At 72.7% G+C, this 112,558-nt stretch carries 101 protein-coding genes and 2 riboswitches; of the genes, 44 read left to right on the forward strand and 57 right to left on the reverse strand.

All coding sequences use genetic code 11. The features are described 5' to 3' along the window. Nucleotides 1-354: 354 nt before the first annotated feature. Genes ACZ4VL_RS13905 through ACZ4VL_RS13915 form a run of 3 tightly spaced genes read right to left on the reverse strand, consistent with a single transcriptional unit; the run spans nucleotide 355 to nucleotide 4,008 of the window. Nucleotides 355-981 (reverse strand): TetR/AcrR family transcriptional regulator, encoded by a 627-nt coding sequence (locus ACZ4VL_RS13905; RefSeq protein WP_361088259.1) that lies wholly within the window; start codon nucleotides 979-981, stop codon nucleotides 355-357. A 29-nt stretch (nucleotides 982-1,010) separates the two neighbouring features. Next, a complete protein-coding gene (locus ACZ4VL_RS13910; protein WP_468199472.1) occupies nucleotides 1,011-3,098 on the reverse strand; it encodes a YhgE/Pip family protein in 2,088 nt (695 codons plus the stop codon). Next, nucleotides 3,070-4,008 carry an ATP-binding cassette domain-containing protein gene (locus ACZ4VL_RS13915; protein WP_468199474.1) on the reverse strand — a complete coding sequence of 313 codons (939 nt, stop codon included), beginning with the start codon at nucleotides 4,006-4,008 and terminating at the stop codon, nucleotides 3,070-3,072. The genes ACZ4VL_RS13910 and ACZ4VL_RS13915 overlap by 29 nt, the downstream gene beginning before the upstream one ends. 209 nt (nucleotides 4,009-4,217) lie before the next feature. Between ACZ4VL_RS13915 and ACZ4VL_RS13920 the strand changes: the two genes are divergently transcribed. The 5 genes from ACZ4VL_RS13920 (at nucleotide 4,218) to ACZ4VL_RS13940 (ending at nucleotide 8,481) form a co-directional block, all read left to right on the forward strand. Continuing rightward, the gene (locus tag ACZ4VL_RS13920; RefSeq protein ID WP_468199476.1) at nucleotides 4,218-4,700 is read left to right on the forward strand and encodes an SAV_6107 family HEPN domain-containing protein; all 483 of its coding nucleotides are present in this window, start codon (nucleotides 4,218-4,220) and stop codon (nucleotides 4,698-4,700) included. 73 nt (nucleotides 4,701-4,773) lie between these two features. Continuing rightward, nucleotides 4,774-5,532: a methyltransferase gene (locus ACZ4VL_RS13925; protein ID WP_468199479.1), complete on the forward strand. Its 759-nt coding sequence runs from the start codon at nucleotides 4,774-4,776 to the stop codon at nucleotides 5,530-5,532. Between the two features lie 310 nt (nucleotides 5,533-5,842). Then, nucleotides 5,843-6,244, forward strand: a complete 402-nt coding sequence (locus ACZ4VL_RS13930; RefSeq protein WP_360632702.1) for a DUF3040 domain-containing protein — start codon at nucleotides 5,843-5,845, stop codon at nucleotides 6,242-6,244. 126 nt (nucleotides 6,245-6,370) lie between these two features. Then, on the forward strand, nucleotides 6,371-7,030 hold the full coding sequence (locus ACZ4VL_RS13935) for a DUF4126 domain-containing protein (protein WP_468199481.1): 660 nt from the start codon (nucleotides 6,371-6,373) through the stop codon (nucleotides 7,028-7,030). Nucleotides 7,031-7,062: 32 nt separating this feature from the next. Then, nucleotides 7,063-8,481, forward strand: coding sequence for a phytoene desaturase family protein (locus tag ACZ4VL_RS13940; protein ID WP_468199483.1), 1,419 nt, complete (start codon nucleotides 7,063-7,065; stop codon nucleotides 8,479-8,481). Nucleotides 8,482-8,545: 64 nt separating this feature from the next. On the opposite strand, the gene ACZ4VL_RS13945 is transcribed toward ACZ4VL_RS13940, so the two are convergent. The 5 genes from ACZ4VL_RS13945 to ACZ4VL_RS13965 form a co-directional block, all read right to left on the reverse strand. Next, nucleotides 8,546-9,553 carry a hypothetical protein gene (locus ACZ4VL_RS13945; RefSeq protein ID WP_468199485.1) on the reverse strand — a complete coding sequence of 336 codons (1,008 nt, stop codon included), beginning with the start codon at nucleotides 9,551-9,553 and terminating at the stop codon, nucleotides 8,546-8,548. A gap of 41 nt (nucleotides 9,554-9,594) precedes the next feature. Then, nucleotides 9,595-10,512 (reverse strand): methylenetetrahydrofolate reductase [NAD(P)H], encoded by a 918-nt coding sequence (gene metF / locus ACZ4VL_RS13950; RefSeq protein WP_468199488.1) that lies wholly within the window; start codon nucleotides 10,510-10,512, stop codon nucleotides 9,595-9,597. A 69-nt stretch (nucleotides 10,513-10,581) separates the two neighbouring features. Continuing rightward, nucleotides 10,582-11,232, reverse strand: a complete 651-nt coding sequence (gene thiE, locus ACZ4VL_RS13955; protein WP_468199489.1) for a thiamine phosphate synthase — start codon at nucleotides 11,230-11,232, stop codon at nucleotides 10,582-10,584. A gap of 89 nt (nucleotides 11,233-11,321) precedes the next feature. After that, nucleotides 11,322-11,687: an Rv2175c family DNA-binding protein gene (locus ACZ4VL_RS13960; protein WP_360632684.1), complete on the reverse strand. Its 366-nt coding sequence runs from the start codon at nucleotides 11,685-11,687 to the stop codon at nucleotides 11,322-11,324. 107 nt (nucleotides 11,688-11,794) lie between these two features. Further along, the gene (locus tag ACZ4VL_RS13965) at nucleotides 11,795-13,060 is read right to left on the reverse strand and encodes an NAD(P)/FAD-dependent oxidoreductase (protein ID WP_468199493.1); all 1,266 of its coding nucleotides are present in this window, start codon (nucleotides 13,058-13,060) and stop codon (nucleotides 11,795-11,797) included. Between the two features lie 101 nt (nucleotides 13,061-13,161). Then, nucleotides 13,162-13,274: riboswitch (TPP riboswitch) on the forward strand. On the opposite strand from ACZ4VL_RS13965, the gene thiO reads away from it, so the two are divergent. The 5 genes from thiO to ACZ4VL_RS13990 all read left to right on the forward strand — a co-directional run bounded on the left by thiO (nucleotide 13,272) and on the right by ACZ4VL_RS13990 (nucleotide 18,555). Then, nucleotides 13,272-14,456, forward strand: a complete 1,185-nt coding sequence (gene thiO, locus ACZ4VL_RS13970; protein WP_468199495.1) for a glycine oxidase ThiO — start codon at nucleotides 13,272-13,274, stop codon at nucleotides 14,454-14,456. It overlaps the preceding riboswitch by 3 nt. Beyond that, nucleotides 14,453-14,653, forward strand: coding sequence for a sulfur carrier protein ThiS (thiS, locus tag ACZ4VL_RS13975; RefSeq protein WP_468199497.1), 201 nt, complete (start codon nucleotides 14,453-14,455; stop codon nucleotides 14,651-14,653). Before thiO ends, thiS begins: the two co-directional genes overlap by 4 nt. A 5-nt stretch (nucleotides 14,654-14,658) precedes the next feature. Further along, on the forward strand, nucleotides 14,659-15,453 hold the full coding sequence (locus ACZ4VL_RS13980; RefSeq protein ID WP_468199499.1) for a thiazole synthase: 795 nt from the start codon (nucleotides 14,659-14,661) through the stop codon (nucleotides 15,451-15,453). 292 nt (nucleotides 15,454-15,745) lie between these two features. Continuing rightward, complete coding sequence (pknB, locus tag ACZ4VL_RS13985) at nucleotides 15,746-17,677, forward strand: Stk1 family PASTA domain-containing Ser/Thr kinase (RefSeq protein ID WP_468199500.1); 1,932 nt, start codon at nucleotides 15,746-15,748, stop codon at nucleotides 17,675-17,677. A 20-nt stretch (nucleotides 17,678-17,697) separates the two neighbouring features. After that, a complete protein-coding gene (locus tag ACZ4VL_RS13990; protein ID WP_468199503.1) occupies nucleotides 17,698-18,555 on the forward strand; it encodes a deoxyribonuclease IV in 858 nt (285 codons plus the stop codon). A 49-nt stretch (nucleotides 18,556-18,604) separates the two neighbouring features. Here the strand turns inward: ACZ4VL_RS13990 and ACZ4VL_RS13995 are convergent, their stop codons facing one another. Continuing rightward, complete coding sequence (locus ACZ4VL_RS13995; protein ID WP_468199504.1) at nucleotides 18,605-19,237, reverse strand: sulfite oxidase-like oxidoreductase; 633 nt, start codon at nucleotides 19,235-19,237, stop codon at nucleotides 18,605-18,607. Between the two features lie 173 nt (nucleotides 19,238-19,410). Here ACZ4VL_RS13995 and bfr point away from each other — a divergent pair, with 173 nt between their 5' ends. Then, nucleotides 19,411-19,890 carry a bacterioferritin gene (bfr, locus tag ACZ4VL_RS14000; protein ID WP_468199506.1) on the forward strand — a complete coding sequence of 160 codons (480 nt, stop codon included), beginning with the start codon at nucleotides 19,411-19,413 and terminating at the stop codon, nucleotides 19,888-19,890. Between the two features lie 40 nt (nucleotides 19,891-19,930). Here the strand turns inward: bfr and ACZ4VL_RS14005 are convergent, their stop codons facing one another. After that, nucleotides 19,931-20,179, reverse strand: a complete 249-nt coding sequence (locus ACZ4VL_RS14005) for a (2Fe-2S)-binding protein (RefSeq protein WP_404241664.1) — start codon at nucleotides 20,177-20,179, stop codon at nucleotides 19,931-19,933. 194 nt (nucleotides 20,180-20,373) lie between these two features. Further along, complete coding sequence (locus ACZ4VL_RS14010) at nucleotides 20,374-21,729, reverse strand: class II 3-deoxy-7-phosphoheptulonate synthase (protein ID WP_468199508.1); 1,356 nt, start codon at nucleotides 21,727-21,729, stop codon at nucleotides 20,374-20,376. Between the two features lie 117 nt (nucleotides 21,730-21,846). Between ACZ4VL_RS14010 and ACZ4VL_RS14015 the strand changes: the two genes are divergently transcribed. Continuing rightward, complete coding sequence (locus tag ACZ4VL_RS14015; RefSeq protein WP_361088582.1) at nucleotides 21,847-21,918, forward strand: trp operon leader peptide; 72 nt, start codon at nucleotides 21,847-21,849, stop codon at nucleotides 21,916-21,918. Nucleotides 21,919-22,011: 93 nt separating this feature from the next. Next, a complete protein-coding gene (locus tag ACZ4VL_RS14020) occupies nucleotides 22,012-23,943 on the forward strand; it encodes an anthranilate synthase family protein (protein ID WP_468199510.1) in 1,932 nt (643 codons plus the stop codon). A gap of 153 nt (nucleotides 23,944-24,096) precedes the next feature. Here the strand turns inward: ACZ4VL_RS14020 and ACZ4VL_RS14025 are convergent, their stop codons facing one another. From ACZ4VL_RS14025 to ACZ4VL_RS14045, 5 genes are all read right to left on the reverse strand, one after another. After that, nucleotides 24,097-24,384: a hypothetical protein gene (locus ACZ4VL_RS14025; RefSeq protein WP_468199512.1), complete on the reverse strand. Its 288-nt coding sequence runs from the start codon at nucleotides 24,382-24,384 to the stop codon at nucleotides 24,097-24,099. A 78-nt stretch (nucleotides 24,385-24,462) separates the two neighbouring features. Continuing rightward, a complete protein-coding gene (locus tag ACZ4VL_RS14030) occupies nucleotides 24,463-25,491 on the reverse strand; it encodes a 6-phosphofructokinase (protein WP_468199514.1) in 1,029 nt (342 codons plus the stop codon). Between the two features lie 165 nt (nucleotides 25,492-25,656). Continuing rightward, nucleotides 25,657-26,301: a response regulator transcription factor gene (locus tag ACZ4VL_RS14035; RefSeq protein ID WP_361088584.1), complete on the reverse strand. Its 645-nt coding sequence runs from the start codon at nucleotides 26,299-26,301 to the stop codon at nucleotides 25,657-25,659. Nucleotides 26,302-26,378: 77 nt separating this feature from the next. Continuing rightward, nucleotides 26,379-27,584, reverse strand: a complete 1,206-nt coding sequence (gene macS / locus ACZ4VL_RS14040) for a MacS family sensor histidine kinase (RefSeq protein WP_468199516.1) — start codon at nucleotides 27,582-27,584, stop codon at nucleotides 26,379-26,381. A gap of 85 nt (nucleotides 27,585-27,669) precedes the next feature. Continuing rightward, nucleotides 27,670-28,401 carry a lysophospholipid acyltransferase family protein gene (locus tag ACZ4VL_RS14045; protein ID WP_404241741.1) on the reverse strand — a complete coding sequence of 244 codons (732 nt, stop codon included), beginning with the start codon at nucleotides 28,399-28,401 and terminating at the stop codon, nucleotides 27,670-27,672. Nucleotides 28,402-28,569: 168 nt separating this feature from the next. Here ACZ4VL_RS14045 and ACZ4VL_RS14050 point away from each other — a divergent pair, with 168 nt between their 5' ends. After that, on the forward strand, nucleotides 28,570-29,352 hold the full coding sequence (locus ACZ4VL_RS14050; protein WP_468199517.1) for an alpha/beta hydrolase: 783 nt from the start codon (nucleotides 28,570-28,572) through the stop codon (nucleotides 29,350-29,352). Beyond that, entirely contained in the window at nucleotides 29,345-29,923 is a 579-nt protein-coding gene (locus ACZ4VL_RS14055; RefSeq protein ID WP_468199519.1) for a hypothetical protein, read from the forward strand. The genes ACZ4VL_RS14050 and ACZ4VL_RS14055 overlap by 8 nt, the downstream gene beginning before the upstream one ends. Nucleotides 29,924-30,004: 81 nt before the next feature. Here ACZ4VL_RS14055 and ACZ4VL_RS14060 read toward each other — a convergent pair whose 3' ends face one another. The 6 genes from ACZ4VL_RS14060 to ACZ4VL_RS14085 all read right to left on the reverse strand — a co-directional run bounded on the left by ACZ4VL_RS14060 (nucleotide 30,005) and on the right by ACZ4VL_RS14085 (nucleotide 35,217). Further along, nucleotides 30,005-30,886, reverse strand: a complete 882-nt coding sequence (locus ACZ4VL_RS14060; RefSeq protein WP_468199521.1) for an endonuclease/exonuclease/phosphatase family protein — start codon at nucleotides 30,884-30,886, stop codon at nucleotides 30,005-30,007. A 106-nt stretch (nucleotides 30,887-30,992) separates the two neighbouring features. After that, nucleotides 30,993-31,934, reverse strand: coding sequence for an ROK family glucokinase (locus ACZ4VL_RS14065; RefSeq protein WP_468199522.1), 942 nt, complete (start codon nucleotides 31,932-31,934; stop codon nucleotides 30,993-30,995). A gap of 61 nt (nucleotides 31,935-31,995) precedes the next feature. Next, nucleotides 31,996-32,481 carry a DUF5304 domain-containing protein gene (locus tag ACZ4VL_RS14070; protein WP_468199524.1) on the reverse strand — a complete coding sequence of 162 codons (486 nt, stop codon included), beginning with the start codon at nucleotides 32,479-32,481 and terminating at the stop codon, nucleotides 31,996-31,998. Nucleotides 32,482-32,637: 156 nt separating this feature from the next. After that, the gene (locus ACZ4VL_RS14075) at nucleotides 32,638-33,861 is read right to left on the reverse strand and encodes an ArsA family ATPase (protein WP_468199526.1); all 1,224 of its coding nucleotides are present in this window, start codon (nucleotides 33,859-33,861) and stop codon (nucleotides 32,638-32,640) included. Nucleotides 33,862-33,866: 5 nt separating this feature from the next. Further along, entirely contained in the window at nucleotides 33,867-34,316 is a 450-nt protein-coding gene (locus tag ACZ4VL_RS14080) for an SRPBCC family protein (protein ID WP_361088349.1), read from the reverse strand. A 106-nt stretch (nucleotides 34,317-34,422) separates the two neighbouring features. Further along, on the reverse strand, nucleotides 34,423-35,217 hold the full coding sequence (locus ACZ4VL_RS14085; protein WP_468199528.1) for a metallophosphoesterase family protein: 795 nt from the start codon (nucleotides 35,215-35,217) through the stop codon (nucleotides 34,423-34,425). A gap of 229 nt (nucleotides 35,218-35,446) precedes the next feature. On the opposite strand from ACZ4VL_RS14085, the gene ACZ4VL_RS14090 reads away from it, so the two are divergent. Beyond that, nucleotides 35,447-37,243, forward strand: coding sequence for an AMP-dependent synthetase/ligase (locus tag ACZ4VL_RS14090; protein ID WP_468199530.1), 1,797 nt, complete (start codon nucleotides 35,447-35,449; stop codon nucleotides 37,241-37,243). A gap of 52 nt (nucleotides 37,244-37,295) precedes the next feature. Here the strand turns inward: ACZ4VL_RS14090 and ACZ4VL_RS14095 are convergent, their stop codons facing one another. The 7 genes from ACZ4VL_RS14095 to ACZ4VL_RS14125 form a co-directional block, all read right to left on the reverse strand. After that, complete coding sequence (locus tag ACZ4VL_RS14095; protein ID WP_468199532.1) at nucleotides 37,296-38,912, reverse strand: GMC oxidoreductase; 1,617 nt, start codon at nucleotides 38,910-38,912, stop codon at nucleotides 37,296-37,298. Between the two features lie 402 nt (nucleotides 38,913-39,314). Beyond that, nucleotides 39,315-40,457 carry a glycosyltransferase family 4 protein gene (locus ACZ4VL_RS14100; RefSeq protein ID WP_468199534.1) on the reverse strand — a complete coding sequence of 381 codons (1,143 nt, stop codon included), beginning with the start codon at nucleotides 40,455-40,457 and terminating at the stop codon, nucleotides 39,315-39,317. A gap of 66 nt (nucleotides 40,458-40,523) precedes the next feature. Continuing rightward, complete coding sequence (locus ACZ4VL_RS14105; RefSeq protein WP_468199536.1) at nucleotides 40,524-41,741, reverse strand: hypothetical protein; 1,218 nt, start codon at nucleotides 41,739-41,741, stop codon at nucleotides 40,524-40,526. Between the two features lie 33 nt (nucleotides 41,742-41,774). Continuing rightward, entirely contained in the window at nucleotides 41,775-42,830 is a 1,056-nt protein-coding gene (locus ACZ4VL_RS14110) for a C40 family peptidase (protein WP_468199538.1), read from the reverse strand. 242 nt (nucleotides 42,831-43,072) lie between these two features. Continuing rightward, a complete protein-coding gene (locus ACZ4VL_RS14115; RefSeq protein ID WP_468199540.1) occupies nucleotides 43,073-44,098 on the reverse strand; it encodes a C40 family peptidase in 1,026 nt (341 codons plus the stop codon). A 271-nt stretch (nucleotides 44,099-44,369) separates the two neighbouring features. Further along, nucleotides 44,370-45,734, reverse strand: a complete 1,365-nt coding sequence (locus ACZ4VL_RS14120; protein ID WP_468199634.1) for an NYN domain-containing protein — start codon at nucleotides 45,732-45,734, stop codon at nucleotides 44,370-44,372. A 41-nt stretch (nucleotides 45,735-45,775) separates the two neighbouring features. Beyond that, on the reverse strand, nucleotides 45,776-46,015 hold the full coding sequence (locus ACZ4VL_RS14125) for a hypothetical protein (RefSeq protein ID WP_385823629.1): 240 nt from the start codon (nucleotides 46,013-46,015) through the stop codon (nucleotides 45,776-45,778). 127 nt (nucleotides 46,016-46,142) lie between these two features. Here ACZ4VL_RS14125 and ACZ4VL_RS14130 point away from each other — a divergent pair, with 127 nt between their 5' ends. Continuing rightward, nucleotides 46,143-46,865 carry a rhomboid family intramembrane serine protease gene (locus ACZ4VL_RS14130; RefSeq protein ID WP_468199542.1) on the forward strand — a complete coding sequence of 241 codons (723 nt, stop codon included), beginning with the start codon at nucleotides 46,143-46,145 and terminating at the stop codon, nucleotides 46,863-46,865. Then, on the forward strand, nucleotides 46,862-47,143 hold the full coding sequence (locus ACZ4VL_RS14135) for an Lrp/AsnC family transcriptional regulator (RefSeq protein ID WP_468199545.1): 282 nt from the start codon (nucleotides 46,862-46,864) through the stop codon (nucleotides 47,141-47,143). The genes ACZ4VL_RS14130 and ACZ4VL_RS14135 overlap by 4 nt, the downstream gene beginning before the upstream one ends. Before the next feature lie 51 nt (nucleotides 47,144-47,194). On the opposite strand, the gene ACZ4VL_RS14140 is transcribed toward ACZ4VL_RS14135, so the two are convergent. From ACZ4VL_RS14140 to ctaE, 7 genes are all read right to left on the reverse strand, one after another. Then, on the reverse strand, nucleotides 47,195-47,785 hold the full coding sequence (locus ACZ4VL_RS14140) for a ferredoxin family protein (protein WP_468199547.1): 591 nt from the start codon (nucleotides 47,783-47,785) through the stop codon (nucleotides 47,195-47,197). 13 nt (nucleotides 47,786-47,798) lie between these two features. Continuing rightward, nucleotides 47,799-49,220 carry an aminotransferase class V-fold PLP-dependent enzyme gene (locus ACZ4VL_RS14145; protein ID WP_468199549.1) on the reverse strand — a complete coding sequence of 474 codons (1,422 nt, stop codon included), beginning with the start codon at nucleotides 49,218-49,220 and terminating at the stop codon, nucleotides 47,799-47,801. Between the two features lie 247 nt (nucleotides 49,221-49,467). Then, nucleotides 49,468-49,584, reverse strand: a riboswitch (SAM riboswitch). A gap of 90 nt (nucleotides 49,585-49,674) precedes the next feature. Then, nucleotides 49,675-50,739: an anthranilate phosphoribosyltransferase gene (gene trpD, locus ACZ4VL_RS14150; RefSeq protein ID WP_468199552.1), complete on the reverse strand. Its 1,065-nt coding sequence runs from the start codon at nucleotides 50,737-50,739 to the stop codon at nucleotides 49,675-49,677. Nucleotides 50,740-50,888: 149 nt separating this feature from the next. Further along, on the reverse strand, nucleotides 50,889-52,514 hold the full coding sequence (qcrB, locus tag ACZ4VL_RS14155) for a cytochrome bc1 complex cytochrome b subunit (RefSeq protein ID WP_468199554.1): 1,626 nt from the start codon (nucleotides 52,512-52,514) through the stop codon (nucleotides 50,889-50,891). Next, complete coding sequence (qcrA, locus tag ACZ4VL_RS14160; RefSeq protein WP_468199556.1) at nucleotides 52,511-53,569, reverse strand: cytochrome bc1 complex Rieske iron-sulfur subunit; 1,059 nt, start codon at nucleotides 53,567-53,569, stop codon at nucleotides 52,511-52,513. The genes qcrB and qcrA overlap by 4 nt, the downstream gene beginning before the upstream one ends. Continuing rightward, nucleotides 53,566-54,375 (reverse strand): cytochrome bc1 complex diheme cytochrome c subunit, encoded by an 810-nt coding sequence (gene qcrC / locus ACZ4VL_RS14165; protein ID WP_468199558.1) that lies wholly within the window; start codon nucleotides 54,373-54,375, stop codon nucleotides 53,566-53,568. The genes qcrA and qcrC overlap by 4 nt, the downstream gene beginning before the upstream one ends. A 77-nt stretch (nucleotides 54,376-54,452) precedes the next feature. Then, nucleotides 54,453-55,073 carry an aa3-type cytochrome oxidase subunit III gene (ctaE, locus tag ACZ4VL_RS14170; protein WP_468199561.1) on the reverse strand — a complete coding sequence of 207 codons (621 nt, stop codon included), beginning with the start codon at nucleotides 55,071-55,073 and terminating at the stop codon, nucleotides 54,453-54,455. 187 nt (nucleotides 55,074-55,260) lie between these two features. On the opposite strand from ctaE, the gene ACZ4VL_RS14175 reads away from it, so the two are divergent. Beyond that, nucleotides 55,261-55,662 (forward strand): hypothetical protein, encoded by a 402-nt coding sequence (locus ACZ4VL_RS14175; RefSeq protein WP_361088393.1) that lies wholly within the window; start codon nucleotides 55,261-55,263, stop codon nucleotides 55,660-55,662. 93 nt (nucleotides 55,663-55,755) lie between these two features. Here ACZ4VL_RS14175 and ACZ4VL_RS14180 read toward each other — a convergent pair whose 3' ends face one another. The 4 genes from ACZ4VL_RS14180 to ctaC all read right to left on the reverse strand — a co-directional run bounded on the left by ACZ4VL_RS14180 (nucleotide 55,756) and on the right by ctaC (nucleotide 60,215). Beyond that, nucleotides 55,756-57,000, reverse strand: a complete 1,245-nt coding sequence (locus ACZ4VL_RS14180; protein WP_468199564.1) for a L,D-transpeptidase — start codon at nucleotides 56,998-57,000, stop codon at nucleotides 55,756-55,758. Between the two features lie 127 nt (nucleotides 57,001-57,127). Further along, nucleotides 57,128-57,526, reverse strand: coding sequence for a cytochrome c oxidase subunit 4 (locus tag ACZ4VL_RS14185; RefSeq protein WP_468199566.1), 399 nt, complete (start codon nucleotides 57,524-57,526; stop codon nucleotides 57,128-57,130). Continuing rightward, a complete protein-coding gene (gene ctaD / locus ACZ4VL_RS14190; RefSeq protein ID WP_468199568.1) occupies nucleotides 57,523-59,247 on the reverse strand; it encodes an aa3-type cytochrome oxidase subunit I in 1,725 nt (574 codons plus the stop codon). Before ctaD ends, ACZ4VL_RS14185 begins: the two co-directional genes overlap by 4 nt. After that, nucleotides 59,244-60,215 (reverse strand): aa3-type cytochrome oxidase subunit II, encoded by a 972-nt coding sequence (ctaC, locus tag ACZ4VL_RS14195; protein WP_468199570.1) that lies wholly within the window; start codon nucleotides 60,213-60,215, stop codon nucleotides 59,244-59,246. Before ctaC ends, ctaD begins: the two co-directional genes overlap by 4 nt. Nucleotides 60,216-60,498: 283 nt before the next feature. Here ctaC and ACZ4VL_RS14200 point away from each other — a divergent pair, with 283 nt between their 5' ends. Next, complete coding sequence (locus tag ACZ4VL_RS14200) at nucleotides 60,499-61,878, forward strand: aminotransferase class V-fold PLP-dependent enzyme (RefSeq protein ID WP_468199572.1); 1,380 nt, start codon at nucleotides 60,499-60,501, stop codon at nucleotides 61,876-61,878. Between the two features lie 57 nt (nucleotides 61,879-61,935). Here ACZ4VL_RS14200 and ACZ4VL_RS14205 read toward each other — a convergent pair whose 3' ends face one another. Beyond that, nucleotides 61,936-62,913 (reverse strand): carbohydrate kinase family protein, encoded by a 978-nt coding sequence (locus ACZ4VL_RS14205; RefSeq protein ID WP_468199574.1) that lies wholly within the window; start codon nucleotides 62,911-62,913, stop codon nucleotides 61,936-61,938. 132 nt (nucleotides 62,914-63,045) lie between these two features. Here ACZ4VL_RS14205 and ACZ4VL_RS14210 point away from each other — a divergent pair, with 132 nt between their 5' ends. Beyond that, nucleotides 63,046-63,261, forward strand: coding sequence for a hypothetical protein (locus ACZ4VL_RS14210; RefSeq protein WP_468199577.1), 216 nt, complete (start codon nucleotides 63,046-63,048; stop codon nucleotides 63,259-63,261). Nucleotides 63,262-63,340: 79 nt separating this feature from the next. Then, the gene (locus ACZ4VL_RS14215; protein WP_468199579.1) at nucleotides 63,341-64,813 is read left to right on the forward strand and encodes a hypothetical protein; all 1,473 of its coding nucleotides are present in this window, start codon (nucleotides 63,341-63,343) and stop codon (nucleotides 64,811-64,813) included. 91 nt (nucleotides 64,814-64,904) lie between these two features. Here the strand turns inward: ACZ4VL_RS14215 and ACZ4VL_RS14220 are convergent, their stop codons facing one another. Then, a complete protein-coding gene (locus ACZ4VL_RS14220; protein ID WP_468199581.1) occupies nucleotides 64,905-65,486 on the reverse strand; it encodes an HD domain-containing protein in 582 nt (193 codons plus the stop codon). Nucleotides 65,487-65,665: 179 nt separating this feature from the next. Between ACZ4VL_RS14220 and ACZ4VL_RS14225 the strand changes: the two genes are divergently transcribed. Continuing rightward, nucleotides 65,666-66,910 carry a helix-turn-helix domain-containing protein gene (locus tag ACZ4VL_RS14225; protein ID WP_468199583.1) on the forward strand — a complete coding sequence of 415 codons (1,245 nt, stop codon included), beginning with the start codon at nucleotides 65,666-65,668 and terminating at the stop codon, nucleotides 66,908-66,910. A gap of 89 nt (nucleotides 66,911-66,999) precedes the next feature. Next, nucleotides 67,000-67,230 (forward strand): hypothetical protein, encoded by a 231-nt coding sequence (locus ACZ4VL_RS14230; protein WP_468199585.1) that lies wholly within the window; start codon nucleotides 67,000-67,002, stop codon nucleotides 67,228-67,230. A gap of 861 nt (nucleotides 67,231-68,091) precedes the next feature. On the opposite strand, the gene ACZ4VL_RS14235 is transcribed toward ACZ4VL_RS14230, so the two are convergent. Then, complete coding sequence (locus ACZ4VL_RS14235; RefSeq protein ID WP_114058871.1) at nucleotides 68,092-68,448, reverse strand: HesB/IscA family protein; 357 nt, start codon at nucleotides 68,446-68,448, stop codon at nucleotides 68,092-68,094. 298 nt (nucleotides 68,449-68,746) lie between these two features. On the opposite strand from ACZ4VL_RS14235, the gene nadA reads away from it, so the two are divergent. After that, on the forward strand, nucleotides 68,747-69,946 hold the full coding sequence (nadA, locus tag ACZ4VL_RS14240; protein ID WP_468199587.1) for a quinolinate synthase NadA: 1,200 nt from the start codon (nucleotides 68,747-68,749) through the stop codon (nucleotides 69,944-69,946). 164 nt (nucleotides 69,947-70,110) lie between these two features. On the opposite strand, the gene ACZ4VL_RS14245 is transcribed toward nadA, so the two are convergent. From ACZ4VL_RS14245 to ACZ4VL_RS14255, 3 genes are all read right to left on the reverse strand, one after another. Beyond that, complete coding sequence (locus ACZ4VL_RS14245) at nucleotides 70,111-73,257, reverse strand: efflux RND transporter permease subunit (RefSeq protein ID WP_468199589.1); 3,147 nt, start codon at nucleotides 73,255-73,257, stop codon at nucleotides 70,111-70,113. 182 nt (nucleotides 73,258-73,439) lie between these two features. Then, nucleotides 73,440-74,141: a response regulator gene (locus ACZ4VL_RS14250; RefSeq protein WP_468199592.1), complete on the reverse strand. Its 702-nt coding sequence runs from the start codon at nucleotides 74,139-74,141 to the stop codon at nucleotides 73,440-73,442. A 48-nt stretch (nucleotides 74,142-74,189) separates the two neighbouring features. Beyond that, nucleotides 74,190-75,023 carry an adenosylcobinamide-GDP ribazoletransferase gene (locus ACZ4VL_RS14255; RefSeq protein ID WP_468199594.1) on the reverse strand — a complete coding sequence of 278 codons (834 nt, stop codon included), beginning with the start codon at nucleotides 75,021-75,023 and terminating at the stop codon, nucleotides 74,190-74,192. A gap of 88 nt (nucleotides 75,024-75,111) precedes the next feature. Between ACZ4VL_RS14255 and ACZ4VL_RS14260 the strand changes: the two genes are divergently transcribed. Then, nucleotides 75,112-75,885: a hypothetical protein gene (locus ACZ4VL_RS14260; RefSeq protein WP_468199597.1), complete on the forward strand. Its 774-nt coding sequence runs from the start codon at nucleotides 75,112-75,114 to the stop codon at nucleotides 75,883-75,885. Nucleotides 75,886-75,927: 42 nt separating this feature from the next. Here ACZ4VL_RS14260 and pspAA read toward each other — a convergent pair whose 3' ends face one another. Together pspAA and ACZ4VL_RS14270 are read right to left on the reverse strand one after the other, a co-directional pair. After that, nucleotides 75,928-76,206, reverse strand: coding sequence for a PspA-associated protein PspAA (gene pspAA, locus ACZ4VL_RS14265; protein WP_468199599.1), 279 nt, complete (start codon nucleotides 76,204-76,206; stop codon nucleotides 75,928-75,930). A 13-nt stretch (nucleotides 76,207-76,219) separates the two neighbouring features. Next, complete coding sequence (locus ACZ4VL_RS14270; protein ID WP_468199602.1) at nucleotides 76,220-77,017, reverse strand: PspA/IM30 family protein; 798 nt, start codon at nucleotides 77,015-77,017, stop codon at nucleotides 76,220-76,222. Between the two features lie 258 nt (nucleotides 77,018-77,275). On the opposite strand from ACZ4VL_RS14270, the gene ACZ4VL_RS14275 reads away from it, so the two are divergent. Continuing rightward, nucleotides 77,276-77,884: a DUF3043 domain-containing protein gene (locus ACZ4VL_RS14275; RefSeq protein ID WP_468199604.1), complete on the forward strand. Its 609-nt coding sequence runs from the start codon at nucleotides 77,276-77,278 to the stop codon at nucleotides 77,882-77,884. A gap of 50 nt (nucleotides 77,885-77,934) precedes the next feature. Continuing rightward, on the forward strand, nucleotides 77,935-78,693 hold the full coding sequence (locus ACZ4VL_RS14280) for a class I SAM-dependent methyltransferase (protein ID WP_468199635.1): 759 nt from the start codon (nucleotides 77,935-77,937) through the stop codon (nucleotides 78,691-78,693). Between the two features lie 91 nt (nucleotides 78,694-78,784). Here the strand turns inward: ACZ4VL_RS14280 and ACZ4VL_RS14285 are convergent, their stop codons facing one another. Beyond that, nucleotides 78,785-78,997, reverse strand: coding sequence for a hypothetical protein (locus ACZ4VL_RS14285; protein WP_179172899.1), 213 nt, complete (start codon nucleotides 78,995-78,997; stop codon nucleotides 78,785-78,787). A 93-nt stretch (nucleotides 78,998-79,090) separates the two neighbouring features. Between ACZ4VL_RS14285 and ACZ4VL_RS14290 the strand changes: the two genes are divergently transcribed. The 5 genes from ACZ4VL_RS14290 (at nucleotide 79,091) to ACZ4VL_RS14310 (ending at nucleotide 85,604) form a co-directional block, all read left to right on the forward strand. Continuing rightward, entirely contained in the window at nucleotides 79,091-80,305 is a 1,215-nt protein-coding gene (locus ACZ4VL_RS14290; RefSeq protein WP_468199608.1) for a bifunctional adenosylcobinamide kinase/adenosylcobinamide-phosphate guanylyltransferase, read from the forward strand. A gap of 153 nt (nucleotides 80,306-80,458) precedes the next feature. Further along, entirely contained in the window at nucleotides 80,459-81,529 is a 1,071-nt protein-coding gene (gene cobT, locus ACZ4VL_RS14295; RefSeq protein ID WP_468199610.1) for a nicotinate-nucleotide--dimethylbenzimidazole phosphoribosyltransferase, read from the forward strand. 316 nt (nucleotides 81,530-81,845) lie between these two features. Then, nucleotides 81,846-83,570, forward strand: coding sequence for a phosphatidylglycerol lysyltransferase domain-containing protein (locus ACZ4VL_RS14300; protein ID WP_468199636.1), 1,725 nt, complete (start codon nucleotides 81,846-81,848; stop codon nucleotides 83,568-83,570). Continuing rightward, complete coding sequence (locus ACZ4VL_RS14305; protein WP_468199613.1) at nucleotides 83,567-84,304, forward strand: hypothetical protein; 738 nt, start codon at nucleotides 83,567-83,569, stop codon at nucleotides 84,302-84,304. Before ACZ4VL_RS14300 ends, ACZ4VL_RS14305 begins: the two co-directional genes overlap by 4 nt. Nucleotides 84,305-84,359: 55 nt before the next feature. Further along, on the forward strand, nucleotides 84,360-85,604 hold the full coding sequence (locus ACZ4VL_RS14310; protein ID WP_468199615.1) for a sensor histidine kinase: 1,245 nt from the start codon (nucleotides 84,360-84,362) through the stop codon (nucleotides 85,602-85,604). 39 nt (nucleotides 85,605-85,643) lie between these two features. Here ACZ4VL_RS14310 and ACZ4VL_RS14315 read toward each other — a convergent pair whose 3' ends face one another. The 5 genes from ACZ4VL_RS14315 to ACZ4VL_RS14335 all read right to left on the reverse strand — a co-directional run bounded on the left by ACZ4VL_RS14315 (nucleotide 85,644) and on the right by ACZ4VL_RS14335 (nucleotide 92,489). Further along, nucleotides 85,644-86,453 (reverse strand): endo alpha-1,4 polygalactosaminidase, encoded by an 810-nt coding sequence (locus ACZ4VL_RS14315; RefSeq protein ID WP_468199637.1) that lies wholly within the window; start codon nucleotides 86,451-86,453, stop codon nucleotides 85,644-85,646. 53 nt (nucleotides 86,454-86,506) lie between these two features. Continuing rightward, nucleotides 86,507-87,154, reverse strand: a complete 648-nt coding sequence (locus ACZ4VL_RS14320) for a spherulation-specific family 4 protein (RefSeq protein WP_468199617.1) — start codon at nucleotides 87,152-87,154, stop codon at nucleotides 86,507-86,509. A gap of 88 nt (nucleotides 87,155-87,242) precedes the next feature. Further along, the gene (locus ACZ4VL_RS14325; protein WP_468199618.1) at nucleotides 87,243-88,832 is read right to left on the reverse strand and encodes a hypothetical protein; all 1,590 of its coding nucleotides are present in this window, start codon (nucleotides 88,830-88,832) and stop codon (nucleotides 87,243-87,245) included. After that, entirely contained in the window at nucleotides 88,829-90,376 is a 1,548-nt protein-coding gene (gene pelF, locus ACZ4VL_RS14330) for a GT4 family glycosyltransferase PelF (protein WP_468199619.1), read from the reverse strand. The genes ACZ4VL_RS14325 and pelF overlap by 4 nt, the downstream gene beginning before the upstream one ends. Nucleotides 90,377-90,476: 100 nt before the next feature. After that, a complete protein-coding gene (locus ACZ4VL_RS14335) occupies nucleotides 90,477-92,489 on the reverse strand; it encodes a hypothetical protein (RefSeq protein WP_468199620.1) in 2,013 nt (670 codons plus the stop codon). Between the two features lie 364 nt (nucleotides 92,490-92,853). On the opposite strand from ACZ4VL_RS14335, the gene ACZ4VL_RS14340 reads away from it, so the two are divergent. The 9 genes from ACZ4VL_RS14340 (at nucleotide 92,854) to ACZ4VL_RS14380 (ending at nucleotide 108,336) form a co-directional block, all read left to right on the forward strand. Then, nucleotides 92,854-94,383, forward strand: coding sequence for a leucyl aminopeptidase (locus tag ACZ4VL_RS14340; RefSeq protein WP_468199621.1), 1,530 nt, complete (start codon nucleotides 92,854-92,856; stop codon nucleotides 94,381-94,383). Between the two features lie 321 nt (nucleotides 94,384-94,704). After that, entirely contained in the window at nucleotides 94,705-96,093 is a 1,389-nt protein-coding gene (gene lpdA, locus ACZ4VL_RS14345) for a dihydrolipoyl dehydrogenase (protein WP_361088487.1), read from the forward strand. A 55-nt stretch (nucleotides 96,094-96,148) separates the two neighbouring features. Beyond that, nucleotides 96,149-97,945 carry a 2-oxoglutarate dehydrogenase, E2 component, dihydrolipoamide succinyltransferase gene (sucB, locus tag ACZ4VL_RS14350; protein WP_468199623.1) on the forward strand — a complete coding sequence of 599 codons (1,797 nt, stop codon included), beginning with the start codon at nucleotides 96,149-96,151 and terminating at the stop codon, nucleotides 97,943-97,945. A gap of 115 nt (nucleotides 97,946-98,060) precedes the next feature. Then, entirely contained in the window at nucleotides 98,061-99,464 is a 1,404-nt protein-coding gene (locus ACZ4VL_RS14355) for a lipase/acyltransferase domain-containing protein (RefSeq protein WP_468199624.1), read from the forward strand. Next, a complete protein-coding gene (locus tag ACZ4VL_RS14360) occupies nucleotides 99,457-103,329 on the forward strand; it encodes an AAA family ATPase (RefSeq protein WP_468199626.1) in 3,873 nt (1,290 codons plus the stop codon). The genes ACZ4VL_RS14355 and ACZ4VL_RS14360 overlap by 8 nt, the downstream gene beginning before the upstream one ends. After that, nucleotides 103,326-103,991 carry a CHAT domain-containing protein gene (locus ACZ4VL_RS14365; protein WP_468199627.1) on the forward strand — a complete coding sequence of 222 codons (666 nt, stop codon included), beginning with the start codon at nucleotides 103,326-103,328 and terminating at the stop codon, nucleotides 103,989-103,991. The genes ACZ4VL_RS14360 and ACZ4VL_RS14365 overlap by 4 nt, the downstream gene beginning before the upstream one ends. 108 nt (nucleotides 103,992-104,099) lie before the next feature. Then, nucleotides 104,100-104,723, forward strand: a complete 624-nt coding sequence (locus ACZ4VL_RS14370; protein ID WP_468199638.1) for a GntR family transcriptional regulator — start codon at nucleotides 104,100-104,102, stop codon at nucleotides 104,721-104,723. Nucleotides 104,724-104,956: 233 nt separating this feature from the next. Beyond that, on the forward strand, nucleotides 104,957-107,641 hold the full coding sequence (gene aceE, locus ACZ4VL_RS14375) for a pyruvate dehydrogenase (acetyl-transferring), homodimeric type (RefSeq protein WP_468199628.1): 2,685 nt from the start codon (nucleotides 104,957-104,959) through the stop codon (nucleotides 107,639-107,641). 176 nt (nucleotides 107,642-107,817) lie between these two features. Beyond that, nucleotides 107,818-108,336, forward strand: a complete 519-nt coding sequence (locus ACZ4VL_RS14380) for a DUF4240 domain-containing protein (RefSeq protein WP_468199640.1) — start codon at nucleotides 107,818-107,820, stop codon at nucleotides 108,334-108,336. A gap of 57 nt (nucleotides 108,337-108,393) precedes the next feature. On the opposite strand, the gene ACZ4VL_RS14385 is transcribed toward ACZ4VL_RS14380, so the two are convergent. Next, complete coding sequence (locus ACZ4VL_RS14385) at nucleotides 108,394-109,164, reverse strand: SDR family NAD(P)-dependent oxidoreductase (protein ID WP_468199629.1); 771 nt, start codon at nucleotides 109,162-109,164, stop codon at nucleotides 108,394-108,396. Nucleotides 109,165-109,249: 85 nt separating this feature from the next. Here ACZ4VL_RS14385 and ACZ4VL_RS14390 point away from each other — a divergent pair, with 85 nt between their 5' ends. Continuing rightward, complete coding sequence (locus ACZ4VL_RS14390; RefSeq protein WP_468199631.1) at nucleotides 109,250-109,951, forward strand: TetR/AcrR family transcriptional regulator; 702 nt, start codon at nucleotides 109,250-109,252, stop codon at nucleotides 109,949-109,951. On the opposite strand, the gene ACZ4VL_RS14395 is transcribed toward ACZ4VL_RS14390, so the two are convergent. Continuing rightward, nucleotides 109,923-110,240, reverse strand: coding sequence for a MazG-like family protein (locus ACZ4VL_RS14395; protein WP_361088502.1), 318 nt, complete (start codon nucleotides 110,238-110,240; stop codon nucleotides 109,923-109,925). The two genes, ACZ4VL_RS14390 and ACZ4VL_RS14395, sit on opposite strands and share 29 nt — an antisense overlap. A gap of 106 nt (nucleotides 110,241-110,346) precedes the next feature. Next, complete coding sequence (gene glnA / locus ACZ4VL_RS14400; RefSeq protein ID WP_361088505.1) at nucleotides 110,347-111,756, reverse strand: type I glutamate--ammonia ligase; 1,410 nt, start codon at nucleotides 111,754-111,756, stop codon at nucleotides 110,347-110,349. Between the two features lie 184 nt (nucleotides 111,757-111,940). On the opposite strand from glnA, the gene ACZ4VL_RS14405 reads away from it, so the two are divergent. Beyond that, entirely contained in the window at nucleotides 111,941-112,408 is a 468-nt protein-coding gene (locus ACZ4VL_RS14405) for an RDD family protein (RefSeq protein WP_468199632.1), read from the forward strand. Nucleotides 112,409-112,558: the final 150 nt, after the last annotated feature.

Here is a 112,558-nt window from a genome sequence, read left to right on the forward strand (position 1 = left end):
CGAGGCGTACCCGGTGAGCACCCCCCCCCCCCCACACACCCCCCCCCCCCCCCCCCCCCCCCCCCCCCCCCCCCCCCCCCCCCCCCGTTACTGCACCACCGGGATCCCACTCCCCCTGTTTCCCGGTGACGGCGGAAGACCCGGTCCGCACCGGCCGCCCCGTGTCGGCGGTCCGGACCGGGCCCCCGTCCGTTGCCCCCAGTCTGTCGTCCGCGCAGGTGGGGGCCCATCCGCGCAGGTACTCATTTCCTCGCGTGAGTACGGGTACTCAGGCTCCGCGGCGGACCGGCGGCAGGCCCCACCAGTTGTACGCGGCCGGGCCCGCCGGCAGAACCGCCGATCGGGGGGCGGCCCTCAGCGGTTGCCGCTGACCCGTCCGCGCAGCAGCAGCGACAGCGCCGAGTGGACGTCGTCCAGCGACCGCTCGCGCTGGAAGGACTGCCAGTCCAGTGCGGCCACCAGCACCATCCCGACCAGCGCGGCCGCGGTCAGCGGCACGTCGATCTCCGCGCTGAGCTCGCCGCGCTCCACGCCCTCGCGCAGCACGGTCTCCACGACGGCCACCGCCTCCCGGCGGACCACCATGAGGGTGCCCTGCCACGTGCGGTTGGTGCGCCACAGTTCGGCCACGTACAGCTGGGTGAAGGCGGGGTAGCGGTCGATGAAGACCAGGCCGGCCCGGATCATCGCGTCGAGCGCCTCGACCCGGTTGCCGCCGTTCGCCTCGGTCTCCTCGGCCGCCGCCCGCAGGGAGGCGGTGAGCAGTCCGACGCCGTGCCGCAGGAGCTCCTCGAAGAGCTCGTTCTTGCTGGCGAAGTTGTAGTAGACGGTGCCCTTCGCGACGCCCGCCCGCTCGGCGATCTCGTCGACCGTGGTCGCGGAGAAGCCCTGTTCGGCGATGAGGGTGACGGCCGCTTCGTAGAGCTTCTGGCGCGTCGCCTGGCGGCGGCCGCCGCCGGCGGTGGTGCTACTGCTGTCCATGTGGCTGATTCTCACAGGTCACCCGGTCCCTAAAGACTCAGTTCGGGGTGGAGCCGGTCCATCGTCCAGACCTGCTTGCCGCGGGCGGCGAGCGAGGTGAGGGCGAGGGCGCCCGCGGTGAAGGCGAGCAGGACCGCGCCGCCCTGCCAGACGGGGGCCAGGTCGCCGCCGGTGATCAGGCGGCGCAGACCCTCGACGATGTACGACATCGGCAGGTACGGGTGGATGGCGTTGAAGAAGCCCGGGCTGGTCTGGACGGGGTAGGTACCACCGGCCGAGGTCAGCTGGAGCATCAGCACGGCCAGCACCAGGATCCGGCCCGCGGCGCCGAACTTGGCGTTCAGCCACTGCACGATCGCCGCGAAGCAGCCGGTGACCAGGACCAGGAAGCCGATGGTCAGGGCCGGGCGCTCCATCTCCAGGCCGAGGCCCCAGTGCAGGACGGACATCAGCATGCCGACCTGGAGGGCGCCGAGACCGGCCACGGGGAGCCAGCCGGCGAGCGCGATCCGCCAGGGCGAGGCGCCGGCGGCCAGGGCGCGCCGGTTCATCGGCGCGATCAGCATGTACGCGACCATCGCGCCGACCCAGAGGGAGAGCGGGATGAAGTACGGGGCGAAGCCGGTGCCGTAGTTGGGCGCCTTGTGCAGGGACTGGTTGGCGAGCTTGATGGGGTCGGCCATGACCTCGGTGCGGGCGTCCCGCTGCTGCTGGTCGTAGTCCGGGATCTTGCCGACGCCCTCGTGCAGGCCGTCGGCCAGGCTGCCGTTGCCGTCGGCCAGCTTGTACAGGCCGCCGTCGAGGCTGTGCGCACCGTCGCCGATCTTGCCGACGCCGTCACCGATGGCAGCGGAGCCGCTGGTGGCCTTGCCGAGGCCGGCGTGCAGCTGGGACATGCCGTCGGCGACCTTGTGGGCGCCGTCGTTGAGGGCGTTGATGGCGGCGGCCTTCGCGTCGAGCTTGGCGGACAGCTCGGGAGCGCCCGTGGCGAGCTTGCGGGCCTTCTGCTCCAGGTCGCCGAGCTGCTTGCGGAGCGTGGCGATGTCGCCGTTCGAGTCCTTGGCCAGGGTGTCGACGTCGCCGGTGAGCCGGGCGGCCTCGGCGGTGGTGTCCTTCAGCTTCTTGAGGTTGTCGCAGGTGGCCGGGAGCGGCTTGGCGGCGGCCCCCGTGCAGGTGCGGGTGTAGGTGTCGGCGGCCAGGTCCGCGGCCTGCTTGCTGACCCTGGCGGCAGCGGGAGCCTTCTTGGTGAAGGCGTCGAGGTGGTTGCTGACGACCTTGGCGGTGTCGGCCACGAGCAGGGCCGCGTCGGCGACCTGCTTGGGGTTCTGCAGGTAGGGGCGGGTCTGGGAGGCGATGCCGTTGAACTGGTCGGCGAGCTGCTGGGTGCCGTCGGCGATGCCCTTCGAGCCGGTCTTGAGCTTGGCGGCGGCCGAGCCCAGCTTCTCCAGTCCGCCGGTGAGCTCGCCGTTCTTCTGCTCGACCTTGTCGAGGTTGTCGGCGATCTCCTTCGCGCCCTCCTGGGCCTTGGTCGCGCCGTCCTTGAGCTTGGAGGCGCCGTCGGCGGCCTCGGCGGTCTTGTCGTGCAGGTCGGAGAAGGAGACGAAGATCTTGTCGAGGAACTTCCGGGAGGCGTTCGTGGAGGCCGCGGTGCGGACCTCGGCGAACACCGTGCGGGAGATCGAGCCGACGATGTAGTTGTTCGCGTCGTTGGTGCGGACCTGGAGGGCCCCGGTGGTCGGGTCGTCACCGGAGCTGGAGGCGATCTTCTCGCTGAAGTCGGCCGGCATCGTCAGGGACAGGTAGTACTTCCCGTCCTCCATGCCCTGGGCCGCCTCCTTCGCGCTCACCTCGTGCCACTCGAAGGTCTTGCTGTCGTGCAGCTTCCTCGTGATGTCCGCGCCGGCCTCCAGGCGGTTGCCGTCGACGGTGGCGCCCTTGTCGGCGTTGACCAGGGCGACGGGCACCCGGTCGAGGCGGCTGTACGGGTCCCAGAAGGACCACAGGTACAGGGCTCCGTAGAGCAGCGGCAGCAGGAGCAGCGCGACGAGGGCGGCCCGGGGCAACTTCCCCCGCCCGAACCGCTTCAGCTCAAGCGCGGCCAGTTTCGGCGAGCGCATCGTCCGTCCCCTTCGTGTCGTCCGTCTCGTCTTCGGGCCGGTCGTCGGCGCCGGAACCGCCCGTGCCGGCCTCGGCCCCGCCCTTCGTCACGGGCTTCGTCGCGGGCTTCGTCTCGGCCGTGCCGGTGTCCATCGCCGCGGGCTTCGCGGTGTCCTTCCGGGCGGGCTTCGAAGCGGGCTTCGCGGCGGGCTCCGTCCCGGGCTTCGCCTCGGGCTCGGCGCCCGTGCGCAGGACCCGTACGTCCTGCGGGGCCTGGCTGCAGACCGCGAGGACGGTGGTCCCGGCCTCGGCGATCGAGCGGAGCATGGCCCAGGCCTCGGCGCGCTCGGCGTCCGAGAGCTTGAGGTCGAGGTCGTCCAGGGCCAGCAGCCGCGGGGAGCCCAGCAGCGCGATGGCCACGGACAGCCGGACGGCCTCCAGGCGGTCGAGGTCCCGGACGGAGGTGCGCGGGCCCTTGGGCAGCGTGTCCAGGTCCAGGCCGGCGGCGGCCAGGGCGGCGTCGATACGGGCCGCGGTGGTGGTGCGGCGCTCGCCCCGGGGCCGCAGCAGGGCCCGGACCGGGCCCTCGTAGCGGCGCTGGAGCAGCGCGCCCTCGCGCAGCTGCTCGGCGACGGTGAGTGCCTGGTCGAGGTCGTTGACCCCGGAGACCGGGCCGAGGGCGGCCACGCGCCGGACGGCGGCCATGCGCTTCGGCAGACGGTGTCCGGCGACCTCGGCGTGGCCCTCGCTCGGCTTCATGCGCCCGGTGAGGGCGAGGAGCAGACAGGTCCGGCCGCTGCCCGAGGGGCCCTCCAGGGCGATGAGCGAGCCGGGGCCGGCATCGATACCCACCCCCCGGAACACCCAGCCGCGCGGGCCCTTGAGTCCGAAGTTCTCGGCTTTGACGGCCGCGCCGTGCGGGCTGTCCACGCCGACCCCCTCTCTCTTTTGAACTGACCGGTCAGTTCAAAAGCTACCACTTCTGCGCGGACACCCGCACAGGAGGGGGGTGAACCGACCCCGGAAATCCCACAAAGCCGCAGGTCAGCGCGATTGTCAGTGGCAGCCGTCACGATGGACCCACGGCACGGAACCAAGCGCCGGGAAGAGCAGCAGTACGCAACGACAGGAGGTTCGTCATGGCCACACCGTCCCCGTCCCCTGTCCACCCCGTCCCGCGCAGGTCGGCAGCCCCGCCCGCCGCGCTCGACCTGCTCGACAAAGCACGCGGCGGCCTGACCGAGGCCGCCCTGCTGACCCGCCCCAACGAGCGCTACGCCACCGCCCACCTCGCCGCCCTGCGCGTCGCCGCGGCGGTGCTCGCCGCCCGGGCGCGGCCCGAGCCGGCGCACCCGCGGCGCCGGCCCCGCATCCGCAGCGCCTGGGAGGTCCTTCCCGAGCTCGCGCCGGAACTGGCCGAGTGGAGCGCCCTGTTCGCCTCCGGAGCCGACCGCCGGGCCCGGGCCGAGGCCGGCATACCCGACGCGGCGAGCAGTGAGGACGCGGACTACCTCCTGCGCGCCGCGTCGATGTTCCTGCGGCTGGTCGAGCGGATGCTGGCGCTGCAGCCCGTGACGCAGACCCTGCCGCAGCCCCGGCCGGAGCGTCCTGACGCGGGATGAGCTGCGGGACTGCCGGAGGCAATAGGGTGGGACCCGGATAGCCCACCCTTACCGCGCCGAGGAGTCATCAGCCGTGTCGGACACTTCCCGCCCCCGCGCCTCCCTCCGCACCGCCGTGGTGTGGGAGGTCCTCAAGGAGGCCCTCGACCGCCGGGTGAAGGCGACCGGGAGGGACGTGCTGGACGTGCTCGACACCGGTGGCGGCACCGGCAAGTTCGCCGTTCCGGTGGCCCACCTGGGCCACCGGGTCACCGTCGTCGACCCCAGCCCGAACGCCCTGTTCGGCCTGGAGCGCCGGGTCTCCGAGGCGGGCGTGGCCGACCTGGTCCGCGGGGTGCAGGGCGACGCCCAGGGCCTGCTCGACGTGGTCGAGCGGGAGTCGTACGACGTGGTGCTCTGCCACGGCGTGCTGGAGTACGTGGACGACCCGGCCGAGGGCGCGGCCAACGCGGTGGCGGCCCTGCGCCCCGGCGGCACGCTGAGCCTGCTCGCCGCCGGTCTCGGCGGGGCCGTCGTCGCCCGGGCCCTCGCCGGCCACTTCACCGAGGCTCGCACGGCCCTCGGCGACCCGGCCGGCCGCTGGGGCGCCGGCGACCCGATGCCGCGGCGCTTCACCGCCGACCAGCTCGCCGAGCTGGTCGCCGGAGTGGGCCTGGACGTCGGCGCCGTGCACGGGGTGCGCGTCTTCGCCGACCTCGTCCCGGGCGTCCTCGTGGACACCGAGCCCGGTGCCGTCGAGGCACTGCTGCGCCTGGAGGAGGCCGCCGCGGAGCTGCCCGCCTTCCACGCCATCGCCACGCAATTGCACGTACTCGGCGAGAAGCGCGCCTGAATTCCCGGCCCGGAAGACCCAGCGGAATCCGCCGGGCCTTCCGCTTCCGGCCCCCTCCACCGCCCGGGCCTGCACCGTATGATCGTGGGACGCGACCGGCATGGCGGACGGACCGGTGGGGAATAACGGCCTCACGACCGTCCCTGCGGCGGTACGTTTGGCGCAGTGCTTTGTTGTGGGGCAGTGCCTTTCCGGCAGTGCATTTTCGAACCTGGCGTGGAGGGCGGGTATCACGGGGGCGATTCCCCGCCTATCCTGAAGGGGACCCCTGGTCGCTACCCCCCGCGACCGAAGGATGAGGAGGACTCCCGTGCCGCTCTCGGAGCACGAGCAGCGAATGCTCGAGCAGATGGAGCGAGCGCTGTACGCCGAAGATCCCAAGTTCGCGACAGCGCTTGAGGGAAGCGGACTGCGTACGTACACCCGGCGACGGGTCTACCAGGCAGTCGCAGGCATTGTGGTGGGTATCGCGCTCCTCATGACCGGTGTGATCATCCCGAACGTACTGTGGGTCAGCGTGGTGGGCTTCCTCGTCATGCTGGGCTGCACGGTCCTCGTGGTCACCGGTTGGCGCAAGGCGCCCAAGCCTGGCGAGCACCCCGTCTCCGGAAGTGCAGGAGGTTCGGCCCACGGCCGCAACCGGCAGCGCCGGTCGATGATGACCCGCATCGAGGAGCGGTGGCAGCGCCGCCGCGACGAGCAGGGGCACTAGACCCCGCACAGACACGGGTGAGGGGGCGGCTGCCGCACGGCGGCCGCCCCCTCACGGCTCCGGCCGCAGCGTTCGGGTTTCCCCCGTCCGCCCACCGGATCGGCCGTGCTGCGCGATGATGGCCCGGTGAGTGTCCTCCCCCTGGTCTTCACCAGCGGCTGGGCCAGCGGGATCAACGCCTACGCCGTGGTCCTCCTGCTCGGCCTGTTCGGCGCGGCCGGACTGACCGACGAGGTGCCCGCCTCCCTGCAGCGCACCGACGTGCTGGTCGTCGCCGGCGTGCTGTTCCTCTGCGAGGCCGTCGCCGACAAGATCCCGTACGTGGACTCCGTCTGGGACGCCGTCCACACCGTCGTCCGGCCCGTCGCCGGGGCCGTGGTCGGCGCCCTGCTCGCCGGCCAGAGCGGCTCGCTCCCCGAGCTCGCCGCCGGCGCCATCGGCGGCTCCACCGCCCTGGCGAGCCATGCCGTCAAGGCCGGAACCCGGATGGCGGTCAACACCTCCCCCGAGCCGGTCAGCAACCTCGTGCTGAGCACCGCCGAGGACCTCGGCGTCGCCGCCGTCGTCACCCTCGCCGTGTTCCACCCCGTCGCCGCCGCCGTGACCGCCGCCGTCCTGCTCGCCGCCGGCCTCGCCGTGCTCGTCCTCCTGTGGTCCCGGATCCGCCGCTTCCTGCGCCGGCGGGCCCAGCGCCGCGAGGAGAAACGCCTGGCCGGGGAGTTCGGGGAGGGCGGACCGGAGGCCCGCCCCGGACCGGCCGCACCGGCACCCGGACCACCCCGCTAGCCCGCCCTCGGCCGCTCGATAGGGTCGGGGCCATGGCACGAATTGCGGTGATCGGCGCCGGCATGGGCGCGATGGCCACGGCGGCCCGGCTGGCCGTGGCGGGGCACCAGGTGACGGTGTACGAACGGGGGTCCACCTACGGCGGCGCGCTCGGCCGCTTCGAGTGGAAGGGATTCGCCTTCGACACGGGCCCGGGGCTGCTGCACCTGCCCGCCGTCTACCGCGACCTGTTCGTCAAGACCGGCAAGCGGCGCCTGGAGGACTGCGTCGACCTCGTCCAGGTCGACCCGGCCGTCCGCCACGTCCTCGCCGACGGAACCTCCCTCGCCCTCCCCGGTGCCTCCCGCGGCGGCGCCGCGGCCGCCCTCGACCAGGCCTTCGGCGCGGGCGCCGGCGACCGCTGGGCCGCCGTGCTGAACCGGGCCCGGGACGCCTGGGACGCCACCCGCCGCCCCCTCCTGGAGGAGCCGCTGCGCGCCGACTGGCAGGCCCTGGGCAGCGACCCGTACCCGGCGGTGCGCAGGAGCGGGCTGCTGCGCCGCCGCCCACCGACCCTCGCCGAGGTCGCCGCACGCGAACTGGGAGGGCAGCTCGGCGAACTGCTGACGGCCCGGGTCCGCGCGTACGGGCTCGACCCGGCGACCGCGCCCGCCTCCGCGGCCGTGCTGCCCTACATGGAGCAGACCTTCGGCAGCTGGTACGTGCGCGGCGGGATGCGCGCGCTGGCGACCGCCCTGTACGAGCGCTGCCGCGAGCGGAAGGTCGAGTTCGTCTTCGAAGCGCCGGTCCGCGACGTCCTGGCCCGCGAGGGCCGGGCGGCCGGGGTGCTGCTGGACGACGGCACCGAGCACCCGGCCGACCACGTGGTGTGCGGGGTCGACCCGCGGCAGCTGGCCGTGCCCCTGCCGCCCGGCGGCGTCCCCGCCGGGCGCCCGGCCCCCGCCGCCCGGTTCACCCTGCTGCTCGCCCTGCGCGGCGCCCGACCCGCCGACACCGTGCACCGCACCCTCGTCCACTCCCCCGGCACCCAGCTCACCGTGCTGCGCCCCGACGACCCCGCCGTCCGGCCCGACGCCGACCACGAGGCCGTCACCGTCAGCGTGGTGTGCGCCCCCGCCGGCGGGGGCGCCGCGGCACCCGACCCGGAGGCACTGCTGGACCTCGCCGCCCGGGCCGTGCCGGGGCTGCGCGAGCGGCTGCTGTGGTGGGAGGCGCACACCCCGGCCGACGTCGAGGCGGCCACCGGGGCGGTCGGCGGAGCGGTGCCCGCGCCCTCGCTCGCCGGGGCCGGCGGCCGGCTGCTGCACCCCGCGAACTCCACGGCGCTGCCCGGGCTGTACCTCGCGGGCGGCTGGGCGCACCCCGGCGGCGGGCTGGCGCACGCCGGGATGACCGGGGCGCTGGTGGCCGGGCTGATCGTGGAGGGCGCGGACTTCCGCGGCTCGCAGTGAGCCCGGCGCGGGCCCGCACCGGGCCGCCCCGACCTCCGCTGCGGAGTCCGGGGCGGCGCTCCTCTCAGTAGCGGTACTGCTCGTACTCGCCGGAACCCTGGTACGGGTACTGCTGGGGCTGCTGCGGCTGCTGCGGGTACGCCCCGCCCTGGCCGTCGGCCGGGTAGGGCTGGGCGACGTCCCGCTGCTGCGGCACCCACACCCCGCCGGGCGGGGTGTCCATCCCGTACTGGTCCTGCCCGGCGGTGCCGCCGCCGTACGGGTCGGCGGCCTGGCCGCCGTACGGGGTGTAGTCGTACGGCTGCTGCGGGATGACGCCACCGCCGGTGCCGATGTACGGGTCCGAGTAGGCGGCGTAGACCTGCTGCTCGCCGCCGGGCTGGTAGGCGCCGGGGTAGCCGTAGCCGCCCTGCGCCTGCGGGTCCTGGTAGGCGGCGTAACCGTGGGCGTCCTGCTCGGCCGTGGTGAACGGCGAGGCGAACGCGGCCGTCTGGCCGGCGTCGGCGCCGGGCGCGAAGCTCTGTATCCCGTACGAGCCGGTGTCCTCGGGCAGCGGCTCCGGGCTGTACAGCTCCTCCGTCGCGGCGCGGAACCGCGGCTGGGGGGTCCGCCCGGACTCCGCGGGCCCGTCGGCGACCGCCTCCGGGTCGGTGGGCCCGCCCGGGGCGTCGGCACCGAACTCCAGCCCCGTGACCTCCAGCGCGGGCTCGGACCGCGGTCCGCCCGCCCGGCGGCGCCGGGCGGAACCCTTCGGCGGGGCGGAGTCCCCGCCCTTGCCGGCCTTGCCGCCCTTGCCGCCCTTGCCTTTGCCTTCCTTGCCCTTGCGCAGCGCCCAGCCGGCCTCGAAGCCCTTGCGGAAGGACAACGTCACCAGCGTCTGGCCCACCGCGAACGCGAGGGCGCCCACGACGATGACCGGCACCGACGGCAGGACCACCCCGGCGACCACGCCGAGGAACCCGGCGAACGCGAGCAGCCGCCAGCGCAGCCGGGCCTTGTACTGCATCAGGACCTCGGCAAGCAGCCACAGCGCGACGAAACCGAACGCGACGTAGAGGACCGTCATTCCCATGCGTGGCACCCCTCGGTACGGCCGCCCTGGGGTACGGCCGATCAGGCCCGCTGGTGCAGGCCCAGGTTCTCGTAGATCTCGAGAGTCGCCGTGGAGTTGTTCAGCGTGATGAAGTGCAGCCCCGGGACACCCTCGGACAGCAGTCGCGCGCAGAACTCCGTGGCGAACTCGATCCCCATGGAGCGTACAGCGGCCGGATCGTCCTTGACGGCGTGCATGCGCTCTTTCACGGCGTCGGGGAAGACGGCATTGCTGAGTTGGGGCAGCCGGTCCAGCTGCTTGATGGCCACAACAGGCATGACCTCAGGGATGATCGGCGTGTCGCAGCCCGCCTTTCCGGCGCTGTCGCGGAGCCGCAGATAATTCTCCGGATCGAAGAACATCTGGGTGATCGCATAGTCCGCACCGGCGCGGCACTTGTCCACGAAGTGCCGGATGTCCGTATCCCAGTCGTCGGAGCGCGGGTGCATCTCCGGGAAGGCCGCGACGCCCACGCAGAAATCGCCCGATTCCTTCAGCAGCCGGACCAGGTCGGCCGCGTAGTGCACCCCATCGGGGTGCGGCACCCACGGGCCCATGGGGTCGCCCGGCGGGTCGCCGCGCACGGCGAGCATGTTGCGGATGCCGGCGTCGGCGAACTGGCCGATCACGTGGCGCAGCTCGGCCACCGAGTGGTCGACGGCCGTGAGGTGCGCGACGGGCGTCAGCGTGGTGTCGGCGGCGATCTCCTGGGTGGCCTTGACGGTGCCGCCCCGGGTGGAGCCGCCGGCACCGTACGTCACGGACACGAAGCTCGGGGCCACCGCCTCGATCCGGCGCAGCGCGTTCCAGAGGTTGCGCTCGCCCTTCTCGGTCTTGGGAGCCCAGAACTCGAAGGAGTACGAGGGGTCCCCGGACGCCAGCAGGTCGCGGACCGTGCGTGCACGGTCCGGTCGGGTGGAAGCGGTACCAAGGGCCATACGGGCAGGTTAGACGCGCGTCCGCGCACGCCGAAGCCCTGTCCGTGATGTGGACAGGTTTTTGGACACTCAGGAGACGCGGTTCCGGATACGCCGGGCGAGGTCCGCCGCGGCGGCCCCCGGGTCGGAGGCCTCGGTCAGGGCGCGGACGACGACGACCCGGGTGGCGCCGGCGTCGAGGACCTCGTCGAGGTTGCCGGCGTCGATGCCGCCGATGGCGAACCAGGGGCGGTCCTGCTGCAGGGAGGCCGCGTGCCGGACCAGGCCGAGGCCGGGGGCGGGCCGGCCGGGCTTGGTGGGGGTGGGCCAGCAGGGGCCGGTGCAGAAGTAGTCCACGCCCGGCTCGGCGACCGCGGCGTCGACCTCGGACTCGGCGTGGCAGGAACGGCCGATCAGCACCCCCTCGCCGAGGACGGCGCGGGCGGCGGGCACCGGGATGTCCCCCTGGCCGAGGTGCAGGACGTCGGAGCCGATGGCGTGCGCGACGTCGGCGCGGTCGTTGACCGCGAGGAGCTTGCCGTGCCGGCGGGCGGCGTCGGCGAACACCCGGAGGTGGTCGAGCTCCTCGGCGGCCTCCATGCCCTTGTCGCGGAGCTGGACGACGTCCACCCCGCCGGCGAGCACGGCGTCGAGGAACTCGGGGAGGTCCCCCTGCCGCTTGCGGGCGTCCGTGCACAGGTAGAGCCTGGCGTCGGAGAGCTGCTGGGCGTTGGCGGACATGGGTACCCCCTGGTGGGCGCGGCGAACGCGGGCCGCTCCCGGCGGCCCGCGTCCCGCGGATGGATCAGTCGGCTGTCAGTCGGCTCGGGTCAGAGGGCGAGCGCCTGGGCGCGGCGCTTGACCTCCGTGCCGCGATTCTCGCGCAGCGCCTGCACGGGGGTGCCGGGCAGGGTCTCGTCGGCGGTGAAGAGCCACTCCAGCATCTCCTCGTCGGAGAAGCCGTCGTCGCGCAGGACCGTCAGCAGACCGGTGAGGCCCTTGACGAGCTTGGTGCCGTCGATGAAGTCGGCGGGGACCTGCAGGGTGCGGTTCTCGCCGCGGCGGACGGCGATCAGCTGACCTTCCTTGACCAGCTGGCGGACCCGGGTCACTTCGACGTCCAGCATCTCGGCGATGTCGGGGAGGTGGAGCCAGGCGGGGACAAGGGCATCGATCTTGGTGTCAATCTCGGTCACGGCACAAGCCTGCCACCTCCCGGGCGCCGCCGGTACCCGGGCCGACCCGTCCGGGGCCGTACGGGCGCCCCGCCCGGCCCGGGCGCCCGTACGGGGGCTCCGCCGCGCTACTGCGCGGCGGCCACGGCAGACTTCAGCGGAGTGGCCGGATCCGACACCCGGCCGGGGTCGACGGCGGTGCCGGTCTCGATCAGCTTGCGGCCCTGGGCGAGGTCCCGCGGCCGGCCCACGGCGAGGATCGCCACCAGCGATCCGGCGCGCAGCCAGCACACCGACCAGCCCTGCTCGCCGGGGTCGCCCCGCCACAACAGGGTGTCGGCGTCCGCGTGGTGGCCGGCGTACTGGACGAACCGCCCGAACTGCTCGGACCAGAAGTACGGCACCGGGTCGTAGACCTGGAGCGCCGCCCCGGCCGGGGGCAGCCCCTCCGCCTCGGCGCGGGCCTCGGCCAGGATGTTCGCCGCGACCACCCGCGGCCCCTGCAGCGCGTTGTCCCAGTGGTGCACCAGCAGCCGCGCCCCGTAACGCGCGGACGGGAACGAGGCGCAGTCGCCGACCGCGTACACCCCCGGCAGCGAGGTCCGCAGGTGGGCGTCCGCCGTGACCGAGCCGTCGGCGCCGAGCCCGACGCCCGACCCGGCCAGCCAGCGCGTCGCCGGCCGCGCCCCGATGCCCACGACCACCGCTCCGGCGGGCAGCTCCCGGCCGTCCGCGAGCAGGACCCGCCCGGACTCCACCGAGGCGACCTTGGCGGAGGTCAGCAGGTCCGCCCCCACCTCCTCGTACCAGCCGGCCATCGGGGCGGCGACCTCGGCCGGCAGGGCGCCCGCCAGCACCCGGTCCGCGGCCTCGACCACCGTCACGGTGCAGCCCGCCTCCCGGGCCGCGGTGGCGAACTCCGCGCCGATCCACCCGGCGCCGACGACGACGGTGGCCGGGGTCCGGGCCAGCACCGGCCGCAGCCGGGCCGCGTCGTCGAGGGTGCGCAGCAGGTGGACGCCCGGGACGCCCTCGGCGCCGGGCAGGGTCAGCGGTTCGGCGCCGGTCGCCAGGACCAGCACCGCGTACGGGACCGGGCCGGCCTCGGTGTCCACTTCGCGGTCGGCGGCCCGCAGCCCGGTCACCTCCACGCCGAGCCGGAGCCCGATGCCCAGGCCCTCGAAGTCGACGTCGAAGGCGGAGTCCTCGGCCTTGCCGAGCAGGACCGCCTTGGACAGCGGGGGTCGGTCGTACGGCTGGTGGGGCTCGGCGCCCAGCAGGGTCACGGGGCCGGTCCAGCCCTGCTCGCGCAGGGCCACGGCGGTCTGCACCCCGGCCATTCCGGCGCCGACGATGACGACGCCGTTCTGAGTCTGTTCGGTCTGCTCGCTCACGCGACCCACCCTAGTCAGCATGATCGGTGAGGAGGGGGTGCACCGGCGGCCGCGTCCCGGCTCTCTCCCGCCCGCCGAAGGGGAACGGCTACTGTGGCCACCGTACCTATCGCGGGAGCCCGGGCGCACCGGGCTGAGAGGGAGGCTGGCCGGCCTCCGACCGTCCGAACCTGATCCGGGTCATGCCGGCGAAGGGAGGGGCTGGACGCCCATGCACTCGTCCAAGGGATCCGCGGTGGCCGCGGGATCCGACGTCCTCGTCATCGGGGGCGGGATCATCGGCCTGGTCACGGCCTGGAGGGCGGCCCGGCGCGGGCTGCGCACCGCCCTCGCCGACCCGGCGCCCGGCGGTGGCGCCGCCCAGGTCGCGGCGGGCATGCTCGCCGCCGTCACCGAACTGCACTACGGCGAGGAGACCCTGCTGGGCCTCAACCTCGCCTCTGCCGCCCGCTATCCGGAATTCGTCGCCGAACTCGCCGACGCCAGCGGCGGCATGGACGTCGGCTACCGGGCGTGCGGCACGCTCGCCGTCGCCCTCGACGCCGACGACCGGCTCCACCTGCGCGAGCTGCACGCCCTCCAGCGCCGCTGCGGCCTGGAGTCCGAGTGGCTCACCGGCCGCGAGTGCCGCCGCCTGGAGCCGATGCTCGCCCCCGGCGTCCGCGGCGGCCTGCGCGTCGACGGCGACCACCAGGTCGACCCGCGGCGGCTCGCGGCCGCCCTGCTGGCCGCCTGCGAACGCGCAGGGGTCGACATCCACCGGGCGGCCGCCGAACGGCTGCTCGTCACCGCCGACCGGGCGGCCGGCGCGCTGCTCGACGACGGCACCGAACTCTTCGCCGACCAGGTGGTCCTGGCGGCGGGCTCGCTCAGCGGCCGGCTGGCCGGCGTTCCCGAGGAGGCGCTGCCGCCCGTCCGGCCGGTGAAGGGGCAGGTGCTGCGGCTCGCGGTGCCGGCCCCGTACGCGCCGTTCCTGTCGCGGACGGTACGGGCGGTCGTCCGCGGCAGCCACGTGTACCTGGTGCCGCGCGAGAACGGCGAGCTCGTCATCGGCGCCACCAGCGAGGAACTCGGCTGGGACACCACCGTCACAGCCGGCGGGGTGTACGAACTGCTCCGCGACGCACACGAGTTGGTGCCCGGCATCACCGAACTGCCGCTCACCGAGACCCGGGCCGGGCTGCGCCCCGGCTCCCCCGACAACGCCCCGCTGCTCGGCCCCACCGTCCTGCCCGGCCTGCACCTGGCCACCGGGCACTACCGCAACGGGGTGCTGCTGACCCCCGTCACCGGCGACGCCATGGCCGAGCTGCTCGCCACCGGCGTCCTGCCCGAGGCCGCCCGGCCCTTCGGCCCGCGCCGCTTCTCCCCCGCACGTCAGGAGTCGTACGCATGACCATCTCCGTCAACGGCGAGCCGCGCGAGCTCGCGCCCGGCACCACCCTCGACGCGGTGGTCGCCACCCTCACCACCGCCCCCTCCGGGGTCGCGGCCGCACTCAACGAGACCGTGGTCCCGCGCGGGCAGTGGCCGCACACCGCCGTCGGCGAGGGCGACCGGGTCGAGGTCCTCACCGCGGTCCAGGGAGGCTGAACACCGTGGCGGACGACGCATTGGTCCTCGGCGACCGGACCTTCTCCTCCCGTCTGATCATGGGCACCGGCGGGGCGCCCAGCCTGGAGGTGCTGGAACACGCCCTCATCGCCTCCGGTACGGAACTCACCACGGTCGCGATGCGCCGGCTCGACCCGGCCGTGCAGGGCTCCGTCCTCGGCGTCCTCGACAAGCTCGGCATCGCGGTCCTGCCGAACACGGCCGGCTGCTACACCGCCGGCGAGGCGGTGCTCACGGCCCGGCTGGCCCGGGAGGCGCTCGGCACCGACTGGATCAAGCTGGAGGTCATCGCCGACGAGCGGACCCTCCTGCCCGACGGGGAGGAACTGCTCGCCGCCGCGGAAACCCTGGTGGACGACGGTTTCACGGTGCTGCCGTACACCAACGACGACCCGGTGCTGGCCCGGAAGCTGGAGGACGCCGGCTGCGCGGCCGTCATGCCGCTCGGCTCGCCCATCGGGTCGGGCATGGGCATCCGCAACCCGCACAACTTCGAACTGATCGTGGAGCGGGCGGGGGTGCCGGTGATCCTGGACGCGGGTGCGGGAACCGCCTCCGACGTGGCGCTGGCGATGGAGCTCGGCTGCGCCGGGGTCATGCTGGCTTCCGCGGTGACGCGGGCGCAGGTGCCGGTGCTGATGGCGGGGGCGATGCGGGATGCGGTGTCCGCGGGGCGGCTCGCGTTCCGTGCGGGGCGGATCCCGCAGCGGCGCTTCGCGCACGCCTCGTCCCCGGGCGAGGGCCGCGCCGCCCTCGACCCGGAACGCCCGGCCTTCTGACCGCCGCCGCCACTGCCACCGCCGCTGCGCGGAGCCGCTAGATCCAGCCCGCGCGGCGTTCGAGCGCACCGGGCGCGCAGCGCCCGGAACGGGGCCCGGGGCCGCAGGCCCCGGTTTCGGGAAGGGGCGGGGTGGGGAACCGCTCCGCGCAGCGGCACCCGCGCCCAGCAGCCAGCGGCACCCGCTGCGACCAGCGGAAACGGGTGCGGCGGGGCCGGGGCCGCGTCACAGGTGTGCTGCAAGCCGGGGGCGGGCAGGACGGCCCGCCACCCGGCGCCAATAGAATCGCCGGGTGGACACGACCCTGGATGACCCGCTCGTCGGGCAGACGCTCGACGGCCGCTACCGCATCGACGCCCGCATCGCGGCAGGCGGCATGGCCACGGTCTACCGGGCCCTGGACACCCGCCTCGACCGCATCCTCGCGCTGAAGGTGATGCACCCGGCGCTGGCTGCGGACGCCGCCTTCGTCGACCGGTTCATCCGCGAGGCGAAGTCCGTGGCCCGCCTCGCGCACCCCAACGTGGTGGCCGTGTTCGACCAGGGCACCGACGGCCCGTACACGTACCTGGCCATGGAGTACGTCTCCGGCTGCACCCTGCGCGACGTGCTGCGCGAGCGCGGCGCGCTCCAGCCGCGGGCCGCGCTGGACGTGCTGGAGCCGGTCCTCGCCGCGCTGGGGGCCGCGCACCGGGCCGGTTTCGTGCACCGGGACATGAAGCCCGAGAACGTCCTGATCGGCGACGACGGCCGGGTGAAGGTGGCCGACTTCGGGCTGGTCCGGTCCGTGGACACGGTCACGAGCACCACCGGCGCCGTCCTCGGCACGGTCTCCTACCTCGCCCCCGAGCAGATCGAGAACGGCGTCACGGACACCCGTGTCGACGTCTACGCCTGCGGTGTGGTGCTGTACGAGATGCTGACCGGCGACAAGCCGCACACCGGCGGCACCCCGGCCCAGGTGCTGTACCGCCACCTGCACGAGGACGTCCCGCCCCCGTCGGCCGCGGTCCCCGGGCTGCCGGTCGCGCTGGACGAGCTGGTGGCGCAGGCCACCGCCCGCACGCCGGACCTGCGTCCGTACGATGCCGCGGCGCTGCTCGGGCTGGCCCTGGACGCCCGGAGCCGGCTGACCGACGTCGAGCTGGACGCCGTACCGCCGCAGGCCCACGCCGAGGTGCGGTCGTCCGCCGAGGACCGTACGAGCGTCATACCGCGTACCGCGGGCGCCCGGCAGCCCGTGGAGCACACCTCCCTGCTGGCCGAGCCCCCGCTGCCCGGGCCGGCCGCGCAGGCCCCGGCGCCGCAGCCGGCCCCGGGCCGGACCCGGGTGCGGGTGCGGCGCGGCCCGTTGCTGGTGGTGGCGGCCGTGCTGCTGGCCCTCGGCATCGGCACCGGCGTCTGGTACATCGGCTCCGGCCAGTTCACCAAGGTCCCCAACCTGCTCGGCAAGACGGAGGCGCAGGCCCGCTCGGAGCTGTCCGAGGCCGGGCTCGGCGTGAAGCGGGTCGACCGGAAGTTCAGCGACGCCTTCGACCGGGGGACGGTCATGGCCAGCGACCCGCAGGGCGCGAAGCGCATCCGCGGCAACGGTGCGGTGGTGCTGACCGTCTCCCGCGGCCCGGAGGTCGTGGTGGTGCCCAACGTGAAGGGCCGCCCGTTGGACGCGGCGAAGGCGGAGCTGACCAAGAGCGGTCTGGCCCCGGGTATCGTCACTCAGGCGTTCAACGAGAACGTGCCGCAGGGCTCGGTGATCTCCACCGAGCCCAACGACGGGCAGAAGCGGGCGCCCGACACCGCGGTGTCGATCACGGTCAGCAAGGGCCGGCCGGTGCCGGTGCCGAGCGTGACCGGGAAGCCCCTCGACCAGGCCCGGGCCGCGCTCCAGGACCTCGGTCTCAAGGTCGAGACGGCTCCTGACGAGATCAACTCGCCGTTCCCGGCCGGCACGATCGCCAACCAGTCGGTGGGTGCGGGCGCCCAGGCCGCGGCCGGTGACACGGTCGTACTGACGGCCTCCAAGGGTCCACGACAGATCCCGGTGCCGAACGTGGTCGGGCTGGAGGCGGACGCGGCCCGCAGGACCCTGGAGGCCGCGGGCTTCAAGGTGAAGGTGGAGAGGGCCTTCCTGAACTTCACCAACATCGTGGACGTGCAGTCGGTGCCGGGCGGCCAGAGCGCCCCGGAAGGCAGCCAGATCGTCCTGCGGATCAAGGGGCTGTAGCGGGGATGGACACTGCGGCCATGCGCAATCCCGTGGGCGGGCACGTCCCGGTGGCGGGCGGGCTCGCCACCGTCGGGTTGTCGTACGCGCGGGAGCTGGCGGCCGAGGCGGTGCAGGTCTTCGTGGCCAATCCGCGCGGCTGGGCCACCCCGGCGGGGAATCCGGCCCAGGACGAACTGTTCCGGGCCGGCTGCGAGGCCGGGTCGATCCCGGCCTACGTGCACGCCCCCTACCTGATCAACTTCGGCTCGCACACCGAGGCCACGGTGGAGCGGTCGGTGGAGTCGCTGCGCCACTCGCTGCGCCGGGGCCGGGCGATCGGCGCGCTGGGCGTGGTCGTGCACACCGGTTCGGCGACCGGGGGCCGGCCCCGCGAGGCGGCGTACGCGCAGATCAGGAAGCACGTGCTGCCGCTGCTGGACGAGCTGGTGCACGACGACGACCCGATGCTGCTGCTGGAGTCCACGGCCGGGCAGGGCTCCTCGCTGTGCTCGCGGACCTGGGACTTCGGCCCGTACTTCGACGCGCTCGACCACCACCCGAAGCTGGGCGTCTGCCTGGACACCTGCCACGTCTTCGCGGCCGGGCACGACCTGGCGGAGCCGGGCGGTGTGAAGCAGACGCTGGACCTGCTCGTGGACACGGTGGGCGAGGGGCGGCTGAAGCTGGTCCACGCGAACGACTCGAAGGAGGGCGTGGGCGCGCACAAGGACCGCCACGCCAACATCGGGCAGGGCCACATCGGCCGGGAGGCCTTCGGAGAGTTGTTCACGCACCCCGCGATGGAGGGGGTGCCGCTGATCATCGAGACGCCGGGCGGCAAGGAGGGGCACGCGGCCGACGTGGCGCTGCTCAAGGAGCTGCGCGTCCTGCACTGAGCCCGGCCCGGGCGGCGCCGAGGGGCTCGCCGCGGGACGCACCGCCGGGCTACAGCTCGGGGCCGTCCCCGGGCTCCTCCTGGTAGGAGTAGCGCTGCTCGCGCCAGGGGTCGCCGATGTTGTGGTAGCCCCGCTCCTCCCAGAACCCGCGCCGGTCGGCGGTCATGTACTCGACGCCGCGGACCCACTTCGGGCCCTTCCACGCGTACAGGTGGGGCACGACGAGCCGGACCGGGAAACCGTGCTCGGCGGTGAGCAGTTCACCGCCCTGGTGGGTGGCGAAGACGGTCCGGTCGGAGGCGAAGTCGGCCAGTCGCAGGTTGGAGCTGAAGCCGTACTCGGCCCACACCATCACGTGCGTGACCTGCGGCGCGGGCGGGGCGAGGGCGAGGATCTCGCGGGCGAGGACCCCGCCCCATTCGGCCCCGACCATGCTGAACTTCGTCACGCAGTGCAGGTCGGCGACGACCGACTCGAAGGGCAGGGCCGTGAACTGCTCGTGGTTCCAGCAGTGCTTCTCGCCGTCGGCGGTCGCGCCGAAGACACGGAACTCCCAGCGTTCCGGCTTGAACTTGGGCACGGGCCCGTAGTGGGTGACCGGCCAGCCCCGCTGAAGCCGCTGCCCCGGTGGAAGCTCCGGCTGTTCTGCTCCCGGAGATTCCCGGCTTTCCGGCTGACCCATGACTCCATGGTGACAGACGCGGCGGGGTGGTCATGACCAGGGCACAGGCTGATTCGGACATGTCACAGCAACTCCCACTAAGGAGGCACTTACTGGACGGCCCCCGACGGCGGTGCAAGGATGCGCGCAACCGATCCGTCACTTGCTGACTTTGCCTGGAAGGAGCCTCTGCGATGCAGGGCGACCCCGAGGTCCTCGAGTTTCTGAACGAGCAGCTGACCGGCGAGCTCACGGCGATCAACCAGTACTGGCTCCACTACCGGATCCAGGACAACAAGGGTTGGACCAAACTCGCCGAGTACACCCGCACCGAGTCCATCGACGAGATGAAGCACGCGGACAAGCTCACCGAACGCATCCTGATGCTCGACGGGCTCCCGAACTACCAGCGCCTCTTCCACGTGCGGGTGGGCCAGACCCTGACCGAGATGTTCCAGGCGGACCGCCAGGTCGAGGTCGAGGCGATCGACCGGCTCAAGCGGGGCATCGAGGTGATGCGCGGCAAGAGCGACATCACGTCGGCGCGCCTGTTCGAGGACATCCTGGCGGACGAGGAGCACCACATCGACTACCTCGACACCCAGCTGGAGCTCATCGAGACCCTCGGCGAGCCGCTCTACATCGCCCAGCTGATCGAGCAGCCGGAGAGCTGACCGCGGCCCGGCGGAGATCCGGGCGGGAGCCGGCGGGTTCCTAGGCGGCTTCGGCGAGCTCGGGGGCGGGCGCCAGCACGGACGCGGTCCGGCCCGTCTCCAGCAGCTCGCGGCGCGGGCACGCCCCCCGGCCGAGCAGGCCCTGGATGGTGCGCACGCAGGAGCCGCAGTCGGTTCCGGCCTTGGTGGCGGACGCTATCTGGCGGGGGGTGCAGGCCCCGGCGGCCGCGTGCTCCTTGACCTGCTGGTCGGTGACACCGAAGCAAGAGCAGACGTACACGCGGTTCACCTCCCGGTCAGGAATGCCTTCGGAGCCATCCCCTATTCGGTGAGGCTTACCTAACCGTACCCAAAGTCGGGGTGGCCGAAAAGTCCCCGGTACGGCGGTGGGGCGCGGATCACATCGATCCGCGCCCCACTGTCACGAGCTGCTCACCGGCAGCCGCCGGCGCGACAAAACGCGCCTGCTGCCGGCACCTGCTGCTACTGGTCCCGGTACATCTCGGCGACCAGGAACGCCAGGTCCAGGGACTGGCTGCGGTTCAGGCGGGGGTCGCAGGCCGTCTCGTAGCGCTGGTGCAGGTCGTCGACGAAGATCTCGTCGCCGCCGCCCACGCATTCGGTGACGTCGTCACCGGTGAGCTCGACGTGGATACCGCCCGGGTGGGTGCCCAGCGCCTTGTGGACCTCGAAGAAGCCCTTGACCTCGTCGAGGACGTCGTCGAAGCGGCGCGTCTTGTGGCCCGAGGCCGCCTCGAAGGTGTTGCCGTGCATCGGGTCGGTGACCCAGGCGACCGTCGCGCCCGAGGCCGTGACCTTCTCGACCAGCTCGGGGAGCTTGTCGCGGACCTTGTCGGCGCCCATGCGGACGACGAAGGTCAGCCGGCCCGGCTCGCGGTCCGGGTCCAGGCGGTCGATGTACGTCAGCGCCTCGTCCACCGTGGTGGTGGGGCCGAGCTTGATGCCGACCGGGTTGGCGATCTGCGAGCAGAACTCGATGTGCGCGTGGTCGAGCTGACGGGTGCGCTCACCGATCCAGACCATGTGGCCGGAGGTGTCGTACAGCTTGCCGGTGCGCGAGTCGGTGCGGGTCAGCGCACCCTCGTAGTCGAGCAGCAGCGCCTCGTGCGAGGAGTAGAACTCCACCGCCTTGAACTCGGCCGGGTCGGTGCCACAGGCCTTCATGAAGTTCAGCGCGTTGTCGATCTCCCGCGCGAGCTGCTCGTAGCGCTGCCCGGACGGGGAGGACTTCACGAAGTCCTGGTTCCAGGCGTGCACCTGGCGCAGGTCGGCGTAGCCACCCGTGGTGAAGGCGCGCACCAGGTTCAGCGTCGACGCCGACGCGTGGTACATGCGCTTGAGCCGCTCGGGGTCCGGGACGCGGGCCTCGGGGGTGAAGTCGAAGCCGTTGACGGAGTCGCCGCGGTAGGTCGGCAGGGTCACCCCGTCGCGGGTCTCGGTGTCCTTCGAGCGGGGCTTGGAGTACTGGCCGGCGATCCGGCCGACCTTGACGACGGGCACGGAGGCCGCGTACGTCAGGACGGCGCTCATCTGGAGCAGCGTCTTCAGCTTGGCGCGGATGTGGTCGGCGGACACGGCGTCGAAGGCCTCGGCGCAGTCGCCGCCCTGCAGCAGGAACGCCTCGCCCTTGGCGACGGCTCCCAGACGGGCACGCAGCTGATCGCATTCGCCCGCGAAGACGAGCGGAGGATACGACTCGAGGTCCGCGACGACAGCGCGCAGGGCCTCGGCATCGGGGTACGAAGGCTGCTGCGCCGCGGGCAGGTCTCGCCAGGTCGCCTTGACGGCGGGGGCGTGGGTTTCAGCGTTCACGGTCACACCTACACATTAAGGGCTCACACCTCGCGTCCAGCCGGATGACCACCAGGTGAGACGGACGTCTCCTGTGGTGTCACCCGCCCCCACCGCCTCCCCGAGTGGGCTAGGGTTCGTCCCGTGTACGCGCATTCCTGCCAGAACTGGTGGTGGACCGCTCCCGGCGGCCCGCCTCCCTCGCGTACCCACTGACACGAGCGACACGAAGGCCGCCCCGAGGGGCGGCCTTCGGCGTTTTCCGAGGCCCGGCCGTCCCTCCCCTTCCGGAAGGACGCCCGACCACCCATGGACCACCACACCGGCACGACCGGCAGTCGACTGCTCGACCTGCTCCGCGACGACTGCCCGCCGTTCGCCCTGCTGCGCCGGCGCACCCCCGGCCGCGACCACGACACCGTCGAGGTGCTGATCGGCGCCGTCCACGAGGCCGAGCGCCTCGCCGACCTGCCCGTGCGCGCCCTGCCGACCCTGGCCCTGGTGCCGTTCCGGCAGATCCGCGAGCGCGGCTTCGACGTCCGCGACGACGGCACCCCGCTCGCCGTGCTGGCCGCGCAGGAGGCGTACGAGGTCCCGTTCGCCGAGGCCCTCGCCGTGCTGCCCGCGCACGGGGTGCGGGTCGAGGACGGCGGCTTCGACGTACCCGACGCGCAGTACGCGGAGACCGTCCGGCGGGTCGTGGAGGACGAGATCGGCCGCGGCGAGGGCGCGAACTTCGTCATCCGCCGCACCTTCCGGGGCCGGATCGACGGCTTCGGCCGGGCCGACGCCCTCGCACTGTTCCGGCGGCTGCTGGTGGGCGAGCGGGGGGCGTACTGGACGTACGTCGTCCACACGGGCGACCGGACCCTCGTGGGGGCGAGCCCCGAGGTGCACGTGCGGATGGCCGGCGGCACGGTCGTGATGAACCCGATCAGCGGAACGTACCGCTACCCGGCCGGCGGCCCCACCGCCGACTCGCTCCTGGAATTCCTCGGCGACCGCAAGGAGACCGAGGAGCTGTCGATGGTGGTCGACGAGGAGCTGAAGATGATGTGCACGGTCGGCGACCGCGGCGGGGTCGTCGTCGGGCCGCGGCTGAAGGAGATGGCGCACCTGGCGCACACCGAGTACGAGCTGCGCGGCCGGTCCTCGCTGGACGTGCGGGAGGTGCTGCGCGAGACGATGTTCGCCGCGACCGTCACCGGTTCGCCGGTTCAGAACGCCTGCCGGGTCATCGAACGGTACGAGGCCGGCGGCCGCGGCTACTACGCGGGGGCGCTGGCGCTGCTGGGCGTCGACGCGGCCGGGGCGCAGACCCTGGACTCGCCGATCCTGATCCGTACGGCGGACATCGCCTCGGACGGCAGCCTGCGCGTGCCGGTGGGCGCCACGCTGGTGCGGCACTCGGATCCGGCGGGCGAGGTCGCCGAGACCCATGCGAAGGCGGCGGGGGTGCTGGCCGCGCTCGGGGTCCGGCCGGCGGCCCCGGGTTCCGGGGAGGGGCCGGCGGCGTACGGGCGGGCCGCGGCGGAACTGGCGGCGGACCCCCGGGTGGCGGCGGCGCTGGCCGCCCGGCGCCGGGACCTGGCGCCGTTCTGGCTGCGGATGCAGGAGCAGCCGGCGTCCGCGGCCGGGCACTGCCTGGTGGTGGACGGGGAGGACACCTTCACGGCGATGCTGGCCCACGTGCTGCGGGCCGCGGGCCTGTCGGTGACGGTGCGCCGCTTCGACGAGCCGGGGCTGCGGGAGGCCGCCCTCGCGCACGAGGGGCCGATCGTGCTGGGTCCGGGGCCGGGCGACCCCGCGGACGGAGCCGACCCGAAGATGCGGCTGCTGCGCGGGGTGGCGCGGGAGCTGCTGGCGGGGCACACGGGCGGGCTGCTCGGGGTGTGCCTGGGCCACGAGCTGATCGCGGCCGAGCTGGGGCTGCCGCTGGTCCGCAAGGCGGAGCCGGCGCAGGGGGCGCAGGTGGGGATCGACCTGTTCGGGGCGCGTGAGGTGGTCGGCTTCTACAACACGTTCACGGCGTCCTGCGACGCCGAGACCGCGGCGGAGCTGTCCGCGCAGGGGGTCGAGGTCGCCCGGGACGCCGCGACGGGCGAGGTGCACGCCCTGCGGTGCGCGGCCCGCGGCTTCGCGGGGGTGCAGTTCCACCCGGAGTCGGTGCTGACCCTGCGCGGCCACGACCTCCTGACCGGCCTGCTCCACTCCGTCACCCCGGCGGCCCGCCCTGCGTGACCGCCCCCTCCGCCGGCCATTCCAGCCCCGCCGGCGTGTGAGGCGCGGGCCCGGGCGGAGCCCGGTGCCCGGCGGAGCCGGGTTCCCCGGGGCGCTGCCCCGGGGCGGGAGGGCCGGCGCCGTCCGGTGGGCCGGCCCGGCCGGTGGTCGAGGCTAGAGCGGTCGGGCCGGTCGGGGGCGGCGGGCGCGGAGGCTGCGGGTGAAGCGCCAGACGATCACCGGGCCCGCCGCGAGCATGAGGTACAGGAACAGGTCGATCCGGCCGAAGGCGAGGGCGGTGCAGGCCGGCACGCCCACCACGTGGTCGGCGAAGGCCAGCCACCGGTCGACGCGTTCTCCGGCCCCCGCGCGCAGCGCGTGCCGCAGGTCCCGGACGGAGAACACCAACTGGAGCAGGGCAAGGGCCAGCAGTAGCCAGCGGCCCACAACGGGTATGTCCACGGCCGCACTCTAGGGGGTGGCCGTGGACATACCCCCACCGCCCTGCGCCCTCACCGGCGCCCGCGCCCGCGGCCCGGCTCAGCCGAAGAACACGCCGGCCTCCTGGTAGAGCGCCGGGTCCACCGTCTTCAGCTTCGCCGTCGCCTCCGCCAGGGGTACGCGCACGATGTCCGTGCCCTTGAGGGCGACCATGGTGCCGAAGTCGCCGTCGTGGACGGCGTCGATGGCGTGCAGGCCGAACCGGGTGGCGAGCCACCGGTCGAAGGCGCTCGGCGTGCCGCCGCGCTGGATGTGGCCGAGCACCGTGGTCCGGGCCTCCTTGCCGGTGCGGCCCTCGATCTCCTTGGCCAGCCACTCGCCGACGCCGGACAGCCGGACGTGCCCGAAGGAGTCGGTGGTGGCGTCCTTGAGCACCATCTCCCCGTCCGTGGGCATGGCCCCTTCCGCGACGACCACGATCGGCGCGTAGCTGGCCTTGAACCGGGAGGTCACCCAGGCGCACACCTGGTCCACGTCGAAGCGCTGCTCGGGGATGAGGATGACGTTGGCGCCGCCCGCGAGCCCCGAGTGCAGGGCGATCCAGCCGGCGTGCCGGCCCATCACCTCGACGACCAGGACCCGCATGTGCGATTCGGCGGTGGTGTGCAGCCGGTCGATGGCCTCGGTGGCGATGCCGACGGCGGTGTCGAAGCCGAAGGTGTAGTCGGTCGCCGACAGGTCGTTGTCGATGGTCTTCGGCACGCCGACGCAGGGGACGCCGTACTCCCCGGACAGTTTGGCGGCCACGCCGAGGGTGTCCTCGCCGCCGATCGCGATGAGCGCCTCGACCTCGTGCTTGGCGAGGGTGTCCTTGATCCGGCGGACGCCGTCCTGCTGCTTGAACGGGTTGGTCCGCGAGGAGCCGAGGATGGTTCCGCCGCGCGGCAGGATGCCGCGGACGGCGGGGATGCCGAGGGGGACGACGTCCCCCTCGACCGCCCCGCGCCAGCCGTCCTTGAAGCCGGCGAACTCGCAGCCGTACTCCTGTACGCCCTTGCGGACGACGGCCCGGATGACCGCGTTGAGCCCGGGGCAGTCGCCGCCGCCGGTCAGCACTCCGACCTTCATGGGATCTCCCTTCGCCACGGGGCCGCACAGGCCCGCATGACGGTCACGCTAGTGGTGACACAGGTCACATCAAGGGCTCCGGGAGGGGCAATTCCGGTGGAATTGCGAGGCGTTGCGTCCGCCCGTTCACTCGTACGAGGACGTAAGTACGACGTACGGCACCGCTTACGCGTCGTCGAGCCCGCGCTCTATCGCGTACCGGACGAGCTCCACCCGGTTGTGCAACTGGAGTTTGCCCAGGGTGTTCTGGACGTGGTTCTGCACCGTGCGGTGGGAGATGACGAGCCGCTCCGCGATCTGCTTGTACGACAGCCCCTTGGCCACCAGCCGCAGCACCTCGGTCTCCCGGTCCGTCAGCCGCGGGGCGGTCGGCTCGTCGGGGGCGGCGGGCACCGGGTCCGTGGCCAGCCGCCGGTACTCGCCGAGGACCAGCCCGGCGAGGCCCGGCGTGAACACCGGGTCGCCGGCGGCCGTGCGGCGCACCGCGTCGATCAGCTCCTGGGCGCCCGCGGACTTCATCAGGTAGCCGGTGGCGCCGGACTTGACCGCTTCGAGGACGTCGGCGTGCTCGCCGCTCGCGGACAGCACGAGGACCCGCAGGGCGGGGTTGGCGCCGACGAGCTCCTTGCAGACCTGCACGCCGGGCAGCCCGGGCAGGTTGAGGTCGAGGACCAGGACGTGGGGTGCGGCCGCGCGGGCGCGGCGCACGGCCTCCGGGCCGTCGCCGGCGGTGGCGACCACGTCGAAGCCGGCGGCGGCGAGGTCGCGGGCGACCGCGTCCCGCCACATCGGGTGGTCGTCGACGACCATCACCTTGATCTCGCCGAGGTCGTGCTGCTCGTCCTGCCCGGTCGGGCGGGTCGCCTGGGTTGCCTGGATCGGCTGGGTCACTGGGTCCTCCCCCTGGGTACTTTCAGTTCCACTTCGGTGCCCTGCCCGGGGACGGACACCAGCTCGGCGGTGCCGCCGAGATCGCGCAGCCTGCCGCGGATGGACAGGGCCACGCCCATCCGCCCCTCGCCCTCGGCCTGGTCGAGACGGCCGGCCGGGATGCCGGGGCCGTCGTCGCGGACGGTCACGATCACCTCGTCGCCCCAGTCCTCGACCAGGATCCAGGCGCGGGCACCCTCGCCGGCGTGCTTGCGCACGTTGTCCAGGGCGGCGCCGACGGCGGCGGCCAGCTCCCGTGCCGGGGCCGCCGGCAGCAGGACGGGCGTGCCCGGCTCGGCGAAGCTGACCTTCGCGCCGGCGTGCGGGGCGAGCAGGGTCCGCAGGTCGGTCTCGCCCTCGTCCGCGGACTCGTCCACCTCGTACGTGTCCACCAGCGCGCCGAGGGACTCGTCGCGGGAGACCCGGGAGGTGTGCACCAGCCCGCTGGAGACCAGGGTGCGCAGGGCGACCTCCTGTTCCCCGGCCATCCTGCCGAGTTCGGCGGCCTCGCCGCCCAGCTCGGTGCCGCGCCGCTGGACCATGGCGAGGACCTGGAGGACCCCGTCGTGGATGTCGCGGGCGAGGCGCTCGCGCTCGCGGGTGGCGGCCTCGATCTCCAGGGCGCGGGCCAGGGTGGCCTCACTGGCCCGGGCGACCTCGACGACGTACCCGATGGCGACGGAGGCGACCCAGACCAGCAGGACGTTGTGCACGGTGTCGCGGGTGGGCTCGCCGCGCTGGACGATGTTGGCGGCGGCCACGAAGCTCGACGCGATGCAGGCCCACCGCCAGCCGCCCTTGAGCGCGAAGCCGAGGACGGCGCCCGCGGTCCAGATGGTCGGCAGGGTGGGGCCGCCCGCGGTGATCCGCACGTGTGTGTCGGCGAGCGGGGTCAGCAGGATGCCGACGAGGGCGACGGAGAGGTCCGCGACGAGGAAGCGCTTGGTGCAGACGGCGGCGCCGGCCACCCTGCGCCGGGTGGCCAGGGTCCAGGCGGCGAGGACGGCGAGGTAGCCGGCCGCGATCCAGGGCCGGTCGAAGTCGCGGTACGCCGAGGCGAACAGCAGGACCGCGTAGACCATGGTGATCAGCCGGTAGGCGGTCAGCGCCCGCCACAGCGGCTGCTCCACCGACATGCGCACGACGCGCTCGCGTTTCGCCATCCCCCACCCCTTGCGGGCGGTCCCGCCCCGTTCGCCGCCGGCCGGGCCGCCCGGCCGGGGGCCGGGCCCGCTCGTGCCGGCTCCGCTACTCCGCGTTCTTGTCCGTGGCGGCCTTGGCGGCCTTCGCCGCCTCCTTCTCGGCCTTCTCGGCGTCGGCGATCTGCCGCTTGGCCGCCGTCGCGTAGATGTCGACGTACTCCTGGCCGGACAGCTTCATGATCTCGTACATGACCTCGTCGGTCACCGAGCGCAGGATGAAGCGGTCGCCGTCCATGCCCTGGTAGCGGCTGAAGTCCAGCGGCTTGCCGATCCGGATGCCGGGGCGCATCAGCTTCGGGACGACCTTGCCGGGCGGCTGGATCTTCTCCGTGTCGATCATCGCCACGGGGATCACGGGCGCGCCGGTGGCCAGCGCCACCCGGGCCAGGCCGCCGGGCTTGCCGCGGTAGAGGCGGCCGTCGGGTGAACGCGTGCCCTCGGGGTAGATACCGAACAGCTCCCCGCGCTCGATGACCTCGATGCCGCTCTTGATCGCGGCCTCGCCGGCTCCGCGCGCGCCGGAGCGGTCCACCGGGAGCTGGCCGACGCCCTTGAAGAAGGCGGCCGTCAGCTTGCCCTTCACGCCCGGGGAGGTGAAGTACTCGGCCTTCGCGATGAAGGTCACCTTCCGGTCGAGGACGGCCGGCAGGAAGAACGAGTCCGAGAAGGACAGGTGGTTGCTCGCCAGGATCGCCGGCCCCTCGGCGGGAATGTTCTCGAGGCCCTCCACCCAAGGCCTGAAGGCGAGCTTCAGGGAGCCCCCGATGGAGAACTTCATTGCGCCGTAGATCAACTCGAAAGCCTTCCTGTGTCCTGTCGAACAGACCTTAACCCGTGGCCCGCGCCGAGGGCGCCCGACGACCCTGGTCGGTGCCACTCCGGTCGCGTACGGTGAAGTCACACAGCGCTACGCACCCCCATGCCCCCCTTGACGAAGGAGACCCCGGTGCCCGTCCTCCCTGGAGCCGAGCCGTTCCGCCACGAGGGCGGAGAGGTCGGCGTACTGCTCTGCCACGGCTTCACCGGCTCCCCGCAGTCGCTGCGCCCCTGGGCCGAGTACCTCGCCGAGCGGGGGCTGACCGTATCGCTGCCGCTGCTCCCGGGGCACGGGACGCGCTGGGAGGACATGCAGCTGACCGGTTGGCAGGACTGGTACGCGGAGGTGGACCGGGCGCTGCGGGAGCTGCTGGACCGGTGCGGCCGGGTCTTCGTGTTCGGGCTGTCGATGGGCGGGGCGCTGACCCTGCGGCTCGCGGCGAAGCACGGGGACGCCATCAGCGGCATCGTGCTCGTCAACCCGGCCAACAAGGTCCACGACCCGCTGGCGTTCGCCCTTCCCGTGGCCAAGCACTTCGTGCGGTCGACGCCGGGCATAGCGAGCGACATCGCCAAGCCGGGCTCGGAGGAGGTCGGCTACGACCGGGTCCCGACCCGTGCCGCGCACTCGCTGCGGGAGTTCCTGCGGCTCGTGGACGGTGAGCTGCCGCAGGTGACGCAGCCGGTGCTGCTGCTGCACAGCCCGCAGGACCACGTGGTCCCGCCGGTCGACTCGGCGCGGATCCTGTCGCGGATCTCGTCCACGGACGTGAGCGAGACGCTGCTGGAACAGAGCTACCACGTGGCGACGTTGGACTACGACGCGGAGCGGATCTTCGAGGACAGCTACGCGTTCGTCGGACGGATCGCACAGGGCGTCGTCGGCAGGGAAGGGGCGGCCAGCGGTGGCTGAACACGAGGAGTCCCCGGGGGGCGTACCCCCGCTGGACGAGGAAGCGGCGTGGGCGGCGATCGTCGCCGGGTACGGGCAGGAGCCGCCCGACCCGCCGGGCGCGCGGCCGTTCCGCCCGATCGAGAACCTGATGCTGCCGGAGGAGGACGTGGAGCCGCTGCAGCCGAAGGACTCGGAAGAGCCGAAGACGCCGAAGACGCCGAAGGAGGACGCCCCGCCGACGCCGCTCGGCAGCTCGGTGGTGTTCGCCCCGGGCGTCGGCCTCGGCGGGCCCGGCCCCCGGGACCATGCGCTGGCCGACCCGGACGACGCCGACGAAACGGACGAGGGCCACTTCGTGCAGCCCGAGCCGGAGCTGCCGCCGGCTGACACGACGGCGAAGTTCGCGTGGCTGGCGGTGGTCGGCGGGCCGGTGCTGCTGCTGGTGGCGGTGCTGTTGCAGTGGGACATGACCTGGTGGCTGACGACGCTGTGCATCGGCGGCTTCCTCGGAGGCTTCGCCACCCTCATCGCCCGCATGCAACAGGGCGACGACGAAGACGACGACCCGGGCCGAGGCGCAGTGGTCTGACCCCCGCGCCCCAAAGGGGCGCGGGGACCAGCGCGCTCAACCACACAGGGACGCCCACCAGGGACGCGGGGAACTGCGCGATCAACCACCCGCGGCCCGCGGCGCACCCACCGGCAGCCGCACCACCGCCAGCACCGGCAAGTGATCGCTCGCCGCAGCGAGATCCGCCTCCACCACGCCGTCCAACCCCACCGGCACGCCACACCCGAGCACCTCCACCCCCTGCGTGGCGAACACCGCGTCGATCCGCCGCCCCGCCCCGCCACCACGGCCACCGCCGCCGGCTCGGCCGCCACCCCGGCCCCCCGGCACGAAGGTGTGCTCCCCGCCCCACGGGGCGACGGCCCGGCAGTCCTGCAGTGCCCCGGCGAGCCGCCGGAAGGCCGGCCCCTCCGGGGTCTCGTTCACGTCCGCCGCCGCGATCCCGTACGGCGCACCGGCGGCCCCGAGCCGCACCAGCAGCTCCTCCGCGTGCGCCAGCCGCTCCCCCGCGTCCAGCGGCAGGTGGGCGCTCAGCACCGCGACCCTGGCGCCGCCGAAGCGGACCACGGCGGTGGCGAAGCCCCGCCGGTGCAGCCCGGGCGTGAGCGGGAGCAGCACGTCCTCGGTCCGCTCCACGAAGGCCCGCAGCGAGCACAGCAGCAGCGGGCCGGCGGCGGTCGCCCCGCCCGACAGGACCACCAGGTCGCATGTGGCGGCCAGCCGCGCCGCGTGCTTGCGCCAGCGGAAGAACCGCGGGGCCTCCTGGACGAAGACCAGGTCGGGGGCGCAGGCGCGGATCACCCGGGCCAGCGCGTCCTCGTCGTCGCGCAGGGAGCGGATGTTGTAGCTGAGGACGCGGATGACGGCGGAGCCGTCGGCCTCGGTACGGGACTCGGGGAGGTCCGGCAGCGCGGGGGCGGCGGGCTGCACGGGCCGGGCGGGCAGACGAGAACGCGAACGCGAACGCGAAGTCAGGTCCATACCCGGCAACATAGCCACCCGGCCCGCCGTGCCCCAGGGGGCGCGGCGGGCCGGGTGTGCGGGCGCTGGCGTGCGCCGTGCGGCGGGGTCGGCCCCGCCGGGCGGGTCAGCCCTGCCGGGCCAGGTCCGCCGCGCCGACGAGTCCGGCCTTGCCGCCGAGCTGGGCGGCGAGCACCTGCGCGTGCGGGCGCCAGGCGCCGCCGATCAGCCAGCGCTTGAAGGACTTGCGGATCGGGTCGAGGACGAGGTCGCCCTCGTCGGACACGCCGCCGCCGACGATGAACGCCGAGGGGTCGAAGAGCGAGGCCAGGTCGGCGAGGCCGGCGCCGGCCCAGCGGGCCAGTTCGCGGAAGGAGTCGACGGCCACGGGGTCGCCCTGGCGGGCGGCCTCGCTGATGTGCTTGCCCTCGATGCCGTCGGGGGTGCCGTCGCCGAGGGCGAGCAGCAGGGCCGCGTTCTCGGGGGTGGCGTTGGCGCGCTGCTTGGCGTACCGGACGAGGGCGCGCCCGGAGGCGTACTGCTCCCAGCAGCCCTGGCTGCCGCAGCCGCACAGCAGGCCGTCGGGGACGACCCGGATGTGCCCGAACTCGGCGGCCACGCCGAACCGGCCGCGCCGCAGCTTGTTGCCGATGATGATGCCGCCGCCGAGGCCGGTGCCGAGGGTGATGCAGATGACGTCCTCGTGGCCCTTGCCGGCGCCGAAGCGGTATTCGCCCCAAGCGGCGCAGTTCGCGTCGTTCTCGACGACGACGGGCAGGCCGATGCGCTGCTCGACCTTGTCCTTGAGCGGCTCGTGCCGCCAGTTGATGTTCGGCGCGAACAGTACGGTCGCGCGCTTGTCGTCCACGTATCCGGCGGCGCCGATGCCGACGGCCTCGATGGTGTGGTTGCTGCTGACTTCGGTCACTGCGGCGCAGATCGCGTCGGTCACGCCGTCCGCGGTCGGCGGGGTGGGCACCTTGTACGTCTCAAGGATGGTGCCCTCTTCGTCGACCACGCCGGCCGCGATCTTCGTGCCGCCGATGTCGACGCCGATGGTGAGTCCCATTAGTCCCTCGGTTTCCGGTCAAACCCCGCCACGGCCAACCGTACCCGAGGGCGGTGCCGTCTCAGTCGAGGTCGATGCGCTGGGACGGGCCGGTTCCGCCCTCGTCCCGGGGGTCGGAGCCGTCGCCGGCGGGCCGGTCGGGGCCGTCGCCCGGGGTGGTGTCGCCGCGGGTCCAGCGGCGTTCGTGGCCTTCGACGGCCGAGCGGTAGGCGGCGAGGAGCTCGGATCCGGCCGCGGCGAGGTGGCCGAAGACCTCGGGGTTGCGTTCGACGACGGGCTTGGCGGCTGCCTTCGCCTGGTCGACGATCTGCCGCACGGCGCCCTGGGCGGTGGCTCCGAGCAGCGGGTTGTTCAGGGCGGAGACCTTGTCGGCGACGGCCTCGAACAGTTTGAACAGTTCCTCGGCGGCGGTTCCGGTCCCGGACCCGGACCCGGACCCGGTGCCGTCGTGCCGGGAGCGGCGGCGCTCCTGCTCGGCGGCGAGGTCCTCGGCGCAGGCCTCGGCCCAGGCGTCGTCGTCGGCGGGACGGTCGGTGGCCTCGCTCATGGCGGACTCTCCTGCGGCAGCTGCGGGACGTGCGGTGCGGTGAGGTGCGATGTGGTGTGGTGCGGTGGGTACGGGTGGCGTACGGCTCGGTACTGCGTCGCGCGTACGCGCTCGTCGTGTACTGCTTTCGACGTTACCCGAACGGGGGTACGCCGTTCAGGGCCGGCGCGGCCACAGCGCCGGGTCGGGGGTGAAGCGGATCCGCAGGGCGCCGTCGGTGAGGGCGGCGCCGGTGACGGTGCAACGGCGCAGCGCGGAGGGCAGGGAAACGATCCTCCGGTACGGGCCGGCCGCGATCAGCAGTTCGTCGCCGCGCCGGACCAGGTCGAGGTCGCGCTTGTGCGCGCCGGGCAGCGGAACCGCCCAGACGAGTACCCCGTCCTCGGCGATCCGGTCCTCGACTGCCCAGTCGCGGCGGGCCGGCGGGTCGTCCGGTGCGAGCCCGGGGGCTCCGGCGAGCCGGGCCAGGTCCTCGGGGCCGCGGGGGGCTCGGCCGAGGTGGGGCAGCGGGACCACGGGCCGGCCGGTGTCGGCGGCCCACTGGGCGGCGTACTTCTCCTGCTCGGCGGCGAGCCCGGCGAGCCAGGGGTCGGGCGAGCCCTGCGGCACGGTGCGGTTGGCGACGATCCCGTCGACGGGCAGTTGCAGGAGGGCGGCGCCGACCAGCCCGGTCCGCAGGGCGGTGTCGGCGGCGGGGCCGGGCTCGGCGACCAGGCGCAGGGTGGTGGTGGCGGCCTCGACGACGCGCTGGACGGCGGCCAGCTCCTCGTCCCAGCGGGCGGCGGCCTCGTACAGCCACTGCGCGGGCATGGGGACGCCGGCCAGCTGGGCGAGTACGGGGCGCAGGGCGCGGGCGGCCTGCCGTTCGGCGGGGAGCAGCCGGGCCAGGTAGCGGCGCAGCTGCCCGGGGAGGGCCAGGGCTGCCAGGGCCTGGTGCAGCGGGGGCAGGTCTACGACGACGAGGTCGGTGTCGGGCGCTGCGGCGGCCCGGCGCAGGGCGCGCAGCAGGGCGAACTGTTCGGCGCCGGGCAGTTCGGTGAGCTCCTCGGCACCGAGCGGCCGGGAGCCGAGCATGCCGAGGAGGGCGGAGCCGCGTTCCTGGAGGGCGGCGAGCTCGGCGCGGAACTCCCCGCCGGAGTCGACGCGGGCCACCCGGATCCCGTCGGCGGGCACCGCGGTCAGTCCGGGGGCCACCTCGACGGCTTCCCCGGCGGGTTCCCCGACCAGGGCGGTGACGGGGTCCGCCGGGCCGCTGCAGGACGCGGGGTCGCCGGACAGCAGCAGCACCCGCTTCCCGGCCCGGGCGGCGGCGGCCGCGGTGGCCGCGGCGACGGTGGTCCGCCCGGCGCCGCCGGGGCCGGTGACGAGCAGGGTGCGCACGTGGATCAGGCCGACCCGGTCGATTCGACGCGCTTCTTCAGTCCGGCCAGGGCCCGGTCGATGATGACCTTCTCGGCCTTGCGCTTGATCATGCCGAGCATGGGGATCTTGACGTCCACGGTCAGCTGGTAGGTGACCTCGGTGCGCGTGCCGCCGTCGACCGGTGCCAGCCGGTACGAGCCGTCGAGCTGGCGCAGCATCTGGGACTTGTCGAGGGTCCAGCTGACCTCGTCGGTGCCCTTCCAGGTGTAGGCGAGGGTGTGGTCGTCCTTGATCGCGCCGGCGTCGAGGAGGAGGCGGACCTTCTCCGCGCGGCCCTGGGCGTCGGTCGACAGCACCTCGGCCTCCTTCACCTCACCGGTCCACTCGGGGTAGCGGGCGAAGTCGGCGATCACGGCCATGACGTCGGCCGGCGCCGCGTCGATCGTGATGCTCGAGCTGGTGTGTTCCGCCATCGCGGTCGCTCCTCCAGGACTGGGGCACCTCCCAGCGGCAGCTGGGGGATTTCGGGGGTGTGTGCGGCCTGCGGCCGCCGCGTGCAGGCTACCGTGCGTGCGGAGGTCACCACTCCATGGCCCAGGGCCTTCCGGTCGAGGCGAAGTGTCCGACGTTCACGCACTCCGTCCCGCCGATCCGCATCCGCCGGGCCAGCGGCTGGTGCACGTGCCCGAAGAGGGCGTACCGGGGCCGGGTCCGGCGGATCGCGGCGAGCAGGGCCTCGCTGCCCCGTTCGAAGCGGCGGGCGACGGTGTCGTAGCAGAGCTCGGGGACCTCCGGCGGGATGTGCGAGCAGAGCACGTCCACCTCGCCGAGGGCCTCGACCTTGGCGGCGTACTCCTCCTCGTCGACCTCGTAGGGGGTGCGCATGGGGGAGGGCAGGCCGCCGCCGACGAAGCCGAAGACGCGGCCGCCGATCTCGACGCGCTGGCCGTCGAGGACGGTGGTGCCGGCGCCGGCGTACTCCTGCCACAGGCCCGGCATGTCGACGTTGCCGTAGGTGGCGTACGTGGGGTGCGGGAACGCGGCGAACATCTCGGCGTACTGGCGGCGGACCGCCTCCTCGATCAGGCGTTCCCGGTCCAGGCCCTGCCAGAGCCGGCGGCCGAAGGCGCGGGCCTCCTCGAAGCGGCGGGCGGTGCGCAGCTCGACGATCCGGTCGGCGTTCTCGACGCCGAAGAGGTCGGGGAAGATGCCGCGGGAGTGGTCGGCGTAGTCGAGGAAGAGGACGAGGTCGCCGAGGCAGATCAGCGCGTCGGCGCCGTCCCCGGCGCGTGCGAGCGCCTCGGTGTTGCCGTGGACGTCGCTGACGACGTGAACGCGCGTACCGCTTTTCCTGCCACCTGTGCTCCCACCCATGAGGCCACCCTAGGGGGGCCGGACGGGCGCGGGTAGAGGGGGTGGCACCAGGGGTCCTACCTGCGGTTACTTCCGAGTCGTTGACTGGGTCGACTAATGTCGGCAGGGCAGTGCCGCGTCATGTGACGCACGGAACATCTGGCCGGTTCCCTCTATCGGGAACCCACTACCGGTGGGTAACGTCCGGTCGGTCCACACGGTGGCGATGGCGCCCAGAGGAGCAGTTGTCTTGCGCGAGTTCAGCCTTCCGGCCCTGTACGAGGTCCCGTCGGACGGGAACCTGACGGATCTCATCCGCCGCAACGCAGCGCAGCATCCGAACACCGCCGTCATGGGGCGCAAGGCCGACGGCCGGTGGGAGGACGTCACGGCGAAGGAGTTCCTCGCCGAGGTCCGCGCCACCGCCAAGGGCCTGATCGCGGCCGGTGTGCGGCCCGGCGACCGGGTGGGCCTGATCTCCCGCACCCGCTACGAGTGGGTGCTGATCGACTTCGCGATCTGGACCGCGGGCGGTGTCACCGTGCCCGTGTACGAGACCAGCTCGCCGGAGCAGATCCAGTGGATCCTCGGTGACTCCGGGGCCGTCGCGGTGGTCGTGGAGGGCTCGGGCCACAGCGAGGCCGTGGCCTCGCTGCGCGACCGGCTGCCGGAGCTGCGCGAGGTCTGGGAGATCGAGCAGGGCGCCGCGGAGACGCTGAAGGCCGCGGGTGCCGGGATCTCCGACGCCGAGGTCGACGAGCGCAGCTCGCTGGCGAACGCCGACGACCCGGCCACCATCGTCTACACCTCGGGCACCACCGGCCGTCCCAAGGGCTGTGTGCTGACCCACCGCAACTTCTTCGCCGAGTGCGGCAACGTGGTGGAGCGGCTGAGCCCGCTGTTCCGCACGGGCGAGTGCTCGGTGCTGCTGTTCCTGCCGGCCGCGCACGTCTTCGGGCGCCTGGTGGAGGTGGCGGCCGTGCTGGCGCCGATCCGCCTGGGCTGCGTACCGGACATCAAGAACCTGACGGACGAGCTCCAGTCCTTCCGGCCGACGCTGATCCTCGGCGTGCCCCGGGTCTTCGAGAAGGTCTACAACTCGGCGCGCGCCAAGGCCCAGGCCGACGGCAAGGGCAAGATCTTCGACGCGGCGGCCGAGACGGCCATCGCGTACAGCCGGGCGCTGGACACCCCGGCCGGCCCGTCCTTCGGCCTGCGGCTGAAGCACAAGCTGTTCTCGAAGCTGGTCTACCGCAAGCTGCACGCGGTCCTCGGCGGGCGCGGCGAGTACGCGATCTCCGGCGGCGCGCCGCTGGGCGAGCGCCTCGGCCACTTCTTCCGCGGCATCGGCTTCACGGTGCTGGAGGGCTACGGCCTGACGGAGTCCTGCGCGGCGACGGCGTTCAACCCGTGGGACCGGCCGAAGATCGGCTCGGTCGGGCAGCCGCTGCCCGGCTCGGTGGTGCGGATCGCCGACGACGGCGAGGTGCTGCTCCACGGCGAGCAGGTCTTCCAGGGCTACTGGCAGAACGAGGCGGCGACCGCCGATGCGCTCACCGACGGCTGGTTCCACACCGGCGACGTCGGCACCCTCGACGAGGACGGCTACCTCACCATCACCGGCCGCAAGAAGGAGCTCATCGTCACGGCGGGCGGCAAGAACGTCGCCCCCGCGGTGATCGAGGACCGGATCCGGGCGCACGCGCTGGTCGCGGAGTGCATGGTGGTGGGCGACGCGCGGCCCTTCGTGGCGGCGCTGGTCACCATCGACGAGGAGTTCCTCGGCCGTTGGGCCGCGGAGAACGGCAAGCCGGCCGGCTCGACGGCGGCGGACCTGCGCGAGGACGCGGACCTCATCGCCGCCGTCCAGAAGGCCGTGGACGACGGCAATGCGGCGGTCTCCAAGGCGGAATCGGTGCGGAAATTCCGCATTCTGCCCTCCCAGTTCACGGAGGAGTCGGGCCACATCACGCCGTCGCTGAAGCTGAAGCGCAACGTGGTGGCGAAGGACTTCGCGCACGAGATCGAGGCGCTCTACACCTCCTGAGCGCCCGGCCCCGGCCCCTGGCCCGGGTCCCCGCCGGTCCGCCCGCTGCGCGTCAGCGGGGGTCCTCGGCGAGGATCCGGGCCATGTTGCGTTCCGCGAGGGCGGTGATGGTGACGAACGGGTTCACGCCGAGGGATCCCGGGACCAGCGAGCCGTCGACGACGTACAGCCCCCGGTGGCCCTTGGCGCGGCCGTGGTCGTCGGTGGCCTCGCCGAGGACGCAGCCGCCGAGGGGGTGGTAGGTGAAGTCGTCGGCGAAGGGCCTGTTCCCGCCGAACAGGTCGTACCGGTAGATGGTGACGTTGGTCCGGTTGATCCGGTCGAAGAGGCTCTTCGCGGCGGCCACGGCGGGCGCGTTCTGCTCGCGCCGCCACTGCAGCCGCGCCGAGTCGGAGGCCGCGTCGTACGTGAAGTGCCCGCGCTCGGGGTTCCTGGTGATGGCCAGGTACATCGAGACCCAGTGCTCGATGCCCATCGGCAGCGGGGCGATCTCCGCGAAGACGGGGTGGGCGGCGTTGTCCCAGTCGTCGATGCCCAGGGCGGGCATGGTGGCCTGGCGGGCGCCGACGGTGTCCCACAGGTGGTTGGCGCGGGCGGTCATGACGTTGCCGTTGGGGCCCCAGCCGAGGCCGACCTTCTCGCTCAGCGCGGGCAGGGTGCCGCGTTCGCGGGCCCGCACCAGGATCTCGGTGGTGCCGAGGCTGCCGGCGCCGAGGAAGAGCTGCCGGCAGCCGAGTTCGCGGACCTGGGTGACCCGCCCGGACAGGTCGCTGCCGTGGACGGTGAGCACGTAGCTCCCGTCCGGCTCCTGTCGTACGCCGACCACGCGCTGCAGGGTCTCGACGGTGACGTTCCCGGTGCCGAGGGCGGCCGCCAGGTAGGTCTTGTCCACGCTCTTCTTGCCGTGGTTGTTGCCGTAGATGACCTCGCCGGCCAGGGCTGACCGGGGGACGGTGCCGGCCGCCTCGCGCTGCATGTACCTGAAGTCGTACACGTTGGGCACGAACACGGTCCGCAGGCCGGTGTTGCGGGCGTGCTTGCGGGAGACGCGGGCGAAGCGGTACCAGTCGGTGGACTCGAACCAGGCCGGGTCGATGTCGTTCACGCCGAGCATGGCGCGGGCGCGCGGGAAGTACGTGCCGTACATCTCGTCGGCGTCGACGCGGGGCAGCACCTCCTGGAAGTAGGAGCGGCGCGGCGTGGGCGCCATGCCGCCGTTGACGAGGGAGCCGCCGCCGACGCCGCGGCCGACGTAGACGGACATGTCGCCGTGGTGCACGCGGTCGAGGACGCCGGGGTAGGGGCTGATGTCCCGGTTGACGACGTCGAGCCAGAGGAAGGTCGCGAGCGGGGCCTCGGTGCGGGTGCGGAACCACATGGACCGGTGGTCGGGGGCGGAGGTCGAGGGGAAGACCTTGCCGTCGGGGCCGGGGGTGTTCCACAGCCGCCCCATTTCGAGGACGACGGTACGGACGCCGGCCTGCCCGAGGCGGAGGGCCGCCACGGCGGCGCCGTAGCCGGAGCCGACGACGATGGCGGGGGCGTACTGCGCGGCGGGGGGTTCGGCCGCGGCGGCGGAGCCGAGGCCGATGCGGGTGAAGCCGAGGGCTGCGGCGGTCTGGAATGCGCCGATGCCCAGGAAGTGACGGCGCGTCAGGTGGGGGTTCATGCCCGCATGATGGGCGGAAGCAGACCTTCCGCCCATACCCGGCGCAGCCACGATCAACCGTGACAGTCCCTTCTGTCGACACCGCCCCGGCGTCGCGCCGTCCGCTGCGCGGAGCCGCCCCCACCCCGCCCCTTCCCGAAACCGTGGGCTCCGCCCCCAGCCCCCCGCGGCTCAAACGCGGGCGAGGCTGGACGATGCAGCCCGCGCGGCGTTTGAGCGCACCGGGCGCGCAGCGCCCGGTCCTCGGGCCCCGCCGGCGTTTGAGGCGAAGGGGGTCCGGGGCGGAGCCCCGGTTTCGGGAAGGGGCGGGACTGGGGAACGGCTGCGCGCAGCGGCACCCGCACCCGGCGGCCGGCGGCCCCGCATCCAACAACCCAGCGGCCGGCGGAAACGGCGGCGCGGCTACAGCAGCGCGCGGAGGCGGTCGGCCAGCAGGTCCCACCGCCACCGCTCCTCCACCCACGCACGGCCCCGCTCCCCCATTCGCCGCCGCAGCTCCGGATCCCGGAGCAGGGCCACGATGCGGTCCGCCGCGTCCCCGGGGTCGCCGCCCCGGACCACCCACCCGGTCTCCCCGTCCAGCACCGCGTCCGGCGCCCCGCCGGAGTCCCCCGCGACCACCGGCAGACCGGTGGCCGAGGCTTCCAGGTAGACGATCCCGAGCCCCTCCACGTCCAGCCCGCCCCGCCGGGTCCGGCACGGCATGGCGAAGACGTCGCCGGCCCCGTAGTGGGCGGGCAGCTCGGACCAGGGGACGGGGCCGGTGAAGACCACCGAGTCCGCGACCCCCGTCTCGCCGACCAGCTTCCGCAGGTCGGCCTCGTACGGCCCGCCGCCGACGATCAGCAGCACGGCGTCCGGCACCGCCGCCAGGATCTGCGGCATGGACCGGATCAGGGTGTCCTGTCCCTTCCGCGGCACGAGCCGCGAGACGCACACGACGACCGGTCGGTCCGAGAGCCCGAGCCGGGCGCGGATCTCGTCGCCGCCCGACTCCGGGTGGAAGGTCTTCTCGTCCACGCCGGGCGGCAGTTGGACCATCCGGTCCGCCGCCGCACCGGTCAGCGCCGAGGCGATCCGGGAGCGCGTGTACTCGCCCAGGTAGGTGAAGGTGTCCGTGCCCTCGCCGATCCGGCGCAGCAGCTGCCGCGCCGCCGGCAGCTGCGCCCAGCCGGCCTCGTGGCCGTGCGTGGTCGCCACGATGCGCCGCGCCCCGGCCCGGCGCAGGGCCGGACCCATCAGGCCGAGCGGGGCGGCGGCCCCGAACCACACGGACTCGCAGCCGTGCTCGCGCAGCAGCCCCACCGCCCGGCGGGTGACCCGCGGGGTCGGCAGCAGCATGGTCGTCCGGTCGCGCACGACCTGGAAGGGCTGTTCGGCGTCGAAGGCGGCGGTGGCCTCGCGGCCCTCGGCGCTGTGCTTCCAGGTGGAGGCGTAGACGACGATCCGCTCGGGGTCCAGGCGCAGGGCCATGTTGTGCAGGAAGGCCTGGATGCCGCCCGGGCGCGGCGGAAAGTCGTTGGTCACGATCAGCGTCTTGTGCATCGCCTGCCGACAGTACCGGACGGCCCCGCGGGCCCCTCACGGCCCGGGCCCCTGCGGCCGCGCGCCCTAGGGTGTCTGGGCGGCGGAGCCGAGGTCGGCCCGCAGGGCCTGCCGCCAGGCCTCCGTCAGGGCGGGCCCGTCCGTGCCGAGGGCATCCCGCAGGGCGGCCGGGAGCGGCTCGCGGCCCGCGCGGACGTACAGGTCGACGAGGGCCGCGTCCCCCCACCGCCGTGCGACGAGCCGGCAGGCCAGCCAGGCGCCCTCGTACGCCCGGGACAGCGCTTCGGGGTCGGCGCCGAAGGCGAACTCCTCGTTCCGCGGCAGCTGCGCGGGCGGTCGCCCGGCACGGACCGCACGGCCGAGGGCGGGTGCGGCGCGCTCGGGGGCGGGGTCGGTGCCGCGGTACGCCGCCCAGTCGGCGAAGCCTTCGGAGAGCCACAGCGGGGTCGTGGCGGTGGTCGCCGAGCGGGTGGCGACGTGGGTGGCCTCGTGGGTGAGGACGACGGCCCGGCCCTCGGCGGTGAGCTCGGCGTAGCCCTGGGGGTTGACGACGATCCGGTCGGCGGGGGCGGGGCCGCCGCCGACGCTTGCGGTGGTGACGGCGGCCATGCCCCGGTACTCGGCGACCGGCCGCCCGAGCAGCGCCGCCATCGCGTCCACCGTCGCGGGGACGAGCACGACGACCCGCCCGGCCCAGGGCCGCGGCCAGGCGGCGTTCACCGCGGGCACCGCCCGGTCGGCCTCGGCGGCGATCGCGGACAGCGTCGGGGCGTCCTGCCCGGTGCCGAGGACGAGGCTGTGTGCGCCCCGGACCACGGCCACCGGCCCCTGGTCCCACAGCTGCGGTGGGGCGCCGGGGGCGGGGGCGTCGCCGGTGACCCGCCACTGCCCGCCGGTCAGGCCCAGCCGCACCTCGCGGGCGGAGCCGGCCGCGGCGGTGTCGTGGCCGGCGAGCCGGTAGCGCAGCTCGGCGGTGGCGGTGGCGCGCGCTCCGTCCTGCCGGACGCCGGTGACCTCGTAGGCCCAGCCCTCCAGCGGGATCCCGGCGAGCTGCGCGGGCGGCTGCCGGGACCAGGCGGCGACGGCGGCGCGGACGTCGCGGTCGGCGCGGCCGGCCGTGTCGGCGGTGTGGGCGGTGTGGGCGGTGTGGGCGGTTTCGCCCGGCGCGGGCGCGGACGCGGGCGCGGTGCAGCCGGCGAGCAGCCCGCCCACCAGCCCGCAGAGCAGCAGGAACACCACCGGCGGCAGCTGCCGCGGTGCGGCGGCTCGGCGGCGCGGGGGCATCCGCCGATCCTAGTGCCGCGGCCGGGGCTCCGCTCAGGGGCGGGTGACGGAGGACACCGGCATCATGCCGACGGGGTCGTAGCGGACCCGGGCCCCGGGGTAGGGGGCGTGCACGACCTGGCCGTTGCCGACGTACATGCCGACGTGGCTGGCGTCGGAGCGGTAGGTCACCAGGTCCCCGGGCCGGGCCTCGGACAGCGGGACGCGGCGGCCGGCGTACCGCTGGGCCTGCGAGGTGCGCGGCAGGGAGACGCCGGCCTGCCGGTACGACCACACCATCAGCCCGGAGCAGTCGAAGCCGGAGGGGCCGGTGGCGCCCCAGATGTAGGGCCGTCCCACGACGGAGCGGGCGGCCCGCACGGCCGCCGCGGCGCGGCCGGAGGAGGGGCCGGGGAAGCCGCCGGCGGACGGGTCGGGCAGTGCGTCCGCGCGGCCGTCGGAGCGGGAGGCCCGCTCGAAGTCGGCGCGTTCCTCGGCGGGCATGGCGTTGAGCAGCTGCCGGGCCGCGGCGAGCTTGGCCGTGACGGCGCGTTTCTGCCGGGCCACGTCGGCCCGTACGGCTTCGAGTTCGGCGAGCCCCCGCGCGGCCTCGCTGCGCTCCTGGCCGAGCTTGCGCTGTTCCTTGCGCAGTTCGTCGAGCTGCCGGGTCTGGCGGTCGGTCAGCCGGCCCAGGGTGGCGGCCTTGTCGAGGTATTCGTCGGGGTCCTCGGACAGCATCAGCTCGACGGCGGGGTCGATGCCGCCGGAGCGGTACTGGGCTCCGGCGAAGGCGCCGAGGAGGCCGCGCATGGTGTTGATGCGCTCCTGGCCGCGGGCCAGCCGGTCCTGAGCGCGGCCGATCTCGGTGCGGAGCCTGTCGGCGTGCTCCCCCGCCTCGTTGTAGCGTTCGGTGGCCCGTTCGGCTTCCTCGAAGAGGCGGTCGACCTGGGCGCGGACGCTCGCCGAGGGCTCCTTCGGCAGGGCCGGTGCGGCGATGGCGGGCACTGCGGTGATGGCGGCGGCGGTGGCCGCCGCGGCGGCCGCGGTCAGGAGGCCGACCTTGGTGTGCCGGTCGAGGCTGCCGGGTCCGGACCGGCGGTGGGACGCCATGCGGAACCGCTCCCTTCCGCTGCGCGGGACCGGGTCCGTCCCCCGTGGACGGCCGTGTGCCGGGTTCCGCGCTGGCAGACAGTAGCCGCGCGGCTACCCGCCGACCAACGACCGTCGCGGGCCGCACGTGCCGGCGCCCCGCCCCAGACGCAGGTCATGGGCGGGGCGCGGGGTCAGGGCGGGGCCGTGGAATTCGCCCGGATGGGCGGTGTGGGACGGTGCCGGGCGGTCGGGGACCGCGGTCAGATGCGGACGCCGAACTGGGGCGACATGTAGCTGATCTTCTCGTACTTGATGCCGCCGCGCGGGTTCGAGGCGTGCAGGGTCATGCCGTTCCCCGCGTACAGGCCGACGTGGTGCAGGTCGGAGTAGAAGAACACCAGGTCGCCGGGCTGCAGCTCGCTGAGGGGGATGCGGGTGCCCTCCTCGGCCTGGGTCCAGGTGGTGCGGGTGATGCTCACACCGGCCTGCCTGTACGCCCACTGCGTCAGCCCGGAGCAGTCGAAGGCACTGGGGCCGGTGGCGCCGGAGACGTACGCGTAGCCCAGCTTGGTCTTGGCGGCCGCCAGGGCGGCGCCGGCCCGGCCGGAGGCCTTCACGTTGCCGAGGTCGGCGCTGGCGGCGTCCGCCCGGCCGGCGCGGCTGTCCTCGTCCTTGAGCTGCTGGCGCTCCTGCGCGGTCAGGGTGTTGAGGAGGGACTGGGCCTCGGCGAGCTTGCCCTGGGAGGCCTTCTTCTTCTCGCCGAGTTCCTTGCGGGTGGCGTCGAGGTCGGCGAGCTTGCCGGCGGCCTCCTGGCGCTGCTGCGCGAGGCTGCGCTGCTTGGCCTGGATCTTCTGGACGGCTTCGACCTGCTTGCCCGTCAGCTGCTGGAGGGTGGAGGCCTTGTCGAGGTAGGTCTCGGGATCGCCGGAGAGGAAGAGGGCGACGGACTGGTCCATGCCGCCGGTGCGGTACTGGGCGCTGGCCATCGAACCCAGCGTGGAGCGCAGCTGGTTGAGCTCCTCCTGGCCGCGGGCGACCTGGTCCTGGAGCTGGCTGATCTCCTTCTCCAGCTTCTCCTGGCGCTCCTTGGCCTGGTTGGACTTCTCGGTGGCCTGCTCGGCCTCCTCGTAGAGGGCGTCGACCTTGGCCTTGACCTCGTCCTTGCTCGGCTGGTCGGGCGCGGCGGAGGCGCTGTGCGCGGAGAGGGCGACGGCTGCGGCGGCCGTGGCGGTGAGCACGGTCACGCGGGCGCGGCCCGGCTGCTTGGGTCGACGGTGGGACGCCACGAGCCGGGCTCCTTTACTCGCACCGCCGGGAGAGGGGCGCGGCGCGTCACGCGCGCGCAAGCCGGCGACACCCCCGCCGACACCCCGAATGGGTGATCTACCGCACGAAGGTTTGACCAGACCCTAGTGACCCCCGCTTGATCACTTCAAATCCCCTCCGGAAAAAACCCGGCCCCCGACCAGGTTCTTTACCTTCAGCGCACGCTCCGTACCGGCGAGTTGACGGTACGTTCCCCAACGGCGTGACCAAATCGGGCATTACGCCGAGGAGTTAGGAAACGCGCGAAAGCCGCTTCAGGAGCAAAGCGGACGTTACGGGTCGGGCTCCGGCCTTCGCCACCCCGTCGGCCACCTCGCGGTCCGTCGAGACCACGACCACCGGCCGGCCCGGCGGCTCCGCGCGCACCAGCTGGCGGATCAGCTCGTCCGCCGTGACGCCCGGCTTGGAGAACAGCACCCGCACCCCGCGCGGCGGCGCCAGCAGCACCGGCGCGGCCAGCTCCGCCCCGTCGAAGACGCAGGTGATCTCCGCGCCGGTCTGCGCGGCCAGCATCGACAGCCCGCCCAGGAGCCGCAGCCGCTGCTTCTCCAGCGGCATCGTCGGATAGCCGGTCTTGGTCACGTTGTAGCCGTCGACGACGAGGTGCACCTGAGGCAGCGCCAACAACTGGTCCAGCAGCGCCGGATCGGTCTCCGACAGTGCCCGGGCCGCGATGTCCTTCGGGCTCATCCGGCCCGGCTCCACCGCGTCCACCGTCTCGGCGGGCCGCGTCGACACCGGTGGCAGCGCCAGTTCCCGGCGCAGCCCCTGGGCCGCGTCCAGCACCGTGTCCAGCAGCAGCCGCAGCCGCATGTCCTCGACGCTGCGGCCCTCGCGCACGGCCCGGCGGGAGGTCTCCAGCGCCGCCTCGGCCTCCGCCAGCCGGGACTTGAGCCGGCGCGCCTCGCTCTCGGCGGCCGCCACCTGCCCGGCCGCCTCGGCACGGATCCCCTCGATCTCAGCCGTGAGCTTGCGCAGGGCCGCCTCGCCCCGCTTGACGTCGCTCAGGGCGCTGCGCAGCTTGCGCTGAAGCGATTCCGCTTCCTTCCGGGCCGCTTCCAGCTCGCCGCGCACCTGCTCGCCGCCGTGCCGCTGGAGCTCCCGTACGTGGGCCAGCTCCTCGCGGAGCCGGTCCGCTTCGCGCCGGGCCTCCTCGTCCGCCCGCTCGGCGTCGACGCGCTGCGCCTCCTCACCGGCGGCGGACACCAGCTTCGCCCAGCCCGGCGGCCGCAGGACGTACGCGGCGGCGGCCACGTCCAGCGGGTCGGCGGCCGCGGGCGGGGCGCCGGACTCCAGCGCCCCGGCCAGCTCCGCCTGGGCCTCGCGCACCTTCTCGGCGACGCGGCCGCGGAAGACGGCGTCCGTCTCCACGGCCGCGGCCATGGCGTTGCCCGCGAACTTGGCGCGCCGGCTCGGGGTGAACCGGGCGTACTGGCGCAGCTGTCCCGGCAGGTCCGCGACCGTCAGGGCGCCGAAGGCGTCCGAAACGAGCGCGACGACCCGGCGCCGCACGCCCTCCGGCAGCGGGCGGTCGAGCACCTCGGCGGCGGCGTCGGCCGCATCGGCCGGGTCAGCGCCGCTTCCTGGCTCCACAATCCGTCACCCCTACCGTGTCTTCTCGGTGGGGCGCGGCTCCGTCAGGAGTCCGCGCCCGGCCTGTCCACAAGTTCGATCTGGTCCACCGCGTTGCACCAGCGGCAGCGGACCGACTCGATGGTCTCACTGACCACCTCGCGCTCCTCGACCTTGGGCTCTCCGGCGAGATCCAGGTGGACGTACTCCACGACCTTCGACGAACGAGTGACGTCGAAACGCGTGAGGTTGCCGCACAGGGTGCAACGCCACCGGGTGCCATCGGTCGGCAGGGGAACCGTCATCAGGCCGCACTCTCCTTCGTAGCTCTTTCAATTAAAGCCGCCGTCCGTAGGAATCGGCGGACCGCAGCACGTAACCCTACGGCCTGCCGGGGCGTGGGAAGGGGCCGGTCGGGTCATGCTCAATCGCATGATCGTAAAGTGGCGGACCCTGCGCGCGGCCGCCCGGGGCCCGGTGGTCACCCATGCGCTGATCGCCGCCTGCTGCGCGGTGTTCCTCCTCGGTCCGGCCTCGGGCCTGAACCCCTCGTACGGGACCGGTGATCAGCTGCTGGAGACGGGGACCGCGTACTTCCGGCACTGGGGCGTGGTCCCGGACGAACTGTTCGGGGGGTCCGTGCGGGCCCTGCTGACCCCGCTGACCGCCCTGTTCGTCCACGGCAGCTGGCTGCACCTGCTGGGCAACCTGCTCTTCCTGCACGTCTTCGGGGCGATGACCGAGGAGCGGATGGGCCGCGCGGCCTTCCTCTGCTTCTACGTCTGCACGGGCTACCTCGCGCTCGCGGCGTACGCCGCGGCCAACGCCGCCTCCGGGGAGACGCTGGTCGGGGCGTCCGGTGCGATCTCGGCCGTGCTGGGGGCGTTCCTGTACCTGTTCCCGCGCGCCCGGGTGACGAGCCTGTTCCCCTTCCTGTTCTTCCTGCCGCTGCGGTTGCCCGCATGGCTCGTCCTGCTGTTCTGGTTCGCCCTGCAGTGGGTGGCGGCGCACCGGGCGGGCAGCGGGCCCGGGGTGGCGTACCTGGCGCACCTGGTGGGCTTCTCCCTCGGCTTCGTCCACGCATGGGTGCGCTACCGGCGTACGACTAGAGTGAGGCGACCAGCGACGGCCACCGAGGGAGACAGCCAGCCATGATCACCGCGATCGTGCTCATCAAGACCAGCGTGGACCGCATCCCCGAGATCGCCGAGTCCATCGCGGCGCTGGACAACGTCAGCGAGGTCTACTCCGTCACGGGCACCTACGACCTCATCGCCCTGGTGCGCGTGGCCCGCCACGAGAACCTGGCGGACATCATCCCCGGCCGCATCAGCAAGATCCCGGGCGTGGAGGCGACGGACACGCACGTGGCGTTCCGCACCTACTCCCAGCACGACCTGGAAGCGGCCTTCGCCATCGGCCTGGACAACTAGCCGCCGCGTCGCCGCCCGTCGCCGCGTCGCCGTTCCTCGCCGCTCCCGGCGTCAGAGCCGCGGCAGGGCCTCGCCGGGCCCTGCCGGCCGGCGCTCGGCCAGCCAGAACAGGTAGCCGCGCAGGTGGTCCGCGAGGTCCCCGTCGATGTGGGCGAGGTAGGCCCGCGCCCCGCCGGCCGCCTCCCGCTCCTGCTCGTGCGGGGACACGGACCAGGCGCGCTCGATGCGCGCCGCCCACTCGCGGACCCGTTCCCGTTCCCGCCACCAGTCCCTGACCAGCTCAGGGGTCCAGTGCGCGTCCCCGTCGGCTCCGTATCCGGCGAAGGGGTCGCACTCCGCGGCGCACAGCAGGTCGTAAGTCTCCTGCTGCGTGCGCGGCTGGCGGTAGACGAACTCCTGACCGTACTCGTCGTCGTACATCACGTGACCGGGCGCGCACAGCCGCCCGGTCCAGCAGGTGTCGGTGTCGGCCGCGTAGAACGGCCCGGGGACGTCCCGCCGGCTGCGCTTCTCCCACCGGCCGGGCTCGGCTGCCGACCGGTCCGCGGCGACGAGACCGCAGCCGGGCGTCCACTGCGGCAGCGGGTGTCCGGCGGCTGCCCGGACGGTCGGCAGCGGATCCCAGTACGGCGTGTGCGTCATGGCCGCCAGCCTGTCACACGGCGGGGACGCAGCGGCCGTCCTCCGTGCGGTACTGCCACCGGGCACCCTCGGTGACGAGCTCCCGGACCGCGCGGACGAACCGCTCCACGTGCTCGTCGGGGGTGCCGGCGCCGAAGCTCACCCGGATCGCGTTCAGCGACCTCTCCCCCGGCCCCGCCTCCGGGGCCCCGCACGCGCCGGGCTCCTGCGGGGCGCTGCCGAGCAGGGTGCGCACCAGCGGGTGGGCGCAGAACAGGCCGTCGCGGACGCCGATGCCGTACTCGGCCGACAGGGCCGCGGCGAAGTGGGAGCTGTTCCAGCCCTCCACCACGAAGGAGAGGACACCGACGCGCGGGGCGTCGTCCCCGAACAGGGAGAGGATCCGGACCTGCGGGACGTCCGCGAGGCCCGCGCGGACCCGCGCGATCAGCTCGTGCTCGCGGGCGACGAGCCGGTCGAAGCCCGCCTCGGTCAGGGCGCGGCAGGCGGAGGCGATGGCGTAGACGCCGATGACGTTGGGGGATCCGGCCTCGTGCCGGGCGGCCGTGGTGTGCCACTCGACGTCGACGCCGCCGTCCGCGCGGCGGGCGACGGTACGGGAGGCCCCGCCGCCGGCCAGGTACGGCTGCGCCTGCCGGAGCCAGTCGGCCCGGCCGGCCAGCACGCCCGAGCCGAAGGGCGCGTACAGCTTGTGCCCGGAGAAGGCCACCCAGTCCACGTCGAGGTCCCGCACGGAGACGGGGTGGTGGGGGGCCAGCTGGGCGGCGTCGAGGACGATCCGGGCGCCGTGGGCGTGCGCGGCGGCGGTGAGCTCCCGCACCGGCCACAGCTCTCCGGTGACGTTGGATGCGCCGGTGACGCAGACGAGGGCCGGGCCGTGGGGGTCGCGGTCGGCGAGGGCCCGTTCCAGGGTGGCGACGGCCTCGTCCGGGGTGCGCGGCGCGTCGAGGTAGGTGACACGGGCGTCGTCCCAGGGCAGCAGCGAGGCGTGGTGCTCGGTCTCGAAGACGAAGACCCGGCAGTCGGCGGGCAGGGCGGAGGCGAGCAGGTTGAGGGAGTCGGTGGTGGAGCGGGTGAAGACCACCTGGTCGGCCGGACGGCAGTCGAGGAACGCGGCGACCGCGGCCCGGCTCTGCTCGAACAGGTCGGTGGAGAGCTGCGAGAGGTAGCCCGCCCCGCGGTGCACGCTGCCGTAGTACGGGGCGTACGCGGCGACGTCGTCCCAGACGCGCTGGAGGGCGGGGGCGCTGGCGGCGTAGTCGAGGGCCGCGTAGGTGACTTCGCCGCCGGTGACGAGCGGGACGGTGACGTCGCGGCCGAGGACCGGGAGCGGCCCGGCACAGGCGGCGCCGTCGGCGTCGGTGACGGCGGAAGCGGCGGTGACGGGGGCGGCGGAAGCGGCGACGGCGGGGGCGGCGTTCAGGAATGCGGACATGGCGGAATCTCCCGGCGGGCAGGGCGGAACGGCTTCGGATGTCACCCGTCCGCGGGTACGGCGCAGCGGCCGGCCGGGGAACGGGGAATGCCTCGGAGCACGGGTCGGGCCGGGGCGTACGCGGCTGCCCGGGTACGCGCGGGGAAGGGACCCTGGTCCGAGGGGTGGAGAAGGGGCGGAGCCGCCCTATCGCATTCGCTTGCTCACGGAAAACGCTCCTCGAGGACCAGGACCCCTGGTGTCGAGGGATCCGCGCTTGCCGCGGACCTCGCTGCCCGCGGCCTGGTCATCACCCGGGGCACCCCGCCACGGAAGGAGGGTTGCCGGACAGCAAGCCGGGGCCAAAACGCTGTCACTCGTGACCTGGTCAGTCATCCTGCCACAGGATCCGGCACGCGCAAGACCCCGGTCCGCATGCCGGACCGGGGTCTTGGCTGAAAATGATCTGTCAGGTTCAGGCGTTGCTGGCGGCCACCCAGCGCTCCAGGGCGGCCTGGGCCGCGCCCGAGTCGATGGCCCCCGCGGCCCGCTCGATGCCCGCCCGGATCTGCTCCTCCAGGGAGCCGCTGCCCGGGTCCAGGGCCACCAGGGCCGCGGCCGAGTTCAGCAGCACCGCGTCCCGTACGGGGCCGGTCTCGCCGGCCAGCAGCCGCCGGGCGACGTCCGCGTTGTAGGAGGCGTCGGCGCCCCGCAGCTCGGCGACGTCCACCAGGCCGATGCCCACGTCGCGCGGGTCGAAGGCCTGCTCCTGCACCCGCCCGTCGCGCACCCACCAGACCCGGGAGGTGGCGGTGGTGGTCAGTTCGTCCAGGCCGTCGTCCCCGCGGAACACCAGGGCCGAGGAGCCCCGCTCCGCGAGCACGCCCGCGACGATGGGCGCCATCCGGGCGTCGGCGACGCCGGTGGCCTGTGCCCGGACCCGCGCCGGGTTGGTCAGCGGGCCGAGGAAGTTGAAGGTGGTGCGGATGCCCAGCTCGCGGCGGGCCGGGGCCACGTGCCGCAGCGCCGGGTGGAACTTCACGGCGAAGCAGAAGGTGATGCCGGCCTCCTCGGCCACCTGCGCCACCCGGGCCGGGGCCAGGTCCAGGTTGACGCCGAGCTTCTCCAGCACGTCGGAGGCCCCGCTCGCCGAGGACGCGGCCCGGTTGCCGTGCTTGACCACCTTGGCGCCGGCTCCGGCCACCACGATGGAGGACATGGTCGAGATGTTCACGGTCTTGGCGCCGTCGCCGCCGGTGCCGACGATGTCCACGGTCCGGCCGGGCACCTCGATCAGGTTGGCGTGCGCGTACATGGTCCGCACCAGGCCGTTGATCTCCTCGACCGTCTCCCCCTTGGCCCGCAGGGCGACCGCGAAGCCCGCGATCTGGGCGTCGGTGGCCTCCCCGCGCATGATCCGGTCCATGGCCCACGCCGTGTCGTCGGCGTGCAGGTCCCGGCCCGAGAGCAGCGTGTCCAGTACGGCCGGCCAGGCACGGGCCGCCACGCTGTCGCCGCCTGCCGGGGTCACAACGTTCATGGTCCGCTCCTGAGGGTCCACAGTCGAATGAGAAGAGGCCTTCAGCCTATCCAGGCCGGGGAGACGGCGAAGAGCCCCGTCCATTCGCTGGACGGGGCTCTTGCCGTGGGCGACACCGGGACTGACCGAAATCAGACCCTCACGCGGGATCAGTGGTGGCCGTGGCCGCTCTGGATCTCCTTGTACTCCTCCACCGTGGGCTTCGGAATCTGGTTGCCTTCGCCGTACATGCCCTGGCTGAGCTTGGCGCGGAGCTTCTCCGACGCCTTGACCTTCCGCTCGACGCCGTTCTCGTCGACCGTCGGGCCCAGCTCCAGCGGCTTGTACTGCTCGTGCGCGGTGAGCGTGTGCAGCTTGGCCTGGTCCAGGGTCTCGTGGACCTCGATGAACTCACCGTGCGGCAGCCGCTTGATGACACCGGTCTCGCGACCGTGCAGCACCTTGTCGTGGTCCCGGCGCTGCAGGCCGAGGCAGATCCGCTTGGTGGCGATGAACGCGACCACCGGGACGACGAAGAAGCCGATGCGGACGAACCAGGTGATGTTGTTGATCGAGAGGTGGAAGTACTGGGCGAACATGTCGTTGCCACCGCCGACCAGGAGCACGATGTACTCAGCGATCCAGGCGACACCGAACGCCGTACGGGTCGGGGCGTTGCGCGGGCGGTCCAGGATGTGGTGCTCGCGCTTGTCGCCGGTGACCCAGGACTCGATGAACGGCCACACCGCGATCGCGCCGAGGACCACCGGGAAGATCACCAGCGGGATGAACACGCCCAGGACGAGCGTGTGGCCCCACAGGTTGATCTCCCAGCCGGGCATGGCACGGATCAGGCCTTCCGGCATACCCATGTACCAGTCGGGCTGCGCACCGGTGGACACGTGGTCCGGGCGGTACGGGCCGAGCGCCCAGATCGGGTTGATCGAGGCGATCGCCGCGATGGCCGCGATGACACCGAAGACCAGGAAGAAGAAGCCTCCGGCCTTGGCCATGTAGACCGGCAGCAGCGGCATGCCGACGACGTTGTCGTTGGTCTTGCCGGGACCCGCGAACTGGGTGTGCTTGTGGTAGAAGACCAGGATCAGGTGGGCCACCAGCAGACCCATCATGATGCCGGGCAGCAGCAGGATGTGGATCGAGTAGAACCGGGCGACGAAGTCGCCGCCGGGGAACTCGCCGCCGAAGAGGAAGAACGAGATGTACGTGCCGACGACCGGCACGGACAGGATCGCGCCCTCCATGAAGCGGACACCGGTGCCCGAGAGCAGGTCGTCCGGCAGGGAGTAACCGGTGAAGCCGGTGAACATGCCGAGGACCAGCAGCAGGAAGCCGAAGACCCAGTTGACCTCACGCGGCTTGCGGAACGCGCCGGTGAAGAAGACGCGCATCATGTGCACGACCATGCCGGCGACGAAGATCAGCGCGGCCCAGTGGTGGATCTGCCGGATGAGCAGACCACCGCGGACGTCGAAGCTGATGTCCAGCGTCGAGGCGAAGGCCTCGGACATCCGGACGCCCTGCATCGGCACGTACGAGCCGTGGTACACGACCTCGTTCATGCTCGGGTGGAAGAACAGCGTCAGGTACACACCCGTGAGGATGATGATGATGAAGCTGTAGAGGCAGACCTCACCCAGCATGAAGGACCAGTGGTCCGGGAAGATCTTGCGCATGTTCGCCTTGGCGAGGGTGTAGATGCCCAGGCGGCCGTCCGCCCAGTCAGCCACGCGCTCGCCGGCGGGCGCCTTGCGCTTCGTGTCAGTGGCGGTACTCATCCGCGCTCCCAGAATGCAGGACCGACGGGCTCCTCGAAGTCGCCGAGCGCCTCAAGGAAACCTTCGCGGTTCACGCCGATCCGCAGCTGCGGAAGGGCGTGGCCGGCGGGACCGAAGATCACGCGACCGCCGTCGGAGAGGTCGAAGGTGGACTGGTGGCACGGGCAGAGCACGTGGTGCGTCTGCTGCTCGTACAGGCTGATCGGGCAGCCGACGTGGGTGCAGATCTTCGAGTAGGCGACGATGCCGTCGTGGGACCACTCGAGTTCCTGCTTGTCCTTGATGTCCTCCGGCTGGATGCGGACGATCATCAGGGCGGCCTTGGCGATCTCGTTGTTGAAGTCGTGCGCGTCCTCCTCCAGGCCCTCGGGCATGACGAAGGTCAGCGAACCGACCGGGACGTCCTCGGGACGCAGCGGCTCCAGAGTGTTCTGGTTGATGAGCAGCTTGCCCTTGGCCCACAGGGTGTGGCGCAGCTTCTGCTCGGGCAGCGGGCCCAGGTCGCGCATGATCACGACGGCGGACAGCGGCAGCATGGCCAGCGCGCCGAGCATCGTGTTGCGGATCAGCGGACGGCGGGCGATGCCGGACTCGTTCGCACCGTCGGCGAAGTCCTGCATGACCTTCGCCTTGACCTCGGGCGAAGCCGCGACCTCGTGGCGGTCGTCGGCGACCTCGACGTCGGACATCAGGGTGCGGGCCCAGTGGACCGCGCCCGCGCCGATGCAGAAGAGGGCCAGGCCGAGGCTGATGCCCAGGGCGAAGTTGAGCGCGCTGATCTTCCCGAGCGGGAAGAGGAACACGATCTTGTCGACCGGGATGACCACGTAGGACGCGATGAACGCGACCGTGGCCAGCATCGACACCGTGAACAGCATCGCCACGGTGCGCTCGGAGCGCCTCGCGGCCCGCTCGTCGATGTCCTGGATACGCGGCTTGTGGACCGGCAGGCCCGGGTCCGCGAAGGGGTCGTCCGCGACCGCTACACCGGCGTGGTGCTCGTCGCCCTGCTCGCTCGGCAGGTGCTTTTCTTCGGGAATGTCTTGGCTACTCATGACTTCTTGGCCTTAGCGGTGTGGGCCGCGACCCAGACGGCGACAGCGATCAGCGCACCCAGACCGAAGATCCAGCCGAACAGGCCCTCCGAGACGGGGCCGAGGCCGCCGAGCTTCAGACCGCCGGGGCTGACGGACTTCTCGCCGTTCACGTTCTGGAGGTACGCGATGATGTCCTTCTTCTGCTTCTCCGGCATCGTGGTGTCGGGGAAGGAGGGCATGTTCTGCGGGCCGGTGATCATGGCCTCGTAGATGTGCTTCGGCGAGACGCCCTCGAGGTTCGGGGCGTACTTGCCGTCGGTCAGCGCGCCGCCCTCGCCGGTGAAGTTGTGGCACTGCGCGCAGTTGTTGCGGAACAGCTCGCCACCCCTGGCGACGTCGGCGCCGGCCGGGTCGTACTGCTTCTCGGTGGGCGTGATCGGACCGGCACCGAGGGAGGCGATGTACGCCGCCAGCTGGTCGATCTGCGCCTGCGAGTAGATGGTGGGCTTCTTCGGCACCTGGGCGCCGGGCTGCTGGGCGGGCATACGGCCCGTGCTCACCTGGAAGTCGACGGCCGCGGAGCCGACGCCGACCAGGCTGGGGCCGTCAGTGGTTCCCTGACCGCCGGTTCCGTGGCAGCTTGCGCAACCCACGGCGTAGAGCTTCTGGCCCTCCTCGATGGCGAGGGACTGGGCGGTTTCATCGGCCTGCGCCTTGCCCGCGGGGGCGAAGGCGGCGTACAGCCCCCCAGTGGCCGCCAGCGCGAGGAGTAGAACGACGACCGCCGCCAGCGGATGGCGTCGTCGTGCGGAGAGCTTTTTCACGGATTACCCCGGTGTCAGGATCTTCTGCGTCGGTGTTTCTGGCTGTCGGTGCCGGGTCTGGCCCGGTGACGTGTTCGCTACTTGATCAGGTAGATCGTCGCGAAGAGGCCGATCCAGACGACATCGACGAAGTGCCAGTAGTAGGACACGACGATGGCCGACGTGGCCTGTTCGTGGGTGAACCTCTTGGCGGCGTACGTCCGGCCGAGGACCAGCAGGAAGGCGATGAGGCCGCCCGTCACGTGCAGTCCGTGGAAGCCGGTGGTCAGGTAGAAGACCGAGCCGTACGGTCCGGACGAGAGCGAGATGCCCTCGTGCTTGACCAGCTCGGTGTACTCGAACACCTGGCCGCCGATGAAGATCGCGCCCATGACGAACGTGATGATGAACCACGTCCGGAGCTTCTTCACGTCACCGCGCTCGGCGGCGAAGACGCCGAGCTGGCAGGTGAGGGAGGAAAGCACCAGGATCGTGGTGTTCGTCGCCGAGAAAGGCAGGTTCAGGGCCGATGCCTGCTCCGTCCAATACTCGGAACCCGTCACCGATCGCAGGGTGAAGTACATCGCGAAGAGGGCCGCGAAGAACATCAGCTCGGAACTCAACCAGATGATGGTTCCGACGCTGACGAGGTTCGGTCGGTTGACCGTCGGGTGCGCGTGCCCGGTATCTACTGTCGTTGCTGTCGCCACGACCGACATTATGTCGGTCGCTTATCCGGCCCTCACGCCGGGGGGTGCCGTTCGGAGTGTCCGGTGCCCGTGCAGGGCCCGAACGGCCCATCGACCAGGCGTGCGCGAGGGTGTGCGAACCGATGTTGACACCGGGTCGGGAGGAGTAGCATCCCGCGCAACACCAACGTGGTTCACGGCAGCGTGGAGGAACGAAATGCGGTCGACTGCACGGGTTCTGGTCTACAGCGACGACGCGAACACCCGGCAGCAGGTGCGCCTGGCGGCCGGCCGCCGGCCCGCCGCGGACCTGCCGCCGGTGGAGTTCACCGAATGCGCCACGCTGCCCGCCGTCCTGGCCGAGCTGGACGCGGGCGGCATCGACGTGTGCGTCCTGGACGGGGAGGCCGTCCCGGCCGGCGGCATGGGGGTGTGCCGGCAGATCAAGGACGAGGTCTTCCGCTGCCCGCCGGTGCTGTTGCTGATGGGCCGTCCGCAGGACGCCTGGCTGGCCACCTGGAGCCGTGCGGACGCGGCGGTGACCCTTCCGGTCGACCCGGTGGAGTTCGCGGACGCCCTGGCGCGCCTGCTGCGCGCACGGCTGTCCCTGGACGCGTAAAGGGGCGGGCGGCGGTGCGCAGGGCCGCGTACGGTCCCCTGCGCACCGGCCGCGGGCCGTTCCTGCGGCGGGGGCCCGGCGCCGGTGCGGGGCTCAGACCCGCGGGCGCAGCCGGGCCTGGTCGACGGGGGTGCGGCCGTCCTGGGTGTCCTTGAGCAGGGCGCTGCCCTGGCGCCAGTCCTTCCAGTTCATGTTCCAGTCGCCGTAGCCGTTGCCGAAGGCGGGCATGTCCTCGCCGATGCTGTTGACGACCTGTACGAGGTCGCCCTCGGTGATGTTCTCGAAGAACCAGGCCGCGTTGCCCGTGCTCATGCCGGTGCAGCCGTGGCTGACGTTCTCGTAGCCCTGGGAGCCGACGGACCACGGGGCGGCGTGGACGTATTCACCACTCCAGGTGACACGGGTGGCGTAGTAGACGGGCAGGTCGTAGTTCTCGCTGCCGCCGATGCCCACGGTGTCGCCGCGCATCCGGACGAAGTACTGCTTGCCGAGCACCACCTTGACGCCGTTGCGGGTGGAGAAGCCCGGCTTGCCGGTGGTCACCGGAATGGTGTTGATCACTTCTCCGTTGCGCTTGAACGTGAGGTTGTGGGTGGCGGCGTCGGTGAGGACCTCGACGCGGTCCCCGATCTCCAGCCTGACCGGCTTGCTGGCGGCGCCGTGCATGGCCCCGGTGATCCTGACCCCCTCCAGGTTGCTCCGTACGGAGACGGCGGAGTGCGCGGGCCAGTACTCCTTGGGCCTGAAATGGAGGTGCTTGTCGTCGACCCAGTGCCAGGCGCCCTCGACGCCGGGTGGGGTGTCGACGACCAGGCCCTTCTCCACGACCGCGCGGGCGGCCCGGTCCGTCACGGGCTCGTCCAGTTCGGCCGTGATGGGCTGTCCGACGCCGTATTTGCCGTCCAACGGGCCGAATTCGACCCTCAGGACCTTCTTGGCCGGAGTGGTGTCGAACGTCAGCGTGCGCTGCCCGGGAGCGCCCCGTTCGTCCTCCGTGCTCACGGTGACCGTGTACCGCGTTCCGGCGGCCATGGGGGCGGTGCTGTGCCAGCGGTCGCCCGTGGCGGTGAGTTCGCCCGCCAGACGGCGGCCGAGGCCGTCCACGGCGGTGACGTCGGTGATACGGCCGCCGGCCGACTTGGCGGTGACCTCCAGGGGGCGGTTGTGGTCGACCGGGCGGCCGCCCTGGGCCTGGTTGAAAGCGACTTGGTCGCCCGCGTCGTAGGGGCGGGCGGACAGCGGGTTGTCGCCGGGCCCGCAGGCGGTGGCGCCGGCACCGAGGGACGCGGCCATCAGGGAGCAACCGACGACCGTCCAGAGACGCGGTGAGTGCTTCATGGGGCCAACGCTATGAAAATCAGACAAAAACGGCGCGTGGTGTCACTCCAAAAGAGGGGCCCGGACTCCTCCGTTCGAGGAGTCCGGGCCCCGGACACCGGCCGTCGGGCCGGGTACTGCTTGACCGCTACTGGTTCTGGTTCTCACCGCGGTAGTACTCGTACACCCAGCCCCACAGGCCGATCAGGATGATCGGGGCCGAGAAGTACATGAGCCACCAGCCGAAGATGACGCCCATGAAGGCGAGCGCACCACCGATGGCCAGCGAGAGCGGCTGCCAGCTGTGCGGGGAGAAGAACCCCAGCTCGCCGGCCTCGTCGGCGACTTCGGCCTCCAGGTTGTCCTGGGCCATCTCGTCGACGCGCGCGGCCGTGAAGGCCAGGTAGTAACCGATCATCACGCTCAGGCCGAAGGCCAGGAAGAGCGCGGTGGTCCCCACGGGCTCCTTCGACCACACGCCGTACACGACGGCCATGATCAGAATGAAGGCGGAGAGCCAGAGGAACATCTTGCCCTGGATCTTCACTTGCCGGCCTCCTTGGCACCGGTGACGGCCTTGGCGCCGTGGTCCTCGAGGTGGTCGAGGGCCGCGATCTCCGGGTGGTGGAGGTCGAAGGCCGGCGACTCACTGCGAATGCGCGGCAGGGTGAGGAAGTTGTGCCGCGGCGGCGGGCAGGACGTCGCCCACTCGAGCGAACGGCCGTAGCCCCACGGGTCGTCGACCTCGATCTTCTTGCCGTACTTGGCGGTCTTCCAGACGTTGTACATGAACGGCAGCATCGACAGGCCGAGCACGAACGAGCTGATCGTCGAGATCGTGTTCAGCGTGGTGAAACCGTCGGCGGCGAGGTAGTCCGCGTAACGACGCGGCATGCCCTCGGCGCCCAGCCAGTGCTGCACCAGGAAGGTGCCGTGGAAGCCGATGAACAGCGTCCAGAAGGTGATCTTGCCGAGACGCTCGTCCAGCATCTTGCCGGTGAACTTCGGCCACCAGAAGTGGAAGCCGGCGAACATCGCGAACACCACGGTGCCGAAGACGACGTAGTGGAAGTGCGCGACGACGAAGTACGAGTCGGAGACCTGGAAGTCCATCGGGGGCGAGGCCAGGATGACGCCGGTCAGACCACCGAAGGTGAAGGTGACCAGGAAGCCGATCGTCCAGAGCATCGGGGTCTCGAAGGACAGCGAGCCCTTCCACATGGTGCCGATCCAGTTGAAGAACTTCACACCGGTCGGGACCGCGATCAGGAAGGTCATGAAGGAGAAGAACGGCAGCAGCACACCGCCGGTGACGTACATGTGGTGGGCCCACACGGTCACCGAGAGACCGGCGATCGCGATCGTCGCGGCGATCAGACCGATGTAACCGAACATCGGCTTACGGCTGAAGACCGGAATGATCTCGGAAACGATGCCGAAGAACGGTAGGGCGATGATGTACACCTCTGGGTGTCCGAAGAACCAGAAGAGGTGTTGCCAGAGCAGTGCGCCGCCGTTGGCCGCGTCGAAGACGTGGGCCCCGAACTTGCGGTCGGCCTCCAGCGCGAAGAGCGCGGCGGCCAGCACCGGGAAGGCGAGCAGGACCAGGACACCGGTCAGCAGCACGTTCCAGGTGAAGATCGGCATGCGGAACATCGTCATGCCCGGAGCGCGCATGCAGATGATCGTGGTGATGAAGTTGACCGAGCCGAGGATGGTGCCGAAGCCGGAGAAGGCCAGACCCATGATCCACATGTCGGCGCCGATGCCCGGCGAGCGGACCGCGTCCGACAGCGGGGAGTAGGCGAACCAGCCGAAGTCGGCGGCACCGTTCGGGGTGACGAAGCCGGCCACCGCGATGGTCGAGCCGAAGAGGTACAGCCAGTACGCGAACATGTTCAGCCGCGGGAACGCCACGTCGGGCGCACCGATCTGCAGCGGCATGATCCAGTTCGCGAAGCCGGCGAACAGCGGCGTGGCGAACATCAGCAGCATGATCGTGCCATGCATGGTGAACGCCTGGTTGAACTGCTCGTTCGACATGATCTGCGTGCCCGGACGGGCCAGCTCGGCGCGCATGAAGAGCGCCAGGAGACCGCCGATCAGGAAGAACACGAACGACGTGACCAGGTACAGCGTACCGATGGTCTTGTGGTCGGTCGTGGTCAACCACTTCACGGCCACGCTGCCGGGCTGCCTGCGCCGCACCGGCAGCTCGTTTTCATACGAGTCGGCGGCGGCACCCTGGGGTTCGTTGAGGATGCTCACAGTTTGTTCGTCTCCGCATTCCGGGCCGGGTCGGTCTGCTTGATGCCGGCCGGGAGGAAGCCGGTCTGCCCCTTCTCGGCCAGTTCCTTCAGGTGCGCCCGGTATTCCTCGGGCGAGACGACCTTGACGTTGAAGAGCATCCGGGAGTGGTCGACACCGCAGAGCTCGGCGCACTTACCCATGAAGACGCCCTCCTGGGAAGGCGTGACCTCGAAGACGTTGGTGTGGCCCGGGATGACGTCCTGCTTGAAGAGGAACGGGACCACCCAGAACGAGTGGATGACGTCGTTCGAGGACAGGATGAAACGGACCTTCTCGCCCTTGGGGAGCCAGAGGGTCGGACCCGGGTTACCCGTCTCCAGGTTCTTGTCGCCGGGGATGCCCTTCTCGTAGACGCCTTCGGCGCCCGCCGGGAAGTCCTTGGTGAAGCGGTCCGGAATGGAGGCCAGCTCCTTGGGAGCCTTGCCGCCCTTCGGGGTCGCCCCGTCACCGTCGACGTTCTCGATGTAGTTGAAGCCCCAGCTCCACTGGAAGCCGACCACGTTGATGGTGTGCGCCGGCTTCGAGAGGGCGAGAAGCTTGGACTCGTCACGCGCGGTGAAGTAGAACAGCACCGAGACGATGATGAGCGGGACCACGGTGTACAGCGCCTCGATGGGCATGTTGTACCGGGTCTGCGGGGGGACCTCCACCTTCGTCCGGCTGCGCCGGTGGAAGATGACGCTCCACAGGATCAGGCCCCACACCAGGATGCCGGTGACCAGAGCGGCCGCCCACGACCCCTGCCACAGGGACAGGATGCGGGGCGCCTCCTCCGTGACGGGGTAGGGGAATCCGAGGCGGGGGAAGTCTTCCCAGTTGTACGAGCAACCAGTGGCGGTCGCCAGAACCACGCCCGCAGTCAGCGCCTGCAGCAGCTTCCGCCGCATCGGGCGCCGCGGCGAGCGGTCGGAGCCGTAGGGACTCACGTAGCGCCTTCCCGAGAGTCTCGGCCCGCGCGGCCGGCCGCGGCCGTGTTCGGGTCGGTCGCCGGCCCTGACGCAGGCAGGGGTTTGGATGTTTATGCGGACCAAACCCTACTGGACGCTATTTGGGGTCGCGCGGGGAGGGTGCCCAACGCGCCGCTACTGCCCCCGAAGGGATGGATCCGCCGTACGGGGGACGGGCGGACACCCCCTGAACGGCGGGCTCCGGGGCGTATCTGACGGCCCCTGACCTGCTCTGTACGCCGACTCCCGTTAGCGTGACCGGATGCCGTACTTCGACACCGCGTCCGCCGCCCCGCTGCACCCCGTGGCCAGGCAGGCCCTCCAGGCCTCGCTGGACGAGGGCTGGGCCGACCCCGCCCGACTGTACCGCGAGGGCCGGCGCGCGCGGCTCCTACTGGACGCGGCGCGCGAGGCGGCCGCCGAGGCGGTGGGCTGCCGCCCCGACGAGCTCGTGTTCACTCCTTCGGGAACGCATGCCGTTCACTCGGGCATCGCGGGAGCCCTCGCCGGGCGCCGGCGCATCGGCGGCCACCTGCTCCTGTCCGCCGTCGAACACAGTTCCGTGCTCCATGCGGCCGAGGCGCACGCGGCGGCCGGCGGCAGCACCGCCCGGGTCCCGGTGGACCGGACGGGCGCGGCCTCGGCGGCCGGGTACGCCTCCGCCCTGACCCCCTCCACCGCGCTCGCCTGCCTGCAGTCGGCCAACCACGAGGTGGGCACGGTGCAGCCGGTGGCGGAGGTGGCCGAGGTGTGCGCGGCAGCCGGGGTGCCGTTGTTCGTGGACGCCGCCCAGTCGCTGGGCTGGGGTCCGGTCGAGGGCGGCTGGTCGCTGCTGGCCGCGAGCGCCCACAAGTGGGGCGGCCCGGCGGGCGTCGGCCTGCTGGCCGTCCGCAAGGGTGTCCGGTTCTCGCCCCAAGGCCCGGCCGACGAGCGGGAGTCGGGCCGCTCCCCCGGCTTCACCAACCTCCCGGCCGTCGTGGCGGCCGCCGCGTCGCTGCGCGCGGTGCGGGCCGAGGCGGAGGCCGAGGCGGCCCGGCTGCGGGTGCTGGTGGATCGGATCCGGCGGCGGGTGGCCCGGCTGGTGCCGGACGTGGAGGTGGTCGGCGATCCGGTGCGGCGGCTGCCGCACCTCGTCACCTTCTCCTGCCTGTACGTCGACGGCGAGACCCTGCTGCACGAGCTGGACCGCGCCGGCTACTCCGTCTCCTCCGGCTCCTCCTGCACCAGCTCCACCCTGACCCCGAGTCATGTGCTGCGGGCGATGGGCGTGCTGTCCGAGGGGAACGTACGGGTCTCACTGCCGCGGGGGACGACCGCGGAGGAGGTCAACGGCTTCCTGGAGGTCCTGCCCGGCGTGGTGGCCGGCGTACGGGCCACGCTCGGCGCGGCCGAGCCGGAGCCGCGGGCCCCCGTCGCCGAGTCGCTGGAGATCGACGCCCTGGGCCTGCGCTGCCCGCAGCCGGTGATCGAGCTGGCCCGGTCCATCGGCGGCGTCCCGGTCGGCGGGACCGTCACCGTCCTGTCGGACGACGAGGTGGCCCGGCTGGACATCCCGGCGTGGTGCTCGATGCGCGGCCACACCTATCTCGGGGAGTCGCCCCGCCCGACGGGGACGGCGTACACCGTCCGCCGCGAGCTCTGACCGGGCGGGGCTGCGCGCCCCGCCCGGTGCCGAGCGGCCGGTCCCGAGAGGCCGGGGTTACGCGGCCAGGTGCTCGCGGACCTCGGCGGCGGCGTCCTCGCCGTACGCCTTGGTGAAGCGCTCCATGAAGTGGGCGCGGGCCAGGGTGTACTCCTGGGTGCCCAGCGTCTCGATCACGAGCGTGGCCAGCATGCAGCCGACCTGCGCGGCGCGCTCCAGGCCCACGCCCCAGCCCAGGCCCGCCAGGAAGCCGGCGCGGAAGGCGTCGCCGACGCCGGTCGGGTCGACCTTGGCGGTCTCCTCCGGGCAGCCGACCGTGATGGTCTCCTCGCCGTCGCGCTCGATCCGGACGCCGCGCGAGCCGAGGGTGGTGACGCGGGTGCCGACCTTGGCGAGGATCTCCTCGTCGCTCCAGCCGGACTTCGTCTCGATGAGGCCCTTCTCGTACTCGTTGGAGAAGAGGTAGGTCGCACCGTCCATCAGCGTGCGGATGTTCTCGCCGTCCATGCGGGCGATCTGCTGGGAGAAGTCCGCGGCGAAGGGGATGCCGCGGGTCCGGCACTCCTCGGTGTGGCGGAGCATCGCCTCGGGGTCGTCGGCGCCGATGAGGACGAGGTCGAGGCCGCCGACGCGGTCCGCGACGGCCTTCAGCTCGATCAGGCGGGCCTCGCTCATCGCGCCCGTGTAGAAGGAGCCGATCTGGTTGTGGTCGGCGTCCGTGGTGCAGACGAAGCGGGCGGTGTGCAGCACCTCGGAGATCCGCACGGAGGCGGTGTCGACGCCGTGCCGGTCCAGCCAGGCGCGGTACTCGTCGAAGTCCGAGCCGGCCGCGCCGACCAGGACCGGGCGCAGGCCGAGCTGGCCCATGCCGAAGCAGATGTTCGGGCCGACGCCGCCCCGGCGCACGTCGAGGTTGTCGACGAGGAAGGAGAGGGAGACCGTGTGCAGCTGCTCCGCGACGAACTGGTCGGCGAAGCGGCCGGGGAAGGTCATGAGGTGGTCGGTGGCGATGGAGCCGGTGACTGCGATACGCACGGCGTGGATGCTCCTGCGAGGACGGCGAGGTTGACATTCAACGCTACCCGGTAACGGCCCCGCAGCCGACCGCACGAAACTACCCCGTAGTAGGCCTTTCTTCGCCCGACGTGACGCGCCTACCGTGCCCCCATGACCTATACCGATGGATTCGGCTACGGAGAGTACGCGTCCGACACGCGGCCGGGTTTTGCGCGGCTGCTCGGCGACTGCGCCAGGATGGCCCCGCACTGGGGGGTCCCGGCGGACCCGCGGCCGGCCAGGGTGGCGCCCTCGCAGATCCACGGGATCAGCGTTCCGCCCGCCTCGGCCCGGCTGATCGCCTCCACCGCCCAGTACGGCGATTAGGGCGCGCGGAACCGGTTTCGCCCCTGTTCCGTCACACCCGCATCAGCCAGCCACGGCGGTACGGGCGAAGGAGCATGCGGTGACCACCGAACAACCCGACACATCACGCGGCACACGGCGGCGGCCGGCCTGGGCCATCGGCTCGATCGCGGCCGCCGTCCTGCTCGCGGGCGGCGGCACGGCCTACTGGGCGTCGACGGCGTACGGCGACGGCCGACCGGGCGGCCGTACGGGGGACAGCGCGGCCGCGGCGCCCCGCGTCGCGCCGAGCCCCTCCGGGCCGGGCATCGCCCCCGGGGAACCGGACCCGCGGGGCAGCGGGGTGACCTACCGGGCGGAGGGCCAGCTCCCGTCGGCCCCGGCGGCCGCGCCCTCGTACGCCGCGACCGGCGAGGTCACCGCCGAGGAGGCGGCCCGGCTCGCCGCGGCCCTCGGCATCGCGGGCGCCCCGCGGCAGAGCGGCGACGACTGGCAGGCCGGGGAGGGCGCCGACGGCTTCGGGCCGCGGCTCACGGTGAGCCGGAAGGCGCCGGGCAGTTGGACCTTCACCCGCTTCCACTCGGGCGGCGGCGCGGGCGACGACTGCAAGCGCGGCAAGGACACCTGCGGGCCGGCGACCCTCCCCCAGGGTGCGGACGGCGGCGGCAGCGGCAAGCCCGCCGCAGGTGGGGGCGGCAGCCCGGTGGGCGAGGAGGCCGCCAGGGCGGCGGCCGCCCCGGTGCTCGCGGCGGTCGGCCAGAGCGGGGCCCGGCTGGACGCCCGCCTCACGCAGGGCTCCGTACGCGTGGTGACGGCCGACCCGGTGATCGGCGCCATGCCCACCCAGGGCTGGGCCACCAAGATCAGCGTGGGTGCGGACGGCCAGGTGGTGGCGGGCAGCGGCGAGCTGAAGGAACCGGCCCGGGCGGGCGAGCAGCCGGTGGTCGGGGCCGCGGAGGCCCTGGAACGGCTGAACCGGGCCTCGGGCGGGGGCGGCGGCGCGGACCGCGGACCGAGCGGCTGCGCGACCTCCGTCCCGCTGACCCCGGACGTCCCGGGGCCGTCGGACCCGCTGCCCTGCAACCCGGAACCGCGGCCGATCAAGCCGCCGCGGACCGAGACCGTGAAGGGCGCGGTGCTGGGGCTGGCCCCCGGGACCGTGAACGGGGCGCGGGGCCTGGTTCCGGCCTGGCACTTCGAGGTGGCGGGCAAGGACGGCGCGGCCGGGCACACCGTGGTCCAGCCGGCCGCGGCGGACGGCTCCGGCAGCGGCGACTCCGCCCGCCCGCCGGTCCCGACGGGCACCGGCCGGACGGTGCCCGGGTTCTCGTACACGGAGGCCGACCGGAAGCTGACGGTGAACTTCTGGGGCGGGGTGTGCAGCACCTACGCGCTGGAGGCCCGCGAGGAGGCCGGCTCGGTGATGGTGCGGATCACCGACACCCCGAACGAGCCGGGCCGGGCCTGCATCCTGATCGCCCAGGAGATGACCGCCACGGCAACCCTGAAGCAGCCGCTGGGCGACCGCAAGGTGGTCGACGCCACCACGGGCAAGCCCCTCCCCCACCAGTAACGGGGGCCGGCGCCCCCTCACCCCCGAACACGGAGGAGGCCCCGACGGTCGACGACCGAAGGGGCCTCCTTCGCACGCTCCCTGACCGGATTCAGTCCTTCTCCTCGCCCATGGCCGCCCGCAGCCAGTCCAGCGTGCCCTGGCCGAGCAGTTCGTCCGCCAGCCGCTTGCCGGTCTCCGTCGTGATCCTGGCGCGACTGTTGTCGATCCACCGTTGCGCGGCCGCGTGGCCCTGGGACTCGTACTCGATGCCCTGGAGCATGCACTCCAGCTTGTCGGCGTCGCGCGCGCAGACCGCCTCGGGCGAGTCGTGGGCCTCGTACTCGGCGACCAGGTCCCGGATCGCCGACGCCAGCGCGTCGGGCATGCCTGCGGTCTGGTCGGCCGTGACAGCCTGCGGGTCGGCGCCGGCCGCGTACTTCTTGCCCAGGTGGTTGACGTCCCCGGTACGGGTCTCCTGGGTGTCGTGCCAGACGGCGAGGAACGCCGCCCGCGCCGGGTCTGCGCCCTCCAGCTCGGCGATGACGGACGCGATGAGCGAGGTGCGCCACGAGTGCTCGGCGACGCTCTCGGGGTCCTTGACGCCCGCCAGCCACCAGCCCGTGCGGCGCGCGTGCTTGAGCGTGCCGGCTTCATAGAGGAAGCGGGCCACCGCGGACAGGTCGTCAGCCACTGGTTCTCCTCACTCACGCCTCGGCGAGGCGGATCGCGTACCGGATGCCCTCCGGCCCTCGGCGTCCACCCTCTCGCCCTTCGGATCCGGGCAGGCGCCTTGTGCGGTCTGGATCACACGGATGGGCCCTGCCCCCTACGCTGTGAGTGACGAGCTGCTAGGAGAGGGGCGAGGCCGCTATGTCCACCGACACCACCCCGGACCCGTATGCCGACCCGCTGGTGTTCGGCCAGAGAATGCAGATCCTCCGCCAACGCCGCGGGCTCACCCGCGAACAGCTCGGCGGCCTCGTGGCCCGGTCCGGTTCCTGGGTCAAGGCGGTCGAGACCGGCCGGCTGAAGACACCGGCCCTGCCGGTCATCCTGAGGATCGCCGAGGTACTGCGCGTACGGGACTTGTCGGACCTCACGGGGAACCAGTCCATGCGCGCCGACCTCTTCGCCGGCCCCGGGCACCCGCGGTTCGCCGCCGTCCGCGAAGCGCTGAACGCGTTCCCGGTTGCCGGTGGCCGGGAGGCGCCCCCCGCCGCCCATCTGGATGCGCGGCTTGCCCGGGCGTGGTCGGCACGGCATTCGGCGCCGAACCACCGCGAGGTGGTGGGCGCGCTGCTGCCCGATCTGATCCGGGACGCGCAGGCGGCGGTCCGGCAGGCGGAGACGATCGCCGACCGCAAGGCCGCCCAGGCCCGGCTGGCGGAGGTGTACGCCCTCGCGCAGTTCTTCTGCGCCTACCAGCCCGACGCGCCGCTCCTGTGGCGGGTCGCCGAGCGGGGCATGACGGCGGCCCAGGACTCCGAGGACCCGCATGCGATGGGCCTTGCCGCCTGGCTCACCACCCATGCCCACCGGGACAGCGGGGCGTACGACGCCGCGGACGCCATCACGGTGGAGACCCTCCGGTACCTGGAGCCGCTGCTCCCCGACGCCGGCACGGATGTGCGGGCCGTGGCCGGCGCGTTGACCGTCGAGGCCGGCCTGACGGCCGCGAAGCGCGGGGAGACCGGGACGGCATGGCGGTACTGGGACGAGGCCCGCGCGCTCGCGGAGTCGCTGCCGGAGGCGTACTACCACCCGGTGACGTCGTTCTCGCGGGCGGTCATCGGCGCGCACGCGGTCACGGTGGCGGTCGAGCTGCGCGCGGGCCGGGAGTCGGCGCGGCAGGCCGCCCGCGCGGAGGCGGAGGCGATTCCGTCCCGGCCGCGGCGGGCCCGGCACCGGATCGAGCAGGCGCGCGGCTACCACCTCGACGCGCAGCCCGACGTGGCGCTGGCCACCCTCGCGCAGGCCCACGCGACCGCACCGGAGACCGTGCAGTACAACGGCTATGCCCGCCGCATCGTCCTGGAAGAGGCCGAGTCGAAGAGCCCGGCCCGACGCCGTCGCGCGTCCGAACTGGCGCAGCGCCTCGGCCTTCTGACGGCCTGAAACAAAGGGGCACAATCCATGCCCCTGTCATCACGCACCGCGCCCTACCGTCGTCGCACCACCCGCTGACGACGGTAGGGAGAACGGCCATGGACGTACGCGAGAGCCCGGGCACGGAGCGGTTGGGCTCTTCGGTGCCGCACGCCTGGATCGGACGGCACGTCGAGGACGCGAACAGCGGCCGGTCCGGCCGCTTGATGGACGTCACCGTCGAACGCAGGCCGGGCGCCCCCAACGGGCGCCACGACGTCGCCTGGATCCGCGGCCGGGACGCACGGGAGTTCACCATCCCCGCCGCGCAGATGCGGGGGCCGTCGTGACGGCGCGGACCTCAGCCTGCGCCGAGGCGCCGCTCCCCGACTCGTTCTGGGACCTCACCATCGAGCAGGCGCGCGGCTACGCGTGCGTCACCTGCGGCAAGCTCCTGGAGGGCCCCCGCGCATACCGCGGCGTGGGTCATGGGCCACGACGGCGGATACCTCCTCGACGCCGACGTGTGGGCCTGCCTCCCGGGAGGCCCGGGGTGACGGACCCGGCCTCCTACCCGACCGGCACGCACATCTCCCGGCCGCCGCCCTGCCCTGGCTGCGGGGCGGAGCCGCTCCCGCTCGGCGGCCCGGAGGGCGGCGCCGTACTGCACGAGGCCGATTGCCGCCGGGCCGGACCACGGGACCCCGTCGCCGCCCGGCCGCGACAGGACGCCCCGTAACCGGTCCGCCGCCGGACGGCCGCGCCACGGACCGGACGCGTACCTGCACGGCCCGGCGGCGAACGTCGCCCGACCGGACCGTTCTCCTCTAAGGTCGGTCGCTACGTTACGCACGCGAAGAGTTGCGGTGAGTGAAGATCCTCAAGGGGAGCCGCGAGGGGTTTGGGTCGACCCCCGGTTCCGCGAGCTGGTGGCGGGCTGGGACAGGTCGCGGGTCGAGCACCGGCCCGGGGGGCGGCCCCGCCGGGTCTGCCCCCACGGGTTCGGGGTGACCGTCATGGTCGATCCGGAATCGCACGCGCCGCGGAACGTCCAGTGCGGAGCCTGCTACGCGCCCGGGGCGTGAGGCAGGCCACGCCGGCGGGCCTCTGCGGACGCCGGAAGGCCCCCGGTGCCGTGGAGGCGCCGGGGGCCTTTCATGGGCGGGGGCGCGGTTCCCCGGGGGACGGGGTTCCGCAGCTCTGGCCGTGGTTTAGCTGAACGAGTCGCCGCAGGCGCAGGAGCCGGTGGCGTTCGGGTTGTCGATCGTGAAGCCCTGCTTCTCGATGGTGTCGACGAAGTCGATCGAGGCGCCCTGGAGGTAGGGGGAGCTCATCCGGTCCGTGACGACCTTCACGCCGCCGAAGTCCTTGACGACGTCCCCGTCGAGGGAGCGCTCGTCGAAGAAGAGCTGGTAGCGCAGGCCGGAGCAGCCGCCGGGCTGGACGGCGACGCGGAGCGCCAGGTCATCGCGGCCCTCCTGCTCCAGAAGGGTCCTGACCTTCTCGGCGGCGGCGTCGGACAGGAGGATGCCGTCGCTCACGGTGGTCTTGTCGTCCTGTACGGACATCTGCATTCACTCCCGAAGTGGGGCGGCTCCCCGCCTCAGGCAGGGAAACGTCGGACTCTTGCCGTCGATGGCAACGAGCGGGGTCGCGGATTCATTCCGGACCCGACGCGTGTTTCAGTCATTCATGCTCGCACACCGGGGCGGACCGGAGGGCCGGGCGCAGCGACGGGTTCGTCACGAGCGAATGCGTCACATCGACACTATGGCCATCGTCAAAGTGACGTGAACCAGCTATCATAGATAGCGTCAAATAGACGAGAAGTCGAAACTGAAGTCTCGTAGTCGCAGAACAGAAAGGGTGCGTGTCGTGACCACCGCCCAGCCTTTGGACGTCCAGCCGACGCCCCTTGCCCTGCTGCTGCTCGGCCGCGAAGCCGACCCCAAGAGCGAGCGCGGGGTGGAGTGCCCCGGCGACCTGCCCTCGCCGTCGGACCCGGACCTGGTGGCACGCGCCCGCGCGGCCAAGGAGAAGCTCGGCGACAAGGTCTTCATCCTCGGCCACCACTACCAGCGGGACGAGGTCATCGAGTTCGCCGACGTCACCGGCGACTCCTTCAAGCTGGCCCGCGACGCGGCCGCCAAGCCGGAGGCCGAGTACATCGTCTTCTGCGGCGTCCACTTCATGGCCGAGTCCGCGGACATCCTGACCGGCGACGACCAGAAGGTCGTCCTGCCGGACCTGGCCGCCGGCTGCTCGATGGCCGACATGGCCACCGCCGAGCAGGTCGCCGAGTGCTGGGACGTGCTGACGGAGGCGGGCATAGCCGACGTGACGGTCCCCGTCTCGTACATGAACTCCTCCGCCGACATCAAGGCCTTCACCGGCAAGCACGGCGGCCTGATCTGTACCTCCTCCAACGCGAAGCGGGCCCTGGACTGGGCCTTCGAGCAGGGGGAGCCCCAGCAGACCAAGGTGCTCTTCCTGCCGGACCAGCACCTGGGCCGCAACACCGCCGTCCGCGACATGGGCATGTCCCTCGACGACTGCGTCGTCTACAACCCGCACAAGCCGAACGGCGGCCTGACCGCCGAGGAGCTGCGCGGCGCGAAGATGATCCTGTGGCGCGGGCACTGCTCGGTCCACGGCCGCTTCTCGCTGGACTCGGTCAACGACGTCCGCGAGCGCATCCCCGGCGTGAACGTGCTGGTCCACCCCGAGTGCAAGCACGAGGTCGTGGCGGCCGCGGACTACGTCGGCTCGACGGAGTACATCATCAACACGCTGGAGGCGGCCCCGGCCGGCTCCAAGTGGGCCATCGGCACCGAGCTGAACCTGGTCAAGCGCCTGGCGAACCGTTTCGGCCCGGAGGGCAAGGAGGTCGTCTTCCTCGACCGGACGGTCTGCTTCTGCTCGACGATGAACCGCATCGACCTGCCGCACCTGGTGTGGGCCCTGGAGTCCCTCGCCGAGGGCACCCTGGTCAACCAGATCCAGGTCGACAAGGAGACCGAGAGCTTCGCCAAGCTCGCCCTGGAGCGGATGCTCGCCCTCCCGTAACTCCCCGGCGCGCACGACGCGCCCACGGCTCCCGCGCTGGGATCCGCGTACGACCGAAGGGCCGCCCCTGGCATGAGGGGCGGCCCTTCGGTTTCGGTGCGGCCGGGCCCGGCCGGTCCCCGCCGGGCCCGCTCGCGCGGGGTCCGGCGGGGCCGGTCGGTGCGTCAGACGCCGGCCGGGGTCTGCTCGTCGGCCTCGGCCTCGGCCTGCTGCGGGACCGGGGCCGGGACGGCCTCACGACGGGCCGTGCGCTTGGCCCGGCGGCGCTCCTTGCGGAGCTCGACCATCGTGTAGAGGGTCGGCACGAGCAGCAGCGTCAGCAGGGTCGAGGAGACCAGGCCGCCGATCACGACGACGGCCAGCGGCTGCGAGATGAACCCGCCCTCGCCGGTGACGCCGAGCGCCATCGGGAGCAGCGCGAAGATCGTCGCCAGGGCCGTCATGAGGATCGGCCGCAGACGGTGCCGGCCGCCCTCGATGACCGCTTCGACGACGCCGAGGCCCTGCGCCCGGTACTGGTTGACCAGGTCGATCAGGACGATCGCGTTGGTCACGACGATGCCGATGAGCATCAGCATGCCGATCATGGCCGGGACGCCCATGGGGGTGCCGGTGACCAGCAGCAGGCCCAGGGCGCCGGTCGCCGCGAACGGGATCGAGACGAGCAGGATCAGCGGCTGCACCAGCGACCGGAACGTGGCCACCAGCAGCATGAACACGATCGCGATGGCCGCGAGCATGGCCAGGCCCAGCTGGGCGAAGGCCTCGCCCTGGTCCTCGGAGACGCCGCCGATGGTGGCGGTGGCGCCCTCGGGCAGCTTCAGCGCGCTGATCTTCGTCTGGAGCTCGGCGCCGATGGCGCCGGTGTTGTCGCCGACCGGCTTGGCGGTGACGGTCGCGGCGCGGGCGCCGTCGATGCGGGTCATCGACACCGGGCCGGGCACGACCTTGACCTCGGCGATGTCGCCGAGCTTGGCCGGGCCGACGGGGAGCGCCTGCAGCTGGGCCAGGGTGGTGGCCGGCTGCGCGGACTTGATGACGATGTCCCGCTCGGTGTTGTCCAGGACGGCCTTGCCCGCCGGGGTGCCGCGTACGGCCTGGGCGACGAGCGCGCCGAGCGCGGCCTGGTTCAGGCCGGCGTCGGCCGTCTTCGGGGTGGCGGTCACCGAGATGCGGGGCAGGGACTGGGAGAGGTCGCTCTGGACGTCGGTGACGTCCTTGAGGGTGGCCATCTCGGCCCGGACCTGCTCGGCGGCCTTGGCGAGGACGCCGGCGTCGCCCGCCTTGACGACGACGCTGAGGTTCTGGCTGCCGAAACCGCCGCCCGCGGAGATGCTGGTGTCGCCGATGCCGTCGAGCTTTCCGAGGGTCTCCTCCAGCCGCTTCTTGACGGCCTCGCTGTCGCCGGCGTCGTCCAGCACGACCTGGTAGGTGGCCTGGTTGGAGCCGGTGCCGCCGCCGAAGGCGGCCAGGAAGCCGGAAGAGCCGACGGTGACCTGGTAGTCCTGGACGCCCTCGACCCCGGTGAGGGCCTTCTCCACCTTGCGGCTCGCCTCGTCGGCGGCGGCCAGCGAGGCGCCGACCGGGAGCTGCTGCTTGACGGTGAGGACGGCCTGCTCGCCCTGGTCGAAGAAGTTCGTCTTCAGCAGGGGGGTCATGCCGAGGGTGCCGACGAAGACCACGGCGGCCAGCACGAGGGTGCTCGCCCGGCGGCGGGTGACCAGGCCGAGGGCCCGGACGTAGCCGCGCTGCATGCGGCTCTTCGCCTCCTTCTCCTCGGCCTCGCGGCGCGCCTTCTCCGCGCTCTCGGTGTCGCCGGCGGTCACGCCCTTCGGGGCGCGCAGGAACCAGTACGAGAGCACCGGCACGACCGTCAGGGACACCAGCAGCGAGGCCAGCAGGGACGCGGCGACGGTGAGGGAGAACGGTCCGAAGAACTCGCCGACCATGCCGCCGACGAAGCCGATGGGCAGGAAGACGGCCACGGTGGTGAGCGTCGAGGAGGTGACCGCGCCGGCGACCTCCTTGACGGCGGTGAGGATGGCCTCCTCGCGCTCCTCGCCGTAGCCGAGGTGGCGCTTGATGTTCTCCAGGACCACGATCGAGTCGTCGACGACGCGGCCGATCGCGATGGTGAGGGCGCCCAGGGTCAGCATGTTGAGCGACAGGTCCTCGGCCCACAGCACGATCAGCGCGAGGACGACGGACAGCGGGATGGAGACCGCGGTGACCAGCGTCGAGCGCAGCGAGGCGAGGAAGACCAGGATCACGATCACCGCGAAGAGCAGGCCGAGCATGCCCTCGGTGGTGAGGCTGGAGATGGACTTGGCGACCGGCGGGCCCTGGTCGGCGACGACGGTGAGCTCGGCGCCGGAGCCGAGCGCGGTGCGCAGTTCGGGCAGCTTCTCCTTGACGGCGTCCGAGATGGCGACGGCGCTGCCGTCCTTGTCCATGGTCAGGACGACGGCGAGGCTGGGCTTGCCGTTGGTGCGGGTGATCGAGACCGGCTTGGCGGGCTCCTGCCTGACGGAGGCCACGTCGCCGAGGCGGACGGCCGACTTGCCGGGGCCCGAGCTCAGGCGGAGGTCCTCCAGCTGGGCGAGGGAGGTGTAGCCGCCGCCGACGCGGACGGTCCGGTTCTTGCCCTCCTCGTCGAAGGAGCCGGCGGGCACGGCCGCGCCGCCCGCCTGGAGGCCCTGGGCGAGGGCGGCGCCGTCGAGGCCGGCCGCCGCGAGCTTCGCGTTGTCCGGGGTGACGGTGACCTGGAGTTCCTGGGCGCCGTCGACGGTGACCTGGCCGACGCCCTTGATGTCCTCCAGGACGGGGACGACGCTGCGGCCGAGCTGGTCGGCGAGGGCCTGCTGGTCCTTGTCGGAGGTGACGGCGAGGACGACGGTGGGCATGTCGTCGGTGGAGCCGGCGATGACCTGCGGGTCGACGTCGGCGGGCAGCCGGACGCGGGCCCGGTTCACGGCCTGCTGGACGTCGGCGACGAGCTGCTTGGTGCTGCTGTCGCCGTAGTCGAAGGAGGCCATGATCAGGGCGTTGCCCTCGCTGGCGGTGGACGTGATGCCGGTGATGCCGTCCACGCCCTTGAGGTTGGCCTCGATCGGCTCGATGACCTGCTTCTCCACCACGTCGGGGGAAGCACCCTGGTACGGGGCGAGCACGGAGACCATCGGCAGTTCGATGGAGGGCAGCAGCTGCTGCTTGAGCTGCGGGATGGCTATGGCGCCGAAGAGCAGCGCGGTGATCGACACGAGGCCGATCAGTGCTCTTTGGGCCAGGCTGAATCGGGACAGCCAGGACATGGGCGTGGGTTTCTCTCTGCAGTCGGTCTGGGCAGGGCCGGCCGAGAGGGCCGCGAAAGCCGCGGCCGGCACTCAAGCCTCGCCGATGCCGGGAGGCCGCTGCGTCGCCCCCAGGTCCTGTCCTTACCCGCGGCATACCGCGTCCGTAGTACACGCACGAGTACGAAGGCGTACGGCGGGCGCTACTCGGAGCGCGGTCGGACCAGCCCCGATTCGTAGGCGATGACGACGAGCCCGGCCCGGTCGCGGGCGCCGAGCTTGGCCATGGCCCGGTTCACGTGGGTCTTGACGGTGAGCGGGCTGACCTGGAGCCGCCCGGCGATCTCGTCGTTGGACAGGCCGCCGGCGACGTGGACGAGGACCTCGCGTTCCCGGCCGGTGAGTGCGGCGAGCCGCTCGGCGTCCTCCGCGGTCGGCGCGGCGGGGCCGGCGCCGCCGCCCTGGGCGAGGAAGGTGGCGATGAGCCCCTTGGTGGCGGCCGGGGAGAGCAGGGCCTCGCCGGCGGCGGCGACCCGGATGGCGTTGAGCAGTTCCTCCGGTTCGGCGCCCTTGCCGAGGAAGCCGGAGGCGCCGGCCCGTAGGGCCGAGGCGACGTACTCGTCGACCTCGAAGGTCGTCAGCATGACCACCCGGACCCCGGCGAGCGCCGGGTCCTGGCTGATCATGCGGGTGGCGGCGAGGCCGTCGGTGCCGGGCATCCGGATGTCCATGAGGACCACGTCGGGCAGGGTGCGGCGGGCGAGCTCGACGGCCTGGGCCCCGTCACAGGCCTCGCCCACGACCTCCATGTCGGGCTCGGAGTCGACGAGCACCTTGAAGGCGCTGCGGAGCAGGGCCTGGTCGTCGGCGAGCAGCACCTTGATGGGCGTCGGCGTCTCTTCCACGGCCCCGACCCTACGTGCCGCGGGCGGGCCGCCGGGCACGCGGGGCGGTCAGCCCAGGGCCAGGACGATCAGCGCGGCCGCCGCGGAGACCTCGGCCAGGGCACCGAAGACGTCCCCGGTGACCCCGCCGAAGCGGTGCACGCAGCGGCGCAGCAGCAACTCGGCCGCCGCCAGGGCCACCAGGACCGCGGCCGCCTGCCGGACGGCCGCGAGCGGGCCCAGCGGCAGGGCGGCGGCCGCGGCCAGGACCGTGACGGCGGCGGCGGCCAGCGCGGCCGCGGCCCGCGGGACCACCCCGGCGACGGCCGCGCCCAGGCCTTCGAGGCGGGCCGGGGGGACGCCGTCCCGGGAGGCCAGGGTCATGGCGAGGCGGGCGGTGACGGCCGCGACGACGGCCGCGGAGGCGCCGCGGACCCAGCCGTCGGCGTAGGCGTCGGTGAGTGCCCCGACCTGGATCAGCAGCAGCAGGAGCAGGGCGACCACCCCGAACGGGCCGATGTCGGACCGTTTCATGATGCGCAGGGCCTCGGCGGCCGGTTTGGCGCAGCCCAGCCCGTCGGCGGTGTCGGCGAGGCCGTCGAGGTGCAGCCCCCGGGTCAGGGCGGCGGGTACGGCCACGGTGACCGCGGCGGCGAGCAGCGGGCCCCCGCCGAGCAGCAGCAGGAGGGTGCCGGCGGCGGCGGCGAGCACGCCGACGACGAGTCCGGCGAGCGGCGCGCAGGCCATGCCGGTGCGGGCCGCGGGCCGGTCCCAGCGGGTGATGCGGGCGGGCAGCACGGTGAGCGTGCCGAACGCGAAGCGGATCCCGTCGGGGAGCGAGGCGCGTTCTGCGGGCGGGACCAGGCGCGAGGGCGGGGGCTGGTCGTCGAACGTATCTGTCATCGGCGCGAACGCTACCCGCTCATCCCTCCCGGTAAATTGCCCAATGCGGGATAAAAAGGGGAAGCTGCCACAACAAGGAGCTGGCGGTATGGGTCACTGGTGGTACCGGAACATCGTCGAGCCGGGGAAGCTCCCGCTGCTCCTCGCCCTGCTGTCGTTCGTGACGTCGTTCCTGGTCACCCGTGTCATCACCCGTCTGATCCGGGCCGGCCGGGGGCCGTTCAGGAACGTCACGCCGGGCGGCCTGCACGTCCACCACGTGGTGCCCGGGGTGGTCCTCGTGATCATCGGCGGCTTCGGTTCCGTCGCCAGCGGCGCGCGCGGTCTCGGCTCGCTGATCTCGGCGGTGCTCTTCGGGTTGGGCGCGGGTCTGGTCCTGGACGAGTTCGCGCTGATCCTGCACCTCGACGACGTCTACTGGAGCGAGCAGGGCCGCAAGAGCGTCGAGATCGTGGTGCTCACGGCCGCGCTGGTGGCGCTGGTGCTGAGCGGGTTCCTGCCGTTCGGGGTCAACGACCTGACGGCGGACGAGCGGCAGAACCGCGGCCTGGTGGCGATGAACACCGCCCTGAACTTCTTCCTGGCCCTGGTCGCCCTGTGGAAGGGCAAGGCGCGGACCGCGCTGTTCGGGGTCGTGATCCCGTTCGTGGCGCTGATCGGCGCGGTCCGGCTGGCCCGGCCCGGCTCCCCGTACGCGAAGCGGTTCTACGCGAACCGGCCGCGGGCCCGCGCCAAGGCGGGCCTGCGGGCCTTCCACCACGACCGGCGCTGGGCGGCCAAGCGCCGCCGCTTCGAGAACTTCATCGGGGGGACCCCCGATCCGGAGCGGGCGGCGGCCCCGAAGGAACCGCCGCCGCCGTGACCTGGTGCCGCCACCGTGGCCCCGTACTGCCGGGGCCGGCGGTCAGCCCGGGATGAGCCCGCCGTCGTCGAGCATCTCCCGGACCTCGGCGAGCGAGGCGTCGGGCGCGGGCAGGATCAGCTCGGACGGCTCCAGCACGTCGTCGGGCAGTGGCGCGCCGAGCTGCCGCACGGCGTCGAGCAGCGCGTGCAGCGTGCGCCGGAAGCCCGCCTCGTCGCCGCCCTCCATCTCCGCGAGCAGCTCGTCGTCCAGCCTGTTGAGCTCGGCGAAGTGGCTGTCCGCCACCGTCACCTGACCTTCCCCCATGATCCGGACAATCATGACGGGCCCCGTCCTACTGCTTGTCGAACCGGTGCTGGGTCTGCGACTGCTGCTGGGCGGTACCGGGGGCGCCGCCCTCGATGGCCTGCTGCTGGGCGGACGGGCCGCCGGCCAGCTCCGCCTTCATCCGCTGGAGCTCCAGCTCCACGTCCGTACCGCCCGAGAGGCGGTCCAGCTCGGCCTGGATGTCGTCCTTGGCGCCGAGTCCGCTCTGGTCGTCGAGGGCGCCAGAGGCCAGCAGCTCGTCGATCGCACCCGCGCGGGCCTGCAGCTGGGCGGTCTTGTCCTCGGCCCGCTGGATGGCCAGGCCGACGTCGCTCATCTCCTCGGAGATGCCGGAGAAGGACTCGGCGATCCGCGTCTGGGCCTGGGCCGCGGTGTAGGTGGCCTTGATGGTCTCCTTCTTCGTACGGAAGGCGTCCACCTTGGCCTGGAGGCGCTGCGCGGCCAGGGTCAGCTTCTCCTCCTCGCCCTGCAGGGTCTCGTGCTGCACCTGCAGGTCGCTGACCTGCTGCTGGAGCGAGGCGCGGCGGGACAGCGCCTCGCGGGCCAGGTCCTCGCGGCCGAGCGCGAGCGCCTTGCGGCCCTGCTCCTCCAGCTTGGCGGACTGGGTCTGGAGCTGGTTGAGCTGCAGTTCCAGGCGCTTGCGGGAGGTGGCGACGTCCGCGACGCCGCGGCGCACCTTCTGCAGCAGCTCCAGCTGCTTCTGGTACGAGTAGTCGAGGGTCTCGCGCGGGTCCTCGGCCCGGTCAAGGGCCTTGTTCGCCTTCGCGCGGAAGATCATCCCCATACGCTTCATGACACCGCTCATGGGCTTCGCGCGCCCCCTTCTGACGGACTTCGCTCCAGGTCACCAACAAGACCCACAGTACGGGCCCTGTCTCCATTACCGCACTGTTCGTGAGCGGATGCGCTCCTCCTCCAGGACGACTGTGCCGTCGCCCTTGTCAGGCGGAAGGAGGAGGGGATCCCCCGACGCGTCCCGCACGAACCCTGCACCGCTCCAGACGCCCGCCGTTGCCGGATCGTTCCCGAGCGGGGTGGGGTACCGGTGCGCAACCACGTAGGCTTGGGTTTTGTGTTTGGTAGCCGTTCCTCCAAGGAAGAGAAGGCCGCCGCCACCGACAAGGTGAGCGCAGACCTCTCGAAGTCCCGTGACCCGCAGGCCCCCAAGGGCCGCCCGACGCCGAAGCGCGCCGTGGCCCAGTCGCAGCGCAAGGCTGCGGTGGTCTCCACCGGCGACCGCAAGGAGGACGCCCGACGGGCCCGTGAGCGGCGCCGGGTCGAGCTGGCCAAGCAGCGCGAGGCGCTGGCCAGCGGCGACGAGCGCTACCTGCCGACCCGCGACAAGGGTCCCGTGCGCCGCTTCGTCCGCGACTTCGTCGACTCCCGCTTCTGCGTCGCCGAGATGTTCCTGCCGCTGGCCGTGATCATCCTGGTGCTCAGCATGATCCGGCAGCCGCAGATCCAGAACGTGGCCCTGCTGCTCTGGCTCGCCGTGATCGCCCTGATCATCCTCGACTCGATCGGTCTGGCGTTCCGCCTGCGCAAGGCCCTGAACGAGCGCTTCGCCGACCAGCCGCGCCGCGGCGCGGTCGCGTACGGCCTGATGCGTACCCTCCAGATGCGCCGCCTGCGCCTGCCGAAGCCGCAGGTCAAGCGCGGGGAACGGCCCTGAGCGCAGACAGGCCCGGGGGGGCGGGGGACGGATTCGCGCAGGGCGCCAGGCTGTGGCTCGAAGGCCTGGGCGGCCTGCGCAACGCCGTCCGCCAGGAACTCGTGGGCCGGCAGGTCGATGAGCAGATCGCGCAGCGCTTCCCGGTCGGACAGCGGCTGCGCGTCCTGGACGTGGGCATGGGCCAGGGCACCCAGGCGCTGCGGCTCGCCCGCGCCGGGCACCGGGTGACCGGCCTGGAGCAGGACCCCGGCATGCTGGCCGTCGCCCGGGCGGCGCTGGAGGCCGAGCCCGCCGGCATCCGGGACCGGGTCGAGCTGCTGGAGGGGGACGGGCGCGAGACCGGCGCCCACTTCACCCCGGGCAGCTTCGACATCGTGCTGTGCCACGGCGTACTGATGTACGTGTCCGAGCCGGACGGCATGCTGGCCGGGCTGGCCCGCATGCTCGCCCCCGGCGGGCTGCTGTCCCTGCTGGTGCGCAACGGCGACGCGCTCGCGATGCGGCCCGGACTGGACGGCGACTGGTCGGCCGCCCTGTCCGCCTTCGAGAGCGTCGACTACACCAACCGGCTGGGCCTGGAGGTACGGGCCGACCGGCTCGCCGACCTCACGTCCACGCTGTCCGGGATCGGCGCCCCCCTGCACACCTGGTACGGGGTGCGCGTCTTCACCGACGGCACCGAGGCCGGCGGGACGCTCCCCCCGGACGAGGACCTGGAGCGGCTCCTGGCCGCCGAGGACCGCGCCGGGCGGACCGACCCCTACCGCGGGGTGGCGGCGCTGCTGCACCTGTGCGGCGTCCGCGGCTGACCACCGCTCCCCCGCACCACTCCCCGTACGGCCCCCGGCACGCGGCGGCCCCGGGCCCCTGTCGGGACCCGGGGCGCGCACTGCGCCCGGATCAGGCGTCCAGCGCCTCGCGCAGGCTCATCGCGTACAGCTCGGTCCCGCTGTCGTCGGACAGCTTCACCCGCTCGGTACCGCCCTCCAGCAGTTCCTTCCAGTACTCCCCGATCCAGGACTCCGCGTCGCCCTGCGTGGTGAACTCCTCCGGGGTGACCGCAGGGGTCGTCTCGCTGCCGTCGGCCGTCTCGAAACGCCACGTCCACGCCATGTCCGCCTCCGTTGCTCGTCCGCTGCTCGCCTTGAGTCTGCCCGCAGAGTAGCCGGGCGCGCACCAGTCCCGGGGACGCGGGAGGATCTTCTCGTGGAACTCACTCTGCTCGGCACCGGTACCCCCGAAGGACTGCCCCGCCCCGGCTGTCCCTGCGCCGCCTGCGCGGTCTCCGTCGGCCCCCGGGCGCGCGCCGCGACGTCCCTGCTCGTGGACGGGGCCCTGCTGCTCGACCTGACCCCCGGGGCGGTCCTGGCCGGGGCCCGGGCCGGGCACTCGCTGGCCGGTGTGCGGCAGGTCCTGCTGACCCATCCGCACGACGGGCCCGCCGTGGAACTGCCGCCCGGACTGCCCGCGGCCGTGCGGGTGCCCGACGGGCGGGAGCTCGCGGTGATCAGCGGCCACCGGGTGCGGGCGGTACCGATGGACGCGCCGGGCACCGGGTACGAGGTGACGGGCCCGGACGGCAGCAGGCTGCTGTACCTGCCCCCCGGCGCGGCGCCGGCCGGGCAGCAGCGCGGCGGGCTCGGGTTCCCGCAGCGCCCGTACGACATGGTCCTCGCGGACGTGCTGGGCCGGCCGGAGGCGCTGGCCCGGCTCCGGGCGGAGGGCGCCGCCGGGCCCACCACGGACGTGATCGCGGTGCACCTGGACCACGACACCCCGCCGGGGCGCGAGCTGGAGCGGCGGTGCGCGGCGGCCGGGGCGCGCGCGGTGCCGGACGGGACGACGGTGACCGTGGGCGAGTACCACGCGGTGCCGGACCTGCCGCGCCGGACGCTGGTGCTGGGCGGCGCCCGCTCGGGGAAGTCCGTGGAGGCGGAGCGGCGGCTGGCGGGCTTCCCGGAGGTGGTCTACGTGGCCACCTCCGGGACCCGCGAGGGCGACCCGGAGTGGGCGGCCCGGGTCGGGCTGCACCGGGACCGGCGGCCCGGGAACTGGCGGACGGTGGAGACCTGCGAGCTGGCGCCGCTGCTGACGGAGGGCGGGCCGCCGCTGCTGATCGACTGCCTGGCGCTGTGGCTGACGGACGCCATGGACCGGGCGGGCGCCTGGGACGACGCCGTGTGGGCGGGCCGCGGCCGCAAGGAGCTGCAGGAGCGGGTGGCGGAGCTGGTGGCGGCCCTGCGGGCGACGCGCCGCACGGTGGTGGCCGTCAGCAACGAGGTCGGCTCGGGGATCGTGCCCGCGACCGCCTCGGGCCGCCGCTTCCGGGACGAGCTCGGGCGGCTGAACAGCGCGGTGGCCGGCGAGTGCGAGCACGTGCTGCTGGTGGTGGCCGGGCAGGCGCTGGTCCTGAAGGACTGATCCCGGCCGTCCGACGGCCGGGGCGGTCCGGCGGGCCCGCAGAGGGCCCCGGGCGGGGCCGGGCACGGGGCTGTCCGACCGCCCGGAAACGGGGCGCGGGGCGGGCCCGGAGAGGGGCTTGGGCAGGGCCTTACCGGCTGTACGCTCTGGCAGATGACCACCCTGAATCTCGACGACTTCTCCGATCTGATCGAGCGGCCCGACGGCGGCGTCCGCCGCGACGCCGAGGAGCGCCGTGCGCGGCTGGCCGTGCCGGCCGGGTCGCTGGGGCGGCTCGACGAGCTCGCCGAGTGGCTGGCCGCCGCGCAGGGGCGGGTTCCGGTCGAGCCGATCGAGCGGCCCCGGGTCGTCCTGTTCGCCGCCGACCACGGGATCGCCTCCGCCGGGGTGTCCGCCCGGGCCGCCGGCAGCGCCCACGAGCTGGTGCGCTCCGTACTCAACGGGGCGGGGCCCGTCGCGATCCTCGCCGGGCGGTTCGGGGCCTCGGTGCGGATCGTGGACGCCGGCCTGGACTGCGATCCCGGCCTGCTGCCCGAGGACGTGGTCCGGCACCGCGTGCGCCGCGGCAGCGGCCGGATCGACGTCGAGGACGCCCTCACCCGCGAGGAGGCCGAGGAGGCGATCCGGCTCGGCATGCGCATCGCCGACGAGGAGGCCGATTCCGGCACCGACCTGGTCGTCCTCGGGGACCTGAGCGTCGGCGGCACCACCGTCGCCGCGGTGCTCGTCGCCGCGCTGTGCGGCACCGACGCCTCGGTGGTCACCGGGCGCGGCGGGCAGCCCATCGACGACCTGACCTGGATGCGCAAGTGCGCGGCGATCCGGGACGCGCTGCGCCGGGCCCGCCCGGTCCTCGGCGACCAGGTGGCGCTGCTCGCGGCGGTCGGCGGGGCGGACGTCGCCGCGATCACCGGATTCCTGCTCCAGTGCGCGGTGCGCCGTACGCCGGTGATCCTCGACGGGGTCGTCTCGGCAGCCTGCGGACTGGTGGCCCAGCGGGCCGCGTTCCGCTCCCCGGACTGGTGGCTGGCCGGCCAGGCGAGCGGCGAACCCGGCCAGGCGAAGGCACTTGACCGAATGGCGCTCAACCCCGTGCTCTCGCACGGCGTCACCGTAGGGGAAGGAACCGGGGCCTTGCTGGCGCTCCCCCTGGTCCAGGCGGCTGCCGCACTCGCGGCGGAGCTGCCGGAGCGGGCCGAGCCGGAGCCGGAGCGGGAGGACTGAACCGGCGGGGAGCCGTGGCCGCGACCGGCCGTGGCTCCCCGACCCGGCCGGTCGTGGTCGGTGGCGCCCCATATGATCGCGTTTCATGGGAGAGGCCCGCTTGACCAGCGCAGATATTGACCGGAATGCCGCAAAGACGGCACAGGCCCCGCGCGCCCGACAGGCGCCGCAGGACCGACAGCCCGCCAAGGACGACACCACCGCCAAGGACGGGGCGAAGGGCGCCGCGAATGCCACCGCGAAGGACGCCGACGGGAAGAAGGACGAGGGCGGCGGCCGCGGATCCGTCCGCTCCCGCCGCAGCGCCGCGTTCGCGGTGTGGTACCTGCGCGCCGTCACCTTCGTGAACTTCCTCAGCGCGGTCTGGGTGTCCCTCGGCCAGGACCTGCGCCGCCACAACACCGAGGACTTCTACACCCCGTACCTGCTCACGGCGGGCTTCGCGTCCGGCCTGTTCTCGCTGCTGCTCGCCGTCACCATGGGCCGGCGCAAGCGGGCCGCGTGGATCCTGAACCTGGTGCTGGCCGGACTGCTCCTGCTGGCCTTCGCCGTCGCCGCCTTCGCCCCGTGCACCGGCGGCGAGTTCGACGTCTGCTACCCGGAGTTCCGCGACCACACCCAGAACTGGGTGTCGCTCGTCCTGACCGCGTCGTTCGTCGGCGCCCTGCTGCTGGGCCGCAAGGAGTTCTACGCCAAGGGCGACCGCTCCAACCCCAAGCTGGCCACCGCCGTCGCCGCCGTCGGCCTGCTCGTCACCTCGCTGCTCGCCGCGCTGATCGTCGGCGCCGCCAACACCGACCCGGACGCCTCCGAGGCCACGTTCCTCGCCCGGTGGCGCTACGGCGCGATGCGCCTGATCACCCTGGACCCCGACGCCCGCGACTACGCGGCCATCACCACCCCCGCCTGGGTGGACGTCGTCATCAACGTCATGTCGATGGTGCTGCTGCTGGCGGTGCTGCTCGCCGCGTTCCGCTCCCGCCGGGCCGTGGACCCGATCACCGAGGAGGACGAGGAGAAGCTGCGGGCGCTGCTGGCCAGGCAGGGCGACCGCGACTCCCTCGGCTACTTCGCACTGCGCCGCGAGAAGTCCGTCATCTGGTCCCCCACCGGGAAGGCGGCCGTCACCTACCGCGTCGTCGGCGGTGTCTCCCTGGCCTCCGGCGACCCGATCGGCGACCCCGAGGCCTGGCCCGGCGCCATCGACCCGTGGCTGGCCGAGGCCCGCGAGCACGGCTGGGTGCCCGCCGTGATGGGCGCGAGCGAGGAGGCCGGGCAGATCTACGCCCGGCACGGCCTGGACGCGCTGGAGCTGGGCGACGAGGCGATCGTCGAGACCGCCGAGTTCACCCTGGAGGGCCGTGCGATGCGGACCGTCCGGCAGGCGTTCAACCGGGTCAAGCGGGCCGGCTACGGCGTCCGCATCCGCCGGCACGCCGACATCCCCGCCGAGGAGATGGCCGAGCTGGTGCGCCGCGCCGACGACTGGCGCGACGGCGCCACCGAGCGCGGCTTCTCCATGGCGCTGGGCCGCCTCGGCGACCCGGCCGACGGCCAGTGCGTGATGCTGGAGTGCACCGACGGCAACGGCGACCTGCGGGCGCTGCTGTCCTTCGTGCCGTGGGGCCCCAAGGGCCTGTCGCTGGACCTGATGCGCCGTGACCGCGACTCCGAGAACGGTCTGATGGAGTTCATGGTCATCGAACTCCTCGAACGCTCGAAGGAGATCGGCGTCACACAGGTCTCGCTCAACTTCGCGATGTTCCGCTCGGTCTTCGAACGGGGGTCCAAGTTGGGCGCGGGTCCGGTGCTGCGCATGTGGCGCTCGCTGCTCAGCTTCTTCTCCCGCTGGTGGCAGATCGAGTCCCTCTACCGGGCCAACGCCAAATACCGGCCGATCTGGGAGCCGCGGTTCATGCTCTTCGAGAAGAGCTCCGACCTGCTGCGGATCGGCATCGCCGCGGGCCGGGCCGAGGGCTTCCTGGAGGCTCCCGGGCTGCCTAAGTGGCTCAACCGCAGACATCTGGAGACCAATCGTTGACAGCGTGGACGACGGCCCCACTGCGGCGGTTCGCCCGCCGTGAGTGGGGGCCCCTGTGCGGGACCGTCCGGGAGGCCCTCGTCCGCGACCGCTGGCGGGCCCTCCCGATGACCTTGGGGGCCGTCTGCCTGACCTTCGTCTTCCAGATCGTCCAGAACACCTCCTGGGGGTTCCGGCCCGTCCAGAACCTCGGGTCGGTCAAGGCCACCGACCCGTTCTGGCTGGCCCTGCTGCGGACCCCGCTGTCGCTGTTCGTCCCCGCGCTGGACCTGCCCGTGTGGGGGGCCCTCGTCCAGATCCTGCTGGTGTTCGGGATCGCGGAGATCTGCATCGGCTGGTGGCGCACGCTGGCCTTCGGCTACGTCGCCACCCTCGCCGGGACCACGTACGCCCGGCTCGGGCTCGCGCTGGGGCCCGACCATCCCCTCGGCCTGCCGCTGTCCGACCGGGTCGTCAACGACACCGGCCCGTCGGCGGCGGTCGTGGGCCTCGCCCTCTACCTGTGCTGGCGCCACCGCGCGCACCTGACCGGCGCCCTGGTGGTCACCGCCATGATCGGCGAGGTGCTGGTCAAGGACAACCTGGCCGGCAAGGAGCACCTCGCGGCCATCGCCGCCGTCCTCGGCCTGTGCCTGGCCCTCGCCGCGCGGGGCCCGCAGCGCGCCGCCGCCCCGCCGCGGCGGCGCCCGCTGCCGCCCGCGGCCGCGCCCCCACGGCCCCGCCCGCACCGCTGACCCCGTTCTCCGGCGGCCGGACCACCCGGGCCGGAGCAGGCCGTACCGTATCGGGGTGACGACAGACCTCGGGCCGTTCCCCGCCACCCGGAGGTGGCTGCGGGCCCATCCGCTGGCCATCGACGCCGTCCTCGCGCTCGGGGCGCTCGTCGCAATGGTCCTCGGCTCGTTCGTCGACCCGCGCGGCCCGCACGGGCCGACCTTCGGCACCCGCACCCCCGATCCGCTGTCGCTGGTGCTGATGCTGCTGGCCGCGGCGGCCCTCGTCTTCCGGCGGCTGCGCACCCGTGCCGTGCTCGCCGCCACCGTCGGGCTGTCCGTGGTGGAACTCGCCTCCGGCGAACCCCGGGCGCCCGTCGCCATGGCCGCCGTGATCGCCCTGTACACGCTGGCCTCCCGCACCGACCGGCCCACCACCTGGCGCCTCGGCCTGCTGACCATGGCCGGCCTGACGGGCGTGGCCATGCTGGCCTCCGGCCCGCTGCCCTGGTACTCGCAGGAGAACGTCGGCGTGTTCGCCTGGACCGGCATGGCCGCGGCCGCGGGCGACGCGGTCCGCAGCCGGCGGGCCTTCGTCGACGCCATCCGGGAGCGGGCCGAGCGGGCGGAGCGGACCCGCGAGGAGGAGGCCCGGCGGCGGGTCGCCGAGGAACGGCTGCGGATCGCCCGCGATCTGCACGACGTGGTCGCCCACCACATCGCCCTGGTCAACGTGCAGGCCGGGGTGGCCGCGCACGTCATGGACAAGCGCCCCGACCAGGCCAAGGAGGCCCTGGCCCACGTACGGGACGCCAGCCGCTCGGCGCTGAACGAACTGCGCGCCACGGTCGGCCTGCTGCGCCAGTCCGGCGACCCGGAGGCGCCGACCGAGCCGGCCCCGGGGCTGGCCCGGCTCGACGAGCTGGTGGACACCTTCCGGCACGCGGGGCTGCCGGTGAAGGTGATGGTGGACCTGGACCCGGAGCCGAGCCGGGACGGCGGTCCGCTGCCGGCGGCCGTGGACCTGGCGGCGTACCGGGTCATCCAGGAGGCGCTGACCAACGTGCGCAAGCACGCCGGCCCGGGCGCCAGCGCCGAGGTCAGCGTGGTCCGGGTGGGCGCCTCCACCGAGGTCACCGTCCTCGACGACGGCGGCGGCAGCGGCTCCGACGCGGCCCCCTCCGCGGCGGCCGCCGAGGAGGGCGGCGGGCACGGGCTCCTCGGGATGCGGGAGCGGGCCGGCGCCCTGGGCGGCTCCTGCTTCGCCGGGCCCCGCTACGGCGGCGGCTACCGGGTGCACGTCGTCCTGCCCGTGAAGTGAGATGGGGTGCTGCGGGGCGTCGCGGGACGGGCGCGGGGCTCAGCAGGCCTTGCGCCAGGCCCCCAGCTCGTACTCCTTCTGCAGGGAGCTGAACTTCAGCTTCCGCGTGAGGCTGCAGAACCGGCTCGTCGGAAGCTCGTACTCGACGTGGAAGACGGCCTTCCCCGCCTTGACGAACGGGACCAGCTCCTGGCACTCCTCGTACTGGACGCACTGCTCGTTGACCGCGAAGTCGAAGTCGCCCACCAGCTGCGGGATCTGGTCCAGGTCGTTCTTCAGCCCGACCGCGAGCCCCCGGTCGTGGGCGAGCCGCGCGACCAGCCGGTTGTAGAGCAGTTGGTCCTCGGCGGTCAGCGGGAACCCGGTGTCGTTGGTGTAGCCGTCCATGTTGTCCGGTTCCACGGCGTCGAAGCCCTTGTCGCGGCACATGTCGATGCGCTTGGCCATCAGCGGCTCCAGCTCGGCGCGGCGCCGGACGTCCAGCCAGCGCTCGCCCTCCCAGCCGTTGCCCTTGCCGAGGAGCTCCGCGGGGAAGGCCGCCGCGTCGGGCCTGAAGTCCTCCCAGGCCCCCGTGGACAGGTAGCAGATGGTCCGGCGCCCGGCCCTCTTCAGCGTCTCGACCTGCTCCGCCGTCGTGGTGAAGCCGTCGACGTCGTACACGGGCGCCTCCACGGAGGTGTCGAGCTTCCCGGTGAGCTGCCACTGCCATCCGGTGCCGGGCCGCGGCTGCCAGCGCCCCTCCGGCGCGGGCGCCAGGCCCGGGTCCGGTTCCCCGCCGTCCGGCTCGGCGGTGCAGGCCGCCAGGAGCAGCAGCGGTACGAGCAGCAGCGCCGCCCCGAGCCGCCGCAGCGGACGCCTCCGCCGCGGGTGCCGGGGCGCCGGACCGGACGCCGCCGGGCCCCTCACCGCGCGTCCCGGAGCGCGTGCGGGAGGGTGCCCCAGGGGTGCGCGCCGGTTCCGGGGACCGCGCAGTGCACGGCGGCCCGCCGCTGCCGGGCGAGCTCGGCGGCGGGCGCGCCCGGCGGGACGGCGTACACGAGGTGGCAGAACCGGCCGGCGGGGTGGTCGGCGGTCCAGGAGGGCACGGCCGCGTCCCGGTAGGCGTCCCAGGGCCCTTCGAAGGTGACGAGGAGGTCGGCGAGTTCGGCGTAGCCGGGGTCCGGGTGGACGCCGTGGTTGAGGACGAGGGTGCGGGCGCCCGCGGCCCGGGCGGCGACGGCGAGCCGGCCGTAGTGGCCGAGCAGCGCCGGGTCGGGGGCGGCCTGGTCGAGGAAGGCCCCGTCGGCGCCGTACCAGTCGCGGTGGCGCAGCAGGTCCCGGACGACGTCGGCGTGGGGGCGGCGCCCGTAGTCGGTGTCGGTGTAGCCGAGGACGGGGACGCCGGCGTCGCGCAGCCGCTCGGCGACGACGGCGAACCGTGCGTCGCGGGCCTCGCCCGGCCCGCTGGCCGGGTTGAGGACCACCGAGTGGAGCCGGCCCGCGGAGCGGATCAGCAGCTCCCAGTCGTCGGGCCGGTCGTCGGGGTGCTCGTAGAGCGGCACCAGCAGCATGGGGTCCTTCTTCTCAGACGGGTCGGATCAGATCGGGTCAGGTCGGGGCGGGTCGTACGGGTCACGGGGAGGGCGTCCGCGGGCGCGGTCAGCGGTGTGCCGTCGCCCGGCCGAGGAACAGGCAGACCAGCGCGGCGAGGGCGGCCGCGGCCGTGCCCGCCACGACCAGCTGCACCAGCCGGGGCTGCCCCACCCCCAGCAGCAGGGCCAGGCTCTGCGCGACGGCCGCGCAGGCGCAGACGACGGAGGCGGCCCGGACCGCGCCGAAGGACTGCAGCAGCAGCCCGGTCCACATCACGCCGCCGAGCAGCAGCAGCGTCGCGACGCGGACCCCGGTCATGCCCGGCGCGCCGGGCCAGAACAGGGTTCCCACCACGCCGAGGACGAGCAGCACCGCCAGGTACACGGCCATGCAGCGGGCCAGCGTGCCGAGCATCCGCAGCCGGAACTGCCGGGGCGAGCGGGCCGCCCGCAGCCCGGCGAGGCTCCTGCTGCGGAACCGGTGGAGCAGCCACTCGGCGGGCCCCATGCTCAGCGTGAGCGCCACCGCGGAGGGCGCGGCGACGGCTTCGGCCGGGCCGCCGGCGAGGACCTCGCCGAGGGCGGCGTACAGCACCAGCAGGCCGGTACCGAGGCCGAACACCCCGTACGGGACGGACTCGCCGAGCCGGGGGCCGCGCGGCCCGTACTCCTCCTCGGCGCCGCGCAGCATCCGCCAGCGCACCGGACCGCCCGGACCGCCCGGCCCGCCCGGGAGCCGGCCGGGGCCCCGGCCGCGGCCCCGGCCGGGGCGCTGTTGCGACCGGTCGCGGATCCGCCGCGCGAGGGCCCGTACGCCCGGGACCAGCGGCAGTTCGCGCAGCGCCAGCGTGCAGGCGGCCAGCAGGGACACGAGGAGCAGGGCCACGCGCAGGGGCACGGGCAGGTCGGTGAGGAGCGCGAGGACGGCCCCCGCGGTCATGGGCGCGAGCGCGGCGACGAGCAGCCGCTCCCGGCCGAGGACCAGCAGGACGGTGGCGGCCCCGACGTACACGGCCTGCCCGGCGGCGAAGGCGTAGCTGAACGGCGGCCCGCCGGGGACGGTGAGCGCGGCGGCGATGCCGAGCAGGGCGCCGGTGGGGGCGCCGACGAGCAGGGTCCGCCCGGCGGCGGCCCGGTCGCCCAGGCCCAGCCAGGAGTAGGCGCGGTGGGACAGGGTCTGGTCCCACACCCAGCCGATGAGGGCTCCGGCGAGCAGGGTGAGGGTTCCGGCGGGCAGTCCGAGCCGGTCCGGCGGGCCCTCCAGCAGCGGTGCGCCGAGGACGTAGGCGAGGCCGGGCAGGGCGAAGATCACCCCGCGGAGGAGGCAGGCGGCGAGGGACACCTTCCAGGGATCGGTGCGCTCCTCCGGCTCGGGGAAGGCGCGCGGCACCCGGGTGTACAGCTGCTCGGCGAGGTCGAAGGAGTCGCGGCGGCCGTAGGTGAGCCGGATGTGCTCGTCGGTCATCCCGTCGGACTCCAGGATGGCGGCGATCTCGTCGGGGTGGACGGCGGCCGCGATGAACCCGTCGAGGCGCTCGGCGAGTTCGTCCATCGGGTCGGCCGCGGTGGGCTCGGCCCCCGCCGCGGTGCGGCGGGGGCGCGGGAGGGCGGGCAGGGTGTCGCCGCCGGGGACGCGCAGCCAGAGGGATCCGCTCACCACGGGCTCCCGTCGGCCGCGAGTTCCCGGTACCAGGGGTCGGCGAGCCGCTGGGTCCAGTGGTCGCCCTCGTGGACGGGCAGGACGGGCTGGCCGGCGAGTTCGCGGTAGATGTGCCGGAAGCCGTCCACGGACTGGTGGAGGGTGAACTTCTCGACGACCCGCTTGCGGGAGAGCCGGCCCAGCTCGCTGCGGCGCCGGTCGTCGCGGAGCAGGGCGAGTGCGGCGCGGGCCATGGTCTCGGGTTCGCGCGGCGGGACGACGAGGCCGGTGTCGCCGACGGCCTCGCGGACCCCGCCGACGTCGGTGGAGACGGTGGTCCGACCGCAGGACATGGCCTCGATGATGCTGAACGGGAAGCCCTCGCTGATGCTGGAGAGCATCACGATGCTGCCGGCGGCGTAGGCCTTGGCGACCTCCGCGATCCGGCCCTCGTAGGTGATCCCGTCCCCGACCCCGAGTTCGGCGGCGAGCTTCTCCAGGCGGAGCCGGTAGTCCTCGCAGCCGGCCGGGACGGGGCCGAACAGACGCAGCCGCAGGGCGGGCAGCTCGGCGCGCATGAACGCGTAGGCGCGGATGAGGGTTTCGAGGTCCTTGATCGGATCGATGCGGCCGCACCAGCTGAGGGTGGGCACCTCGGGTTCGGGGCCGGCCTCGGGGAAGGCGTACGGGTCGACGCCGTTGTAGACGGTGCGGATCCGGTCGGCGTCGGCTCCGCCCCGCTCCTCCCAGCGGCGGTTGTACTGGTTGCAGGGGGTGATCAGGTCGGCCTGCCGGTAGCCCTCGGAGTTGAGCTCGCGGTAGAAGCCGAGGACGAGGGCCTTGACGGGCCACCGCTCGGCGGCCCGGCGGTAGCCGAGGTAGCGCTCGCGCAGGTAGATGCCGTGCTCGGTGAGCAGGAACGGCACCCCTTCGAGGTGTTTGGCGGCGAGCGCGGGCAGGGTGGCGAGGCCGCTGCTGACGGCGTGGGCGACGCTGTCGGGCGGGATCCGTACGGCCAGCGGGCGCAGCGCGTGTTCCAGCAGGTCGGTGGCGGTGAGCGCGTCGTGGACGGTGGGTGCGGCGGCGGCCGTGGGCAGGTCCGGGCGGGTCCACACGGCCATCAGCAGGCGCAGGACCGTTTCGGAACGCAGGGCGTGGGCGAGCCGGCCGGAGCGGGCGAGCACGGCGAGTTCGCGCAGCGCCTCGGAGAACCCGCCGTGCCCGGGGGCGGGGGTTCGCCCGGCGGTGGCCGGCGGGGGGCCGAGCAAGGAGAGGAGGAAGGCCTCGTAGGTCTCGGTGAACCGGCGGTGCGCCTTGCCGCGCAGGGCCGTGCCGCGGCCGCGGCCGGGGGCGGGTCCCCACAGGGGGAAGGCGGTGTGCCGGTAGACGTTGCGCGGCAGTTCCCAGGTGACCGGCTCGCGGCCGGTACCGGTCAGGGCTATGACGTTGAAGTCGACCTCCGGCATGCCCCGCACCAGCTGGTCGCACCAGGTGCTGACTCCCCCGTGGACGTGCGGATAGGTTCCTTCGGTGAGCATGGTGACGTGACGCCCATGGCTCATTGCGGTATGTCCCCCCGGACTGTGATGTTGTGAGGCTCGCAGGGCTGCGGCCGAGCGGGGATCGGACCCGCTCGGCCGGTGGGATCGGGTGCGGCCGCGGTCAGCCCGGCAGGCGGAGCGTGACCGAGCTCTGGAGCAGCTCCGGGCCGGTCCAGGCCGAGCGGTTGCCGGCGTAGGCCGTGCCGAAGTCGGCCGTGCCCAGCAGGAGCTGCTTCTTGGTGCCGTTCGGCGCGGTGATCGGGGCGAGGACCCCGGAGGGGGCCTTCACGGTGACGGCGGTGCCGATCCGGTACGCGGTGACCCGGCCCGCGGCGAGCGCCTTGTCCCAGGCGGCGCGGCGGCCGAGTTCGGTGCCGATCTCCTTCGTGCTCTGGTTCACGATCGGCGTGTTGGGCGCGTAGAGGGTGCGGTAGGTGTCGAGGACCCGGTCCAGGACGGGGTAGAGGGTGCGGTCCTCGGCGAGGTTGGACTGGTGGACGTAGTGCGGGCGCGGGTCGTTGGCCAGGACGTGCCGCAGGGCGGTGCGGGCCTCGGCCGGCACGATCTGTTCGAGGTATCCGGTGGCGGTGTCGAGGGGGGCGGGCAGGCAGGTGGAGGTCGCCGGGTTGTCCTCGCAGATGCCGCTGCCGCCCTGGGCGCGGCTGGTGTAGAGCCAGTTGTACTCGTCGGCCATCTCCGCGTTGGTGCCCGTGTTGTAGTACACGTTCATCGGGTGGCGGGGGACGGTCTGCGCGGCGCCGACCGGCCGCTGCGCGGGCTCGCGCGAGTTGTCGCTGCCGACCCACTTCACCCCGTTGTCGGCGAGCGCGCCCGCGAGGTTGGGGTTGTCCTGGCCCTGCTGCGGGAGGGTCTTCAGGCCGGAGTGCTCGCCGGTGACGAGCTCGGTGCGGTCGACGCTGATGCCCTTGGACGTCGCCCAGTTGACGTTGTCGCGGATCTGGGCGGAGATCTCGGCGCGACTCATCCAGGTGACGGCGCCGCTCGCGTTCTTGACGCAGGTCCAGGGGACGGTGGTGGTGTCCTGGGTGCAGCCGAGGAACGGGTGGGTGTAGGTGTGGTTGAGCCAGCGGTACTTGGCCCGGTCCGCGACGAGTTGTGCGGTGAGGGCGTCGGTCCCGCCGTTCTCGGCCTTCCACTCCTCGCCGGCGCCGCCGTTGAAGAGCATGTCGAGCTTGAAGTCCTTGGCCTGCTGCCACTGCGCCGCGTACTGGGCGTCGGCGGCGGACATCCGGATGGTGCTCTCCTTGCCCTCGCCGCCCGCGCAGGCGTAGTCGCCGGGGGTGCAGTCGAGCTCCTTGTTCCAGCGGGCGTCCGGGGCGAAGACGTCGTCGACGTGGACCGCGAACCAGCTGCGGCTCTGGCCGAGGTGCACGCCCTGGGTCAGCCAGTCGACGATGCCGCGGGCGAGCAGCCGGAACTGCTGCTGGTACTGGTTGTAGCCGAAGGTGACGACCAGTTCGCTGCGGCCGTCGTGGGCGTATTCGCCGACCAGCGAGGCGCGGCCGGAGCCGACGGGCGCGTCCACGTAGCTGGTGTAGCCGGCCCGCGGCCTGCCCATGAAGCCGTAGCTCTCGGGGACCAGGGCGGAGTTGTCCTCGAAGGCGACCTGGCCGCCGAGGTAGCCGAAGGGGCCCGCCTTGCCGGCGGCCGTGACGGCCGCCTGCGTGCCGTCGAGCTGGCCGCTGTAGCCGCCGTTGTCGGTGTACTCCAGGCCCACGCCCGGGTGGGCCCAGGTGTAGGCGTCGACCTGGCGGATCCCGTACGCGGTCTCGTACGCGACGAGCGCCGCCATCTCGGCCGAGCCCTCCCCGAACGGGTTCTCGTTCGGCAGCACGACGCCCTGGTACTTCGCGCGCGGCCGGCCGTCGACGACGTCGCTGAGGAACGCGGCGTCGATCACCGGGCGACCGCTGCTGCCCAGCTGGACGCGCGTGTAGGGCACCCCCGTGTCGCGGAGCTCGGCGGTGATCGCCTCCACCGAGCTGCCGCCGTCGTCGACGACGAGGACTTTCAGGTCGATGCGCGGTGTGGCGGCGGCAGCCTGGGCGGACGCGCCGGGCAATGCCACGGATACCAGCGCTGCGACGGCCATTGCGGCCGCAACCCTGTTCATCCGGCTTTTGTTGACCATTTCGGCCTTTCCCCCCGCAGGCACTCTCGACTACGGCCCTTGGCGGTAGGCCGGGCCGAGGAGGCTCTGTGGAAATCATGCAAAGGGACCCCGCGTCCCCTTGCGAGAGTGGCTCGAGTCTCGCGGACCCCGTCAGGTCTAACGGGCAAACCTGGAACAGAGACCACAGATGGGTGAACCCGCGAGCGGCCGAGTCGAACAACTTGCCAAACCCTGGAATGGCGTACGGTCGAGCCGCTGAGCGTAGGCTCATTTCTGGCGGCCGTTCGGGCCGGAATACGATCGCTCCGGATGGCCGTTCCACCCACTCGGCCCACAACACAAACGGAAGCGAGACTTCACCACCGTGACTGCTCTGACTCTCAGCACTGCCGGCGCGGCGACGCTGCGCGCCGACGCCCTCGTGGTCGGCGTCGCGAAGGGCCCGAAGGGTCCCGTCGTGGCACCGGGCGCCGAGGCCGTGGACAACGCGTACGACGGGAAGCTCGCCGCCGTGCTCGACGCCCTGGGCGCCTCCGGCGCCGAAGGCGAGACCACCAAGCTGCCGGCCCCGGACGGCCTCAAGGTCCCGGTCGTGCTGACGGTCGGCCTCGGCCCGGTGCCGGGCGACGAGGAGTCCTACGACGAGGAGGCGCTGCGCCGCGCCGCCGGCGCCGCCGCCCGCGCACTGCACGGCAGCAAGAAGGCCGCCTTCGCGCTCCCCCTCGAGGACGCCTCCGCCGTCACCGCGGTCGCCGAGGGCGCACTGCTCGGCGCGTACGCCTTCACCGCCTACCAGGGCGGCGAGAAGAAGGCCGCCAAGAACGGCGGCCCGAAGCTCCCGCTCGCCGAGGTGGCCCTGCTCGGCGCCAAGCCGCGCGACAAGGAGCACAAGGCCGCGGCCGAGCGCGCCGTCGTCGTCGCGTCCGAGGTCAACACCGCCCGCGACCTGATCAACACCCCGCCGAACGACCTCACCCCGGCCTCCTTCGCCGCCATCGCCTCGACGACCGGCAAGGAGCACGGCCTCAAGGTCCAGGTCCTGGACGAGAAGGCGCTGGTCAAGGGCGGCTACGGCGGCATCATGGGCGTCGGCAAGGGCTCCGAGAACCCGCCGCGCCTGGTGAAGATCGCCTACACCCACCCGGACGCCGAGAAGCACCTCGCGTTCGTCGGCAAGGGCATCACCTACGACTCGGGCGGCATCTCCCTGAAGCCGGCCGGCCACAACGAGACCATGAAGTGCGACATGTCCGGCGCCGCCGCCGTCTTCGCCGCCGTGGTCGCCGTGGCCCGCCTGGGCCTGGCCGTCAACGTCACCGGCTGGCTCGCGCTCGCCGAGAACATGCCGTCGGGCTCCGCGACCCGTCCCGGCGACGTGCTGCGCATGTACAGCGGCAAGACCGTCGAGGTCCTCAACACCGACGCCGAGGGCCGCCTCGTCCTGGCCGACGCCCTGACCAAGGCCTCCGAGGAGAACCCGGACGCGATCGTCGACGTCGCCACCCTGACCGGCGCGATGGTGCTGGCGCTGGGCCACCGCACCTTCGGCGTCATGGCCAACGACGACGCCTTCCGCACGTCGGTCCACGAGATCGCCGAGGAGGTCGGCGAGAGCTCCTGGCCGATGCCGCTCCCCGCCGACCTGCGCAAGGGCATGGACTCCCCCACCGCCGACATCGCCAACATGGGCGAGCGCATGGGCGGCGGCCTGGTGGCCGGTCTCTTCCTGCAGGAGTTCATCGGCGACGGCATCACCTGGGCGCACCTGGACATCGCGGGCCCGGCCTTCCACGAGGGCGCCCCGTACGGCTACACCCCCAAGGGCGGCACCGGCTCCTCGGTGCGCACCCTGGTGCGGCTGGCCGAGCGCACCGCCACCGGCGACCTGGGCTGAGGCCGCCGCCGCGCCCGGCGCGGTGTGACGCTTGACATGTGACGCACAACGCACCCCCGGCCCCTTGAGCGCGACCCGACAAGGGGCCGGGTGTTCACCCACAACGAAATCCGTAGGTTTCTACGCTTCGGTAACCCCTGCTTCCGGCAGAACGACCCGTCGCAGTCCGGGCCCGGCGTCCCGTGTTCCCGCGACAAATGCGAAGATGGGTTCTCGGCAGGACAGGGCCCACCACAGGGCCGAAGAAACAAGCGGCCGAACACCAGCCGCCGCCCGGTCACAGAGGACCGGTGCCCGGCGCACATGCATGGAGGACGTGACGTGGCGAACGACGCCAGCACCGTTTTCGACCTAGTGATCCTCGGCGGTGGCAGTGGCGGCTACGCCGCGGCCCTGCGCGCTGCCCAGCTGGGTCTGGACGTTGCCCTGATCGAGAAGAACAAGCTCGGCGGCACCTGCCTGCACAACGGCTGCATCCCCACCAAGGCTCTGCTGCACGCGGGCGAGATCGCGGACCAGGCGCGCGAGGCCGCGCAGTTCGGCGTGAAGACCTCCTTCGAGGGCATCGACATCGCCGGTGTGCACAAGTACAAGGACGACGTGATCGCCGGCCTGTACAAGGGCCTGCAGGGCCTGGTCGCCTCCCGCAAGGTGACCTACATCGAGGGTGAGGGCCGCCTGTCCTCCCCGACCTCGGTCGACGTGAACGGGCAGCGCATCCAGGGCCGCCACGTCCTGCTGGCGACCGGCTCCGTGCCGAAGTCGCTCCCGGGCCTGACCATCGACGGCAACCGGATCATCTCCTCCGACCACGCGCTGGTCCTGGACCGCGTCCCGCAGTCGGCGATCATCCTCGGCGGCGGCGTGATCGGCGTCGAGTTCGCCTCGGCGTGGAAGTCCTTCGGCACCGACGTCACCATCATCGAGGGCCTGAAGCACCTCGTCCCGGTCGAGGACGAGAACAGCTCCAAGATCCTCGAGCGCTCCTTCCGCAAGCGCGGCATCAAGTTCAACCTCGGCACCTTCTTCGACAAGGCCGAGTACACCGAGAACGGCGTCCGGGTCACCCTGGCCGACGGCAAGACCTTCGAGGCCGAGGTGCTGCTGGTCGCCATCGGCCGCGGTCCGGTCTCCCAGGGCCTGGGCTACGAGGAGCAGGGCGTCGCGATGGACCGCGGCTACGTCCTGGTCGACGAGTACATGCAGACCAACGTGCCGACCATCTCGGCCGTCGGTGACCTCGTCCCGACCCTGCAGCTCGCGCACGTCGGCTTCGCCGAGGGCATCCTGGTCGCGGAGCGCCTGGCCGGGCTGAAGGTCGTCCCGATCGACTACGACGGCGTGCCGCGCGTGACCTACTGCCACCCCGAGGTCGCCTCCGTCGGCATCACCGAGGCCAAGGCCAAGGAGATCTACGGTGCGGACAAGGTCGTGGCCCTGAAGTACAACCTGGCGGGCAACGGCAAGAGCAAGATCCTGAAGACCGCGGGCGAGATCAAGCTCGTCCAGGTCAAGGACGGTGCCGTGGTCGGCGTCCACATGGTCGGTGACCGGATGGGCGAGCAGGTCGGCGAGGCCCAGCTGATCTACAACTGGGAGGCCCTGCCGGCCGAGGTCGCGCAGCTCATCCACGCGCACCCGACCCAGAACGAGGCGCTCGGCGAGGCCCACCTGGCCCTGGCCGGCAAGCCGCTGCACGCACACGACTAATCAGTCACGGGCGCGACGACCACAACCGCACCATTCGTAAGGAGCAACTGAAACCATGGCGGTTTCCGTAACCCTTCCGGCGCTCGGCGAGAGCGTCACCGAGGGCACTGTCACCCGCTGGCTGAAGGCCGAGGGCGAGCGCGTCGAGGCCGACGAGCCGCTGCTCGAGGTCTCGACCGACAAGGTCGACACCGAGATCCCCTCCCCCGTGTCCGGCATCCTGGCCTCCATCAAGGTCGCTGAGGACGAGACCGTCGAGGTCGGCGCCGAGCTGGCCGTCATCGACGACGGCTCCGGCGCCCCGGCTGCCGCCCCGGCGCCGGCCGTCGAGACGGTCGCCGCTCCGGCTGCCGCCCCGGCCCCGGTCGCCGAGGCGCCTGCCGCTGCCCCGGCCCCCGTCGCCGAGGCCCCCGCCGCCGCTGCCCCGGCCGCGTCCGGCACCGACGTCGTGCTGCCCGCCCTGGGCGAGTCCGTCACCGAGGGCACCGTCACCCGCTGGCTGAAGGCCGTCGGCGAGACGGTCGAGGCCGACGAGCCGCTGCTCGAGGTCTCCACCGACAAGGTCGACACCGAGATCCCCGCGCCGGTCTCCGGCACGCTGCTCGAGATCCTGGTCGGCGAGGACGAGACCGCCGAGGTCGGCGCCCGTCTGGCCGTCATCGGCGTCGCGGGCGCTGCCCCGGCCGCCGCCCCGGCTCCGGCCGCTCCGGCCCCGGCTGCCGCTCCGGCCCCGGCCGCTGCTCCGGCTCCGGCCGCTGCTCCGGCTCCGGCCGCTCCGGCTCCGGCTGCTCCGGCGCCCGCCCCGGTGGCTCCGGCCGCTCCGGTCGCCGCCCCGGCGCCGGTCCAGGCCGCCGCCCCGGTCGCCGCTCCGGCTCCGGTCGCCCCGGCCGCTCCCGTCGCGCCGGCGGCTCCCGCCGGTGACGAGGGCGCGTACGTGACCCCGCTGGTCCGCAAGCTGGCCTCCGAGGCCGGCGTCAACCTGAACACGGTCACGGGCACCGGCGTCGGTGGCCGTATCCGCAAGCAGGACGTCCTGGCCGCCGCCGAGGCCGCCAAGGCCGCGGCCGCCGCCCCGGCGCCGGCCGCCGCTGCTGCTCCGGCCGCTCCGGCCGCTGCCGCCGCGGTGTCCGAGCTGCGCGGTCAGACGGTCAAGATGACCCGCATGCGCAAGGTCATCGGCGACAACATGATGAAGGCCCTGCACTCGCAGGCGCAGCTGTCGTCCGTGGTCGAGGTGGACGTCACCAAGATCATGAAGCTGCGCGAGAAGGCCAAGGCCGGCTTCCTCGCCCGCGAGGGCGTCAAGCTGTCCCCGATGCCGTTCTTCGTCAAGGCCGCGGCCCAGGCGCTGAAGGCCCACGCGGTCGTCAACGCCCGGATCAACGAGGACGAGGGCACCATCACCTACTTCGACTCGGAGAACATCGGCATCGCCGTGGACTCCGAGAAGGGCCTGATGACCCCGGTCATCAAGGGTGCCGGTGACCTCAACCTGGCCGGTATCGCCAAGGCGACCGCCGACCTGGCCGGCAAGGTCCGCAGCAACAAGATCACCCCGGACGAGCTGTCCGGCGCGACCTTCACCATCAGCAACACCGGCTCCCGCGGCGCCCTGTTCGACACGGTCATCGTGCCGCCGAACCAGGTCGCGATCCTGGGCATCGGTGCCACGGTGAAGCGCCCGGTGGTCATGGAGACCGCCGAGGGCACCGTGATCGGCGCCCGCGACATGACGTACCTGACCCTGTCCTACGACCACCGCCTGGTGGACGGCGCGGACGCGGCCCGGTACCTCTCGGCCGTGAAGGCGATCCTGGAGGCCGGCGAGTTCGAGGTCGAGCTCGGCCTGTAAGGCCCCCGCTGCCCGTCGGCAGTAACCCGTACGGCGCCCTTGTCCGGATTCCACTCCGGGCGGGGGCGCCGTCGTCATACCCTGCCCGTCCTGGAACGTCCGACGGGGGGCTTGTATGTCGCGCACACGGGTAACCGATCTTGTCGTGGTCCTGCCGGGAATCATGGGCAGCCGCCTCGCGGACGCCGTCGGCAGACCCGTCTGGGACCTCTCGGGCGGCGCCCTGTGGCGCGGCCTGCGCCTCCTCGGCCCCTCGCTGGCCGGCCTCCAGGTCCCGAAGGACACGGGCGACGACCACCCGGGCGACGGGATCGTCCCCGTCGGCCTGATGCCGGACGTCCACGCCATCCCCGGCATCTGGCACCCGGTCGACGGCTACACGGACCTGCTGGGCTGGCTGGAACGCGAGTTCACCCTCACGCGCGACGACAACCTGATCCCGTTCCCGTACGACTGGCGCCTGTCCTGCCGCTGGAACGCGGAACGCCTGAAGGAGGCGGTGGCCCCGGCCCTGGCCCGTTGGCAGGAATCCGCCCCGGAACGCCGCGACGCCCGCGTCGTCTTCGTCTGCCACTCCATGGGCGGCCTGGTCGCCCGCCACTACGTGGAACGCCTCGGCGGCCACGAGGTCACCCGCCGCCTGGTCACCCTCGGCACGCCGCACCGCGGCTCCCTCACCGCCCTGGCCCACCTGGTGAACGGCCTCCGCAAGGGCTGGGGACCGCTCGGCATCGACCTGACCGCCTTCGCCCGCAGCCTCCCGTCCCTGCACCAGCTCACCCCGGACTACGCGTGCGTGACCGCCCCCGGCGGCCTCGCCTACGCCCGCGACCTCCCGAACCTCCCCGGCGTCGACCCGAACCTCCTCGCGGACGCGGCCGCCTTCCACGCGGACCTCCGCGACGCGGCAGCAAGGCGCACGGCCCCCGTCCCCCTCCACGCCATCACGGGCATCCGCCAGCCCACCCACACCACGGCAGACCTGACGGGCAACACCCTGACCCCCCTCTGGCTGATCAGCGGCACCGACGAACGGGGCGACGGCACCGTCCCCCGCCTCGCGGCCCGTCCCGCGAACGCCGACCTCTCCGGCTACACGGTCGACGAGGCCCACACCCCCTGCGAGCAGCACGGCGCCCTCCAGAACAACCAGGGCGTCCGCGACGCCCTGGCCGGCCTCCTCGGCCAGGCCCGCCCCTTCCACCGCGGCGAGGAGGACGAGGCCGTCCCGCTGAGCGTCCTCGCCCCGTCCTTCCTGCCGCCCGGCGACCCGTACGAGGTCGCGGTCACGATCCCCGCCGACACCCCGGACCACGACTCCCTCCACCTCACCGCGGACCTCCGCCCGGCGACGGGCGCGGACCCCGCCTCCCGCACCCTCCGCAATCTGGGCGAGGGCCGCTACACGGCCACCTTCCCGGCCCCGGACCCGGGCGCGTATCGCCTGGCGGTCCGCGTCACGGCCCGCGCGGAGACGAAGGTGACGGCCCTGACCCTGGTCGGGGGCACGAATGTCTGAGAACGACCCCGAAGTCCGCGGAACGGCCCTCGGCATCGTCGTAGAGCACTACGGGAACCCGAAGTTCCGCACCCTGACGGGCGCCACGGCCCAAATGGAGGAGCTGTGCACCCTCCTGGAAGCCCGCGGCTACACGCCCACGGTCCTCCGGGACCCGAAGAGGGCTGCGCTCTGGGATGAGGCAAAAGGCTGGGCGAGGGAGTGGAGTGAGACGGGCGGGCACGGCCCAGCGGTCATCTTGTGGTCCGGACATGGTGAGCTGGACGGTCAGGAGCTACGTCTGGTCATGCCGGACACCGACAATCCGAAGCTCGCGAGCGATACAAATTCGGCCAATCTCCTGGCGGACGCGGCGATGCTCAGCAAAGCGGACCAGACGCTGCTGATCATCGACACGTGCCACGCGGGCGCGGGAGTGATCGAGTCCCTCCAGAGCGCGGCGAACAGGCTCTCCGAGCGGAACCTCCCCCCGAACCGGTCCTCGTGGCTCGGGGTGATCGCGAGCTGCCGCCCCCAGGAGAAGGCGGAGGCGGACGGCGTCCTCCTGAAGACGCTGGCCCTGGTACTGCGCGAAGGCCCGCAGACGAACCGGTACCGCCACGAGTGGAGCTCCCGCAACAGCCAGGTCACGGGGTCCACGGTCATCAACACAGTGATCGCTGCGTGGCCTCAGGAGGTCGGCCACCAGCCCTGGCCGGCCATGTTCGGCAGCGACCGGCCGATGTTCAACAACCCGCGATGGCGGGCCGCCACGGAACCGGAGCTGGTGGAACACCTCGTCCAGGCGAGCCGCGGGGCGCCCCTCACAGACGAAGGCTGGTTCTTCAGCGGCCGCCGCCGCGTCCTGGGCAAGATCACAGCATGGCTGGAGGCACGTCGCCCCGGCCTCTTCCTGGTCACGGGCAGCGCCGGCAGCGGCAAGTCGGCGGTCCTGGGCCGTATCGCCACGCTGTCCGACCCGAAGCACCGGGCGGACATCCTGCTCCACGCCCCGCTGGCCGCCGAGGACCCGGACCCGGGCGGAAACTCGGTGGACGTCTCGCTCCACCTGCGGGGCTACACGGTGCAGCAACTGGCCGACGCCCTCGCGGACCGCCTCGCCCTGCCCTCCCCCGAGACCCCGGCCGCCTTGATCGCCGAGGTGGAGAAGGCCTGGCCGAGCCCCGACCGGCTCGCCCTCGCAGCGTCCCGGACACCCGACGCTCTGACGACCGAGACGGGGAAGGCCGGGCCGGAACCCGGCCGCCGCAGGGTACCGGTCCTGGTCCTGGACGGCTTGGACGAGGCGGCTCCCAACGAGGCGCACCCCATGGTCGAGCAGCTCCTGGCCCCCCTCAGCCGCCTGACCTGCGTCCTCCTGGGCTCCCGGGACCGCTCGTTCAGTCCCCGGCAGGCTCCGCAGGAGCCTCTGGCCCGGGCGGTGAGCCGTCTGCTGGACGTCCGGGCCCAGGCATCCGACCTGGACGACGAGTCCGACACCGCGGACGACATCCGCGAGTACTGCCGCCGCCGACTCCTGTCGCGCGCGCTGCCCGAGGCCGAGGCGGCCCAGGCGGCCGATCTCATCGCGAGCCGCGCATCCGCCCATGCGGGCGGCTTCCTCTTCGCCAGGATGGCGTCGGATTCCCTGATCCGGCGATCCGCAGCGTCAGAACCTACGGACTGGGCCCACGCGATACCCACCTCGATCAGCGCAGCATTCTCCGAAGACCTGAGGGAGGGCCCTAAGCGCAAACGGGATGGAGTGCTCCTGCCCCACGCGGCCCAGCACCTCCTGACCGCCCTGGCATGGAGTCTCTCGAACGGCATGCCGGCGCGGGGAGTCTGGGAGGCCGCAGCCTCGTCCCTCAGCTCGGACGGGACGGAGTACGGCCCCGAGGACGTGGACTGGCTCCTGAACGCGTACGGCCGCTACGTCGTGGAGGACACGGACGGCACCCAGGCGGTCTACCGCCTCTACCACCGCGAGTTCATCACCCACCTGCGGAACACGGCGGAGGGATCCGACCCGGCATACCGCGTGGCACGAGCACTGGTCGACCTCCTGCGAAGCCAAACCGACGACGCAACGGCGATGGACAACGCGAACCCTTACGTGCGGAGTGCCCTGGCACCGCATGCAGCCATGGCCGGCAGCCGCGGAATCGCACTGATCCGTGAGCTCGTCGACCTACGCGAGGACACGTTCCGCCCGGATCTCGCGTACGTGCTCGGCCATATGGCAACAAGACGTCAACGAGCCGGCAGGCGCCTTGAGGCACTCGCGCTGTCGCAGGAGGCCTCGGACCTTTACCGATCCCTGTCGAACGGCAACCCGGCCGCCTACCTCCCCAACCTCGCCACGTCCCTCAACAACCTCGCCGCTTTCCAGGCCGAGACCGGGAACCGGCAGGACGCACTTACCACCATCACCGAAGCCGCCCACCTCTACCGCACCCTCGCAACCGACAACCCCGCCGCCTACCTACCCGACCTCGCCATGTCCCTCAACAACCTCGCCACCTCCCAGGCCGAGACCGGGAACCGACAGGGCGCACTCACCACCATCACCGAAGCCGCCGACCTCTACCGCACCCTCGCAGCCGACAACCCCGCCGCCTACCTACCCGACCTCGCCACGTCCCTCAACAACCTCGCCAACCGCCAGGCCGAGACCGGGAACCGACAAGGCGCACTCACCACCATCACCGAAGCCGTCACCATCCGGCGTGCCCTCGCAGCCGACAACCCCGCCGCCTACCTCCCCGACCTCGCCACGTCCCTCAACAACCTCGCGCGCATGGCGACAACGCAGGAGGCACTGGTCGCCTATGTCGCGGCAGAGAGGGACCTCGCGGTGCACCCAGAGGCAGCCGACTACATCGCCGTCGAGCGCGCAAGGTTGGAGATCGCCGGAGCGGACCCCGCTTCCGGCATCCGCGCCCTCATCTCCATCGCAGGCGGTCGAACGTCAAACGGACAAGCTGATTTCGCCGCCTTCCGTGCCCGACACGCTCTCCGCGCCCATATCGAGGAAGATGACTCACACGCATCCCAGGTCATCGTTTTGTGGCGTGATACGGCTGGCTCCGAGCCCCCGCCCTGGCTGACGCTCCCCCAAAGCGCACTGGACCTGGCCGTCGAGTGGATCAACTGCCCCAGCTGGGCTGCGTCCCGTGCCTTCTGGGACGACCATGCCGAAGACCTCCGGTCGCCCGAGACCGCGGTGGCCCTGGAGGAGCTCGCCCTGGTGAGTGACGCGGCTGATGAGCACCTCCGGATCGCGCGCAATGCGGAGGCCGCCGACCCGGACGATGCCTTCCGCCCCTACATCACCGGAGAGCTCCTCGACGCCTGGGCCGGGCTCTCCACCTGGGAGGAGTCCGAGAACTTCCTCAGCGATCACGCGGCAGTGCTTCTCCATGAGCAAGCCCTCACACTGCTCGCATCCGACCTGGAATCGGCCCAGTCGGCCGTGCATTTCGCACTGGTCAGCCTTGCCCGCGTGGACGGGATCCCGGCCGCCTTCCGGTACGTCGAGGACCGGCCGGCCGTGCACGAGCGGCTCCGGCAGCTCATGGCCGACCCCGGTCTGGATCCTGGTCTGCTGCGCGCGCTCGCCCTGCTGGAGTGCTTCGTCTACCGGGACGCCTTCACCGGCACGGTCCATCTCGCCCTGGCCTCGGTCCTGGCCGGCTCCCCGCCGGCTCCCGCCGCCTGGCCCGCCGCCGAGCCCGCCGACCGGGACCGGGTGATCTCCGAGATCGCTTCGCTGATCGGGCGGCACCCCCGGCATGCGGCGGCCCTGAGCAGCCTGATCCAGCAGATCCTCGCCGCGGCGGCGGACGGAGCCGTAGGTCTGCCGGAACGGACAGCCCCCGCGTGACCTCCCCCCGGATCCCCGCCGCCCCCGACGCCGGGGCGGAGTTCCGGGAGATCCGGATCAGCGTCGACGGGGCCCGGTACCGGGATGCGGTGGTGCTGGAGGCGTTGCAGGCCGCGCGGCTGCCGGACGTGACGGCGCGGCTGATCCGGGAGATGCCGGCGGTGCTGCACTTCTCGGCGCGGGGGACGCCGGACGGGGGCGGGCTGCGGTTCCTCACCGACGACGGGGGTGAGGCGCCGGTACGGGACCGGGGGCTGGCGAAGCTGTTGTGCGAGTTCGTCGGGGACGGGCTGCGGGTGGTGGTGCTGAACGCCTGTTGGACGTCGGAGCCGGCCGGGATGCTGGTGGAGGCGGTGCCGTGCGTGATCGGGACGGCCGGGCCGATCCGGGACCGGGAGTGCCGTGCGTACTCCCGTACGCTCTACAGTTCGCTGGCCCACGGCCGTTCCGTCGGCCAGTCGCACCGGATAGCCGTGCACGAGGCCGAGGCCTGCGGTGCGGACGCCGCCTTCCTGCCCGCGCTCGTGTCGTCCCCCGCCACGATCCCCGATGCGGTGCACCTGATCGGCCCGGAGTTCCGGTCCCCGCCGGTGCGGACTCCGGTCAAGCCGCTTGGGGGTGCGCCGACATGGCTGCGGTTCGCGCGGAAGCGGCGGCTGTAACCAGCCTCACCCGGCGGCCCTGTGTACGGACGCTCCCGGTCGGCCTACTGCGCCGTATTGTCTACGCATCAGAGCTGTGCATGCCCTTCAGGAGATGAAGCCCCGATGATCACCCCACCCGTCGTGCACTCGCTGCGCGAGCAGATCCGCGAGCACATCGTGGAGGGGATCGTCAGCGGGCGCTGGAAGCCCGGTGAGCGGATCGTCGAGCGGCGGATCGCGGTCGAGCTGGAGGTCAGCCAGACGCCGGTGCGCGAGGCGCTGCGCGAGCTGGAGACGCTGCGGCTGATCGAGTCGGCGCCGAACAAGGGCGTCCGTGTGCGGAACCTCACGGCGGCGGACCTGGAGGAGATCTACCCGGTCCGGGCCGGTCTGGAGCAGATCGCGGCGGAGCTGGCCGCGCCGAGGCTGGCGGTGGACTGTTCGGCGTTGGAGCCGCACGTGGCGGCCCTGTGGGAGGCCGACCGGGCCTCGGACGGCACGGCGCAGGTGCGGCACACGGTCGGGTTCCACCGGGAGATGGTGCGGGCGGCGGGGAACAGCGTGCTGCTGCACACCTGGGAGGGCCTGGGCATCGAGGTGTTCACGGCGCTGTCGATCCGCTGGCTGGGGACCGTGCAGAAGTCGTACGCGGAGGAGCACGCGGCGCTCGTCGAGGCCTTCCGGAACCAGGATCCGGAGATCGGGGTGCTGGTGAAGCGGCATGTGCTCGGGTGCGCGCCCCGCGCCTGACGCTCCCGATCGAGGCCCCCTTTGCCCCGATTTGCCCGGCACGCGGTGTCTGAATCGCTGGCACCCCGTGCCGACTTTTCGTTGATGCCCCTTAACTTCACCGCAATCATTTGATCGATCATCGATCAGGGATTTACAGTCTTGACGGGCCCCAACCGGGTCCGCCCACCCTGTCCTGCCCGTCAGGGATTTTCTTCACCACCTCTCCTTTGTCCGGAAGGCGGCGCACACCGATGTCCGACCCCGTAGGAAAGCTTCCGAGCGAGCTCGACCAGCTCCCGGACCGCGACACCGAAGAGACCGCCGAATGGGCGGCCTCGCTCGACGCCGTCGCCCAGGCCGCCGGTACGCGCCGCGCCGAATACCTGCTCCGCCGCACCCTCCAGCACGCCGAGGCCGCCGGCCTGGCCCTGCCGAAGCTGCTGGAGACGGACTACGTCAACACCATCCCCACCTCCGCCGAGCCGGACTTCCCCGGTGACGAGGAGATGGAGGCCCGCATCACCGCGTGGAACCGCTGGAACGCGGCCGCCATGGTGACCCGCGGCTCGAAGTACGGCGTCGGCGGCCACATCGCCACCTTCGCCTCGGCCGCCTGGCTCTACGAGACCGGCTTCCAGCACTTCTTCCGCGGCAAGGAGAACGACGGCTCGGGCGACCAGATCTACGTCCAGGGCCACGCCTCCCCGGGCATCTACGCCCGCGCCTTCCTCGACGGGCGCATCTCCGAGCAGCAGCTCGACAACTTCCGCCAGGAGGCCGGCGGCAACGGCCTGCCCTCCTACCCGCACCCGCGGCGCCTGCCCTGGCTGTGGGAGTTCCCCACGGTCTCCATGGGCCTCGGCCCGCTGTCCGCGATCTACCAGGCGCGGTTCAACCGCTACCTGGAGAACCGCGGCATCAAGGACACCTCCAACTCGCACGTCTGGGCCTTCCTGGGCGACGGCGAGATGGACGAGCCCGAGTCGACCGCGGCCCTCGCGCTCGCGGCCCGCGAAGGCCTGGACAACCTGACCTTCGTCATCAACTGCAACCTGCAGCGCCTCGACGGCCCGGTGCGCGCCAACTTCCGCATCGTCCAGGAGCTGGAGGGCGCCTTCCGCGGCGCCGGCTGGAACGTCGTGAAGACCCTGTGGGGCTCCGCCTGGGACGAGCTGTTCCAGCTCGACACCACGGGCGCCCTGGTCCGCCGCCTGCGCGAGACCCCGGACGCGCAGTTCCAGACGTACGCCACCCGTGACGCGGCCTACATCCGCGAGCGCTTCTTCGGCGGCGACCCGGCCCTCGTGGCCATGGGGCAGCTGCTGAGCGACGCGAAGATCGCCGAGTGCTTCCACACCTCGCGCGGCGGCCACGAGCCCCGCAAGGTCTACGCCGCGTACAAGGCAGCCCTGGCGCACAAGGGCGCGCCGACGGTGATCCTGGCGCAGACCGTCAAGGGCTACACCCTGGGCACCGGGTTCGAGTCGAAGAACGCGAACCACCAGATGAAGAAGCTGACGATCGACGAGTTCAAGGGCATGCGCGACCTGCTCGGACTCCCGATCCCGGACAGCGCCTTCGCGGACGGCGTGGTTCCGTACGGCCACCCGGGCGCCGACTCCCCCGAGGTCCGCTACCTGCACGAGCGCCGCGCGGCCCTCGGCGGCCTCGCCCCGGCCCGCAAGGTCCACCACGTGGCCCTGCCGCAGCCGGCCGACAAGTCCTACGCGCCGCTGCTCAAGGGCTCCGGCAAGCAGGAGATGGCCACCACCATGGCCTTCGTCCGCCTGGTGAAGGACCTGATGCGGGACAAGGAGACCGGCCGCCGCTGGGTGCCGATCGTCCCCGACGAGGCCCGTACCTTCGGTATGGAGTCCCTCTTCCCGTCGGCCGGCATCTACTCGCCGCTGGGCCAGACGTACGAGCCGGTCGACCGCGACCAGCTGATGTACTACAAGGAGGCCAAGGACGGCCAGATCCTCAACGAGGGGATCACCGAGGCCGGCGCCATGGCCGACTTCATCGCCGCCGCCACGTCGTACGCGACGCACGGCGAGACGATGATCCCGTTCTACATCTTCTACTCGATGTTCGGCTGGCAGCGCACGGGCGACCAGATGTGGCAGCTCGCCGACCAGCTCGGCAAGGGCTTCATCGTGGGCGCCACCGCCGGCCGCACCACGCTGACCGGTGAGGGCCTCCAGCACGCCGACGGCCACTCGCACCTGATCGCGGCCACCAACCCGGCCTCGCTCAACTACGACCCGGCCTTCGCGTACGAGATCGCGGTGATCGTCAAGGACGGTCTGGAGCGGATGTACGGGGAGAACCCCGAGGACGTCTTCTACTACCTGACGGTCTACAACGAGCCGAAGCCGCAGCCGGCCATGCCCGCGGGCGTGGAAGAGGGCATCGTCAAGGGCCTGTACCGGTTCAACACCTCCGCCGACCTGGGCGGGGACGCGCCGGCCGCGGACGCCCCGAAGATCCAGCTGATGGCCTCGGGTACGGCGATCCACTGGATCCTGGAGGCCCAGAAGCTGCTGGCCGCCGAGTGGAACGTGGCCGCCGACGTGTGGTCCGCCACCTCCTGGGGCGAGCTGCGCCGCGAGGCGCTGGAGTGCGACGAGGCCCTGCTGCGCGGCGAGGAGCGCACCCCGTACGTCACCCGCGTGCTGGAGGGCGCCCCGGGTCCGGTGCTGGCCGTCTCCGACTGGATGCGCCAGGTCCCGGACCAGATCAGCCAGTGGGTCCCGCAGGACTACACCTCGCTGGGCACGGACGGCTTCGGCCTCTCCGACACCCGTGACGGGGCCCGCCGCCACTTCGGCGTCGACGCCCAGTCCATCGTGGTCGCGGCCCTGGCCCAGCTCGCCCGCCGCGGCGAGGTGCCGGCGTCCTCCGTCAAGGAGGCCCGCGAGCGCTACGGCCTGTAGGCCGTACCGTCTGCCTGACCGGAGGCGGCCCTTCCCCGCGGGGGAGGGCCGCCTCCGGCGTTCTTCGGCGTTGCTCGGCGTTGCTCGGCGTTCCGGCGGTGTTCGGGCAGCGGCGGGCGCACTGTCGGATTCTCGCGGTGGCGGGCTCACGGCGGACCCGTGATGCTGGTCCCGTGATGGACGAGACGGAGTTCTGGGAGATCGTCGACAGCACCCGCGAGGCCGCCGAGGGCGACCCCGAGGAACACGCCGACCTGCTCGTGGAGCGGCTGGCGCAGCTCGATCCGGACTCCGTCCTGGATTTCGCCCGGCACTTCGAGTCCCGGTACAACCGGGCGTACACCTGGGACTTGTGGGGTGCGGCCTGGGTGCTGCTGGACGGGGCGAGCGACGACGCGTTCGACTACTTCCGGTGCTGGCTGATCGGCCAGGGGCGGGAGGTGTTCGAGGGCGGGGTCCACGATCCCGACCAGCTGGCCGACCTCCTCGACGAGTTCGACGAGGAGCTCGACGGGGACGGCGAGGAGCTCGGGTACGCGGCGGACGAGGCGTACGAGCAGCTGACCGGAACGGTCGCGCCGGACCTCGGTGTCCCGCTGCAGTCGGCCGAGCCGGAGGGCGCCCCGCTGGACTTCGAGAACGAAGCCGTGCTGGCGGAGCGCTTCCCCCGGCTGTGGGAGCGCTTCAGGTCCTGAAGCGCCGGCGGGGCCGGAGCCAGGTCGGGGTCCGGTCCGGGTCCGGTCCGGGTCCGGTCAGTAGTGGGTGCCGCCGTCGATGCGGATCTCCGTGCCGGTGATGAAGGCGCCGTCGTCCGAGGCCAGCATGGCGACGACACCGGCGACGGTCTCCGGGCCGGCGAAGCCCTGGCCGAGGGCCGGGGCCAGCTTCGCGAACAGGCTCCAGTCGGTGTCCTCGGGCAGGCCGGGGCCGGTGCCGGTCGTCATGCCGCTCTCGATGGAGCCGGGGGCGACGGCGACGAAGCGCAGGCCCTGCTTGCTGTACTCGGCGGCCAGGGCGTGGGTCATGGACTGGATGCCGCCCTTGCTGGCCGCGTACGCGGACATGTAGGGGTGGGCGAACGAGGCCGAGGTGGAGCTGAAGTTCACGACGACCGGCTTGTCGCCCTCCAGCAGCGCCGGCAGGGCTTCGCGGATCATCAGGAAGGTCCCGGTGAGGTTGACCGTGATGATCTTGTTCCACAGGTCCAGGCTGGTCTGGTGGGTGTGCGCGGAGCGCAGGATGCCCGCGGCGTTGACCAGCGCGTCGAGCCCTCCGAGGAGCCCGACGGCGGCGACGACGCCGGCCTGCACCGAGGCCTCGTCGGATATGTCGAGGACGGCGGTGGTGAGCCGGTCCTCGTGCCCGGCGGCGCGGGCCTGGTCGGCGGTCTCCTTGAGGCCGGCCTCGTTGACGTCCACGCTGTGGACGCGGCCGCCCTCGGCGAGGATGCGGTGGACGGTGGCGCGGCCGATGCCGGAGCCGCCGCCGGTGATGAGGACACGGCGTCCTTCGAAACGGTTCATGGGGCGAGCGTACCGCCGGGGTGACACGTTTTGCCAGTGTGTCTAAACACGCATCACGGGCGGGGTCGAGGGGTAGGCTTCAGGCGTGAGATCCCCTCGTCCGTACTCCCCCCAGACCGGCCCCGGAGCGCAGTCGCTGACCGAGCGCCGCAAGGCCGCCACCCAGCTCGACATCGCCCGCGCCGCCTGCGCCCTGTTCGCCGAGCGCGGCCCCGACGGCACCACCGCCGAGGACATCGCGCACCGCGCGGGCGTCGCCCTGCGCACGTTCTACCGCTACTTCCGCAACAAGCAGGAGGCCGTCGGCCCGCTGCTCGCGACCGGCGGCGAGCGGTGGCGCGGCGCGCTCGCGGAGGAGGCCCCCGGCACCCCGCTCGGCGAGGCCCTCGAACGCGCCGTCACCCGCTCCCTCACCGACCCCCAGACCGTCGAGGAGGGGCTGGAGGTGACCCGCGGCCTGCTCCGCGCGGCGGCGGACGACCAGGCGCTGCGCGCCGTCTGGTACCGCGTGAACCAGGACTCCGAGGAGCAGCTCGTCCCGGTGATCGCCCGGCTGGCCGGCGACGGCGCCGACCCGCTCGGGGTCCGCCTGCTCGCCGCGGCCGCGACGGACGCGATCCGCATCGCCCTGGAACTGTGGGCCACGACGGACGCCCCGCGGACCGGCCCGGCCTCCCCCGCCGAGCTGGCGGTCCGCGGCCTGCGCGAGTTGACCGGGGCGATGCCGCTGGTCATGCGGTCGGGTGGGGCCGGCGGCGTCAGAGGAACCGGTCGGCCTTCAGCGTGAGCTGCTCGGCGAAGTAGTCGGCCGCGTCCGGCCGCATCCGGGCCAGGGCCACCATCGCGGACACGATGACGTCGGCCACCTCGGCCTGGACGTCGTCCCAGCTGTGCGAGTTCCCCTTGCGCGGGTTGGTGCTCTTGGCGCCGATCACGGCCTCAGCGGCCTCGCCGAACTCCTCGCCGATCTTGAGGATCTGCAGGGTCACGCTCTCCTCGTGCGGCATCCCGCGCTCACGGTCGTGCGCGTCGAAGGTGGCGGCGAGGGCGGCGACGGTCTTCCACTGATCATCCATGCCCCGAACCTAGCGGGTACCGCACCACCCGTGGAGCAAGATCAAAAAAGAGAGCCGCCCCCGGCGCCGGAACGGCACCGGGGGCGGCTCGTCACCCGCCTGCGGCTTAGAGGTCGAAGTAGAGCTCGAACTCGTGCGGGTGGGGGCGCTGGGCGATCGGGGCGATCTCGTGGGTGCGCTTGTAGTCGATCCACGTCTCGATCAGGTCGGAGGTGAAGACACCGCCGGCGAGGAGGTACTCGTGGTCCTCCTCCAGGGCCTTGAGGACGTCCTCCAGGCTGGACGGGACCTGCGGGACGCTCGCGTGCTCGTCGGGGGCGAGCTCGTAGAGGTCCTTGTCGATCGGCTCCATCGGCTCGATCTTGTTCTTGACACCGTCGAGGCCCGCGAGCAGCAGCGCCGAGAAGGCGAGGTACGGGTTGGAGGACGGGTCCGGGGCGCGGAACTCAACGCGCTTGGCCTTCGGGTTCGAGCCCGTGATCGGGATGCGCATGGCGGCGGAGCGGTTGCGCTGCGAGTACACCAGGTTGACCGGCGCCTCGAAGCCCGGCACCAGGCGGTGGTACGAGTTCACCGTCGGGTTGGTGAAGGCGAGCAGCGACGGGGCGTGCTTGAGGATGCCGCCGATGTAGTAGCGGGCGGTGTCCGACAGGCCCGCGTAGCCGGCCTCGTCGTAGAAGAGCGGCTCGCCGCCCTGCCACAGCGACTGGTGGACGTGCATGCCCGAGCCGTTGTCACCGAAGATCGGCTTCGGCATGAAGGTCGCGGTCTTGCCGTTGCGCCAGGCGACGTTCTTCACGATGTACTTGAAGAGCATCAGGTCGTCGGCCGCGGCGAGCAGCGTGTTGAACTTGTAGTTGATCTCGGCCTGGCCGCCGGTGCCGACCTCGTGGTGCTGGCGCTCGACCTGGAGGCCCTGGGCGTCCAGCTCCAGGGAGATCTCGGCGCGCAGGTCGGCGAAGTGGTCGACCGGGGCGACCGGGAAGTAGCCGCCCTTGTAGCGGACCTTGTAACCGCGGTTGTTCTCCTCGGAGCCGGTGTTCCAGGCGCCGGCCTCGGAGTCGATGTGGTAGAAGCCCTCGTTCGCGGTGGTCGCGAAGCGGACGCTGTCGAAGATGTAGAACTCGGCCTCGGGACCGAAGAACGCGGTGTCGGCGATGCCGGTGGAGGCGAGGTACGCCTCGGCCTTCTTCGCGATGTTGCGCGGGTCGCGGCTGTAGGCCTCGCCCGTGATCGGGTCGTGGATGAAGAAGTTGATGTTCAGCGTCTTGTCGCGACGGAACGGGTCCAGGCGCGCGGTGGTGATGTCGGCGCGCAGAGCCATGTCGGACTCGTGGATGGCCTGGAAGCCGCGGATCGAGGAACCGTCGAAGGCGAGCTCCTCCGCCGGGTCGAACGCCCGCGCCGGGATGGTGAAGTGCTGCATCACACCAGGCAGGTCACAGAAGCGGACGTCGACGAACTTGACGTCGTTCTCCTCGATGTACTGCTTCACTTCGTCGGCGTTCTGGAACATCCAACTCCTCCTACTCCCGACCCGGGGCGGGGACGGGCTGCATAGCTCGTGGTGCGTCAGTGCGGTGCCGCACGCTGACCCGACCATAGGCAGACGGGATTTCCCAAGCATGACCCATTTGTTTCGCACAAGTTAACCAGGGTCCGGCCGGAGGGGCTCGTCACGCCACAGGTACCGTGGTCGGGTGGACAACAGGCAAGCAATGGGATCGTGGCTCTCCGGCCCCCGCGCGGCGGCCGAGGACATGGGCGTCGACTTCGGCTACCCGGGCCAGCGGCTCGGCCTGCCCCAGGAGGGATCCGGCTCCGCGGCGCGTTTCGGGCGCCGCCTGGGCGGCGTGGCCATCGACTGGATCGCCTGCCAGGTGATCGCATACGGGCTGATCACAGGCGGCAACGCGACGGCGACGGGTAACTGGACGCTGCTGCTCTTCGTCGTGCTGAGCATCCTGACCCTCGGCACCGTGGGCTTCACTCCCGGGAAGCGGCTCGTGGGCCTGCGCGTGGTCGCGGAGGACGGTGGCCGGCTCGGCTTCGGCCGGGTGGTGCTGCGCACCCTGCTGCTGGCCCTGGTCATCCCGGCGCTGGTCTGGGACCGCGACGGCCGCGGCCTGCACGACCGGGCGGCCCGCGCCGTCCAGGTCCGCATCTGAGCCGGACGCAGGAAGCGGACGCAGGGACGAGGACGCAGCAACGAGAACAGGGGCGGGGGGGGGGGGGGGGGGGGGGGGGGGGGGGGGTGTTTTTTTCGTCCTTTTCTTGTGTTTTTTCTTTGGTTCTTCGTCTTCTGTTTTTCTTTTTAT

The sequence above is a fragment of the Streptomyces sp. NPDC029014 genome, assembly GCF_055564695.1.

What these genes read in the sequence shown, in the direction of transcription:
- ACZ4VL_RS13905 (WP_361088259.1), bottom strand. Translation starts at nt 981, where the DNA reads ATGGACAGCAGTAGCACCACCGCCGGCGGCGGCCGCCGCCAGGCGACG.
- ACZ4VL_RS13910 (WP_468199472.1), bottom strand. Translation starts at nt 3,098, where the DNA reads ATGCGCTCGCCGAAACTGGCCGCGCTTGAGCTGAAGCGGTTCGGGCGG.
- ACZ4VL_RS13920 (WP_468199476.1), top strand. Translation starts at nt 4,218, where the DNA reads ATGGCCACACCGTCCCCGTCCCCTGTCCACCCCGTCCCGCGCAGGTCG.
- ACZ4VL_RS13940 (WP_468199483.1), top strand. Translation starts at nt 7,063, where the DNA reads ATGGCACGAATTGCGGTGATCGGCGCCGGCATGGGCGCGATGGCCACG.
- ACZ4VL_RS13945 (WP_468199485.1), bottom strand. Translation starts at nt 9,553, where the DNA reads ATGGGAATGACGGTCCTCTACGTCGCGTTCGGTTTCGTCGCGCTGTGG.
- metF (WP_468199488.1), bottom strand. Translation starts at nt 10,512, where the DNA reads ATGGCCCTTGGTACCGCTTCCACCCGACCGGACCGTGCACGCACGGTC.
- thiE (WP_468199489.1), bottom strand. Translation starts at nt 11,232, where the DNA reads ATGTCCGCCAACGCCCAGCAGCTCTCCGACGCCAGGCTCTACCTGTGC.
- thiO (WP_468199495.1), top strand. Translation starts at nt 13,272, where the DNA reads ATGCACTCGTCCAAGGGATCCGCGGTGGCCGCGGGATCCGACGTCCTC.
- thiS (WP_468199497.1), top strand. Translation starts at nt 14,453, where the DNA reads ATGACCATCTCCGTCAACGGCGAGCCGCGCGAGCTCGCGCCCGGCACC.
- ACZ4VL_RS13990 (WP_468199503.1), top strand. Translation starts at nt 17,698, where the DNA reads ATGCGCAATCCCGTGGGCGGGCACGTCCCGGTGGCGGGCGGGCTCGCC.
- ACZ4VL_RS13995 (WP_468199504.1), bottom strand. Translation starts at nt 19,237, where the DNA reads ATGGGTCAGCCGGAAAGCCGGGAATCTCCGGGAGCAGAACAGCCGGAG.
- bfr (WP_468199506.1), top strand. Translation starts at nt 19,411, where the DNA reads ATGCAGGGCGACCCCGAGGTCCTCGAGTTTCTGAACGAGCAGCTGACC.
- ACZ4VL_RS14020 (WP_468199510.1), top strand. Translation starts at nt 22,012, where the DNA reads ATGGACCACCACACCGGCACGACCGGCAGTCGACTGCTCGACCTGCTC.
- ACZ4VL_RS14030 (WP_468199514.1), bottom strand. Translation starts at nt 25,491, where the DNA reads ATGAAGGTCGGAGTGCTGACCGGCGGCGGCGACTGCCCCGGGCTCAAC.
- ACZ4VL_RS14035 (WP_361088584.1), bottom strand. Translation starts at nt 26,301, where the DNA reads ATGGTCGTCGACGACCACCCGATGTGGCGGGACGCGGTCGCCCGCGAC.
- macS (WP_468199516.1), bottom strand. Translation starts at nt 27,584, where the DNA reads ATGGCGAAACGCGAGCGCGTCGTGCGCATGTCGGTGGAGCAGCCGCTG.
- ACZ4VL_RS14045 (WP_404241741.1), bottom strand. Translation starts at nt 28,401, where the DNA reads ATGAAGTTCTCCATCGGGGGCTCCCTGAAGCTCGCCTTCAGGCCTTGG.
- ACZ4VL_RS14060 (WP_468199521.1), bottom strand. Translation starts at nt 30,886, where the DNA reads ATGGACCTGACTTCGCGTTCGCGTTCGCGTTCTCGTCTGCCCGCCCGG.
- ACZ4VL_RS14065 (WP_468199522.1), bottom strand. Translation starts at nt 31,934, where the DNA reads ATGGGACTCACCATCGGCGTCGACATCGGCGGCACGAAGATCGCGGCC.
- ACZ4VL_RS14070 (WP_468199524.1), bottom strand. Translation starts at nt 32,481, where the DNA reads ATGAGCGAGGCCACCGACCGTCCCGCCGACGACGACGCCTGGGCCGAG.
- ACZ4VL_RS14080 (WP_361088349.1), bottom strand. Translation starts at nt 34,316, where the DNA reads ATGGCGGAACACACCAGCTCGAGCATCACGATCGACGCGGCGCCGGCC.
- ACZ4VL_RS14085 (WP_468199528.1), bottom strand. Translation starts at nt 35,217, where the DNA reads ATGGGTGGGAGCACAGGTGGCAGGAAAAGCGGTACGCGCGTTCACGTC.
- ACZ4VL_RS14095 (WP_468199532.1), bottom strand. Translation starts at nt 38,912, where the DNA reads ATGAACCCCCACCTGACGCGCCGTCACTTCCTGGGCATCGGCGCATTC.
- ACZ4VL_RS14100 (WP_468199534.1), bottom strand. Translation starts at nt 40,457, where the DNA reads ATGCACAAGACGCTGATCGTGACCAACGACTTTCCGCCGCGCCCGGGC.
- ACZ4VL_RS14105 (WP_468199536.1), bottom strand. Translation starts at nt 41,741, where the DNA reads ATGCCCCCGCGCCGCCGAGCCGCCGCACCGCGGCAGCTGCCGCCGGTG.
- ACZ4VL_RS14110 (WP_468199538.1), bottom strand. Translation starts at nt 42,830, where the DNA reads ATGGCGTCCCACCGCCGGTCCGGACCCGGCAGCCTCGACCGGCACACC.
- ACZ4VL_RS14125 (WP_385823629.1), bottom strand. Translation starts at nt 46,015, where the DNA reads ATGACGGTTCCCCTGCCGACCGATGGCACCCGGTGGCGTTGCACCCTG.
- ACZ4VL_RS14130 (WP_468199542.1), top strand. Translation starts at nt 46,143, where the DNA reads ATGATCGTAAAGTGGCGGACCCTGCGCGCGGCCGCCCGGGGCCCGGTG.
- ACZ4VL_RS14135 (WP_468199545.1), top strand. Translation starts at nt 46,862, where the DNA reads ATGATCACCGCGATCGTGCTCATCAAGACCAGCGTGGACCGCATCCCC.
- ACZ4VL_RS14140 (WP_468199547.1), bottom strand. Translation starts at nt 47,785, where the DNA reads ATGACGCACACGCCGTACTGGGATCCGCTGCCGACCGTCCGGGCAGCC.
- ACZ4VL_RS14145 (WP_468199549.1), bottom strand. Translation starts at nt 49,220, where the DNA reads ATGTCCGCATTCCTGAACGCCGCCCCCGCCGTCGCCGCTTCCGCCGCC.
- trpD (WP_468199552.1), bottom strand. Translation starts at nt 50,739, where the DNA reads ATGAACGTTGTGACCCCGGCAGGCGGCGACAGCGTGGCGGCCCGTGCC.
- qcrB (WP_468199554.1), bottom strand. Translation starts at nt 52,514, where the DNA reads ATGAGTACCGCCACTGACACGAAGCGCAAGGCGCCCGCCGGCGAGCGC.
- qcrA (WP_468199556.1), bottom strand. Translation starts at nt 53,569, where the DNA reads ATGAGTAGCCAAGACATTCCCGAAGAAAAGCACCTGCCGAGCGAGCAG.
- ctaE (WP_468199561.1), bottom strand. Translation starts at nt 55,073, where the DNA reads ATGTCGGTCGTGGCGACAGCAACGACAGTAGATACCGGGCACGCGCAC.
- ACZ4VL_RS14175 (WP_361088393.1), top strand. Translation starts at nt 55,261, where the DNA reads ATGCGGTCGACTGCACGGGTTCTGGTCTACAGCGACGACGCGAACACC.
- ACZ4VL_RS14180 (WP_468199564.1), bottom strand. Translation starts at nt 57,000, where the DNA reads ATGAAGCACTCACCGCGTCTCTGGACGGTCGTCGGTTGCTCCCTGATG.
- ACZ4VL_RS14200 (WP_468199572.1), top strand. Translation starts at nt 60,499, where the DNA reads ATGCCGTACTTCGACACCGCGTCCGCCGCCCCGCTGCACCCCGTGGCC.
- ACZ4VL_RS14210 (WP_468199577.1), top strand. Translation starts at nt 63,046, where the DNA reads ATGACCTATACCGATGGATTCGGCTACGGAGAGTACGCGTCCGACACG.
- ACZ4VL_RS14225 (WP_468199583.1), top strand. Translation starts at nt 65,666, where the DNA reads ATGTCCACCGACACCACCCCGGACCCGTATGCCGACCCGCTGGTGTTC.
- ACZ4VL_RS14230 (WP_468199585.1), top strand. Translation starts at nt 67,000, where the DNA reads ATGGACGTACGCGAGAGCCCGGGCACGGAGCGGTTGGGCTCTTCGGTG.
- ACZ4VL_RS14235 (WP_114058871.1), bottom strand. Translation starts at nt 68,448, where the DNA reads ATGTCCGTACAGGACGACAAGACCACCGTGAGCGACGGCATCCTCCTG.
- ACZ4VL_RS14245 (WP_468199589.1), bottom strand. Translation starts at nt 73,257, where the DNA reads ATGTCCTGGCTGTCCCGATTCAGCCTGGCCCAAAGAGCACTGATCGGC.
- ACZ4VL_RS14255 (WP_468199594.1), bottom strand. Translation starts at nt 75,023, where the DNA reads ATGACAGATACGTTCGACGACCAGCCCCCGCCCTCGCGCCTGGTCCCG.
- ACZ4VL_RS14260 (WP_468199597.1), top strand. Translation starts at nt 75,112, where the DNA reads ATGGGTCACTGGTGGTACCGGAACATCGTCGAGCCGGGGAAGCTCCCG.
- pspAA (WP_468199599.1), bottom strand. Translation starts at nt 76,206, where the DNA reads ATGATTGTCCGGATCATGGGGGAAGGTCAGGTGACGGTGGCGGACAGC.
- ACZ4VL_RS14270 (WP_468199602.1), bottom strand. Translation starts at nt 77,017, where the DNA reads ATGAGCGGTGTCATGAAGCGTATGGGGATGATCTTCCGCGCGAAGGCG.
- ACZ4VL_RS14285 (WP_179172899.1), bottom strand. Translation starts at nt 78,997, where the DNA reads ATGGCGTGGACGTGGCGTTTCGAGACGGCCGACGGCAGCGAGACGACC.
- cobT (WP_468199610.1), top strand. Translation starts at nt 80,459, where the DNA reads ATGACCACCCTGAATCTCGACGACTTCTCCGATCTGATCGAGCGGCCC.
- ACZ4VL_RS14320 (WP_468199617.1), bottom strand. Translation starts at nt 87,154, where the DNA reads ATGCTGCTGGTGCCGCTCTACGAGCACCCCGACGACCGGCCCGACGAC.
- pelF (WP_468199619.1), bottom strand. Translation starts at nt 90,376, where the DNA reads ATGAGCCATGGGCGTCACGTCACCATGCTCACCGAAGGAACCTATCCG.
- ACZ4VL_RS14335 (WP_468199620.1), bottom strand. Translation starts at nt 92,489, where the DNA reads ATGAACAGGGTTGCGGCCGCAATGGCCGTCGCAGCGCTGGTATCCGTG.
- sucB (WP_468199623.1), top strand. Translation starts at nt 96,149, where the DNA reads ATGGCGGTTTCCGTAACCCTTCCGGCGCTCGGCGAGAGCGTCACCGAG.
- ACZ4VL_RS14355 (WP_468199624.1), top strand. Translation starts at nt 98,061, where the DNA reads ATGTCGCGCACACGGGTAACCGATCTTGTCGTGGTCCTGCCGGGAATC.
- ACZ4VL_RS14360 (WP_468199626.1), top strand. Translation starts at nt 99,457, where the DNA reads ATGTCTGAGAACGACCCCGAAGTCCGCGGAACGGCCCTCGGCATCGTC.
- aceE (WP_468199628.1), top strand. Translation starts at nt 104,957, where the DNA reads ATGTCCGACCCCGTAGGAAAGCTTCCGAGCGAGCTCGACCAGCTCCCG.
- ACZ4VL_RS14380 (WP_468199640.1), top strand. Translation starts at nt 107,818, where the DNA reads ATGGACGAGACGGAGTTCTGGGAGATCGTCGACAGCACCCGCGAGGCC.
- ACZ4VL_RS14385 (WP_468199629.1), bottom strand. Translation starts at nt 109,164, where the DNA reads ATGAACCGTTTCGAAGGACGCCGTGTCCTCATCACCGGCGGCGGCTCC.
- ACZ4VL_RS14395 (WP_361088502.1), bottom strand. Translation starts at nt 110,240, where the DNA reads ATGGATGATCAGTGGAAGACCGTCGCCGCCCTCGCCGCCACCTTCGAC.
- glnA (WP_361088505.1), bottom strand. Translation starts at nt 111,756, where the DNA reads ATGTTCCAGAACGCCGACGAAGTGAAGCAGTACATCGAGGAGAACGAC.